The following is a 115,110-nucleotide window of genomic DNA, read 5'->3' as shown; positions in this document are numbered from 1 at the left end:
CGGCGGCTCGCCTTGGGCGCCGTGATCCTGGACGGGTTCGGGGTCTGCCGAGGAGACACCGGGAGGGCCAGGTCACGTCATCCGCTCGCCTGTATCCGTGCGCACTTCTGTCCTTCTCGGCCCGCCTGTCCGAATAGGTGTGGCCGAAATTCGTGTGGCCTGTGGGGTGGTGAAGGCGGAGCGCTCCGAGCGGCAGGCGCTCGCCTTATCGGATGGCTGTCCGTGATGCGGGACGTTTAGGGCCTCGAAGGCTGCCGGTCATCGATGGCGAATATCCGATGGCTAATTCCGGACACGATTAACGGCTTTCCGGGCCACCTGCCGGGCCAGAGGTGGCCGACGCTCGGGCTCCCGCACCTTCCGCACCGCGCGCCGTCCTCCGGCGCGCCGTGAGGGTGCTCGTGTCACGATCGGGTCTCGGGCGGGAGGTGGGGCTTGTTTTCCGTCGTGTAATCGATTCCAATCTCCTGTGTAATCGATTCCACGGCTTGTTCCGCTGGTCTCGAGGCTCACGGAAACCACAAGGAGGTGGTCCGGAAATGGCGAGCATCAAGGATGTCGCGGCCCAGGCGGGAGTCTCTGTCGCCACGGTCTCCCGTGTCCTCAACAGCCATCCCTCCGTCAGCCCGGACGCCCGCAGACGCGTCCTCGCCGCCGTCGACGCCCTCGGCTACCGGCCCAACGCCGTGGCCCGCTCGCTGCGCACCGACCAGACCCGCACGCTCGGCCTCGTCGTCAGCGACGTGCTCAACCCGTACTTCACCGCGCTGGCCCGCTCCGTGGAGGAGGAGGCCCGCGCGCTCGGCTACAGCGTGATCATCGGCAACGCCGACGAGCGGCCCGAGCAGCAGGACCACCATGTCCGCACACTCCTGGACCGCAGGATCGACGGGCTCCTGGTCTCGCCCGCCGACGGCGGGTCCCCGCTGCTGCTGGACGTCGCACGTACCGGTACGCCGATGGTCTTCGTCGACCGCTGGATTCCCGGAGTGGACATCCCCGTGGTGCGGGCGGACGGCCACCGCGCCATCCAGGAGCTGGTCGCCCATCTGTGCGCACTCGGCCACCGACGGCTCGCCATCATCGCCGGCCCCGCGGCGACCACCACGGGCAACGAGCGTGTCGAGGCGTTCCGGGAAGCGATGCGGGCCCACGGACTCGCTCTGCCCGACGCCTACATCGGGCAGGGGGACTTCCAGGCCGACAGCGGACGGCGTGCCACCGAGCAGTTCCTTTCGCTCCCCGACCCGCCCGAGATCGTGTTCGCCGCCGACAACCTCATGGCGCTCGGCGCCCTGGACGCCATCCGCGCCCGCGGCCTGCGCGTCCCCGAGGACGTCGGGATCGCGGCGTTCGACGACATCCCGTGGTTCGTCCACACCGGCCCGCCGATCACCGCGATCGCCCAGCCGACGGGCGAGCTCGGCCGCGCCGCCGTGCGCGCGCTGGTCGACATCGTCGAGGGCCGCCCCCCGCAGTCCGTCACCCTGCCCGCCACCCTCGTCGTACGCAGCTCCTGCGGCGAGCGCACCTCCACCCCCGGGAGCAACCAGTGAGCGAATCAGTGGAGTTGCTGCGCATCGAAGGCGTACGCAAGACCTTCCCCGGTGTCGTCGCCCTGGACAGCGTCGACTTCGACCTGCGCAGCGGTGAAGTGCACGTCCTGCTCGGTGAGAACGGGGCCGGCAAGAGCACCCTCATCAAGATGCTCTCCGGCGCCTACCGCCCGGACAGCGGCCGGATCCTCGCCGGTGGCGAGGAGGTACGCATCCACGGCGCGCAGGACGCCGAGAAGCTCGGGATCGCGACGATCTACCAGGAGTTCAACCTGGTACCCGATCTGACGGTCGCCGAGAACATCTTCCTCGGCCGTCAGCCGCGCCGCCTCGGCATGATCGACCGACGGCGCATGGAAGCCGACGCCGAGGTGCTCCTGCGCCGCGTCGGCCTGCACGTCTCACCCAGGGCCAGGGTCCGCGAACTGGGCATCGCCCGGCTGCAGATGGTCGAGATCGCGAAGGCGCTCAGCCTCGACGCGCGCGTCCTGATCATGGACGAACCGACCGCCGTCCTCACCTCCGAGGAGGTCGACAAGCTGTTCGCGATCGTGCGGCAGCTGCGCGCCGACGGCGTCGGCGTCGTCTTCATCACCCACCACCTCGACGAGATCGCCGCCCTCGGTGATCGCGTCACCGTCCTGCGCGACGGCCGCAGCATCGACCAGGTGCCCGCCTCGACACCCGAGGCGGAGCTCGTCCAGCTGATGGTGGGACGCAGCATCGACCAGCAGTACCCGCGCGAACGCCCGGAAACGGGAGAGCCGTTGCTCTCCGTCCGAGGGCTCACCCGCAACGGGGTGTTCCACGACATCAGCTTCGACGTGAGGGCCGGTGAGGTCGTCGGCCTCGCCGGGCTCGTCGGGGCCGGCCGCACCGAGGTCGCCCGCGCCGTCTTCGGTGCCGACCCCTACGACGCCGGCACCGTCGACGTACGCGGGGAGCGCCTGGGCAAGCACGACGTGACCGCCGCCATGGGCGCCGGTATCGGGCTCGTCCCGGAGGACCGCAAGGGCCAGGGACTCGTCCTCGACGCCTCGGTGCAGGAGAACCTCGGCCTGGTCACCCTCCGCTCGGCGACCCGCGCCGGGCTCGTCGACGTCAAGGGACAGCGCACCGCCGCCGCGCGCATCGCCGAGCAGCTCGGCGTACGGATGGCGGGCCTCGGTCAGCACGTCCGCACCCTGTCCGGCGGCAACCAGCAGAAGGTCGTCATCGGCAAGTGGCTCCTCGCCGACACCCGGGTGCTGATCCTCGACGAGCCGACGCGTGGCATCGACGTCGGGGCCAAGGTCGAGATCTACCAGCTCGTCAACGAGCTGACCGCCTCCGGGCACGCCGTCCTGATGATCTCCAGCGACCTGCCCGAGGTCCTCGGCATGAGTGACCGGGTCCTGGTCATGGCCCAGGGCCGCATCGCCGGAGAACTGCCCGCCCACGAAGCCACCCAGGACGCCGTGATGGCACTCGCCGTCAGCGCCGCCCCCGTAACCGAATCCACCGAGCACGCAGAGGAGGGCCCCCGTGGCCACTGACACGCATCCGATCAAGGCGGGCGCGGGCGGCGCCGGACACACCCTCCGCCGCCTCCTGCTCGACAACGGCGCGCTCAGCGCACTGGTCGTCCTCCTCGTGGCGATGTCGCTGCTCTCCGGCGACTTCCTCACCACCCAGAACCTCCTGAACGTCGGTGTCCAGGCGGCGGTCACCGCGATCCTCGCGTTCGGCGTCACCTTCGTCATCGTCTCGGCGGGCATCGACCTCTCGGTCGGCTCCGTCGCCGCGCTCTCCGCGACCGTCCTGGCCTGGACGGCGACCTCCGAAGGCGTCCCGGTCTGGCTCGCGGTCATCCTCGCCGTCGCCACCGGCATCGCCTGCGGCTTCGTCAGCGGCGCCCTCGTCGCGTACGGCAAGCTGCCCTCGTTCATCGCGACCCTGGCCATGCTCTCGGTGGCCCGCGGTCTCTCCCTGGTCATCTCCCAGGGCAGGCCGATCCCGTTCCCCGAGTCCGTCTCCGTGCTCGGTGACACGCTCGGCGGCTGGCTGCCCGTCCCCGTCCTCGTGATGATCGCGATGGGCCTGATAGCCGCCCTCATCCTGGCCCGCACCTACATCGGCCGTTCGATGTACGCCATCGGCGGCAACGAGGAGGCTGCCCGGCTCTCCGGGCTGCGGGTGAAGAAGCAGAAGCTGGCCATCTACGCGCTGTCCGGTCTCTTCGCCGCCGTCGCAGGTATCGTCCTCGCCTCCCGCCTGGTCTCCGCGCAGCCGCAGGCCGCTCAGGGGTACGAACTCGACGCGATCGCCGCGGTCGTCATCGGCGGCGCCAGCCTCGCCGGCGGTGTGGGCAAGGCATCCGGCACCCTGATCGGCGCACTGATCCTCGCGGTGCTCCGCAACGGCCTCAACCTCCTGTCCGTGTCCGCCTTCTGGCAGCAGGTCGTCATCGGCGTCGTCATCGCCCTCGCGGTGCTGCTGGACACGCTGCGCCGCAAGGCCGGATCCGGTGCCGCGTCCGCAGGTGGCGCGTCCGCCGCGCCCGGAGGGCCCGGGAAGGGCCGAAAGGGAGCGGTGCAGGTCGGGATCGCGGTGGTCTGCCTGGCCGCTGTCATCGCCGCCGTGACCTTCTTCTCGTCAGGTTCCTCCGGGACCACCACCAAGGTGGGCATGTCGCTCTCCACCCTGAACAACCCGTTCTTCGTCCAGATGAAGGAAGGCGCGCAGCGGGAGGCCAAGGCGGCCGGGATCGACCTCACCGTCACCGACGCCCAGAACGACGCCTCGCAGCAGGCCAACCAACTGGAGAACTTCACCAGTTCCGGGGTCGACTCCGTCATCGTCAACCCGGTGGACTCCGACGCGGTCGGCCCCGGGGTCCGCGGCGCCAACAAGGCGGACATCCCGGTGGTCGCCGCCGACCGCGGCGTCAACAAGGCCGAGACCGCGACGCTCGTCGCCTCCGACAACGTCGCCGGCGGCAAGCTCGCCGCGAAGACGCTCGCCGACCGGCTCGGCGGCAAGGGCAGCATCATCGTCCTGCAGGGCACGGCAGGCACCTCCGCCAGCCGTGAGCGCGGTGCGGGCTTCGCCGCAGGCATCAAGGCGTACCCGGACATCAAGATCGTGGCGACCCAGCCGGCCGACTTCGACCGCACCAAGGGCCTGGACGTCATGACCAACCTGCTCCAGTCCCACCCGGGCATCACCGGCGTCTTCGCCGAGAACGACGAGATGGCGCTCGGCGCCGTCAAGGCACTGGGCAGCAAGGCCGGGAAGTCCGTCTCGGTCGTCGGCTTCGACGGCACCCCCGACGGCCTGACGGCGGTCGAGGCGGGCACCCTGTACGCGTCCGTGGCCCAGCAGCCCGGGGAGCTGGGGAAGATCGCCGTACGGAACGCGGTCCGGGCGGCCGACGGTGAGAAGGTCGACAGCATGGTGAAGGTGCCGGTCAAGGTCGTCACCCGGCAGAACGTCGCCGACTTCTCCTGAGCACGGAAGGCACATCTCAGATGCACGCACATGAGGACTCCACGCCCTCCCGGTACGACCTGCTGGTCGTCGGCTCCGCCAACGCCGACCTGGTCGTCGGCGTCGACCGCCGCCCGGGGCCGGGGGAGACGGTGCTCGGCTCCGACCTCGTCGTCCACCCCGGTGGCAAGGGCGCCAACCAGGCGGTCGCCGCCGCCCGACTCGGTGCCCGTACGGCGCTGCTGGCCCGGGTCGGCGACGACGCCCACGGGCGACTGCTGCGGACCTCGCAGCAGGAGGCGGGCGTCGACACCGGCGGAGTCCTCGTGGGCGGGGCGCCCACCGGCGTCGCCCTCATCACCGTCGACCCCTCGGGGGACAACAGCATCGTGGTCTCCCTGGGTGCCAACGCCCGGCTGACCCCCGAGGACATCAAGGCGGCGGGCCCGCTGTTCGCGGCGGCCCGCGTCGTCTCCGTGCAGCTGGAGATCCCGCTGGCCACCGTCGCGGAGACGGCCCGCGCCCTCGCCCCGGGCGCGCGTCTGGTCCTCAACCCCTCCCCGCCCGCGCCGCTCCCCGACGAGGTGCTGGCCGCCTGCGACCCTCTGGTGGTCAACGAGCACGAGGCTCGCTACATCCTCGGGGACAGCGCGGGAAGTACCCCGGAGTCCTGGGCGAAGGGCCTCACCGCGCTGGGTCCCCGCTCGGTCGTCATCACCCTGGGCGCGGAGGGTGCGCTGATCTCCGACACCCGGGGCGGCGACCCCGTACGCGTGCCGAGCCCCCGGGTCGACGCCGTCGACACGACGGGCGCGGGCGACGCGTTCACCGCCGCGCTCGCCTGGCGGCTCGGCCTGGGCGAGGAACTCACCGAGGCCGCCGCGTTCGCCGTACGGGTCGGCGCGGCAGCCGTCACCAAGCAGGGCGCCCAGGCGTCCTTCCCGACCGCGGAAGAGGTCTCTGCACTGTGAAGAAGTCCGGCATCCTGAACCGCCACCTCGCGGGAGCCGTGGCCGAACTCGGCCACGGCGACGGCGTCCTGATCTGCGACGTGGGCATGCCCATCCCACCGGGACCCCGCGTGGTCGACCTGGCTTTCCGGGCGGGCGTCCCGTCGTTCGCCGAGGTCCTGGACGGCCTGCTGGACGAACTCGTCGTGGAGGGCGCGACCGCCGCCGAGGAGATACGGGACTCCAACCCGGAAGCCTCCGGCCTCCTGACCGCCCGCCTCCCGGGCCTGGCACACGTGCCGCACGAACAGTTGAAGGCGCTCACCGTGTCCGCCCGCCTGGTGGTACGGACGGGGGAGGCCCGGCCGTACGCGAACGTGCTGCTGAGGTGCGGGGTCTGCTTCTGACCACCCCTCAGCTGAGCGGCTGGGCGGTCTTCCAGGCGTTGTGGTGCCGGGTCGGGGCGTCGGTGAAGGAGGCGTGGCGGGGACGCCAGCCCAGTACGCGGTGGGCCTTGCCGCTGCCCTGTCCCCGCACCACCGCGACGCCTGAGGAACACCTCGCGGGACGACCGCCGGAGCTCGCCACGCCCTCCGGGGAATCAGGAAGTCCGGCAGCGGGTTGTTCGGCACGGTGTCATGGGCCTTCCGCGCGCCTCGTACGCGCCCCGTCATGTGTCCATGAGCGCGTCCACCAGCCCGCCCAGGGCCGTGGCCAGCGCGTCGAGCCCCGGTCCGGCCGGGCCGCCCGGCTCGGTCATGTACAGGTCGCGCCGGATCTCGATCATCAGCGCGCCGACCCGCCGGTCCTTCCCGTAGTGCTTCAGCGGCACGTACGTACCGGGGAAGGGGCTGTTCAGCCCGGTGCCGCCGAATCCGGAGAACGCCGCCTCCGCCAGGGCCAGAAGTCCTGGGGGCGTGTGGAAGCCGTCGGTGCCGAGGCAGACCGGAGGGCGCGGACCGGTGCCGTGCAGTTCGTACGGCAGCGCGGTGGCCGGGTAGGAGTGGACGTCGATGACGACGGCGCGTCCCGTGGCGGCGAGCCGTTCGTCGACGGCCGCGGTCATCGCCCGGGCGTACGGGTGGAAATACCGGTCCAGCAGCGGCTCCGGGTCCGCGTCGGCCGGGCGGAGCGGCTTCCGGTGCGTGGTGCGGGTGTAGACCGCGCCCATGCCGACGGCCAGCATCTCCTCCCGGTCGTCGGGGAACCGCTCGGGGTCGACGACCAGCCTGGACAGGCCGTTGACGAAGCGCCAGGGGGCCACCGCGCAGGCCTCGGAGGCCCTGGCGGCCAGATCGGCCGTGTGGGAGTCCGTGATGTGGTCGAGTTCGGCTTCCAGCGCCTCGTCACCGAGCAGGATGCCGCCGCGTACCTGCTCCGGAACGGCCCGGGAGGAGTGCGGGACGTGCAGCAGCACCGGCGATCCGGGTGCGCCCGGCACGAGGTGGAAGGGGGAAGGGGAAGGGCTCAACGGTCGTTCCTCGTGCGTGTGGACGGGAGGGCGGGGGTGTGGAGCCCGGTGTCCGTCCGCGTCGCGGGCCACCAGGCACCCACCACTCAGGCTTGGGGGTGAATGTGACGTAGCGTATCCATTTCGGGGGCGTCCTGAAGGGCGCCGCGCGGATCGTTGTGCGCTCACGTTCCTACGGTGGCGCCGAGGAGTTCCTGGATGAAGCTCTGCTTCCTCGTCGAAGAGCTGTACCGGCAGGACGGCATGCCGCTCGATGTGGTCCGGCGGCTGAAGGCCCTGGGGCATCACGTGGATGTGGTCAGGCCGGGCACCTCCATGATGTGCGTCTCCGAGGAGATCCGGGGCGGGACCCACGACGCCTGGGTACTCAAGACCGTCTCCGGGGGCCCGGGGCTCACGCTGCTCGAGGCCGCCGCGGCCGTCGGGCTGACCACGGTGAACGACGCCCGCTCCATCCGCCCTGTGCGCGACAAGGCACTGACCTCGGTGATCGCGCGACAGCACGGGCTGCCGGTTCCGGTGACGTACACCGCCCCACGGGCCGCGCTGTTCGCCGCCGTCCCGGAGGAGTTCTTCCCCCTGGTCGTCAAGCCCGCCGAGGGCAGCTCGGGCCGCGGGGTCCGTCTGGTGCCCGGTCCGGCGGGGCTGTCGTCCGGGGAAGGGGAGGAAGCCGGGGGAGGGCGGCTCATCGCGCAGCCCTACGTACCCAACTCCGGTGCCGATCTGAAGGTGTACAGCCTCGCGGGAGAACTCCACGCCACCCGGCGGCAGTCGCCGCTCCACCCCGACCGGCCGGTCGACGAGGGGGGCGTGCCGTTGTCCGCCGAGGTGGCCGCGGTGGCCGCACGGGTCGGAGAGGTCTTCGGGCTCGATCTGTACGGCGTCGACATCGTGCTGGGGCCCGACGGCCCCGTCGTCGTCGACATCAACGACTTCCCCAGCTTCCGGCAGGTCCCCGATTCCGTCGACCGGGTCGCCGACGCCATCCTCGGCCTGGCCAGGCGCGGGAACGGAATCACCGGGCCGGGGCGGCTGATCGGCCCGGAACCGCTCCTGCCCCTGCCTGTGCAGATCCCGGCTCCGAAACCGGCCGTCCTCGTCGACGCGCTGGAGAACAACACCATATGAGGGTGTGCCTGTTGACCGACAAGCCGGATCATCCGATGCTCGCCGCCACGGCCTCCCTGCTGCTCCGGGCGCGGCACGAGGTGACGTACGCCGATCCGGATTCCGCAGGCGTGGCGGACGGAGCCGCCCTCGCCGATGTCTACCTGCTCAAGGCGCACACCTCCTCGGCCCTGGCGCTGGCCCGCACGCTCGAGGCGCGGGGCGCCCGGGTGGTGAACTCGGCCGCGGCGACGGAGCTCTGCCAGGACAGGAGCCGGATCGCGGATGTGGCAGCGGGGGCGGGGATCCCGATGCCGCGTACCCGCACCCTGCCGGCGCTGTCCGCGCTCCCGCCGGACGCGGAGCGGTATCCGCTCATGGTCAAGAGCCGCCACAGCCGTCGCGGGGACCTGGTCGTCCGTGTGGACGGCCCGGAACGGCTTCGCGAACTCGCCGCCGCGTGGCCCGAGGAGCCCGTGGTGGTCCAGGAGTTCACCCCGAACAGCGGCTGGGACCACAAGCTGTGGGTCATCGCCGGCCAGGTGTTCACCGGCCTGCGCCCCGCACCCGGCACGGTGGGGACCACGAGCCCGCTGCCCGCCCCGGTGACCGGTGAACCACCGTCCGCCTGGACCCGGTTGGCCCTGTACGCAGGTGAGGTCTTCGGCCTGGACGTCTATGGGATCGACGTGCTGGACCGCACGGGCGAGCCCGTCGTGGTCGACGTCAACGCCTTTCCCGGCATCAGGGGACCCGAAGGCGCGCCCAGGGCGCTGGCGGCGCTGATCTGCGGGTGATGAGAGGCCGTACGTACCGGGTGGCGGCCCTCAAGCAGTCGCGTAGTCCGCGAGGGACGGTTCCAGCAGGCCGAAGGCGACGGTGGCCTCCTCCTCGAGAATCGCGGCGATCTCGGGGTTGCCACGGCCCGCGAGCGTCAGCTCCTGGATGCGCCGGAACAGTACGCGGTGCACTCCGCCCAGCAGGGCCGCGGCCGTGCACGCGGTGATGTCGTCGGCCGAGGTGCCCGCCGCTTCGGCGAGCGCTTCGGCCAGCGCGTCCTCGCGCCGGTCGTGCAGGCCCCGCAGACAGGTCGAGAGCGTGGGGCTGTCGGCGATCATCCGGGAGAACTCGGGACCGGCGAATCCCGCCACCGGGTCCTGCGCCGCGACGGAGGCGAGGAAGGCGCGGCGCAGGGAGGCGAGAGCCGACTCACCGGCGGCGCGGCCGAGGACCGTACGTGCCAGGCTCTCGGCGAACTCGTCCTGGTGATCCAGCGCCAGATCCTCCTTGCGCGCGAAGTAGTTGGTCACCGTCTTCTTCGCGACCCGGGCGGCGGTGGCGATCTCGGCGATCGTCGTCCGCTCGAAGCCCTGCTCGACGAAGAGCCTGGTCGCGTGGTCGGAGATCAACTGCCGCGTCTCGCGCTTCTTCGTCTCGCGGAGGCCCGTCGGCTCAGTGCTCGTCCGAGTGTTCATGGAGAGAGTTTACGCTCGTTGTACTTTTATACCGGGTGGCGTCATGCGCCACGAATGAGATGACTGCTGGCGTGCATGTCCCCGGCGTGCGGGAGGGCTCGTCGCGCCGCCTCCTGTCCTCCGGCGGGAGCCGGAGGACAGGAGGCGGCCTCGCGCGGTGGCCGTGCGTCGGTGGATCAGCCGGCCCAGACCTCGGCGTCGTCGGCCGGGACGGTGGTGGCGAGCTTCAACTCCTTGCGGGCGGCAACCGTCTTGTTCGGGTCGATGCCGGTGAAGGCCAGGTCGTAGGCGACGTAGAAGTCGTCCGTGTTACCGGCCGTGGCGGCGTCTTCCCACGCCTCCGCGGTCTCCGTCAGCTGCGAGCGGAGCTTGACGGTCTCCGGCTGCTCCACACCCTTCAGGTTCGTCAGGTGGGTGTTCAGCGCGGCCGAAACGGCCTTGGCCTGCTTCTTGTAGCCGGCCAGGTCCTCCTCGACCTGCTCCGCCTCGGGCTGGTTGCTCCACAGCGCCTCGTAGACGGCGCTCGCGCCCTTCAGGTACGCGAGCTGGTCGGCGTTCAGGGACTCGTCCTTGAGCGAACCGGAGAATGTGCCCTTCTCCTTGGCGTACGTGCAGCTCACGGCCCGGTCGCCGGTCTTCCAGCTCGCGCTCGTGGGGTAGTAGTAGAAGAGTTCGACGCCCTTGGGTATCGCCCAGGAGTCGGAGACGAACTTCTGCGACACCGCCGGGCATCGCTCGTCGGCGATCTTCGAAGCACCCTCGTCACCCGGGTAGGCCGACTCCCCTTCAATGGCGAACTCGCCGACGACTTGACCCTCGTGCGCCTCCTCGCAGGGCACGATCTCGACGCTGAACTCCTCGCTCGCCGTCGCCGAGCTGTTCGGGTTGTAACAGTCGCCGGGGGCGAGTGAGAAGACCGACCGCTGACGAACTGCCTTCTTGGCGCCGGCCTTGGCGCTGTCGATGGCGTCGGCACAGCCCACCGCGCCGATCGCGAGAACGGCGACTGCGGCTGACATGCCGCGTGCTGAACGGGACGTGACACCGAAAAACATGACGTGGGCATCCTCAAACGGAAGAAACTGGGAACAGGTGTGCGCATCGTATGGCATAAATGTGACCGCGCTGTGCACGGCTGCCGCCACCCTCCCGGGGTATCGGCGCCCACTGCCTCACGGGGGGTGGGGGCCGTCGTTCCCGCCGGCTGCCCCATGCGGGTCAAGGTGTTTCCGCTGTGCGGGAGTTGTGTGGCCGCCGGTGAGGCGCTGGGAGTGGGCCGCCGGGCGTCCGTGCGGGAAATTTACTCCCGTCGCACTTTTATTGACGAGCGAGATGCGCTCGGGCTAAAATTACTTCCATAGTAAAAATGTGCTCGAGTGAAGGATCTGTATGCGAAGGGGTCGACTCGGCAACTCTCCTCACCGGCCGGACCGACGGGCCTGCCGTACGACGTGGTCGCGAGCCGAAGCGCCGGCCCTGGCGGACGTCCGCCGCCGTTCGCTTCCGGGGGGTGGTCCGGACGCGGACGAGATCCCTCGCCGTCGTACCTGCTGACGCCTCGCCGACTTCCCCCGTGACACGTCACTTCAGCATGAGGAGCCACATGCGTATCACCGCATCCACCGTTTCGCTCACGGTCGAGGACGTCGCCGCGTCCAAGGCCTTTCTCACCACCCACCTGGGTTACGAGGAGACCGCTGCCACCGAGGACTTCGCCTCCCTCGCCCGTGAGGACGCCGCGGCCGATATCGTCCTCCTGCGCCGCGGCATCGACGTACTGCCGGCCGCGCAGCGCGATCAGCTCGCCTCCGGGCTGATCCTCGCCTTCACCCTGACCGGGATCGAGGACGAGGAGAAGCGGCTGCGCGCCGAGGGCGTCGAGATCACGATGCCGTTGCGCGAAGAGCCGTGGGGTGAGCGTCTGTTCCAGGTCACCGACCCCAACGGGGTCGTCTTCCAGTTCGTCGAATGGGCCTCGGTCCCGGATCCGGAGCACGCGTGAGAACACTGCAGACCGCGGCACTCCTCGCCTCGGCCGTGGGGGCAGCCCTGATGGCCGGGCTGTTCACCGCCTTCGCGTACGCCGTCATGCCCGGCCTCTCCCGCACCGGAGACCGGGCGTTCGTCCAGAGCATGCAGCACATCAACCGGGCCGTCATCAACGGCTGGTTCCTCGTTCCCTTCCTGCTGCCGCCGCCGCTGCTGGTGCTGGCAACGGCCCTCGCCGCGAAGGGGTACAGCCCGGGAGCCCTGCCCTGGATCATCGCGGCGCTTGTGCTGTACGCGGCGGCGTTCCTCGTCACCGGAACACAGAACGTCCCGCTCAACGACACGCTCGACAAGGTGCCGCCGGACACGGCACCCGACCGGCTCCGGGACGCGCGCGCCGCGTTCGAGGGCCGCTGGGTCAGGTGGAACACCGTCCGTGCCGCCCTCCACACCGCGTCCCTCGGCGTGCTGCGCCGGGCGCTCCACCTCCATGCGCCGCCGCAGGTGAGCTGAGCCCGTAGGGGACCCTGAGGGGGCCCGGCGGATCAGGCCGTGATGACGATCGCCGGCCTGCTCGGTGCGGGGGCGTCCGACGGCGACGGCGCCGGGGCGAAGACCACCACCCGCAGCGACGCGAACCGCCCGATCCCGGCCGCCGACAGCCGCCGTCACGCCTTGCGGGCGACGGCACACCACATGGGCAGGGTGTCGTCTGGGGTGTCCGACGGTCCGGGACGCCAGCGGGTCAGGGTGACCACGCCCGGCTCCAGGATCTCCAGGCCGTCGCAGAAGCGTTCCACTTCCTTCTGGGTGCGCGGGGTGGCGGAGGCGTTGCTGGCGGCACGCTCGTTGTAGATCCGCATGGACTCGGCGACCTCGGGGGCGGTCACGTCGGCGGCCGGGTGGGACAGGACGAGGTAGCTGCCCGGGGCGAGGCGGTCCAGGAGGCGGCGGGTGATGTCCCACGGGTCCTCGGCGTCCTTGATGTACTGCAGGATCGCCACCAGCATCAGGCCGACCGGCTGCTCCAGATCCAGGGTGCGGGAGGCCGCTTCGAGGATCGCGTCCACGTCCCGCGCATCGGCCTGCACGTAGTCGGTCTGCCCCTCGGGGCCGCTGACCAGCAGAGCGCGGGCGTGGGTGAGCACGATGGGGTCGTTGTCGACGTACACGACACGCGATTCGGGGGCGGCCCGCTGCGCCACTTCGTGAGTGTTGTCCGCGGCGGGAATGCCCGTACCGATGTCCAGGAACTGACGGATCCCGGCCGCCGAGAGGTGCCGCACGGCGCGCCCGAGGAAGGCCCGGTTCGCCCGGACCGACGGCACGATCGTCGGGTTGGCCCCTGCGGCGAGCTCGGCTGCCTCCTGGTCCACCGGATAGTGGTCCTTGCCGCCCAGCCAGACGTTGTAGACGCGGGCAGGGTGCGCGTTCGCGGGGTGGGGCGTGGGCGGCGGGTACTCGTTCAACGTTTCGTCACCTCGTGCGGGCGAGAGGCCAGGCCGGACTCGTGTCCGGCCACGGTACTACCCCCTCTGTCCGCCGCCCGCTGTGTACTGCCAGGTCGTGCACGGCCAGGAACTGCAGGTGTAGTTGAAGGGCGTTGTGCCCACATAGGTGTAAGGCTCCTTCGTCCGGGGGCGGGCAGCAGCAGGTTGTTCCGCTCAGCCGTTCCCGCGCCGGCCCAGGACCCTCGCGGTGTAGTCGGCCAGGTCCTGCCTCATCTGTTCCGGCGTCGTGTTCAGCTCGCCCGTCAGGTGTTCGACCAGGTCGGCACGCGTCGCGGCCAGGAGGGCGTGTGCGGTGAAGGCGGCGGTGGGGGCGGACGGGATCCGCTCCAGCGTCTCCTTGACCGTGCGGTGCCACCACGCGTAGTGCCCCGCGGCGTAGGGGCTGCCACTGCCCGACTCCTCCAGGGCCAGGGCCAGGTGGCGGTTGTCCAGCTTGAAGCCGAGCACCGCGTCCAGCAGGGCCGGTACGCGTTCGTGGGGCGGGGTCGAGGGGCCGAGAGGAGCCGGGCCCGACTCCACTGCCTCGCGCACCGGTTGGATGCGGGCCTCGTACAAGGCATGGATCAGGCCGGTCCGGTCGCCGAAGCGGCGGAACAGGGTGCCTTTGCCTACTCCGGCGGCCGCTGCCACGTCGTCCATGGACACGCTGCGTGGGCTGTCGCTGCGCGCGAAGAGCGAGTCGGCCGCTGCCAGTACGGCCTCGCGGTTGCGGACGGCGTCGGCGCGCTCCTTGCGCTCGGGCATGACCTCTCCAGTTGCTAAACGGACCGACGGTCCGTATTGTTTCGAAGGTAAGCGGACTTGCAGTCCATATCTTAGGGGTGATGATTTCGGATGAGTGACGCCATGAGCCCGGCGGACCTGTACCGCCACAGTCTGCGGCTTCTGCTGGACAAGGACATCGACGCCTGGGTCGCCTTGGTCGACGACGACGCGCTGTTCGAGTTCCCGTACGCGCCGGACGGCTTCCCCTCGAAGCTGGAGGGAAAGGAGGCCGTCGCCGCGTACATGCGGGGCTATCCCGACTCCATCGACCTGCGTGAGGTCACCGGGCTGAAGATCCACGAGCTGCGGGACGAGGACACCGTCATCGCGGAATGGCGCGGAGTGGGCCGCATCGTCGCCACCGGGGCTCCGTACGAGATGCCCTACGTCGCCGTGGTCACCGTCAAGGACGGCCGGATCGCCGGTTACCGCGACTACTGGAACCCGCTCGCGATCCCCGGTTCTCTCGCCGACGCCGTGTTCTTCGATGCCGTATGAGGAGTGACATGTCCGACCGCACGCTGGTCGTCGGGGCAACCGGCACCACAGGCAGCCGAGTTGTCCGGCAGCTCATCGAGCAGGGCCACCCCGCCGTTCCGGCCTCCCGTGAGCCCGGCCCTTCGGCCGGCACGCGGGCCGTGCGCTTCGACTGGTACGACGCCGACACCCATGCCGCCGCGCTGCGCGGCGTCGGTCGCGTCTATCTCGTACCGCCCGTCGGCGATCCCGCGCCGACCGCCGTCATGCGGCCCTTCCTGGCACAGGCGCGCGCCGCCGGGGTGCGGCGCGCGGTGCTGCTCAGCTCGTCGGCCGTCCCGGCCGGAGGGCCGGCGGCGGGGCGGGTTCATGAGCTGCTGGCCGACGGGCTGTTCGAGGAGTGGGCCGTCCTGCGGCCGTCCTGGTTCATGCAGAACTTCACCGGCCGGCATGTGCACGCCGAGAGCCTGCGGGCGGACGGTGTGGTGGCCAGCGCGACGGGTGACGGGCGCGTCGGCTTCGTCGACGCCGAGGACATCGCGGCCGTCGCCGTGCGGGCGCTGACCGACGCGGTGGCGCCCGACACGGATCTGGTGCTCACCGGCCCCGAGGCGCTGAGTTACGACCAGGTCGTGGCCCTCGTGGGCGAGGCCACCGGGCGGCCCGCCACGCACCGGAAGCTCACGTACGAGCAGATGCGTGACCGTCTGACCGCCGACGGCATCCCCGCGGAGTTCGCGGCCATGCTCGCCGGTATGGACCAGGCCATCGCGGAGGGCGCGGAGGACCGCGTCACCAGCACCGTCGAGCGCATGACGGGCCGGCCCGCCCTCAGCTTCCGCGCACATGTGGAAGCGGCGATGCGGCAGGAGACCGGCCGGAGTCCCCGGTAGGGCGGGACTTCGGTGCGCCGGTGCGCCGGTGCCCGTCGGCGTCGGGGTGGACGGTCCGACCAGGCCCGATCGCCTGAGGGGGCTCAGCCGGCGAAGGGGGTACGGATGGCGGCGATGTCGAACTGCAGGCGGAGCCTCTCGCTCACCATCGCTCCGCCCTCGGCCAGCCGGGCGTTGTAGGTGAGACCCCAGTCGGAACGGTTGATGGTGGTGGTCCCGTCGAACCCGACGCGCTCGTACCCGAACGGGTCGGTGACGTAACCGATGTACGTCAGGTCCAGGGTCACGGGCCGGGTGATGCCCCGGATGGTGAGGTCACCGGTCATGCGGTAGACGTCCGTGCCGACGAGTTGCACGGCGGTGCTCGTGAAGCTCAGACGAGGGTGCGACCCGGCGTCCAGGAAGTCGCGGCCGACCAGGTGCGCGTCGCGCTGTTCCACACCCGTGTCGACACTCGCGGTGACCAGCGAGATCTCGGCCCGCGAGCGGGCAGGGTTACGCCCGTCGAAGTAGAGACGGCTCTCGTACTCCAGGAACGCGCCGCGCACCGTCGTCACCATGGCGTGCCGGACGGAGAAGCCGATCCTGCTGTGCGCGGGGTCGATCATCCACTCTCCGGTGAGAGCCGCCAGACGGGGATCGGGCAGAACTGCCGCGCCGGTGGCCGTCGGGGCGGCAGCTGGCTCCTCCGTACGGGGCTCCGGACGTCGGAGCAATGAGCTGCGGCTGAAGAGGTTCATGAAACATTTAGTTACGCCGACGTATGCGGGACCCGCAAGAGCTGATCAAGGAACCCGAACATTCATGGTCAGACCTTCACAGGGTGACGCGTCGGCGAAGCGGAGGCGTCGGCGGTTCACCCCCCACCTCCGGGAAACAACGCTGCGGCGGAGCGAACAAGACTCCGACCTTATCCCGACGTTCTGTGTTCTCGTGCTCACTCACGGGACTCCACCCCCACCTGGGTATCCGTCGCCATGAGCCCGGCGGAGCGGACCCGCTCCGAAGCGGCGTCGGTACGGGCCCCTGAATCCTCCTCTCCTACTGCCGGTTTCAGCGGATCGGGGCGAGCTCTAAAGGTGTTGCCGTGCTGACGAGCACTTGGTAGATCTCGGACCATGGACATCACCCGCATCCCCGCCGAGCCCGACGCCACCACAGCCGCCACCGCGGTCATGGCTGAACTCGCCGGCCTCGGAAGCCGGTCCTTCGCGCTGCCTGCTGACGCCGCGCTGAGCCCGGTGCTGCCCGAGAGCGGGGGCGTGCCGACGGTCTGGGTGACGGCGGGCGGGGCGTCCGTCGAGGAAGGCGTGGTGCTCTACGTCCACGGGGGCGGATTCGAGCACCGCATGCCGGAGCTGATGAACCTGACGGCCCACCAGGTCTCCCGGGCGACCGCCCGCCCTGTGCTCGTCGTGCACTACCGGCTGGCCCCGGCCCACACCTATCCGGCTCCGCTGGACGACGTCGTCGCCGTCTATCGGAGCCTGCTCGACCAGGGGGTGCCCGCTGCGAAGATCGTCGTCTTCTCCGAGTCCTCCGGTGCCACGCTGGCGTTGTCCGCCCTGCTCGCCCTCAAGGAGTCCGGCACCGCTCTCCCCGCCGCCGTCATCGCCAACTCCGCGATCACCGACCTCACTTTGTCCAGCCCGTCCATCGACGCGAACGCCGCTCACGACTCAGGCGTCGACCGCGCCCTGCTCACCCGTCTCATCGGCCAGTACCTGGGCGGCGCCCGGCCTGACCAGGCACCGCAGTCACCGATCCAGGGCACCCTCGACGGCCTTCCGCCGCTGTTGCTCACGGTCGGGACTTCGGAGGCACTCCTGGACGACACCCTGCGTTTCGCGCAGGCGGCCTCGGATGCCGGAACCCAGGTCTCCGTCGAGGTGTACGAGGCGATGCCGCACGTATTCCAGATCACGATCCTGTCCGAGCAGAACCCGACAGGCAGGCGACTGCTGGAACGCATCGCGAAGTGGGTCGCCGACGCCTAGGGCGTGTTCCAGGTTCAGATCACTGTTGGGTCAAGTCGCTTCGCCGGAGTGGCTCGGGGCGGGAGACATCCGGGGTGACGCGAGGCGATCTGACGGATGCAGAGGGGGAGTTGTTCGAGCCGCACCTGCCGCTCGGAGTGAGCGGTCCGATCCCTGACCTGCGTAAACAGTTGAACGCGGTGATGTGGAGGTTCCGGACCGGGAGCCCGTGGCGCGACATCCCCGAACGCTACGGGGCCTGGTCCACCGTCTACGGCCGGTTCCAGAAGTGGGCCCTTGCGGGCACCTTCGAGACGCTGATGGAGCGGATGATCGCCGAGGCGGCCCGGCGAGGACAGGCCGATCTGGACCTGGTCAGCGTCGATTCAACCGTCGCAGGCGCGCATCACCACGCGGTCGGCATGGCCGTCGACCCGGAGCTTGTGGAGGAACTCGTGAAAGCCGCAGAGGAGGGAAAGGGGCTCCAGCAAAGGGACAATCCGCTCAGGTGACCGGCGAAGGCGACCGGTCGAGGAAGCGTTAGGTGCCGAGCGACGACGAATACGCCGCCGCCACAAGGCCCGCCTGAAAGCTGCCGCGTTGGGGCGCTCGCGGGGCGGGCTGACGGTCAAGACGCACCTGGCCACCGACCGGCGGTGCCGCCCGCTGTCGTTCGTGGTGACGCCGGGACAGGCGGCCGACAGTCCGCGTTTCGCCGGGGTCCTCGGCCGAGTCAGGATCCGTGGGCCGGTCGGTCGGCCCCGCACCCGCCCCGGGGCCGTCGCCGCCGACAAGGCGTACCCCTCCCGCGCGAACCGCTCCTACCTGCGTAAACGCCGGATCCAGGCGGTGATCCCGGAGAAGACGGACCAGGCCGCCCACCGCAAGAAGCGTGGCTCGAAGGGCGGCCGCCCCCTCTCCCGCGACGCCGAGCTTTACAAGGAGAGGAACACCGTCGAGCGCGGCATCAACAAGATCAAGGAGTGGCGAGGGCTGGTTACCCGCTACGACAAGACTCCTGCCAGCTACCTCGCCGGACTCCACCTACGTGGATCGATCATCTGGCTCCGGAGTCTCCGCCCCACATGATCCGAACCTGGAACGCGCCCTAGTCCCGCTAGCAGGATCGTGCCGAAGCGCCAGCTCGGCGAACTTCCCGCCCAGCCAGTCAGCCACCTCCCTCGACGATTCGGACATGGGGTAGCCACCACGAGAAATAGTCACTCCTCGCAACCGTATGTGCACATATAGTCATTACTGTCGTGGGTGAGTGGGGGCGCCGACGGTCCACGAAGTCAGCAGTAACGACCCCTCAGGAGAGGCATGTCGCACATCACCGGTACGGTGCAGACGCTGTCGCCCACTGTCACCATCGGGCCCGCCTCGGGCGCGCCCCCAACCTCGCCCGGCACCTGGGCGTTCGACTTCCCGCACGTACCCGCGCCGTCGGGCACCAAGCTGGTCGTACTGCACTTCCGCGATGTGAGCTTGCCGGCGAATAACCGGCTGGAGGTCGATCTCGGCTACGGCAAGGACGTGTTCACCGCCGCCGACGGCACCGAGTTCTGGACCCGTCCGGTCAATGTGTACGCGTTTCCCGCGGGGCGGGTGCCGATCCGCTATTTCACCAACGGCGCCACCACTGGCGGGGCCACGCTCGACCGGTACGCGCGCGGTGAGCGGCACGCGGGCGAGCAGGACCCGAGCGCTTTCTCCCACAGTGACCCCTTCCTGGGCGAGGCGGTGTACACGGAGCCGAAGTACGACCCGTTCTGGTTCTGCCGTACGCCACCCGACTGGGAGAACGCGGTGTGCGCGGCGCCCGCCTCGGACGTCCGTGCGCGGGTGGGGAAGAGCGTCGGCATGATCGTGGCGGTCCACGGCACCCATCTGTCGACGTGCTCGGTCACGCTCGTCGAGCCGAACGTGGTGCTGACGGCCGGTCACTGTCTGGAGGACGTGGTCGCGGAGGCCGCCTCGGCCTCGGTCACCTTCGACTACGCCACCAACTGCGGCGGCGCGCGTCCCCCCGCGTACGTGGCGCGCTTCCACAAGGTCGTGAAGGTGATCAGGCACCGCTGGGACCCGACTACCGGCGTCGACTACTGCCTGCTGCAGCTGGAGGTGCCCACGGCGGGCCTCGGGATCACCCCGGTCCCGATCAGAGCCGACCTGCCCGGCGCCGGGGAGTCCGTCTTCGGGGTGCACCACCCCAATGGGGCGGTGAAGAAGCTCTCCCCGCCGCACGCCTCGTTCGGCGGCGTCCTCAGCAGTTCGACGGCGGCGGTCGACACCGACTTCGACGTCTCGGGCGGCAGTTCCGGCTCCGGGCTCTTCGACGCCTCGGGCCGGGTGATCGGTGTCCTGTCCAGGGGCAGGGCATGCCGGCTCTCGTACTATCCGACGGCAAGCATGCTCCGCGAACTCGCCGTGCCGCCGGGGCCGGCGGTCAACCGGGACGTAATGGTGGTCGTCGACCGCTCGGGCAGCATGCAGGAGAAGGCCGGAACGGGCCGCGACCGGACGAAGATCGAGGAGGCGCGGGACGCGGCCTCGCTGTTCGTGAGACTGGTCCGCGCCGGTACGGGGAACCGGCTCGGTCTGGTGTCGTTCAGCACTGCGGCGAGCGCGCCCGTGGACTTCGCCCTGGCACCGGTCACCGATGCCACCAAGGCCACGCTGGCCGGCCCGTCGCCCTTCGCCAGCGGGGTCATCGGGGCGCTCGGGCCGGGCGGGATGACGACGATCGGCGGTGGTCTCGCCGCCGCACGCGGCCAGTTCCCGGCGCCCGGCGCTAGCCCGCGCTCGATCCTGCTGCTCACCGACGGGCTGCAGAACACGCCGCCGATGGTGGCGGACGTGCAGGGCTCCCTCGCCGGTATCGACATCAACGCGGTCGGCTTCGGGACCGAGACCAGCCTCGACGGGGCGCTGCTCACCCAGCTCACGCAGGAGCACAACGGGCTGTACACCCGGGCCGGGAACGGCCTCGCGCTGAAAAAGTTCTTCGGTCTCGCCTTCGGGAACATCTTCGAGTCGGGCGCGCTCCTCGACCCCGAGTTCGACATGCCGTCGGCGCAGCGGCGGAGCGACCCGATCCCCTTCCATGTGTGTGGGGAGGAGTCGCTGACCGTGGTGGTCGGCTGGGACAATACGGAGGGGAAGCTCCTGATCTCGCTGGAGAGCCCGGGCGGCAACTCCGTCTCCGCCTCCGGCACCGGGGTCGTCTCTGAGAACGGCAGGACCTGGGCCTTCCTGCGGGTGCCGCTGCCGTTCGGCGAGGACCGCGACGGCCAGTGGACGGCCCAGGTGCACCGGCCGGGCGGCGGCGAGATCCCGCCGCCGGGTGTGGACCTGCGGTACTTCGTGCAGGTGGTCGCCTCCGGCGGGCCGCGGCTGGACCGGGTACCGGGCCCCACCCGCTACTACACCGGCGACGTGGTCAATCCGCTCGTCTTCCTGCACTACGCGGAGGGCGGCAGCCCGCACCACCCCCGGATCGACCTCACGGTCACCCGGCCCACGTCCGGCGCGGGCAGCGTCCTCACGCAGGCGGGTCTCGGCGCCTCTGTGACCGTCGGGGGTGACACCCTCCCGGCCCGGCACGCGACCCTGCGCGCCCTGGAGAAGGCCGCCGGAAAGCCGCTCTTCGAGTACGCGAGCGAGACCTTCCCGCTCTTCAACGACCCCCAGCACACCGAGGGGGCGTTCGAGGCCGGCGGCCTCTTCGGCAACCCACTGGCCGAACTCCTCACGGTAGAGGGCAACTACACCTTCCACGCGCGGGCGGTGTACGGGGAGGGGTGCGCGTCTAGCCGCGAGACGCAGTGGACGGTGCACGTCGACGTCTCCGTGGACCCTGAGCAGACGGGCGTCACCGTCGGCGGCGGGCCGGACGGGGGCACGCTCACGCTCGTACCGCGCGACCGGTACGGCAACCACCTCGGCCCCGGGCGCTCCGACGGACTCCCCCTCGACGGAGTGCCCGGCACCACGGTTACCGGACCGGTGAAGGACAACGGCGACGGTAGCTACACCGTGCCGGTCACCTGGGTCCCGGGGAGGCCCGGCGCGCCTGGCGTGATCGTCTCCCAGCCGGGGCGCCCGCCGGTGGTCGTGGGCGGCGAACACCGGCCGCCGGACGGCGACCCGTGTGGCACGGCCTGCTGTGAGGCAGCTCTGCGCGGCTTCGTACGAGCCCTATGCCGCTGCCTCGTCCACCCGCCGCACGGGCCGCATGGACCGCACAAGCCCTGCGTCCCGCACGGGCCGGTGCCGGCCGACCCGCCGCAGGAGCCCCTCCGGCCAGCAGGTTCCGACCGGCCAGAGACTCCTCCCCCGGGTGGCGGGAGTGGAAGTGGGGGCTGCTGCGGCTGACCGCGGCGTGCCCGGATCCGGGCGCTTTCTCTCGCAGTTCTGCGACGAATGGCGCCTCGCCGGCGCCGCCATCCTGTGCTGGGCCCGCGGCTGGTACGCACACCGCGGCATCACCGACCTGCCCACAGCCCTGCGCGACCTCCTGCCGCTCGTCGACATCGACGTCTGACCGAAGCGACGAAGTGGACCCCGGCGATCACATCGTCGGGGTCCACTGCTGTTCAAGATCAATCGCGGACCGTTCCTAATCTCGCAGGTTCGCCATGGTCGGGTCGGCATTGATCTGTTTCGAGCTCCGCACCGCGCCGAGCACCGCGGCCGGGTGCTTATCCGGCCACTCCTCGGGCTCGACCACGGTCGGCCGGCCGACCCCACGCTCGAGAATCTGGCGCAAAAAGTCGTAATCCATCAGTTGGACCAAACGATCAACCCACCGATCAGACAGGGCAGACGCATCGGGACGGAAGGCACCGGGTTGATGGAGGGCTTGAACGTAAGATCCGGGCGAGCGGCTGTGTGCCGAGGGTGAGCGGCACCGCGAGGCGCACTACCAGTCGGGCTGCCCAGCACCCTCAACGCTGGGTAGCGACTGCGTGCGGGGCTGCCCCGCACGCAGCCCGCGTCACCCGGGTAAACGTGCACGCCTCGCACACCTGCCCCGCCCGTGCCAGCATTGTCCGCATCGCGGCAGTTTCGCCCGCACGGCGATCCCCTAGGCAAGCGGCGGTTCGCATGATCGACCTGTACACGATCGGCTCTCAGCACCCGGGTACCGATCCCACCTGGACCACCATCGACATCCAGGGCACGGTGAAGAACCAGCCCATCACCCCGGCGCGGCGGTTGGCGGGGCTGACGTACAAACCGGCGACACGGCTCTACTACACCGTGGCGCCCACCAACCCCGAGGGCCCGCTCCTGTGCAGCATCAGCACGGCCGGAGCGCTGGAGATCCTGGGCCCGACAGGCCAGAACATGACCGGCGGAATCGCCTACCACGGCGCGGACGACTGCTTCTACGCGCTCTCGAACGAGTTCGACGGATCCGTCAAGTTCTATCGCATCACCATGAGCGGTCAGGCCAGCGAACTGTTCACGATCGCCCTCGGCAAGGCCGTCGGCCTGACCTACGTGCAGGCCAGCGACACCTTCTACGCGCTGATCACGCAGGACAACTTCACCTGGTTCTACTCCATCAAGAAGAGCAGCACCGTGACCAAGCTCTTCGGCGCCGGGTTGCGCGTGTTCGGCGGGCTGTGCCACTCGCCGTCGGAGAACCTCTTCTACTTCGTGGCGAACGAGGAGGACGGCTTCTCCTACCTGTGGACGCTCGCGCTCAGCGGCAGCGTCGTGAAGCGGATGGGCCTCGGGTACCACTTCAACCACGCCGGCATCAGCATGTCCCCGTGGTTCGGCGGGTCCATAAACATCAAGAGCCCCCTCGAAGGAGAGCGCTTCGTCAGCGGCGAGACCACCTCGCTCGACGCGAACATCCTCAACGCGACCGGGCCGTCCTGGAACAGCGATGGCATCGCCTGGCAGTCGAGCATCGACGGCGCGCTCGGCACGGGCTCGCCCACTGCCACCCTGTCACCCGGTACCCATGTGATCACCGCCTCGAAGGAGCGCCTCAAGCAGAGCGTCACCGTACGCGTGTTCGCTGACCTGGGGGCGCTGTACCAGGCGGCACCCTCACCGACGGAGATCGGCCGCGTGCTCGGAGACTTCACGTTCCACTGGGTGGACGGCACCTCCGGCGACCCAGCCCAGCAGTGGGCCTCGTATCCCGGGTTTCCCTTCGACCAGACCTCCCCGAACCCGTCGCGCACTGCCGTCATCGCCAAGCTCGACGTGCTACGTCACCAGCGCTTCTCCCAGCCACTGCCCTACGGGACGGCCGCGACCGCCTACGAGCAGGTGCGACTGAACACGCACACCATCCGCATCTCGCTGGACACCCCGCTCAACATGGCGGGCGGCGGAGTGATCAACCTCAACCGCTCATTCACCACCTGGTGGAACAACCCGGCCACGCCTACCGTGGCCGCCCCGTACGTCCACTCGCTGTACCTGTTCAACCACGAGAGCCGGCACAACGAACCAGGCGACCCCGGCCACACCACGTGCACCGCGTGGACCGGCGCTCCCGGCGTCAACAACGGCATGGACGCGAAGTTCGAACCCGGCAGCGGCTACGCCCGCGCGACGCTCTACGTCATGTGGGTCTACAAGCACGCGCGTTACGACCCCCCGGCGATCCGCACGGAGGCGAAGAACATCACGTCGCAGTTCAAGAACCGCTTCTGCGCGCATCCCACGAGCTCGAACCCCCTCGTGCAGGCGCTGCTCACCGAGCTATGGAACGCGTGAGCCGTCCCGAACGCGTGAGCCCTCCTAGTTGATCTTGAACCTGCGCGGCGTGACCGTGGGGTCGTTGACTTCTTCGTGCGTGGACTTGCAGGGTCGGCTTTGTCGGCGGTGTGCACGTCGTAGCGTGCTGTGTGCTGGTTGTTCCTGAGGCTGGCTGGTCGTCCTGGGCCGGGCCGGCGGAAGTGCCGAAAATCGCTACGGACTCGTGCGCGGGTCAGGGCTCTGGCGTAGTCGTGTGGGGCCCGGTTCATGGCGGTCTGTCAGCTCGGTGGCACCCGGAAAATGGCAGGCGCGGGCTGGTACCCAGGCCGTGAAGTTTGCGGCTGGGGCGTGTCGTCAAGGGCCTGCGGGTGCGAGGATTTCGATGCCGGTGGTGGCTTTGTAGCTGGTCCGGTCGATGCGGGGGCCTCGGGCCTGGTACTTGGAGATGGCGCGTTTGACGATGCGGGGGCTGACGCGTAGCCGTCGTTCGGGCAGCAGCCCCGCGAGGACGTGTCGGCCGATGATGCCGGCCAGGTCGACGAGTGTGTCCGCGATCACGCCCGCGGCCAGGACGATCTGGTCGCGGGCGGCCTGCCAGGCGATGGAGAATCCGGCCCGGTCCGGATCGGTGCCGGGCCGGGTGCCGGTGGCGTCCGCCATCGCGGTCCGCAGCAGTTGGTAGACCACGAGGAGTGCGTGGATCTCCTGGTTGATGCCTTTGGGAGTCCGGGCGCGAAGGACCCTGCCGCCCAGGATGGTCGACTTCAGTTCCAGGTAGGTGGTTTCGATCTCCCAGCGCTGGTGGTAGAGCGTGGCCAGTTCACCGGCGGGGTGGCGGTGGTGGTCGAGCAGGGTGGTGGCCAGCCGGTAGAGGCCGGTGTGTTTCCCGGTTCTGGTGGTGACCGTGATCTCGCAGTCGACGACGCGGACTTGTACCGGTCCGAGGACGGAGAGGTAGGAGCCGTCCCGGTAGCGGGCCAGAACCGGCATCCGGCGGCCGTTCTTGAGCCGGACCAGGACCTCGGCCCCGGTGACCGCGATGTCGTTGATCAACCATTGGGCGGCGAAGTTGCGGTCGGCCAGAAGGATCATTCCCGGTCGCAGGCTGGGCAGCAGGCGTGGGGCATAGGTGGTCTCACCCGAGGTGGTGGGTCCGAAGACGGCGTCGATGAGAGTGCGGGTGCCGCAGGCGACCAGGGCCAGCAGACGGACCTGCGGGTAGCCGGTCCCGCCGTGGTTGCCCGCCTGCTTGGTGAACCGGGTCAGGACCGCGGGGTTGTCGGGCACAGTCATGGTGGTGCCGTCGACCGCGACCACCAGCAGACCGCGCCACCATGCTCCCGGTGTCCGTGGCCCGGCCACGGGGCCCTTCAACAGGTCGAACAGCCATTTCAGCGGTGCGGCGCCGATACGGCGGCGGGCCTGGGCCAGCGCGCTCGCCGACGGCGCGGCCAGGGGCAGACCGGCCAGCGCACCCGTGAGCTTGCGCCAGACCCCGGGGTATCCCACCTCCGGGAACAGACACGCGGCCAGCAGCAGGTAGACGACCACCCGAGACGGCAGATCCCGCAGTCGTTCCTGGACCCTGCCGGTCGCCTGTTCGTGTTTGCGTACCGTACGTCTCGCCACGGACATGTGCGGCGGCCCCAACCGGCATCGCGTTCGTATCGAAGCCGCCGATCGGGGCAGGGCGCGCGGACCGGGCCGGAGCGGGGGCCGTCGTCGATCGGCCAAGTCTCCCTGCTGAAGCTGTGCCTGGTCCGGTGGCAGCGGGTTCAGGACCGCCGCTCAACGGCTGGCGCCTGCGCCACGAGCGTCTCGCCCGGTTGAACCGTCAGCTCAGCATGGGCCGGCAGGTGGAGGGGAGACGACGGCAGTTACGCGTCGGTCGTCTCGTCGCCGGCTTCGCAGGCCTGCTCGGAGCCGTGCTGGCCGACGGGCCGTAGGGACACGGGCGGATCGGCTGAAGACGTGCGCTACACTTGATCTTGGTCAGGCGGTGCGCATCTCGCGCCCCCTTCCATGCGTTGGTGGTCCAAGGAAAGACGCTTCGCTTCCTGCGGAGAAATGCAGGTGCAAGGCCTGCCCAGCGCTCCATATGAGCCCCGCCCCCGCCCAGGGGGCGGGGCTCATGCGTTGACGCATGCAGGTGCTCATCCGCTCCTGCTCGTTCTGCAACCCACAGCTCGGTCAGGGGCGCTGCACTTCCACCACTGCCCACACCGTCGTGCCCGGCCCGTCCGTGCAGGGATACCAGCCCCAGCGTGGTCGGCCGGCGGGTGAGCGGGTGTCGCATCCGGCGTGGGGTGGCTGCCCTCGGTGGTCAGGCAGCGCGTGCCGCAGATGCCCGGCCGCCCCCAGGGCGTTCAGTGCGATGGAGGCGGCCACCTGGCCGTACAGCGGCAGGTGTCTTTGGCCGACGACTTGATGTCTGTCGCCGCGCCGTCGGGAGCCGGCCGACGTAACCGGCGATGTACCGCTCGCGCCGTATGCCGGCGGTCACCTCGATGTGGTCGGCCCGGGGGCCGGGCCGGCCACTCGTACGTTCATGTCGCAGGGGAAGTGTGCGGCACACCGAGGCTGTCGAGGCGGCGCAGCAGTGCGGGTTTGCCCTGGTGCGCACGGCGTAGTGCGGCGGCTCGGCGGTCGAAGCCGGTGCGGTCGCCGGCCCGGTCGGAGAGTTCCCGCAGGTCTCCGAGGAGGGCGGCGGCCGTGTTGTATGCGGAGGCCTTCTTCTGGGCGATCAGCCGGTCGATGTCCTGCCACGCGGTCTCAGGATCCGCAGCGAGCGCGGTCAAGTGCGTCTCATGCCGCCTGGCGGCCTCCTCCTGCCGGAGCTGTTCGGCAGCCGCGCGTTCCTGTGCCCGGAGCTTCGCGCTCAGGGTGCGCCGGGTGTGGGCGGCGTCCAGGAGCTGGGCGGCGCTACGGCGCTCGCCGTACGCGGGCGCCGGGGTGACCGAGGCTGCGGCCCGGCGGTAGCGGGCCAGGAGGTCGGGGCCGAGGGAGGGCGCTGTGCCCTGGGCGGAGCGCAGCAGGAGGTCGTCCTTCTCGGACGCGGGCAGAGCGGAGATCCATGTGGCGAGGTCCGGCTCCGCGTCCGCTGTTCCGGTCGGGGCCCCCTCGGCCGCTACCGCCAGCAGGTCGGGGTCGAGGCCCAGGAAGTCGGCCAGCGCCTGCTGCGGCCCGGTGAGGCTGCCCAGACCTGGTGGGACGGGTGGTTCGCGCTCCGCCTGGTACTCCTCCTCGTCCGCGTCGTGCAGTTCCCACGCGGTGAGGCCGATCAGCCAGGTGAGGTAGAGGGGGCGCAGGTCGCCGGAGGCGAGTTCGTACCGGATCCCGATGATCGAGGAGAGCGGGAGATCACCGGACTCGTCCCAGTCGTCCGCCTCCTCGGGGTCGTTGAAGAAGTGCAACAGTGTGTGGGCGCCGTGCGTCCAGGCTTCGAGGGAGTCGTCGCCGAGATAGGGCCGGACGGTCTCCAGCGGCAGGTGCTGAGCGGGCAGACGCAGCATGATGCGACGGGTGCCCCAGTTGGCCCAGTAGAGATGGGCGTCGTAGTGCCGCTCCATGAGCTGGGCCGGATCGCCCCGGAAGTCACCCCACTGGTATTCGTTCACGAAGCGGGTCGGTGTGATCTGCGCACGGGTGGACAGGCGGCGCACTGCGACCAGCTCCGCACTGGTCAAGGGGCGGTCCACGGCGAGGAATTCGTAGTACTGGTATTCGCTCACGGCCGTCGATCATACCGACGCGGAGCACGACTTTGGTACTGGTGGGCTCGCGTATTCAACTGTCGCCAATTCACCATGGAATCCACCCTGTTAATGACCGTGTGTGGTCGCCGGGGGCGTGCTGATTCCGGATTCCATCAGACTCGGATGCGAAGCAGGATGTGAGGACGCGGTGGCAGACAGGGGTGGTGACGGAGGCGGACGCCCCAGGGCCTGCTTTCGGATTGCTGCGGCGCGGCCGGCAGTCTTGGGGGACGCCGAGATCGTCGATCAACTTGGAGAGCGCGAAGGGATGCAGCGGCTGACCGGCTCGCCGGCCGGGAAACAGCCAGGGCTCGAGAAGGCCCAGACCGAAAGGTCTCCGGCCTGGGCCTTCCGCGCTTGTTGGAGGACAGATGACCCTCCCGGAGGGTTACTTCACGTCGACGTAATCCGCCGCGGAGGCGACCGCCGGGGTGGTGGACGTGCCTGCGAAGGAGTAGCGGAAGTAGCCGTCCGCCGTGGCCTTCGTCGTCGCCCTCAGGTTGCCCTTGCTGTCCGTCGTGACGGTCTTGAGGGTCTTGTAGGTGCTGGTGCCCTTCTTCTTGAACTGGAGCTTCACCGGCTGCTTGGTGTAGCCGGCGTACTTGTAGGTCTCCCAGTTGGCGCGGGTCAGGGCGCCCGTGACGGTGATCGTCTTGTTCTTCGTCACCGGTTCCGGCGAGGCGTTGACCGTCAGCCTGGAGCTGCGCAGGACCTTCGCCTTCGCGGCGGAATCCTTGGTGATGTAGTCACCGTCGTTGGCCAGGGCGTGGGCTCTCACGGTCCAGGTCCCGGCCGTGGTGTTGTCCTGAGGATGGATGCGCGGGTTGATTTTCAGCGTGTGGGTGCAGGTGGTCGTGGTGAAGCTCTGGCGCACGCACTTGCCCGCAATGTTGCCGGGGATCACGAGACCGTAATAGTCGCCGTTCGGGAGGGGCGTGTGCCACATGACCGGGAAGGTATTTCCGACCTCGATGCCCGAGTCGTCCGTGGCGGTCACCGCGATGGTGAACGTCTTCACGTCCGTGGTCCCCAGGACGATGTCCTTCCCACCGTTGACGACCACCTTCGTGATCCTGATGTCGCCCGAGAAGTCATCCGCCTGGGCGGCCGCCGGAATCGTGAGCGCGGACAGAGCGAGGGCCCCGGCGAAGCCTGCCACGGTGGTGCGGTGACGCATAAAGGCGTTTCTCCCATGTTCCAGCGCCTCAGGAACGTCCCGAGGCGGAGCTGACAATGCCCACCCGGTACGCGGGTAGCACGGACATGACCATCAGGCCGCAGGAATGGTTGCCCATCGATCACACGGCTGCCAGGACGAGCGCGGGGCTCACGCCCTCTTCCGGCCTCGGTTGGCACAGCTACTGGTGGGCTCGCCTATTCAACTGTCACCAGTTCCCCGCAGAACCCACCCCCACTGGTGACCGTGTGTGGTCGTCAGCGGCGTATCAGCTCCAGTTGCCTCCGGCCTCCGATGGTCAAGCCATCTCGTCTGTCCATTTGGAACACGCCCGTGTAATCCTTCGCACCTTCGGTTCGACTCCACGCCACGCGGCAGCATTCTTGTCTCCGCTTCGAGCGGCTACGCGGAGTTCCGCAACCATCCTCCGGTAGACGGGGGGAGGGAGGATCGGCGTTCCGATCGCGCGATAGCCGGTGTTCAGGCGCGTGTCGAGCGCGCGAGCAAGTGCATCGATATCTTCGAAGCATGCCCGGGAAGGGCCCGGTCCTGGCCGCATCCTGGGCAGGTGCCGCGTGTCCGGACGGCGTAGTCCGAGCAGGTCCGGCAGACGTATCCGTCCGGCCAGGTGCCAGCCTTGTGTCTGCGGCGGCCGCAGCGGCAGCACTCGGCCATGTACCAGCGCTCGTACTGTTCGTCGGTGGCGTAGGGGCGGGTCATGCGTCGGGCAGGATGCGGGCGGCGCGGGGGCGGAGCTTCGCGACGTTCGCGGGCGGGGCGGGCAGGTCGCCGGTGGCGGTCTTGCGGACGCCGGCGTTCTCGGCGGTGGTGGCCACCAGGGCAGCCGGGGTGCAGGAGAGGATGTCGCAGAGCGCGGCCATGACCTGCAACGACAGGCGTTCCGGGGTACCGGAAACTAGGCGGTGGACCTGGGAGGCAGACAGGTCGATGCCGCGCTCGCGCAGCAGTGGCACCAGCTCGGTCGCGGTGAAGATCTGGTGCTGGGCCATGACTTCGCGCAGCCGCCAGGTGTAGCCGACCTTGCGTTTCATGCGTGCCTCCCGGCCTGGGTTTCAAGGGCCGCGGCGATGGTGGAGTCCAGGTGCCGCCGCAGGGTGCGGGTGCGGAAGTCCGAGGACACGCAGGTGTAGAGCGAGGTGGTGCTGGCGTGCTCGTGACCGACCTGCTCCTGGACGAAGCGCGGGTCCCAGCCGCCCTCGATCAGGTGGGTGACGTAGGACCTGCGGAGGGAGTGGAAGTCGAGTCCGTCGTCCAGGCCGAGGGCCTTGCGGTAGGCGATAAAGCGGGAGTTGAGCCGCTGGCATCCGATCCGCAGGCCCCGTTCGGAAGGCCAGGCCGCCGGGTTGTTGTCAGTGCCGAACAGCGGGCGGACCTCGGTGAACCACTCGTCCAGGACGTCCGGAGTCCAGTCGAACACGGTCAGCACCCCGCGGCGTTTGGGCGGCGAGCCCTTCTTGGCCTTGCCGAACCGGACCTGGCAGCGGCCGTACTGGCCGAACTCGCCACCGTGCGGGTTGCGGCCGAAGTCGGCGGCGTCGAGCATGCGCGTCTCGTTGCGCCGTGTCCCATAGGCGTAGGCGGTCTTGAACAGGGTCGCGTCGCGGAAGGCGGGCAGCCAGCCCTTGCGGCCGAAGGCCCGGATCCGGGCAGCCTCGTCGTCGCAGTGCGCGAAGAAGGCGTGCAGCTCAGCCTTGGTGAACGCTCGCTTCTTCGCATCCGCCTCGTTGTCCTGGACGTGCACCGCGGTGTTCCACTCGTGCACCACCTGCACCGGATGAGTGCCGAACCGCTCCTCGCAGGTCGCCGTCCACGCGTAGAGCGGATCGGTGATGAAGTGGCAGAACGCCCGCACGGCCTCGGAGTACGAGCGGATCGTCGAGCGCTTCAGATCCCGCAGGGAGCGCAGGTCACCGAGCCACTCGTCGACCATCGCCGGCGTCCACAGCCACGGGTAGGCGTTCACGTAGGCCGCGAATGCCTTCACCGTGTTCTCCCGGCCCTCCACGGTTGTCCGGGCCAGATTTCGGGCGAGCTGCTGGTTGGCGAAGCCGGTCAGCATCGCCGCGAAGACCTGTTCTTCCGGCCGCAGCAGAGGCACTCCGTCGACCAGATGCAGCCCCGCCGCCCCCGGCACCGGCCCGCTGAACCCCACCATTCCGCCACCCTCCGTAACTCGCATCAGGTGCGAGAAAACCGCATCCGATGCGAGAGGGCGGCAAATCCGCAGGCCAGCCATCCGTACGAGTGACACAGCTGGCAACCACGAGCTGAGACCCGGTAGCGTCACATGCCGCTTCAGGACCACAATCACCCTGGTCACGGCGATGAATCCGGCATCCTGCCAGGTCGAATCACAGACCATCGCGAGTTCGCATCCGATGCAATTGGCGGCGCTCGGTACAGCGGTACAGCGGTTGACGCTAAGCCGGTGATCTTGGGATCAGGGCAGTTCGTGGGCGTGACTACCGCAGCTCGGCGTTCGGGTGGGGCTGAGCCTGGAGTCGTTCGCGGAGGTCGATTTCCTCGGGGGTGAGGGGGTCATCGGGCCGGCGGATGCGTACGGGCTTGGTCCGCCGCGGCAGACCGTCGTCGGCCGCGGCTTCCTCGGCTTCAGCGAGGGCCCGGTACAGCGAGGCGACCGACGGGGACTTGCCCGCGCTCTTCCCGGTCTTGATGGTCAGCTTCTTCGCGATCTCGGGGACGGGGACGCCCTTGTCCTTGAGCGCGACGGCGAAGGTGAGCATGTCGTCATCGATGACCTTCGGGCGTCCACCGTGGTTGCCGTTGGACGCGGCGATGACCTGGCCTTCGAGGGTCTTCTCCCGGATGTAGTCGCGCTCATTCTGCCCGGCGACGGCGAGGACGGCGAAGAACATGGCGCCCATGCCGTTGGGGTCGTAGATGCCGGTGAGCGGCCCGTGAGGAGTTCGAGCTGGATGCCGCCGGCCTGGAGCTCGGCGGACAGCGTCATCAGCTCGGCCGCGTTGCGCGCGAGGCGCTTGAGCTCGTGAACGGTGAGGATGACCGGGGTCTCGGGGGCGGTCTCCTTGATCTGGTGGGCCAGGGCGAGCGCCTTTTCCAGCTCGGGCCGGATCTTCACCCGGATGCTGATCTGCTCCTGGAAGACCTTGTGGCACTGGGCCCGGTGGAGGGCTTCGAGCTGGCTCGCCAGCTCCTGGCGGGCGGTCGAGGTTCTGGCGTACCCGATGCGGACCGGGCGCTCTGTGCGGGGCGCGGGCACGGCGGCGAGTGCCGGGCCCTGCTTCCACGCGCGGCCGGGGTGGCGGTCGGCGGGGACGAGGACTTCGAGTTCCTCGCGGAGCGCGGGGAAGGCCCGATCGGGCGTGAGATCCATCCGGGAGGTCTCTCAGAAGTGCCTCGCACAACGTGTGGGTTCGAGAGGGCTTTTGCGGACGGCGACCAGCGGAAACGTGATCACTGCGGGGGGTCTCGCAGAACTCTCACAGATGAACGTTCGTGAGAGAGCCCGAGTCGGAGCGGTGATCTTCAGTGATCAAGCGCCCGGCTGCCGGTCGACAACCGGAAGCAGCCTGCTGAAGGTGTTTCGCGTGGCCACCGGGCGGTCCGCAAGAGGGGCCTGGGGGTGGTGCGTCAGTCCGAGGCGCCGCTGCGCCGGGCGTAGGCGCGGGCGGCACGGACACGGTCGCCGCAGCGTGTGGAGCACCAGTGGCGCCGGCCGTGGGTGCGCAGCAGGAACCGGTCGCAGGGGGCGGAGCCGCAGGCGGCGAGGATGTCGGCGTCGGGGCCGGTGAGCAGGTCGGCGGCGTCGGCGGCGAGGGTCGCCAGTGCGTGGTTGACGGCCTGGTCGGTGGGGTGCGCCTGGACGCGGCGCAGCCCCTGGGCCCCGTCCCAGGCGAGGAGGGGGGCGGTGGGTACGGCCGTGAGGGCCTCGTTCACCGCGTGCAGGGACTCCTCGGGCGGGGGTGCGCCGTCCACGCGCGCGGCAAATAGGGCCCGGACGTGTCCGCGCAGGGTGCGCATCCGCTGGGCGCAGAACTCGTACAGCTGCACGTCCGGGGTGGTCAGGTTGTGAGCGGCGAGCCAGCGCATGGCGGATTCCGGGGCGGCGAGCAGGTCGTAGCTCTGGCCGGCGGGCAGGGTGGCGGCGGTGTCGGCGAAGTCCAGGGAGCGGTACCGGTCGGCACCCGGGGCTGGGGGCAGAGCGGTCGGTGCCACGTCGGTGGCCAGGGCGTCGTCCATGCCTCTCATGGTAACGCTTGCGTTTTTCCGTTACACCTGCCTAGCCTGGCATCACGTTAACGGCAGGTTTTTTTTCGTGAGAAACGGAGATGTGATGTCCCAGCTCAGCGCCAGCCAGTTCCCGGTCCGCACGTTCGGCGGTCCGACCGCCCTGTTCGAGTACGGCGGCCTGCGCTTCCTGACCGACCCGACCTTCGACGGCCCCGGCGACTATCCCGCGCCCGGCGGCCCGACCCTGGTCAAGACCGCGCCCTCCACCGCTACGCCCGCCGATGTCGGCCCCGTCGATGTGGTCCTGCTCTCCCACGACGAGCACGCCGACAACCTCGACACCTCCGGCCGCGCCCTGCTCGCCGACGTCCCCCTCACCCTCACCACCCCCGCCGGCGGCAAGCGCCTCGGGGCGAAGGCCAAGGGCCTGGCCGACTGGGAGACGGTCGAACTGGAGCGTCCGGGCGGCGGCACCATCACGGTGACCGGCGTCCCGGCCATCCACGGCCCCGGCGCGCGTGAGGAGATCGAGCCATTCGCCGGACAGGTCGTCGGCTTCGTCCTGACAGGCGAGGGCTTGCCGACGGTCTACGTCAGCGGCGACAACGCCTCGCTCGACGCGGTCAGGGAGATCGCCGAACGCTTCGCCCCGATCGACACCGCCCTCCTGTTCGCCGGCGCCCCCCGCTTCCCCATGCTCTTCGACGGCAACCTGATCGTCCTGGACAGTGCGCAGGCGGCCGAGGCCACCCGGATTCTTGACGCCCGCCGTGTCGTCCCGGTCCACCACGACAGCTGGGCCCACTTCACCGAGGGCCGCGACGCCCTGGAGGCGGCCTTCGCCGCCGCGGGCCTGACCGACCGCCTGGACCAGGACTGGGTGCAACGCGCCTGAGCCCGGACCACCCCTCAGGAACCGAGAGCTCGTGCCGGGGTCGGGGCCCGCAGCACGCCGAGCCCCGACCCCGGCACGACCCTTCGCGGCGTCCCCTGCGCCATGCCAGAACGACAGAGAAGGACCACATCACATGTCCGCCGGAACCAACGCCGACCTCGTGCACCGCTTCTACCAGGCCCTTCAGCAGGGCGACTACGACACGCTCACCGGCATGTTCCACCCGGACTTCGTCTTCTACCCCCAGATCGACAGCCCCGGCCCGGCGCCGCAGGGTTCATCGACGCGGAGAAGAAGCACCTCGACGCCTTCCCCGGCAACCGCCTGACGGTCCTCGACACCGTCGCCGAAGCCGACAAGGTCGGCGCCTACGTCGTGGTCGAAGGAGACCAGGGCGGCGACTACTACAACATCCCCCCACGCGGAGCGCACGTACGGTTTTCCATGTTCAACCTGTTCACGTTCAAGGACGGGAAGATCATCGAGAAGCGGGCCCACTACAACCTGGCCGACATCATGGACCAGCTCACGGCCGGCTCCGCCGCCTGACGACACGGGCCTCGACAGGGCCACACCCTGCACCACTCCACCGCCGCCCACCGACGGCACCCGCCTGGAACGAAACGCTCCCACCCAGACAGCGATCCGGGCCCCGGCGGGAGACGCCAAGAGCTCCTCTACTCGTCGTCGTCCTCATCCAGCCCGAGCCCAGCCGCGTCCGCCCGTACCTCCGACGCCCTCCGGGCCGGCACCGACACCCCGGGCAGCAGCACTCGGTGCCGGCGCAGCCAGCCCACCGCCTGGTTGAACAGGGCCACCGGCCCCTCGGTGTGCGTCCGCCCGGCCGTGCAGGAACGTACGGAACTTCCGCCCCCACTCCGCATCGTCGTACTCGTACGCGTCCCGGATCTCTCACGCGTGCTCGTACGCCGTCGGCTTGCGCTCGGTGTACTGCTTCACGCAGCTGACGTCCTCGATGCCGAGCTGTTCCCCGAGGTACTCCACCACCGCCCACGGAACGTCCAGCGGGTCGTCCGGGAGGAACCGGCCTATGTAGCGCACGGTGCACATCTGGAGAGCGAACCCGAGCCGGTTGTGATCACCGCGCCGCTTCGCGACCAGCCCGCTGTACAGCGGTACCGCTGTACTGCTGTGCCCCAAGGCCGGAGCAACGTGGAACGAACCATACGGCTACGTATCGTCATGCTGTGGCCAGCGTTTATCTATAGGGGTGTTCATCGGGAAGAATGTCCGGCGATGACCTACCAGCCCGCCGGTGCGGCACCCCCGTCCAGTTACGCCGCGTTCGCGCACCTCACCGCACCGAACGCCGTCCTCTACCGCCAGGTGATGGGCGCGTTCCTCGCCGCCAAGGAACGGTTCGCCGTGCACCTGCGCCCTGAGGACGTGCACGCGGCGTTGCCCCTCGCGACACGTCCGGACGACGTCGATGCCGTCGTCAACGCGCTGGACAAGCTCGTCGAGTGGGGAAACCTGCGTGCCGACCCGGACACCGCGCGGGTCACCGCCGTCGAGGACTTCTACCGGAAGCGGTTCATCTACCAGCTGACCCAGGCCGGGGAAGCCGCGGAGGAAGCCCTCGGCGCGTACGGCGAGGCGCTCGGACGGCGCGGGGCGCTGCAGGCCGTGGCGCTGCACGACATCATCACCCAACTCCGCGCCTTGCTCGTCCTCAGCAGCGAGGAACACCCGGACGCGTCGAAGACGTACCTCACACTCGACACGCTGACCAGCAGATTCGCGGCCCTCGCGGAGAACGCCCGGGCATTCATGGGCTCGGTGCAACGCACCATCGACCTGCACGAGGTCGAGGTCGAGGACTTCCTCGCGTACAAGGACCGGCTGATCCAGTACCTGGAGAAGTTCATCCAGGACCTGATCACGCTCGGCTCCCGCATCGCTCAGCTGATCCAGGAGCTCGACGGACGGGTGGACCCACTGCTCCGGGTCGCGGCAGCGCGCGAAGCCGTCGACGCGTCACCGGGGGAGGCCGCCGGCGTCGAAAAGCTCGCTCATGACCGGTGGACGGGCCGCTGGGACGGGCTCGCCGCCTGGTTCATCTCCGCGGAAGGGAGGGAGTCGCAGGCCAGGCTGCTGCGCGGCCGGGCGCTCGGGGCGATCCCGCAGCTTCTCGCCGTGGTACGGATCCTCAACGAGCGGCGCACCGGCCGGTCGGACCGCTCCGCGGACTTCCGTACCCTGGCTCGCTGGTTCGCCGAGGCCGAGGACGATGCCGCGCGGCACCGGCTGTGGCGCGTCGCGTTCGGGCTCCACCCCTCACGCCACCTCACCGTGGACGCCGACACGCTGGCCGAGCGCGACGCCGCACCCGTACCGGCGGCCACCCCGTGGGCCGAGGCCGAACCGCTGCGCATCAGCCCGCAACTGCGCCGCACCGGCAGCTACGAGCGACGCGGCAAGACCCGAAAGGTCGAAGACCGCTCGCAGGGCCGCAGGCTGCTCGCCGAACTCGCCGCCCGGCAGAACGCGGAGATCGCCGAAGCCCGCGCCCGGCTGGCCACGCACGGCGAGACCCGGCTGTCGCTGCTGGGCGAACTCGACCCGGCGGCGTTCGGGCTCTTCCTGCACCTCCTCGGGGACGCGCTCGCGACCTGGCGGCCAGGGATGACCCGTACCGTCGCGACCAGCAACGACGGGGCGATGGAGATCCGGCTGACCCAGTTGCCCGACGGCGGACAGGCCGAGATCCGCACGCCCGGCGGGGTGTTCCGGGGGCCCGACCACGTGGTCGAGATCATCGACCTGGATCCGCCCGGTGATCCGAGCACGACCAGCGGTCCGGCCGCCCCCGTGATCGTGGAAGCCACAGCACTCGACGCCACAGCAGCCGTCCCTGGCCCTGGAGAAGACCGACGATGAGCACCCCCGCACCCGAGGTCCTGGACGGGCAGCGGTCCGCCGACCTGCGTCGGGCCGCGCGCGCCCTGCTGGCGGAGCCGTTGCTGCTCGCCCGGGGAGCACGCGCCGACGAGTTCCGGCTGGTGCGCCGGCACGCCTCCGACCTGCGTGACTGGTTCGAACGCAACACGGGCTGGGCCCTGCGGGTCGACGCCGAAGCAGCCCGCCTGCACAAGACACCCGGCCTGTTCACCGACGCCACCCACCCGGCACGCGACGTCACCCGGACTGCCCAGCCCTTCACCCGCCGCCGTTACGTCCTGCTGTGCCTGGCCCTGGCCGCCCTGGAACGCGGTGAGTCCCAGATCGCGCTCGGCCGCCTGGCCGAACACGTCGTCCTGGACGCGAGCGATCCACAACTGATCGCCGCCGGCGTGGAATTCAGCCTGGAGCGCCGAGACGAACGCCTCGACCTCGCCGCCGTCGTCCGCCTCCTCCTGCACCTGGGGGTCCTGCGCAAGGTCGCCGGGGACGAAGACGCCTACGTCAGCGGTGCGGGAGACGCCCTCTACGACGTAGAGCGGCGGGTCCTCACCGGGCTCCTCGCCACCCGCCGCGGCCCCTCCCTCGTCCGGGCGACGGCACACGAGGAGCGGCTGGCCGAACTCACCGAGGAATCCGCCCTGGACAGCGACGAGCTGAGGTTCCGGGCCATCCGCCAGCACCTGACCCGCCGGCTGCTGGACGACCCGGTGCTGTACTACGACGAACTCACCGACGCCCAACTCGCCTACCTGACACGGCAGCGCGCCTTCATCGTGGCCCGGATCAACGAACTGACCGGCCTGGTGCCGGAGATCCGTGCCGAGGGCATCGCCATGGTGGACCCTCACGACGACCTCACCGACGTGAGGATGCCGGAGCAGGGCACCCACGGACACCTCACCCTGCTCATCGCCGAGCATCTGGCCGCTGCGGGCCGCCCCGTCCGGACCGACGAGCTGCACCGGCGCGTACGGGAACTCGCCGTCGAACACGGCGGGTTCTGGTCCAAGACCGCCAGACAACCGGGGGCCGAGCCCGAGCTCGTCGACCGGGCACTCACCACCCTCGAAGCCCTGGGCCTCGTGCTGCGCACGGACGACACCGTCCACTCCCGGCCCGCCCTCGCCCGGTACGCCGTCGGCGAGACCCTCGTACTCGACGCGGGTGCCCGCTCCACGACCCGAAAGGCGAAGAAGCAGTGACCGCCCTCCCCACCCCGGCGCGCACCCGCTGGCAACCCCTGCGCATCGGACTCCTCGACCTCTTCCACTACGACCAGGAGGAGTTCTGGTTCCGCGACGGACGGCTCCTGCTGCGCGGCAACAACGGCACCGGTAAATCCAAGGTGCTCGCCCTCACTCTTCCCTTCCTGCTCGACGGCGACCTGAGCGCGCGACGGGTGGAACCCGACGGCGACCCCAAGAAGCGCATGGAGTGGAATCTGCTGCTGGGCGGGGAACACCCGCACTCCGAACGCCTCGGTTACACCTGGATCGAGTTCGGCCGCGTCGACGAGAGCGGCCGGGCTCGATTCCGTACCCTCGCGTGCGGGCTGAAGGCGGTCGCAGGGCGGGGAATCGCCCGCCACTGGTTCCTCGTGACCGAGCAGCGCATCGGGGCCGAACTCAGCCTGCTCGACGCCACCGGCACCGCACTCTCCCGGGACCGGCTCGCGGACGCCGTGGCCGGGCGCGGCATGGTCTACGACCAGGCCAAGGCATACCGCAGAGCGGTCGACGAGGCGCTGTTCGGCCTCGGCGAGCAGCGATACGCGGCCCTGGTGGACCTGCTCGTCCAGCTGCGTCAGCCTCAGCTGTCGAAACGGCCCAACGAGGCCGCCCTGTCACGGGCGTTGACCGAGGCCCTGCCCCCGATGGACCAGGCCGTCATCGCGGACGTCGCCGAGGCGTTCCGCTCCCTGGACGAGGAGAAGGAGGAACTGCGCGCCGCGACCGAGGCCGAGCGCGCCGCCTCCGCGTTCCTCGGCCACTACCGGAGGTACGCACGGGTCGCGTCCCGGCGACGGGCCAGACTGCCGCGCAGCGAACACGCCCGCTACGAGCAACTGCACCGGGACCTGACCCAGGCACAGACCGACCGGGCACAGGCCCGGCAGGAGGCCGCAGCAGCCGCCGAGCGCATCGCCGGACTGACCGAGACGGCAGTCCGGCTGACCGCACAGGACGCGGCCCTGCGCGCCGGACCCGAGATGCGCAGCGCCCGCGAACTGGACCACGCGGCGACAGAGGCCGCACGTACGGCCAAGGAGACCGCCCGGGCGGCGACGGACCGTGACCAGGCCGCCGCACTGCACGCCGCCGCCCAGGTCCGGCTGGGCAAGGCGGAGAACCGGCTGCGGGCCGCGGAGACCCGGCTGGCCGACACCCTCGCAGCCGGCCGGGAGGCCGCTTCCGCCGCGCGGCTGGAAGGCGAGCTGCGCACCGACGGCGCCCCGCCCGCCGTGCTGCGCTCCGAAGCCGAACAGTCGCTGGCCCGCAGGCGTCGCACGGTCGACCACATCGAGCAGCTGGCCGGACAAGCCGTCCAGGCCGCGGCGGTCCAACGCGAAGCTGCTCGCCGGGCCGACGAGGCCGAGACCGAGCACGCCCACGCAGTGCAGCGGCAGCAGGACACCGAACAGGCCGCCGCGGGCCGGGGGCACGAACTGGTGGAGGCCGTACGGGAGCACCTGGCCGGGTGTGCGGAGCTGGCCGTGAACGACTCGGTCGGGCTGCTCGACACGCTCCAGGACTGGGTGACGGGCCTGGCGGGCCCCTACCCGGCCCGGGAGCAGGCCCAGCAGGCCCACCGGCTGCTCGACACCCGGCTCGCCGACCGGGCGGCCGTACTCACCCAGCGCCGGACGGCCCTGCACGAGCACGCGGCGACCCTCGAACAGGAACGTGCCGCCCTCGAAGCGGGCGGACAACGCGGCCCCGAGGCACCACACACCCGCACCCCCGACGTACGCGCGCGCACGCCCGGAGCACCACTGTGGCGCCTCGTCGACTTCCACCAGGGGCTCACCGACACCGAACGGGCCGGACTCGAAGCGGCGCTGCAGGCCTCCGGGCTGCTGGACGCCTGGGTCCGGCCCGACGGAACCGTCCTGGCCGCCGGTGACCACGACGTGCTGCTCACCCCCGGCACACCCCTGCCCGGGCCCTCGCTCGCGCAGGTCCTGCGTCCGGCCGTCGACCACGGTGACCCGCAGGCCACGGCCGTCGGCGAGCAGGCGGTACGGCTGCTGCTCGAAACGATCGGGCTCGGGCAGGGCGGGGACACCTGGGTGTCGGCCGACGGACAGTTCCGGGTCGGCGCGCTGACCGGAGCCTGGAACAAGCCGCACGCGGAGTACCTGGGTGAGGGAGCCCGGGAGGAGGCACGGCGCGCACGGATCGCCGCCCTCCGCACGGAACTGGCCTCCCTCGCCGCCCGGACAACGGCCGTCGCGGACGAGGAGGCCACGGTGTCGGTCCGCCGCCGCAGCCTCGACGCCGAGCTCGCCGGACTCCCGGACGACGCCCCCCTGCAGAAGGCCTACGCCCTCGTCTGGGCCGCGCACGAGGACACCCGCAGGGCCGGGGAGCGCCGCGAAGAGCGACGGGCCGAGCTCGTTGTACGGGCCGAGGAGGCCGCCGCGGCCTCCGCCTCGCTCGGCGAGACCGCCGCCGACCTGGGGCTCCCCACCGACCAGGCCGGTCTCGCCGCCGTACGCCAGGCACTGACCGACTACGCCCTCGTCCTGGCCGCCCTGTGGCCCGCGCTGCGGGAACGCACCGAAGCGGCCGACGCCGTGGACGAGGAGCGCGAGGAGAGGACACGGGCGGGGGACCGGGAAGCGGAACTTGACCGCCGGGCCGAGGAGACCGCCCGCGAGGCGGCGATCGCCGACGAACACCACACCACGTTGCGCGACACCGTCGGGACGGCCGTCGCCGAACTGCAGCGGATGCTCACCGACACCGCGCGCCGGCTCACCGACTGCAAGGAGCAGCAGGAACACGAACGGACGCGGCACACCGAGGCGGAGCGGCAGGCGAACCGCGCCGACGGCCGTATCGAACAACTGGACCAGGACGTGGAGCGGGCGGCAGCCGACCGGGCCGAGGCCATCGGAGCGCTCCAGCGGTTCGCGGCGACCGGACTGCTGGCCGTCGCCCTCCCGGACACCCTCGTACCGGAAGCGGGCGGCGAACCGTGGGCCGCGACCCCGGCCGTCGCCCTCGCCCGGTCGATCGAGGCCGAGCTGGCGCGAACCGACGACGCGGACAGCGCCTGGGAGCGTGTCCAGCGCCTGCTCAGCGAGGAGTACAAGAAGCTCCAGGACGCGCTCTCCCGGCACGGCCACAACGCTTCGGCGCGCATGGTCGAGGACGGCATGGTCGTCGACATCGTCTACCAGGGCCGTGAGAGAGCCGTGCCGGAACTGGTCGAGGCACTCGGCACCGAGGTCGGTGAGCTGGGGAGGATCCTGTCCGCACACGAACGGGAGATCCTGGAGACCCATCTGCTGACGGAGGTCGCGGGCACACTGCAGGATCTGATCGGCGCTGCCGAGCGGCAGGTGGCGGCGATGAACAAGGAGCTGGAGGAGCGCCCCACCTCCACCGGGATGCAACTGCGGCTGATCTGGCGGCCCTCACGCAAGGCACCGGCCGGACTCACACAGGCCCGGGAGCGGCTGCGGCAATCGGCCGACGCGTGGTCCGCCGACGAGCGGAACGCGGTCGGCGCCTTCCTCCAGGCGCAGATCGCGCACCACCAGGCGGACGACACCTCGGGTAGCTGGCTGGAGCACCTGACCGCGGCCCTGGACTACCGCGACTGGCACGAGTTCGGCATCGAACGCAGGCAGCACGGCCGCTGGGTCCCGGCGACCGGCCCCGCCTCCGGCGGCGAACGGGTACTGGCGGTCTCCGTACCCCTCTTCGCCGCGGCCTCCTCGCACTACGCGACAGCGGCCAGCCGGCACGCGCCACGCCTGGTCACCCTCGACGAGGCGTTCGCCGGGGTGGACGACGACTCCCGTGCCAAGTGCCTGGGCCTGCTGCACGCCTTCGACCTGGACGTCGTGATGACCAGCGAACGGGAGTGGGCCTGCTACCCCCAGGTGCCAGGCGTCGCGATCGCCCAGCTCTCGCGGACCGACGAGGTGTCAGCCGTCCTGGTGACCCGCTGGGAATGGGACGGCACGACACGCCGCAGGGGCCAGGAGCCCGACCGGGCACCCGGCGGAGCGAGCTCCCCCGTGCCGTCCGTCGTCGCCCAGCCGCTCCCCTGGCCCAGGGACGCGGCGGAGCAGGGACAGAACACACCATGGACCTGACCGGGCGCGCCGTCGACGACGCAAGGCTCCGCCGTCTGCTCGGCACACCGGAGACGGCCTGGATCGTGGAACGGGCCCGGCGGCGGCTGGAACGCGAGGAGCCACTGACCGGCCCGGTCTCCCTCGCCGGACCGAGCGACGCACAGCGCGCGGCGGCCGAGCGCCTGCTCGGCAGAGCCCCGGGCAGGGGGCGGTCCCTGACCGTGCGACTCGACGTGGTCGACGGGATCCTGCGACGCTCCGGCATCAGCCCGGACGGCCTCGCCCCCGCGGTGGTCGCCCTGACCGGGGCCGTCAGCCCGGTGCGCGAACTCCGCGCACGCGAGGCACAGTCCTGGGCGCGGGCGTACGCGGTCCTGGCCCCGCTCGACGACGGGCCACTGGCGGCCTGGGCACGCCGTCTGCGGGAGGACGGAACCATACGCCGACTCGCCCGCGAACCCGAGCGGGCACACGAGTTGCTCTCCGCCGTCGTGCCGGCAGTCCTGTCCCTCCCGTGCGAACCCGCCGTATCGCTCCAGGCGTTCGCGGCCCTCCACCTCGGCGGCGCACACCGCCTCGACGAGGGCACCCCGCACGCCACTCTGCTGCTGTCCGCCGTCCGCGCGCTGACCGGCCACCCCGACGGCACCGGCGCGGCGTGGCGCCGCGCCGCATGGGCATCGGCAGGGCTGCTCAGGGACGACGTCTCATCGACTGTCCTCACCCTCAACCTGCGCGGAACCCCCGCACTCGACTTCCTGGCCGACACGGGCGAACCAGCGGTCCTGACGCTACGTCAACTAGCCCGGCTGCCGGGCCTGTCGGCTCCGGACGCAGGGGACAGGGTCCGCATCTGCGAGAACCCCGCAGTGCTCTCCGCCGCGGCGGACGCCCACGGGCCCGGCTGCCAGGCGCTGATATGCGTCCAGGGGCAGCCGTCCACGGCCGCCGTCACGCTGCTCCGCCGGCTCCACGCCCAAGGCACGTCGCTGCTCTACCACGGGGACTTCGACTGGGGAGGCCTGCGCATCGCGTCCGGCCTGCTGCGCCAGGTGCCCTGGACACCCTGGCGGTACAGGGCCGACGACTACCGCAAGGCGGTGGCCGGTTCGAACGGGCCACGCCTCACCGGCTCGTCGGCACAGTCGCCCTGGGACCCCGAACTGGCCCTGGCCCTCACCGAATCGGGAGTCCGGGTGGAGGAGGAGGCGGTACTCGAGGACCTGCTGGCAGACCTGGCCGGGGGAGCCTGAGAGCCAGGGGAGCCAGGAGACCGGGGCGAGCGCATCGTGAAGTGGGCCGCCGACGCCTGGGCACGACAGCGTGGAGGAGAGGGACGGTTGAAGGGCTGCGCGCCTCAGACCCTCCCCGCCTCCACCAGGAACTCGCTCGGGTCACCCCACCAGGAAACGTACAGCCCGTCCCGGGCGCGGGTGCACGCGACGAACAGCAGGCAGCGCTCTGCCAGGAGGTCAGCATCGTGCTGGAGCCGGTCGACCTCTGCGGGCCATCCACTACGCCGCGCTGGGTCAGCCGCAGGACTCCGGCGAGTTCATCACTGCCCTGCGAGAGCGGCTCTGTACCTCGCTGGACCGCTTCGAGCAGGCGCTGGCTGAGGGCACGACGGGCCGGGGTGGCCATCGTGAAGAAGCACGGTGAGCCGTGGATTCGTGTCTCCCCGCGCGGCAAGCAGGAGGAGCCGGAGAACCTGGTGGCGGTCAAAGGCGAGATCGAACGGCGTTGGGGCACCATCGACCTGCTGGACATCCTGAAGTACGCCGAGTTCGAGACGGACTTCATCGCCGAGTTCACCTCGGTGGCCACCAGAGAGAACCTGTCCACGGACGTACTGCGGCGCCGCCTGCTGCTGGTCCTGTTCGGCCTGGGTACCGAACATGGGCATCAAGCGGGTCGCGGTGACCGGCAAGCACGGCGAGTCCGAGGCGACCTTGCGGCGGGTGCGGCACCTGTTCGTCAACCGGGCCAACATGCGTGCGGCCCTGCGGAAGCTGGTGAACGCCACCTTCGCCGCCCGGGACGAGATGTGGTGGGGCACCGGCGCCGCGTGCGCCTCCGACAGCCGCAAGTTCGGCGCCTGGTCCTCCAACCTGATGACCGAGTGGCACCAGCGCTACCGCGGCCCCGGGGTGATGATCTACTGGCATGTGGAACGGAATTCGGTGTGCGTCTACTCCCAGCTGAAGTCCTGTTCGGCCTCCGAGGTCGCCTCGATGATCGAGGGCTTGCTGCGGCACTGCACCGACATGGAGGTGGACCGGCAGTACACCGACACCCACGGCGCGTCCATCGTCGACTTCGCCTTTGCCCACATGCTCGACTTCAAGCTGATGCCGAGGCTGAAGAACATCGGCTCCGCGAAGCTGTACCGGCCGGCGGCCGGTCAGGGCGAGAAGTGGCCGCACCTCGCGCCGGTGCTGTCCACCAAGACGATCAACTGGGAGCTGATTGCCCAGCAGTACGACCAGATCGTGAAGTACACCACCGCCCTGCGCCTGGGGGCCGCGGGGGCCGAGCAGGTCCTGCGCCGTTTCACCCGCGGCGGCCCCAAGCACCCCACCTACCAGGCCATCGAAGAGCTCGGACGGGCAGTGCGCACGGCGTTCGTCTGCCGATGCAGGCAAAGCGGTGGCAGGGCCGTTCCAAAGCCTGCTGCCTGTGCCGGGCGGCGGGGACGGTGAGTTCCAACGGCGTGCGGGGAACTGATGGTTGTGCGGAGGCGTCCTGTGCTATCAGTGAATCATCCAATGCTGCTGAGGGCGAGCGTTGGTCGGCTGCGAGGAGGGGGCGAGTGGGTGTGTCGCGAAGCAGGAAGATCACGGTCATGGTGGTCGCGGTCGTGTTGACCGTGTCGACGCCGTTCTTCTGGCTGCTGGACAACCCGGATACCGGCCAACTGGTTGCCGCCTCAGTCCAGGGCGCCACCGGTATTGCCGCCCTGGCATGGGCGCTGATGCAGTCCTCAGCCACCCCACAGTCTGAGATCGCGGTGGTCGATACCGGGAAGGCCAAGGCCACCGGTGGAGGCCGAGCGTCCACCGGCGTGCGACGCCCGCAAGATGCCGGGAGCGGGGCGATTCGGGCGGAGCGAACCGGGGACGCCACTTCGGACGGGCCTGACAGCAGCGCAAGTACCGGTATCGACTACAGCTGATTCCTGGGCCCGCAACACGTCACGAGAGGGGACTCTTCCTGCCATGAGGTTCCGGAAGCGCCGCTCCACGCCCGACCCGGATGAAGCCGGGCCCGAAGCCGAGGGCGGTGTACCAACGCACCCGGTGGTGGTTACGGACACCGGCGACGCCCACGCCCACGACGGAGCAACCGCGCTGACCGGCTACCGCGGACCAGTTCCAGAACATGCTGGGCCTTCGACCAGCAGGCTGGTGCAGGTATCGGGGACCGGGGATGCCATCGCGTCCGGGGGCGGCACCGCCATCAGTGGGTACGTCCACGAATTGATCGTGCAACAGGCCGCCCCGCGAGAACGGGCACCCTGGCCGCACCAGGTCGGCGTGCTCCCGCCCCGCGCCCTGTCGTTCCAGCACCGGGCCGAGGTCGACCAGTTGCGGGCGGCGGTCGACAGCGGGGGTACTGCCGTGCTCAGCCAGGTACTGACCGGGACCGGCGGGGTGGGCAAGACGCAGCTGGCTGCCGACTACGCCCGTACCGCCTGGGACAGCGGGGGGGTCGACGTACTGGTGTGGATCAGCGCGAGCAGCCGCTCAGCGATCACGGCCGGCTACGCGCAGGCCGGTGTGGAGGTCCTTGCCGCCGACCCCAGCGACCCTGAGCAGTCCGCGCGGGCGTTCCTGGCCTGGCTGGAGCCAAAGGCCGGCCAGAAGCCGTGCCGGTGGCTGGTCGTACTGGACGACGTCACGGATCCGGCCGATATACGTGGCTGGTGGCCGCCCGCCAGCCCGCGCGGCCGTGTCCTGGTCACCACGCGCCGCCGCGAGGCCGCCCTGACCGGCGCCGGCCGACGCCTGGTCACCGTGGGCTTGTTCACCCCCCAGGATGCCGCCGCCTATCTCACTGCCGTACTCGCCGCGCACGACCGCCACGAGCCCACCGACCAGATCAACAGCCTCGCCGCCGACCTGGGACACCTGCCCCTCGCCTTGGCCCAGGCCGCCGCCTACATCATCGACACCAACGTCACCTGCGCCCGCTATCGCCGTCTGCTGGCCGACCGGCTCAGGAAACTGGCCAACCTGCTCCCCGAACCCAGCGCCCTGCCCGACGACCAAGCCGTCACGGTGGCGGCCACCTGGTCCCTGTCCATCGAACACGCCGACCGGCTCCGCCCCGCCGGCCTGGCCCGCCCCATGCTCCAACTCGCCGCGATGCTCGACCCCAACGGCATCCCCACCGATGTCCTGACCAGCCGGCCCGCCCTCACCCACCTCACCCGCCACCGCCCCCCCGACACCCAGCAACCAATCCCCGCGACAACCGAGGACGCTGCAGGCGCGCTGCACGCCCTGCACCGGCTCAGCCTGGTCACCTACGCGCCAGGCCAGCCGGTTCAGGTCCACGGGCTGGTGCAGCGTAGTGTGCGCGAGCAGCTTCCTCCGGAACTGCTGGCCCGGACCGTTTGGGCGGCGGCCGACGCCCTGCTCCAGGCATGGCCACAGACGGAACGTGACTTCGCCACCGGCCAGCGGTTCCGCGCCAACACCGAGGCGCTGCGGTCCCATGACGAGAACCTGCTGTGGTCGGACAACGATGTGCACGAGGTACTGCTCCGGACTGGCCAGAGCCTCGCCCGTGCGGGGCTCTACCAGGCATCGACGGACCACTACCGGCAGCTCGCGGCCACCTCCGCGCAAAAGTACGGCGCCGACGACCGCCGTACCCTCGCCTGCCGCAGCAACTCCCTCGGTTTCCTGAAGGTCACCGCAAGCCCCGCAGAGGCCGTGGCGGCGTACACGGAGCTGGCCGCGGACTGCACCCACCTGGTCGGACCGGACGACTACTTCACCTTCAGCGCCCGCGGTGATCTTGCCGACGCCCGGGCCATCGGGGGCGACCTGGCCGGTGCGCTGGCCGACTACGAAGAACTGCTCCTCGACCACCGCCGCGTCCATGGCCCGCACCACCACCGCACCCTCTCGGTCAGCTCCCAGATCGCCTCCCTACACAGCGATAGGGGAGACCCGTCGCGCGCCGTCGCCCTGTACGAGGAACTGCTCGGCGACTGCCGGACGCACCTTGGGCCCTTCGACAGGATGACCCTGGACATACGCAGAGAGCTCGCGCACCTGCGGGGAAAGGCGGGCGACCCTGTCGGGGCCCGTGCGCAGTACGAGGAACTGCTGGACGAGCACCTGACGGAGTTCGGCCGCGACGACCACCGCACCCTGCTGGTGCGGCACGAGCTGGCCGACTGGCGCGCCGCCGCCGGAGATCCGGCCGGAGCTGCCGCCGAGCTGTCGGACATGATCGACGACGCAGTGCGGGTCCTGGGCGCCCACCACATCGATGTCTCCCGGGCCCGCTACACCCTGGGACTGCTGCGCAACGAGGCGGGAGACACCACCGCGGCACCGGCCGGCATGGACGAGTCGGCCCGCTTGCTGGAGCAGACGTTCGGGCCTGACCATCCGTTGGTCATCGGCAACCGTGCCGCGCTCCAGGCGTGGCAGCACGCGCTGGTGGAGAGCGATCCGGTCGCCGCCGCCGAGGCCCTGAGGGAGATGATTGCCGCCCTGCGCTCAGTCTGGGGCCCCGACCACCTCCAGGTGCTGGAGTCCCGCCGTTTCCTCCTCAGTATCGAGGGCGTGATCGGTGACCCTGGCCAGACAGCCGAGGGGTTCGCCGCGCTGCTCGCCGACTGCCGACGGGCCCTGGGCCCCGAGCACCCCCTCACCCTGGCAACCCGCGCGGAGCTGGCCGACTGGCGCGGCGAGGCAGGCGACTACTCCGGGGCGATCGCCGACCTCCGCGACCTGCTGGGGGACATGGCCCGGGTGCTGGGCCCGCACCATCCAGAGACCCTGGGCACCCGCAAAATGCTCGCCGAGAAGCTGCACGCAGCGGGCGACACGGCCGCGGCCCTCGCGGCGTACGAGGACCTGATCACCGTGCACCGCCGGGTGCTGGGCCCGGACCACCCGGACACCCTCCGGCTGCGCAGTGCCCTTGCCGACTGCCGCTCCGACGACGCGGAGGCGGGTGCGATGATCCCGGTCTACCAGGAGCTGATCGCGGACTATACGCGCGCCCTTGGCCCCGACCATCCCAGCACGCTCGGCATGCGCGGCCGCCTGCTCGACTGCCGGGCAGAGGCAGGCGACCCGACAGGGGCAGCCGAGGAGTGTCGCGAACTGCTCCGCGACTACCAGCGGGTCATGCCGCCCGGCCACATCGAGACCCTTTCCGTCCGCGCCACCTACGCCAAGCTGCTCGCGGACAGCGAAGACTTCGCCGGGTCGGTCACTGCGTATGAGGACCTGCTGCCGGTCGCCCTGCGGATCTGGGGTCCCGAACACCTCGGCTCGCTGATGATCCGCGGCTGCCTGGCCGAGGTACGGATCCGGTGCGACGGCGCCTCGGCTGACGGCCTCGTCGTCTTCGCCGCGCTCTTCGACGACTGCCTGCGCGTCCTGGGCCCCGGCCACCACGTCACCGAGGCCACCCGAGCCTTCCGGGACGCCCTGCGCCAAAGCGGCTCGGCACTCCCGTCCACTACGTACCACAAGCTGCTGGACCAGTACGCGAAAGCCGAGCGCTCCGGGCGCGCGATGCCCACCGCTGAGTGATCCCGCCTGCGGAGCCCGGCAACCGATCTCAGTGTGGTTCGGCTCGAAGGGGATCTCTGCCGTGCGCCAATCGTGTCTGTGAACGAACGAATGACGACAGGCACCGCAGCTGTCCAACGAACCCCGGCTTTTCGGGGCTCGTCGGCGGCACGGATCCAATCAGATCCGATGACGGCTGACGACAGGGTTTGATGACACCCTGGGACCGACGCGCCGACAGGAACGAGGAAGAGCGTCCGGCGGCGACCAGGAGCAGCCGCGGCCGCCGTCATGGTCGGTTGGCACCGTTTCGGCAGGGCTGGGGAGGCGGTCGCCCCGGGTGTCGGTGACCTCGATGCGGATGGCTGTGCCTTCGGCGCAGAGGCGGAGACGGAAGTCCCGGCCGGATACGTGCCCATGGCGCACGGCATTGCTGCTGAGCTCGGCCACGGCCAGCGTCAAGGCGTCGTGCGCGTCGCTCCCGTACGGGATGCCCCAGGCGTCGAGGCGCTCGCCGGCCAGGCGGCGGGCGAGGCGGGCACCGCGCGGGGTGGAACTGAAACGCATCGTGAAGTCGTGCCAGGCGAAACGGGCACGAGCGGTGTGCGCGGTGTGCGCGGTGCGTGCGGGGCGCACGGGGAGGGGTGGCTTCTTGCTGGTCATGACTCAACGCTGATGCATCGTGGCTGACCGTGACCAGAGGTGACGCGCTGTCGCGACGTGGGTGTACGTGGCATGCGTAGGGCCTGTACGCAGGAGGGGCAGGCCGTCGGCAACCGATTCGGGTGCCCCCGCCCCGCCCCTGCTCCCGGTTCTGGTTCTCAGCCCTTCGGCTGGGTGAAGCGGAGGTGGTTGCCGAAGGGGTCGCGCAGGCCGCAGTCGATGCCGTACGGGCGCTCCGTCGGCTCGTCCGTGAACTCCACGCCCTGCGCCAGCAGCGTCTCGTACGTCTTGCGGCAGTCGTCCGTGGTGAGGATGAGCGCGCTGCCCAGCGCGCCCTTCGTCAGCAGTTCGCGGACCTGTTCGGCTGTTTCCTCGGACATGGCCGGAGGACCCGGCTTCTCGAGCAGGACCTGGCGGTCGGGCTGCCCGGGGATGTTGACGGTGAGCCAGCGCATGAAGCCCATGTCGACGTCGGCGTTGACCTCCATGCCGAGCTTGCCGACGTAGAAGTCGAGGGCCTGGTCCTGGTCGAGGACGTAGATCTGTGAGTGCGTGATCGCGTTGAACATGTGCATCACGCTAGTCGGCGGGCCCGGCGAAAACTTATCCAAAACTGCTCAGCCGAGGAGGCCCGGCTGCATAGGCGCGCTCAGGCACTCGGCCGCGTCCACGCCTTCGTGAAGCAGGTGGGCACGCCCGTGGACACCGCTTCCTTGCGGTACGTCCGCGGCGACCGGACGACGATGTCGCTGAACGTGCGGCTGAAGGTTCCGGTGCTGCCGAAGCCGACCTCGTAACAGATGTCCGTGACGCTCCTGTCGCTCTCCCGTAGGAGGAACATCGCCCGCTCGACCCGGCGCCGTTGCAGATAGCGGTGCGGTGTCTCGCCGAAGGTGGCGCGGAAGGTACGGGCGAAGTGCGCCGGGGAGACGTGGGCGATTCGGGCCAGTGCCGGCACATCCAGCGGCTGCGCGTACGCACGGTCCATAGCGTCCCGTGCTCGGAGCATACGGCGGTTGGTGTCTTCCACGGTGCGGCTCACGGCACCATCCCACCACAGGCCGGTCCGTTGCCGGGCGGCTCTGTCAGACCCCCTCAGTACGCTCAGGGCATGAGCGTCTCCCTTTACTACTGTGCGAACCGGGCCACGCCGCTGACAGATGCCGAGACGGCCGCTGTCGAGCGCATTGTTGCCGCCCATATCGCGTCCTTCCCGTACGAGGACCAGGAAAGCCTGTACCTCTACGCCAGCGATGACAGCCGACCGGACGAGTTGGTTGCCGGGTCCACCAAGATGACGTTCGATCCGGACAAGGCACTGCTGGTGCTCGACCATGTGCTGCGCTCGGTCAGCGAGTTGCGCCGTGCGCTGCCGGGCGCGGAGTGGCGCGTGCACATGGACGACCTCGACGTCCCGTGGGACGAGGCCGAGGGCTACGCCTTCCCCGGCATGCGCGATCCGGACCTCGCGGCCGAGCTGGGCGGCCTCTGAGGTCCCGGCCTGCCGTCAACGTCTCTGCCGCCCACCCCACAGCGCACCCGCCTTGCCGCGACGGGGGGCTTCTTCTCGCCTCTTGTCGTGATGATGTTGGATAACTGGTGTTTGCCGGAATCAGCGAGAGTTCCGGCGCTGGGTCTTGAGGAGAGTGCTGGTCATGAGTGCTGAAGAGCGGTATGTGCGGGTGTCCGGGCCGCGGGAACTGCAGGAGGTGACCGAGAGCGCGGAAGAGCGGCCCGCACCGGACGGTGTGGTCGTCGACATCACGTACTGCGGCGTCTGCGGCACGGATGTCCACGGGTACACCGACGGGCACATGCTGCCGCCGGCCGTCTTCGGTCATGAGTGGACGGGCGTGATCAGCGCCGTCGGCGGCGAGGTGACCGGGTTGAGCGTCGGACAGCGCGTGGTGGGCGGGGTCGGGCCCGCATGCGGCCGGTGCCGCCAGTGCGCGGCCGGTCACGCGCGGCAGTGCGAGCTGGTGTTCGCCGAGGCGAACGGCGTGGACGAGGCGGCTCCGGCGCACGGGGGCTTCGGGGCACAGGTGCGGGTGTCGGCGCGCCGGGTCATCCCCGTGCCGGAAGGCGTCACCGACGTCGAGGCGGCTCTGGTGGAACCCGCGACCGTCACCTTCCACGCGGTACGCCGTACGGCCATGGAGCTCGGCTCGGTCGTCGTCGTGCAGGGCGCCGGGCCGATCGGCCTGCTGGCCGCCCAGCACGCGCGCAACGCCGGCGCCGGACGGGTCCTCGTGTCCGAGCCGTCGGCTGCACGCCGCTCCACGGCCGAGAAGCTCGGCTTCCGCGACGTGGTGGCTCCGGAGGAACTCGCAGCGCTGCTGACGGAGATCACTGACGGGCTGGGCGCCGACGTGCTCTTCGAATGCACCGGGGTTCCATCCCTGCTGCAGCCCTCGGCGGAGCTGGTCCGGCGCGGTGGCACCCTCAGTCTCCTCGGCTATCCCATGGCCGAGTCGAGCGTCAGCTACGCGGACTGGCAGACCCGGGAACTCACCGTCATCGGCTCACTGGCCTACAACCACGAGGACTTCGTGGGGACGTTGCGTGCCATCGCGGGGAAGCGCCTCGACGTCACCACGCTGCACACGGGCACTATCGGACTGTCCGACCTCGGCTCCATGCTGGAAGAGCTCGACTCGGGCAGGAGCAGCCACACCAAGGTGCTGGTCGACCCCCGGAAGTGACGTGCGCCGAAGTGTGCTGCCCGCCGTCTGCGGTGGCGTGGTGGTCAGGGCAGCCGCGTCAGGTCGCGGAGCTGGCTGACCAGTGCGTGTACGTCGCGTTCGGCGGGCGGAGCGGCAGGCGCCGCAGGAGCCGCAGGAGTGGCGTCCGACGCCGTGGCGCGGCAGGGGCGGCAGAGGCCGTCCGGGAGGGCTTCGGGTGCGCCGGGGCGACCGCATTCGGTGCACTCCGCGAGGAGGCGACGTCCGGGAGTGACGGCCGTGGCAGGGGCCGGGCTGCTGGTGATCTGCGGCGGCAGCTTGTCGATGAGACGGCGGCGTACGAGGCCGACGGGGGAACCGACCTGCGCGGGGAGGCCCGCCGTGAGGGCCTGGGTGAGGTAGTCCGCATCCACGCCGCGTGTGAACCAGGTGGCGGCCAGCGGCTCCAGGGCGCGGCAGTCGGCTGCGGAGAGCGCCAGGCGCGCGTCCTTGCGGCCGAGTTCGGCCAAGGCGAGGTACGCGGGGGAGACGGCGACCGGGGGCGTCGTCGCTTGCGCGCGCTGTTCGGGCACGACGGGTGTCGTGGGTGCGGGGGCTTCCGGGGGTGAGGCCGGGTGCGCGGTGGGCTCGGGCGGGGCCGTCGTTGATGCGGTCGCGTGCAGGGGCGAGGCCGGGGCCGGGGCCTCTGAACCGGTGTCGGCAGGCGGGGGAGCGGGCGTCGCTTCCGGTGCGGGGTGGCTGCCCTCGGTGTTCAGGAACGCGTCCCACCACTCGTTGTCCCGGGCGGTGCGGGACCAGTAGGTGCGGGAGACCCAGCGAACTTGGCTCCCCTCGCCGGCCAGGCAGCGTACGCGCCGCAGATGCCCGGCCACCCCGAGGGCCTTCAACGCGCTGGAGACAGCCATCTGGCCGTACAGCGGCAGGTGCTTGGCGAGCGACTTGATGTCCATCGCCGCGCCGTCGGGGAGCCGGTCGACGTAACCGGCGATGTACCGCTCGCGTTCCGGCATCAGGGCGAAGTCGTCCGCATGGGGCGCGCGTTGGCCTGATGCGGTTCGTTTGCCGTAGCCGGGGCGGGCTTTCGCGTACGGGCGCGAGGATGCGGGTGCGCGAAGGGCAGGGCTAGGGTGCTCGGTAGCCACGAGATCGTCTTCCGTTCGATCTTGGGGTGAGACCCCGGCCTGGTGTTTGCTGCACCGCGTCGGGGTCGATTCGTTGGGGGCACCGTAAGCAGGCGTGACGGAGCGCCGCAAGCTGATCACGTTTAGTCATATCAGCTGGCCGTGACGGGTTAGGGAGGGTGGGGAGGTTTCCCAAACCCCTTCTTTTACCTACCGGGTGAACAACATCGCTCGAATCCCGGAGCTCGCATCCCGAACCTTGTGTCCCGAAGCTCAAGCATCGGGCTCGGCCATCGATTCCGTACCCCCAACGAGTGAAACGACCCGCTTCCGTCGCTTGAAGTTCGGCGCTTGGGTCCCGAGCGCCGAGCCCTCCGGTGCGGGGGTAACCACTTCTTCGATGGAAGGCAGCTTGGAAAGTTGCGCGCGCGAACGAACGGCTCGTTACGGTGCCCAAGTGGGACGAGCCGAGGCGGGTGCTGCCTTCCTGCCGGGCCTCCTCGGTGCGGCGGCGCCTCGAAGTGCCGCCCTTCGCTGGTTGGTTGTACGCGACAGGTCGAGGCGTGTGCGTACGTGGGACAGGCGGTGGCGATGACGCAGGACGAGTTGAGCGCGGACGCGGGTACGGGGGAGGGCGCGCAGCTCTCGCCGGGGACGCAACCGGAGGGTAAGTCGGAGAACGGGGTTTGCGGTCGCGTTCGGGAAGCAGCTGAAGCTGCTGCGGTTGCGGGCGGGGCTGGACCGGGTGGAGTTCGGCAGGCGGGTGGGATACGCGGCGCAGTCGGTGGCCTCGTTCGAGCAGGGGCGGTGGATTCCGCAACCGGTGTTCGTCGACAAGGCGGACGAGGTGACGGGGGCCGGTGGGCTGTTGGTGGCGTTGAAGGAGGAGCTTGCGCGGTCGCAGTACCCGGCGTTCTTCCGGGACGCTGCGCGGTTGGGGACGAGGGCGGTGGCCCTCTGTGTGTATGGCCTGTATGCGGTGCCGGGTCTGTTGCAAACGCCAGAGTATGCACGGGCGGGATTCCAGCAGGAACGTCCGCTGCTTGACGACGATTTCATTGAGCAAGGGGTCTCTGCTCGGCTGGCCAGGCAAGAGATCTACGACCGACGTCCGGCGCCGCTGTTGAGCTTCATCGTGGATGAGGCCGTACTCCGCAGGCCGATCGGTGGCCGGTCAACGCTGTACGGTCAGTTGGAGCGCATGCTGCACCTTGGTGAGAAGCGCAATGTCGAAGTGCAGGTGATGCCTCTGGATCGAGAGGATCATGCGGCAATCGGAGGGCCGTTCACGTTGATCGGCACCGCACAAGGGCAGCGCATCGCCTATGCCGAAGTGCAGGGAGACAGCCGTCTCTACACGGGCCGTGCAGCGGTCCGCGAGCTTGAAGCCCGCTATGGCATCATCCGGTCACAGGCTCTCACTCCTCGTGAGTCCTCGGAGTTCATCGAGAAACTTCTGGGAGAGAAATGACCATTCACTCCACCAGGCTGGCAACCCTCGATTTGGCGTGGTTCAAGAGCAGCTACAGCACCGGGAACGGTGGCGAGTGCCTGGAGGTTGCTTGGCGGAAGAGCAGTCACAGCACCGGTGACGGCGGCGAGTGCGTCGAGGTCGCCCGGCGTAAGAGCAGTTACAGCGGGGCTGAGGGCGGCGACTGTGTTGAGGTTGCCGCAGCCACCCGCGTGCACATCCGCGACTCGAAGCAGGGCAACGGCCCCGTGCTGACCGTGGGACCCGGTGCGTGGGCCGGGTTCGTCGGGCTTGTCGCTGGCTGAGTAACGTACGTGAAAAGGTCCGTCGCGCACCGTATCGGTGCGCGACGGACCCTCGTCCGTACGGGACTCCTCGTCCACGTTCTCCACACGGCGGATCATCCGCCACGCGGCCCGGCGTGCGCTGCGGTCCAGGTTGGACCGGAAGCTCTTGTTTGGGCCGAAGTGCTGACGCCCTATGCCGGCGGTCGCCTCGATGCGGTCGGCCATGTTGTCGGCGACAGCCGGTCGAAGATCTTGCCGAAGTTGGCCTCGCCGTTGACGACGGCCGCCGCACGGACCTTGGGGTCTTCCGTAGTCTTGTTGAACGGCTTCCAGACGTTTTCCTCGGTGAAGTCCGTGCCGAACTAAATCGGTCGAACCCTCCGGGGAGGGGGAGACGTCGTCAAGCCGGTCGACGTGCCGGGACCGACGGTGACCGTGACGAAGACCGCGACGGTCACGGCCCCGCCGCCCAAGCCCCGAAGCCCAAGGGGGTCCGGCCTGGTCCGCCCGCCTCATGCCACGACCATCCGCCTCGTCCTGGCCGCTGTGGACGGTAACGCCCTCGACCGCGCCATCGGCGCCTTCCTCCAGCAACGCAAGGCCCCGGTCTCGGGACGAAAGGTCATCGCCGTCGACGGCAAGACACTCCGCGGCTCCCGCACCACCGGGCGGACGGCAACCGCCCTGATCGCCGCCATGACTCACAGCGGACAGGTTATCGCCCAACGACAGATTGACGGCAAGAGCAACGAGATTCCGGCCTTCGCCCCGCTCCTGGACGGCATCGACCTGACCGGTGCCGTCATCACAGCGGACGCCCTGTACACCCAGCACGACCACGCCGCCTACCTACACGGAAGCGGGGTCACTATCCGGCCGTCCTGAAGCGGAACCACCCCGCTCTCCAAGAGAAGGTCCGCCGCCTGCCCTGGCGTGACATCCGCCTGGACCACTACGAACACGGACGGGGCCACCACCACGACGAGATCCGCCGTCTGAGGACGGCCTCGTTCGCCCACCTCGACTACCCGCAGGCACGCCAGGTCCTCCAAGCCGTCCGCTGGAGACGTGACCTGGGCACGGGCAAGTTGACGATCGAGCGGATCTACCTGGTCACGAGCCTGCCGCCCGGAGCGGCCGAAGGCATCGAACTCGCGGCCTGGATCCGCGGCCACTGGCGCATCGAGAACCAGCTGCACCATGTCCGCGACCGCACCTTCCGCGAGGACGCCTCGAAGGTCCGCACTCGCAACCTGCCCCGCGTCATGGCCGGCCTGCGCAACCTCGCCATCGGCACCCGTCGCCAGGACGGCCACACCAACATCGCCGCAGCCCTCCGCCGCACCGCCCGCGACCACTCGCGGCCCCTCACCGCCCGCGGACTCACCTGACGAAAAGACCCTGACTTTCATCGCGGCTCTGTGACCGCTTCATCGCGTTGCGGAGCCGCTCAACCGACGGACGCCGACGACAGGTTGGAATCAGCTCCATGATCGCGTTGCGCGCCTCAAGCGCGAATTCAGGTCACCGATAACAGCTTATCGGCCATGTCGAAACTTTCAGGACATTCGATGATTAATTTCGGTCGACACAAAGAATCACAGTGACGCAATAGGGGCCCGTGAGTGATCCTGAGTGAAGGCACGGGGAAGAAGTTTTGCCCCGTGATGTGACCGCGCAATTCGACACTCGCTGATCGGGAAGAAACGAAATGACGCACATGAGGAAGATAGCATCATCCTCCGCCGCGGCAATTGCTGCGGCTGTCGCTCTCACTGTCGCCGTACCAGCCGGCAACGCTTATGCCATCGACCGGGTTACCTGCCGGGACGGGGCAGGCTACCTGAAGGTCGAGGGACACGATGAATTCGGGATTTCCTTCACCGATTGCTTCGCGAATCGCGGCACGTGGGAGTTCGGCTCCGTCTGGTTGAGCCGAATCACCACCGGCAACAACGACGTCGTCTTCTACGACATCAACGGGTCCACGGTGTCAATCAAGCGGAACACCGTATACAAGCCGTCGAACGCGGCACATGTGTCCGGTATCAAAATCCTGTGACCACTTCCACAGGGCTGAACCTCGAAAAGAGCTCGTAACACGATCATGATCGGGCCTTCTTGAGGCGGCGTCGTGGAGTTCGGTGCGGCGTTCGCATCGGACGGCGAGGCGTTTGAAGTGGTGGAGCAGAGCGAAGGTCTGCTCCACCACGTAGCGGAGCTTGCACAGGCCCTTGATATTGGGTGATTCCTTGCGGGAGATGACGGGCGGGATCCGCCGGTGACGGTGCTCGTCGCGGTTGGGTTGGAGTCGTAGCCCTTGTCCCCGAGCAGGGCGTCGGGGCCTGCGGCGGGGCCGGCCGGGGCGGCCCGCGACGGGAGGGATCCCGTCGACCAGGGCGAGGGGCTGGGTGACGTCGTTTTCATCCTGTAGGAGGGGCCGCCGTTGTGGCGGGCGGCGAGTTCCTGGCGCTGTTCTCGTGTCATCTCGTCCGCCGGTACGTCGGCGAAGCCGCTCTCTCCCTTGCGCATCGCCAGGTATTCGGAGGCGATGAAGCTGTCCTGGCCCGGGTCCTGGAGTGAGGCCTCGATGGTGTCCCGTTGGCCATCGGTGAGGTTTGCCGGGGCGTATCCGAGGACCTTCGCGGCCTGTCTCACCTGGATGGCGATGGGGCCGAAGGATGTCTCGTCCAGGGTGCCGCCGAGTTGGGAGGGCAGGTTCTCCGGGGTGACGTACAACCAGCCGTCCTCGGCCAGTCCGCGGACGGTGTCGACGCCGTCGTCCATCCAGCCCCACGGTCCGCCGACCTCCTGCCACGCGATGCCCGCCACCATGTCGGTCGGCAGGCCGGAGCGATGGGCCGCGTCGGCGATGATGTCCTTGTTCGCCGCGATCCACTCGCTTCGTTCCTCGGCGTTCCTGGGTACGGCCCAGTAGGCGTCGGTGGCCTCGGGTAGCTCGGTGAGGCGCATCCTGATGTCCAGGAGGGACGGCGATACTTCGTCCCTGCCGACTGGCTTGGAGAGTACCGCTGGGGATTCGTTGCCGGGGAGGTGAGTGAGTGAGTCTCTGCTGGCTTCGGCGGCTTCGGCTCTGAGCGCGGGGATTGGCGTCGATCATGCTCTTCGCATCGACGAGATCGCCGAGGGCGTTACCGTCCACAGCGGCCAGGACGAGGGGGATGGTCGTGGCATGAGGCGGGCGGACCAGGCCGGTCAACGGGTCGGGGCGGAAGCCCAGCAGGCCAGGACGCGCTGCGGTGCGTCGGCGACCCACTCGCCGATCGCCGTGACCGAGGCGGCGCCGGCCAGAACAGCGGCGGCCCCAGCGGTGAGCAGGGCCTTCCATGGGTGACGGATGCCGCGACGGGCCCGTGGATCAGGCACCGTGGCCTAATAACTCCGCAGGTCAGTAGCAGTCTCCAGCAGGGCTGGGCCGGAGGCGTCCCCCAGCTGCCGAAGGCATGACGGCATGCGGGAAGATGGGTGCGCAGGCATGGACTCGCTCGGTGCTCATACGGACTCGACACCCACATGATCACCAGCGGCCATGCCTGTTCTGCATCCAGGGGGCGCTCCGACAGAAGTCGACAAGCCGTCACATCCGGCACTCAGCAGGCGAACCACCCACCTCGGCACTTCTCAAAGACCCTGGGTGACCGACAGGCAGGTCGCGGTCGCCCATCCTCCGGATTCGGTTCTGTACTCGCACATGCGGATGCTGGGCGGGCCCGAGGTATGGGACCCGGTCTACAAGCGCCACTCCTCGGCCAGCAGGCCGAGCAGTTCGGTCTGCCGCTTCTCCAAGTGCTCAGGTGTCCACGTGTCCTGCCCCAGCACCTGTGTGGTCAGGGGGAAGGTGACGACGCCCCGCCTGAGGTACCTCTCCTTCTTCGCGGTGAAGTCGAGGTTCTGGACCTGGGAGTTCTTCGTACGGCTGAGCAGCACCAGGTTGGCGAGCCTGTGCGTCCACTTCTTCCGCTCGTCCACCGTGAAGTCCGCGAGCCACTGCGACTGTGTCCCGGGATTCTGAGGGAGTACGTGTTCGACCGTGATGCGGGGAGCTTCGTACGTGGCCACGATGTCGTCCTCGGCCACCAACTCGTCGAGTCGCAGCAGGATGAAACGGCGCGTCCTCAATTCGTGGTAGACGTCGCCGTCGAGCCGGGTCAGAGTCTCGGTCCGCTCGGTTTCGGTCAGCTGGAGGGCAGGGGCCTCCAGGCCGAATCCGTTGGTCAGCTCCGTCAGCAGTTCGGCGAACCGGAGCACACGAGGAGTGGTGTAGACGCGCCGGACGAACATGCTTGCCGCGAGGCGCTCCAGCAACCGGAGGAACGAGCCGAGCCATACGGGATCGTCCCCATGGGACCGCAGCGCCCACAGCGCGGCCGGCTGCCAGTCGTTGTTGTCCAACTGCAGCAGTCGGCGGAACCATAGATTGACCTGCGGCGACCCGTCTCCGGCCGCGTATGTCTTGTCGCGGATCACCGCAGAGGCCTCGGCATAGGGAACGAGTACCTCGTCGACGAACTCCTCGGCCCGCCCGCCCTTGTAGTGGGAGAGGACCTGCGTCTGGAATTCCTTGAGCAGCTCCTGCCGGGCCCGCTCACCGGAGAAGATCATGCGGATATGGGAGAACAGGTCGGAGAACTCCTCGCGTCCCAGGCTCTCCTCCGCGTCCTCCCACCGCCTGGCGTAGGTTTCCGACGCCTGCTCATTGATTTCTCCGATGATCTGCGCCTTGAAGATGTCGGCAGGCGACAGGTCAAGGCCTCGGGAGTTCATGACGCTGAAGATTCGGTGGGCACTGTCCAGGTCAGGAGTACTGACAGCGACGAGGAAGGTCTGGACGCCCATCAGCTTGCACAGCGCGAGACGTTGATCGTCGGTCCAGGCAGCCAGGGTGGTGTGCAGGACCCGCGCGTTGGCCTGGACGGCCCTCTGCGCGTCGGTCCTCAGATTGTGGGGGTTCAGCTCCAGGAGGGTCCTGATGGAATCAGACGTCTGAATGTGCTGGTGGAAGAAGTCGGCATCTCGAGGACGAAGAGTGAGCCGAGGCTTGGCCTTCAGTCCCAGAACCGTGTTCCCGGGCTCGGCGATCATCGCCACGAGGTTGGTCACCACATCGGGTTGCTGAGCCAGGTCACGCAGGACGGCCAGCAGGATGGTCAGGGTTGTCAGCCGCTGCTGACCGTCGATGACATCGGCCTCGGCGGCGCGACTGTCCTTGACGAGTACCAGGGAGCCGAGGAAGTAGGGCTCGCCGTCGCCCCGGAGGAGGGCTTCCTCGAGATCGGCGAGTAATTGCTGGGCCTGTTCGGTCTGCCAGGCGTAAGGACGCTGGTAGTCCGGGATTCGGAAGTCGTAGTCACTGCAGAAGACTTTGTGCAGCGGCACTTCGCGCGCTTCGAGCTGAGCCATGAACAGCATGATTCCTCACCGGAGACCGGCTCCGCAGCGATGTTGCTGGACTGCGGGAGGAAGGGATAGTGGCGCCGGGAACGGTGATCTGTGCCTCGGCGCAAAGCGTGTGGCCGCGCTGTCATCAGGGGGCGGGGCCCTGCGTCAGCGTCCGGCAGTGCGGTCCCGGGCGCGGGCGTGGTCCTCGACGTCGGTGTGGGCCAGGATCGCGGCGGTGAGCGGGGCGAGGACTTCGCGGGGGAGCGCGTGCCCCATTCCGGGGATCTCGACCGTGCGAGCCCCGCGGATCACCTGGGCGAGATGCTGCGGATGCGGGGGAGGGAAGACCGGTTCGGCCGGGGCCGAGATCACGAGGGTGGGCACGTCGGTCCTCGCCAGTTCCTCGGTGCGCAGCATGCCGGAACTGTCGGCGCGGCCGTGCGCGGTACTGGAGTTGTGGTGGCCGGTGTGCTCGATGATCCTCCGCTCCAGTGCGCGGGCGCTCTCCGCGTCGAAGGGGAGTTGGTCGCCTGCCAGTGCCCGCCAGTGGTCGACGCGGGCATCCAACTCACCTTCCGGGCCCCGTTCTTCGGCAGGCCGGGCCCAGATCTCCAGCACGTGGGGAGCGATGCCGGGAAGTTCCTCGGGCGGGACGCGTGTGCCGTCAGGCTGCACGTACGGGGTGGTGCTGAGCGCGGACGTCCCGATCAGGGTCGCGCTGAGCAGGCGGTCCGGATGGTCGGCGATGAGTAGTTGGGCGAGCATTCCGCCGAGGGACATGCCCACGACGTGGGCGCGGTCGATGCCCAGGCCGTCCAGGACCGTGACCGCGTCCTCGGCGAGGTCGGTGACGGCGTACGGCTGCTGGTCGAACGCCCAGGTGGATCGGCCGGTGTCGCGGTGGTCGTAGCGGATCACCCGGTGGTGCGAAGCGAGCGCGTCCACCAGTTCGTCCGGCCAGCCAAGGCCGGAGGCCTGCGCGCCCATGATGAGCAGCAGGGGAGGGGCGTCGATGGAACCCCGATCCTCCGCCCACAGACGCACGCCGGGAGCCGCGTCGATGAAGTGGTCCATGGTGCTCCTCCTGTGAGGGACAGGCGTCAGACGTCACGCAGTCAAGGCGAGACGTCTCGTCTCGTCTTTAATGTAGCGCAGACTCGGCCCGCACGGCATGGGACGGGACTGTGTCCGTGGCGCGTGCGGGCCGGCGGCCCACCAAAGGTGACTGTGAGGCGTGCGCAGCCGGAATCCGTGCGGCTCCGCACCTGAGGGCGGGCTTTCAGTCATGGCCGGAGCCCGCCCGAACCGTCAGGCATCGACTCCTGTACGAAGTGACTGTCCCACCCCGCCGGCAGTGGGGACAGCTTCGCTTGGGCTCGCCGTTCACTGTGCCCTTGCCGATCTGCTGCCGGCGATTCCGTGGCTACTGGGCGGTGGCCATCCACAGCTCCACGTCGCTGAGGACCAGCCGCCCCGGCCGCTGAGTGGCGCTGTCAGGGACGACGGCCCGCACCAAGGGCTGGTCGCCCTCTTCCACGGTCACCTTCGTGCCGTCGAACTTCGGTGACTCGGCGCGGACGATCGCCCGCAGCTCGGTCTCCAGGCTCCGGGCCGCCGCGTCGTCCTTGACCACGAAGCAGAGGATCTCGGTGTTCTTGGCGGCGGAGGATGCCTGCTGGCCCAGGGCTGCCAGGCGCACCGGGTTGGAGGAGCCGAGCGGGTTGAAGTCCGCACGGTAGACATCTCCCAAACACTCTGCCGCGCGCCGGAACGTCTCGTCGTCGGCCAGGGACGAACCGTCCTCCGGGTCGACGGCCGACATGGGGTCGGAGTCCCGGGTGGAATAGGAGATCTCGTCCTCCGAGACGTGGAGCGTGGCCCCGGTGTCCCCAGGGTGCGTCCAGACCTCCTGGCCGTCCTTCTCGCTCCGCGTGTAACCGCTGGACTTCAGCGACTTGGTGATCGCCGGTGCGTCGAACGAACCCACCCAGTGCCCGGCCTCGCTGGTGTCGATCGCGGTGCTGATCCAGGTCACCTCGAACTGCTGTCCCAGGGGCTGGTACGGATTCAGCAGGGGGCTGGCCGGCTGTGCGACGGAGGTGAACCGCTTCGAGTCGCCCTTGCTCAGCTCCCGTACGCGGGCGGCGTCGAGGAAGGTCACCTGCTTCTTCCCACTGTCGCCGGCGAGAGCCCCGAGCTCTGTGAGCAGCTTGGAGCCGCCGTCACCGTCGTCGGGCCCGGACGAGCAACCGGTGACCGCAGCAAGGAGGACAGTGGCGAGAGCGGCGGCGCCGACGGCGGATCCGCGTGCTGGTATGCGCATGATCAGGCAGCGTATACCGGTGCCCGGCGAAGGGCGGGCGTGCAGGGGAAGCCCGTCCCGCCGTCGGTGGGACGGCGCTGCGGGAGCCCCTCTCCCACAGCGGGAGTTGATTCAGCCAGGTTCGCCCAAGGGGAGTCCGCAAGTATTCCGCCGCCGCTCTACTCGGCCCCCTCCCGCGGCGAGCGGGGGACCTGCTTGCCCGCTTCGGCCTCGACCAGGGGTAACGCGTCCCGGCCTTCCGTAGTTGCGCAGAGGTCGCGGGCTTCACGAAGGGTGTCACCTGCCACCGAGTACGAACCGGCGACGAGGTGCCCGACGGCTTGGTCCGTCAGAGAGCGGATCAAGCGCCGAGGCCCGTCTTCCGGACGAGCGGAAGCGAGTCGGCGTTCGAGATCGACGCTCTCGCCCAGGGCGGGGATGACCTGCTCGATGAAATGCTGCGAAAGATGGTCGAAGGTAACCGATCGGCGGATGTTGCGGCGACGCAGGAGGGTCCCGAGCTCGGCCGACCCCGCGGGATCGAGTGCGGACCGATCCCCTGTCGTGGCTATCGCGTCGTCGATGGCCTTCCCTCCCACACGGTAGGTCTGTCGGACGCTGTGGGCCCACCAGTCGAAGCTCACGCCGTGCACTGGCTGGAGAGCCCGGAGATCCGGGCTGACGCCGATCGGGAATGCCCCGCCGACGACGGGCCGCTCGTCGCGGGTACCGGATCTGGCGAACAGTGCGGCCTGCACGCCCTGGTCGAACCCGAAGTTGTTGCAGTCGCCGACGGGCGGAAGCCGGTCGCAGACCACGACGGCCTCGTCCAGGAGTGCCTCCGCCTCCCGTGGATGCCCGGTCTCACTGAAACGGGGTGAGACCCCCGCCAGCCAGATCACCAGTCCGGAGAGTCCCCGTGGTTCATCTTCGGTCGTGCGGCGCTTGATCCGGAGCGCCTCACGTTCGATCTCCAGACTCTCGTCGGTCTGCCCGGCCAGGTCCAGGTAGATCGCCAGATCGAGGAGCGACCACACCACACCGGAGGGCCACGAGACGTCCCTCGAATCCTCCGCAGCGCGGTAGATGTCAACCACCTCGCGTTGAGCGGTCACGGCCTGCGCGAACTGCCCGGCCTCGGCGAGGCCGTGTGCGGATGCGCCGAGGATCCTTGTCTCCTTCCGGGTGTCCTCGCGGTGCCGGTTCAACTGCCGGGCGAGCGAGGCTGCCTCCTCCTTCGCCGCCAGAGAGCGATCGTCGGCATGCGCGAGCGAATACCACCGGCCGAGTGCATGGATCGCATGCGTTGCGGGTCCGAGGTGTTCATCGGACCCGTCGGCGAGAAGGCCCCGGTAGATCGCCGCGGCCTCCTCGAAGTAGGGGAGGCCCTCCGAGGGCCTCGCGCGATCGATCCGCCATCCGAACGCCAGCAGGGGCCGGGCCAGTTCGGGGAGCCCGGTGGCCGGCTGGTCGCGAGACCGTATCCGTGCCTCGGCGATTGATTCCTCGGAGACCGGCTCTCTCCTCATCGAAGCCCTCTTTCGTGTGTGCGACGGGTGATCGGCGGATTCTGCGGATGATCAGGTCCAGTCCCGAACGGGCATGCCGACCCCGTGGCATCGCGTCGAACATCACGTCCTCCCGCGCCTGTTGGGCGGATCGTGGTCCGAGCGCGGAACGGATCGTGATGATCAAGAGGTGATCCGAAAAGGCCGTCGTCGCCCGCGAGCCCGTCGGGTTCAATACGGGCATGGGGAACGCTCTGTGGGACCGGCTCCCGGTCGAGGCGCATGCTGAGGTGGACCGTGATGATCCCGCGAGCCACAATTCTGTGCCACTCCGGTTCGGGGGCGATCCACGGTGGAGCCGCGGCTCATGCGGTCGCCCCTTGGTGACCCACTCGACCAAGGCGTGCGGCAGGTCGAGTGCGGCACGATGTGGGACCAACAAGGCTTCCGCGCCGATGGGTTGGGACTTCGCACGCCTCCCCTGACGGCACGGGAGCCCTGCCCGTCGTGGCCACGGCCCTGTCATCCGATCGGTTGCCACGCTGAAAGACCTCACTCATGGTAATTTCCGTGCCTGCTCGACAAGCTCCCTGATCAAGGTGAATGCACGAAGGCTGCCACGGTGGTGAACAGAGGGATCCGTTTCGGCTCTCGCCATGCCCCTCGTCACGGAGTCAAGTACTTCGAAGTCCGGCCTCGCTCCTCTCGCCAAAAGAAGTTGCACTGTCTCCACGTGCCCACTCCAGGCCGCACTGGACAAAGGGCTCGCTCTTGTCGAAATTCCGAGCTTCTCGGCAACACCCGCGACCAACTGTGGTTCCACTGTCAAATCAGGGGAAGCGCCACGATCCAGCAGCAGTTCCACCATGTCGACTTCACCTTGTGCGGCAGCGAGTATCAGCGGTGTGTACTGATCGGTATCGGCTCGGCCGTTGGGGTTCGCACCCGCGTCGAGAAGATGTTGAGCGACCTCGCGCATGCCTCTCGGTGCGGAATATCGCAGCGCGGTCGTCTCACGGAACTCGCCCATCTCGGCATCAGGGGCAGCCCCGGCAGCAAGGAGAACGCGCACCACGTCGGGATGGTTGTTCCATACGGCCTGATCGAGGGCGGTGCGGGCCACGTCGGTTTCGCGCAGGTCGGCGGAAACGCCCGACGCCAGTATCCCGGCGACCCGATGTGTGTCTCCGGAAGCAGCAGCCTGACGTAACATCCGGGCGGTATCATTCACTTCTGTTCAACCCATCTTCGAGCATGTCGGAAAGATTGCGAAACCCGGAAAGGAGTGGGGGGCGCCACCCCACTGCGATCAGCCCGTGCAGTCGCGATGCGAAATATGCGTACGGGCCGGGACGGACGGCGTGATCTCTGCAACCTGTGCGGTTTCCCTCATGCCATGGGCCGGCGCGGTGTTTCGCGGAAATCTTGGTCGCTTGTCGCCCTGCCTCATCGGAGTTGAGGCGGGAAATGGTCGGGCTGCAGCCCCTCACCACCGGAATACACCGTCGTAGAGGCGTCGATGCCACCATTCGCCATGCCGGTGCAGCCGCCGGTAGGCGTGCGGATCGGGCAAGGTCCGGCGGCGGAACTCTGCGTCCAGACACGCCACCACCAGCCCGAGTTCGGCGCGGGAGGGCTGTGGAAGCGAACGCAACGCTTCTTGCAGAATGTCCCGAGCGTTCGCCACGTCGACGAGCGAGGACTCCGGATGGGGAGAGACCGGGAAGCACAGGTCCAGGTACCGGCCGGGCTGTCGCAGGAACGCCCGGTAGTGCCGGAGCGCGGCTTCCACGGCTCCGTCCCACAGTCCGGCCCAGGAGTCACCGTGCTCACGCTCCGTGCGCCGGATCGCGGCACAGGTGCGCTCGGACAGCCCGGGAATTCGATCGGTCCAAGGGGTCCAGACGGGCGGGACCGGATCTTCGGCGCGAAGCGCGCCGGGCCGTCTACGCGGCATGGGCCTTTCGGTTGTTCGTCATGCTCGCGATCATGCCGGACGGCCTGACAGCCCACAAGGCCCTGCGGACCTCACCGTCTCCCGGCAGACTCGCACCATCCGATGAAAAGGGTGTCCGGCCGGGCGCACCGCCCGGCCGGACCGCCTCACCGGTTCATCGGGTCACCACGGCCGGAAGGTGGCTTCGGGCCGGTCGTCGGCGGCGATGTCCTCGACGTACAGCAGCGCGTCACGGTGCCGCAGGTAGCTGCCGGGCTCGCTGTAGGACTCGAAGGACGCCAGTGACCGGTCGGAGAGCCCGGGGACGCGTCGCCACGTCGCGTCCGCGCGGTAGCCGGCCTCGTCGGCGCGGGCGTCGATCCACACCTCTCCGTCGCGCTGCCGCAGGAAGTGTCCCGGGAAGTTGACCGACTCCAGCGACACCGCCGAGGGGTCCGCCAGCCCGGGGACGACCTTCCACTGCATGTCGGCGTACGGCGTGACGTCGGGGTCGATCCGGCCGCGGCTCCACGCGTGCCGGATGAACCGGTTCGGGGCGTCAGCCGCCTCGAAGTTGAACACGTTGGAGCGGATCGAGACGTTGTCGAAGCGTGCCTGCGGCTTGTCCGGTGCCGTCGCACCGGCCTTCGGTGACAGCCTGTCGATGTGTACGCCGTTGGCGCCCGAGGCGAAACCGGTGTCCGTCGTGCTGATCTTCGGCTTGGCCATGTCGTCGACGTAGACCTTGAGGGACGAGCCGATCGCCTCGACCTTCACCCGGTGGGTCTTGCCGACCGCCCCCGCCAGCCGCGCTGTCGCCAGCGGCGTCCGCTCGTCGCCGGTCGCCTTGCCGAGGACCAGGCCGTTCGGGCCGATATTCGCGTAGTAGCCGTGGAAGCCCTCGGTGCCGGTACCCGGCTGCGTGACGCGGAAGGCGAGGCCCGCCTCGCTGCGGCCGTGGCGCAGGGTCACGTCGGCCTCGTAGATCAGGTCGGAGAAGTCGGTGTCCTGGAGGGCCAGGCCACCGGTGGCCGAGGCGGCGGAGTAGGCGTCGTTCTTCGGCGCCCAGTGGGCGTCACCGTAGGTGCGCCACCCGACGGCGTTGCCGTCGTCGAAGTTGTCGTTGACCTTCATGGTGACCGGCCGGATCGTGCCGTCCTCGTTGAAGTGGATCCGGTCGTAGGCCAGGGCCCGGTGGTTGCCGTCGGTCTCGCTGAGCGGGCGGCGGTGGTACACGATGTACCAGATGTCGGTGCCCGGCACGTTGAGGACCGAGTTGTGCCCGGAGCCACGCGCCACGGCCGAGTCCTGCGCCAGCACCTTGTCGATCTTCTTGAACGGGCCGGTCGGGGAGTCCGACATCGCGTACGACACCGAGTAGTTCGGGCCGGTCCAGCCGCCCTCGGACCACATCATGTAGTACGTGCCGTTGCGCTTGAACATGTAGGAGCCCTCGACGTAGTTCTCCGGGGTGATCTCCTTGTACGTCGATCCGTCGGGGAAGGTGCCGAGGCTGGTCATGTCCGGGTTGAGCTTGACGACGTTGGCGTGGCCCCATCCGCCGTAGTACATGTACGCCTGACCGTCGTCGTCGATGAAGACGTCCTGGTCGATCGGCTGGGCGCCGTTGTGGAACTGGGAGATGAGCGGACCGCCGATGGCGTCCTTGTACGGGCCGTCGGGGCGATCGGAGACGGCGACGCCGATCCCGCCGTGCTCGGAGTTGTTCTGGATGTCGTTGGCGGCGAAGTAGAGGTAGTACTTCCCGTCGCGGAACACCGGAGCCGGCGCCCACAGCGCGTACTTGGCCCAGGAGACGTCGGCGATGTCCAGCACCTTGGGGTGCTTGGTCCAGTTCACCATGTCCGTCGAGGAGAACGCGTCCATGAAGGTCTGTTCGCTGTAACTGCGGGACGTGGTCGGGAAGATCCAGTAGCGGTCGCCGTAGACCGCGACATCCGGGTCGGCGTACCACCCTTCGACGAGCGGGTTCCCCGCCTCGGCCGTGCTCGGCGCCGGTGCGGCGGCCGACGGTGAGGGCGCCGGTTGCTCGGCACCTGCGAGGGAGGGCGCGAAGCCGGCCAGCAGGGCGGCGGCGGTCAGGGCGACGGAGAGCTTGCGGATGGTGCGCACCATGAGGGCGGAGGGCCTTTCTCGTGAGCGACAACGTTGTCGGGCGAGGTGCGTGGCAAGGTGTCGGGACGTTCTCAGGGGGTGGTGCGGGCCGGGCGGTGAGGATGCGTCACTTCGGAGGGGCTCGCTTGTACTACGTTGGAAATTCAGGCGACGTGCAGCATAAGAACATGGGCGCGGGTCACTGTCCACCCCGCTCGTGCCGGAACCCCGGAACCTCGGAATCACGGAATCCTTTGGCGGTCCGGAGTGGCCATGCCGTCGCCAAGTTCCGGGCAGGCGCTCGCCCACCCCGGCCGGCTGCGCAAGGTGCTGGACGGGGAGATCCCGTGGGAGACGGTGATCGAGGAGACGTTGCGCTGGGACACGCCCACCACCCACCTGCTGATGCGGTTCGCCACCGAGGACATCCGGGTCGGCGACCAGGTGACACATGACCTTCGGTCACGGGCCCCACATCTGCCCCGGGGCCGGGCTCTCCCGGGTCGAGGCCGGCATCGCGCTGCCCGCGCTGTCCGGACGGTTCCCGCGGTTGAAGCTCGCGATTGCTCCACGGCTGAGGGCGCGGTCGGCGGGGGAGGGCTCCCGGGCCGGATGTACTGGGACGTACGGGACTCACGCACGTCCGGCGTCCGGATCCGCCTCGTCCGGCGGCACAACTACCCTTTGCCGCATCGGTGTTCGACATCACGGACGGCGTCCGGTTTTTCGAAGAAAGTGGGTGGCGCGTGGCAACCGATGCGGTGAGCGGTGGCGACTGCGGGGCGCACCCCCCATCCCCGACCTTCAAGGAGTTTCCTCGTGAGCCGCACTCTGAGGAGAAGCCTCGCCGTACTCCCCGTCGCATTCCTGCTGGCCCTCGTGCCCGGCAGCGCGTCCGCCTACCCCAACCCGGGTGTGGTCAACGGCGACATCGTCGTCCACGACCCCAGCATGATCCGAAGCTCCTCCGGCCAGTACCTGCTCTACTCGACCGGTGAGGGCCTCCAGCTCCGCACCTCCACCGACCGCACCGCCTTCGGCCGTTCCGGAAACGCCTTCACCACCAAGCCGAGCTGGTGGAAGAACTACTCCTCCGCGTCCGACCCCTGGGCCCCGGACATCTCGTACCACGGCGGCAAGTACCTGATGTACTACGCCGTCTCGTCCTTCGGCTCCAACACGTCGGCCATCGGCCTGGCGGCCTCCACCACCGGCCAGGCCGGCAGCTGGAGCGACTACGGGATCGTCTACACGTCGAGCTCGTCGAGCGACTACAACGCCATCGACCCCAACCTGTTCGTGGACGACGACGGCACGTGGTGGCTCTCCTTCGGCTCCTGGTGGACCGGGATCAAGATGATCCGGATCGACCCGTCGACCGGCAAGCAGTACGCCGGGGACACCGCCCGTCGCTCGCTCGCCTCCCGCCCCACCGGGACCAAGGCCGTCGAGGCGCCCTCCATCGTCAAGCGCAACGGCTACTACTACCTCTTCGCCTCGTACGACACGTGCTGCGCCGGTACCAGCTCGACGTACAAGATCAAGGTGGGCAGGGCGACCAGCGTCACCGGGCCCTATAAGGACCGCAACGGCGTCAGCATGCTCAGCAACGGCGGCACGCCCGTCATGGAGTCGCACGGCCGCTACATCGGCCCCGGCGGCCAGTCGATCCTGGCGGACTCCGACGGCGACCTGCTCGTCTACCACTACTACGACGGCCAGGACAACGGCGCCCCGAAGCTCGGCGTCAACCTCCTGAACTGGAGCAGCGGATGGCCCGTCGCCTACTGACCCTGCTGAGCGCCCTGCTGCTGGCGCTCGCCCTGGGGCAGCCGACGTCGGCGTCGGCTGCCGAGGGCCGCCCCTACACCAATCCGGTCAAGGCGCAGAAGGGGGCCGACCCCTGGATCTCGTACCACGACGGCAACTACTACCTGGTCTCGACGAGTTGGACCGACGTCATCACCATGCGCAAGTCGCCGACGCTGGCCGGGCTCGCCACCGCGCCGAGCGTGCAGGTGTGGCAGGGCGACGCCGCCTCGCGCTGCTGCAACATCTGGGCACCCGAACTGCACTACTCGGGCGGACGCTGGTACCTGTACTACGTGGCCGGCCAGGACATCACCGACTACAACCCGACGCAGCGCGTGCATGTGCTGCAGAGCACGGGTGCGGACCCGACGGGGCCGTACACGTACAAGAACCAGCTGGGCGGCAGCTGGATGCTGGACCCGAGCGTGCTCACGCTCGGCGGGTCCACGTACCTGCTGGGCAGTGCGAGCGGCGGCGGGACGCAGAATCTCGTCATCGCACCGATGTCGAATCCGTACACGCTCAGCGGCTCGTTCTCGACGATCTCGACGCCCACCTACGGCTGGGAGAAGTCGGGAGGCGCGGTCAACGAAGGAGCCGAGGTGCTCCAGCGGGGCGGGAAGACGTTCATCGTCTACTCCGCCAGCGGCTGCTGGACCCCCGACTACAAGCTGGGGCAGCTCACGCTGACCGGCTCCGACCCGCTCTCCGCGTCCTCCTGGACGAAGAAGTCCACCCCCGTCTTCCAGCGGAACAACGCCGCCGGGGTCTACGGTCCGGGGCACAACGGCTTCTTCACCTCGCCCGACGGTACGGAGAGCTGGATCGTCTACCACGCCAACGACTCGGCGTCCGACGGCTGTGACAACGGGCGTACGGCGCGGGCGCAGAAGTTCAGCTGGAACTCCGACGGCACCCCGGACCTGGGCACGCCCGTCGCCCTCGGTACGACACCGGCGGGGCCCTCCGGTGAGACGGCGGCGACCCCGACGGCGTACACCGTGGTCAGCCGGGCCACCGGGAAGTGCCTCGACGTGAGCGGTGCGTCGACCGCCGACGGGGCCGACGTCCGGCAGTGGACGTGCGACGGCAGTGCCAAGCAGCGGTGGCGCATCGACGACAGGGGGGACGACACGAGCAGGCTGGTGAACGTCGCGACGGGCAAGGTGCTCGACACGGCGGACTGCTCGACGGCCGACGGTGCCGACCTGCGGCAGTGGTCGTGGCTCGACAACACCTGCCAGCGCTTCCGCTTCGTCACCACCGAGGCCGGTGGCTGGGTGCGCATCGTCAACCAGGCCACCGGGAAGGTCGCCGACGTGGCGGACTGCTCGACAGCCGATGGAGCCGACGTCCGGCAGTGGACCTGGCTGAACAACACCTGCCAGCAGTGGAAGCTCACCCCGGCCTGACCCAGGTCCGCCGCAGCTCACGGCCCCGGCGCCCGTAAGCTGCGGCGGCATGGCTGATCTCCTCGCTCTCGCCCCGCACCGCTCCACCACAGCCGCCCTGCTGGCCGGCGCGGCGCGTGAGCGCGGCATGGACGTGACCGTTCTGCCGCGCGACGGAGCCCCCGTGCGGCCGCCGGCAGGCACCCGGGCGTACTACTACGGCGGTCCGCTCTTCGCGGCTTCTGCTGTCGGCCGCCTTGGGGCCGCCCTTCTCGGAACCGCCCTCCTCGAGCCGGCCGACGACTGGCTCGACGCGTTGCCGTACGCGTTCACCGGCCGCCATGTCCGGTGCGTACCGCTCAGCGAGGCCCGCCGCGCACAGGGCCCCCTCTTCGTGAAGCCGCCCACCGACAAGAGCTTCCCGGCCGCCGTCCACGCGGACGGCAGCGCCCTGCCCGCCCCCTCGGGAACCGAGGACGACCCACTCGTCCAGGTCAGCGAAGTGGTCACCTGGGTCAAGGAGTTCCGGCTCCATCTGCTGGACGGGGAGATACGGACCGGCTCGCAGTACGCCACCTTCGGCCGGCTCGACGTGGCACCGCTGGCGGGCCACGCCGACGAGCCCGCGGTACGCGCATTCGCCCGGCGGCTGGCCGAGGCGTATGCGGACACCCTGCCGAGCGGGGTGGTGCTCGACGTCGGGCTGATGCGCGGAGCCGGCGACGCGGGAGACGGGCGGTGGGCGGTGGTCGAGGCCAACATGGCCTGGTTCAGCAATGTGTACGCCGCCGACCCCGCCCGCGCCCTCGACGTGGTGCTCCGCTCGGCGGGCCCCGGAACCGCTGTCCGGGTGCGGGACTCCCGGTTCCGGCGGATGTGACGCGCCCGGATGTGGCGCGCCCACCCCGGCAACCTTCGGGGTGGCCGTGGCGACTACTCCCCGGAACCCCACCTCTTCCCGCTCCCGACCGAATGGACCACACCATGGCAGCGAAGCGACGACGTACCGCCCTCCGGCCCGGACCCCGCAGGGCACTGACGGCAGGGGCGAGCGCGGTCCTGGCCGTCGCCCTCCTCCAGACGTTCGGGGCGGCGTCCGGCGCGGCGGCGGCGACCACCCTCACCGTCGCCAAGGACGGCAGTGGGCAGTACACCTCGGTGCAGGCCGCGGTGAACGCGATCCCCGCGGGCAACACGGCGCGGGTGGTCGTCTCCATCAAGCCGGGGACCTACCGCGAACTGGTGAAGATCCCCTCCACCAAGCAGAACGTCACCCTCCAGGGCAGCGGCTCCAGCCGCAAGGACACCGTCATCGTCTACAACAACGCCTCCGGCACCCAGAAGCCCGACGGCTCCGGCCCCTACGGGACCAGCGGCAGCGCCACCGTAGCGGCCGAGGCCAACGGCTTCCAGGCCCGCAACCTCACGATCTCCAACGACTTCGACGAGGCCGCCAACCAGAACATGAGCGGACTCCAGGCCGTCGCCCTGCGCACCGCCGCGGACAAGGTCTTCCTCGACTCCGTGATCGTCACCGGTGACCAGGACACCCTGCTGCTCGACACCGCCTCCAAGGCGACGCTCGGCCGCGTGTACATGTCCAACTCCTATGTCATCGGCAACGTCGACTTCATCTTCGGACGCGCCACCGCCGTGATCGACAAGTCGGTCATCACCCTGAAGAAGCGCTGGGACGGCAGCTCCGCCGGCTACATCGCCGCGCCCAGCACGGCCGCCGACCGGAAGGGCTTCCTGATCACCGGCTCGACCGTCGACGGCGATGTCTCGGCGTCGTCCTTCTACCTCGGCCGGCCGTGGCACGCGGGCGGTGACGCCTCGCTCGACCCGATGGCCACGTTCCGCGGCACGACCCTGAGCTCAGCGATCAAGTCCGACCCGTGGACGGACATGAGCGGCTTCTCCTGGAGGGACGACCGCTTCGCGGAGTACCGGAACACCGGGCCCGGATCCGGCTCGGCGAGCAGTAACCGGCCGCAGCTCAGCGACTCCCAGGCCGCGCAGCAGGAGACCGCCGACTGGCTGGCAGGCTGGACACCCTCGGCATCCTGAGTCACGGTATGCAGGAGTGGCACCCGGCGGTCGAAGCGCTTCGACTCCTACTCTGGACAGTGCCTGTGAGCGAGTCTAGGCTCCACGGTGTCTGTGCATGTCAGAGTGCGAAGGGGAGCACAGCAAGGCGCTGTCGAAGTGCTTCACCCGCTCTCCCTTGTGGTCGCCATCTGTAGGGGAGAAGCCGAATGGTCACGCTTGCCGAGGTCGCCCAGCACGCCGGAGTCTCCGCGAGCACGGTGAGTTACGTCCTCAGCGGCAAGCGGTCGATCTCGGCCTCCACCCGGGAACGCGTGGAGCGCAGTATCCAGCAGCTGGGCTACCACCCCAACGCCGGCGCGCGTGCCCTCGCCAGCAGCAGATCCAACATCATCGCGCTGATGGTGCCGCTGCGCACGGACATGTACGTGCCGGTGATGATGGAGATCGCCATCGCCGTCGCCACGAGCGCCCGGATCCACGGATACGACGTCCTGCTGCTCACCGGCGAGGAGGGCCCGGCGGCCGTCCGCCGGATCGCGGGGAGCTCGCTGGCGGACGCCATGATCCTGATGGACGTCGAACTGCACGACGAGCGACTGCCGTTGCTCCGTGACTCCGGGCGGACCGCCGTCCTCATCGGCCTGCCTGCCGACACCTCGGGGCTCACCTGCGTGGATCTCGACTTCGAGGCCACCGGGGCACTCTGCGTGGAACACCTCGCGGGCCTCGGTCACCGCGAGGTGGCGGTGATCGGCGAAGCGGCCGCCGTCTACGAACGGCACACCGGCTTCGCCGAACGGACCGTGGACGGCATACGGACCAAGGCACGGGAGGCCGGGGTGCGGATCCTGCACCGCCCCTGCGAGGGAGGGTACGCCGCGATGGCCGGCACCCTGGGCCGGATCTTCGACGAACGGCCGGCGACGACCGGGTTCATCGTCCAGAACGAGGCCGCGGTCGAGCCGCTGCTCAACCTGCTCCAGCAGCAGGGGCGCGCCGTGCCCGAGGACGTGTCCGTCGTGGCCGTCTGCCCCGAACAGGTGGCCACCCAGGCCTCGGTGCGACTCGCCTCCGTCGCCATTCCGGCGCAGGAGATGGGGCGCCGCGCGGTGGAACAGGTGGTCGCGAAGCTCGCCGGCCGGGGCACGGACGAAGTGGAACTGCTGAAACCCGTCCTGACGGAGCGCGCGAGCACGGGGCCGGCTCCGGCCTGACCGACGAGGATCGACGAGCGCGTGGAGAACGGGCCGGGGGTGTCCCCCCGGCCCGTCGGTGTCCGGATCAGCTCGACGAGACGTCGAACCCGTTGGTCACGAAGTCCAGACCGCCGGACGACGAGGTGATCTCGTAGCCGAACTGGACGTCACCGATGGTCTCGTCGCCCCACCAGCCCTTGGTGTCCTTGATCCACTTCAGGATCGGCAGGATGTTCACGGTTCCTGCGGACGAGTCGGAGGTCCGCAGGAACGAGAAGACCTCGTTGGCGCCGTTGTCGCCCTTGTAGACGTCCCAGGTGTGGCCGCCGAGGCTGACGGTTCCCTGGGAGGTGCCGAGAGGACCGACGGCGCCGTTGTGGTTGACCCAGAGCATGACCTCGTAGTCGTAATCCGTGTCCCAGATGTCGTACGACGTGTTGTACGCGCCGGACGCCGGGACGGTCACGTTGTAGTCGCTGGTCAGCGACGACAGCGACGTGATCGGCTTGTTGACGATCTTCTTCGCGTTCGGGTACGACTTGATGCCACCGGTGTTCGGGTGGTTCGCCGTCACGCCCCAGTTGCTCGACGAGTTGGCCCAGATGGTCTGGGTGCCCGCTCCGGAGCCCCAGATGTTGTTGTAGAGGATGTAGTTGTCGGACGTGGTGTAGTTCCCCCACTGTTCCGAGGAGGTCCAGATCGCGGCGTGGGCGGGCGCTGCCGCGAAGCCGATCAGCGCGGCCACGGCTGCCGTCGGGGCCAGGAGCAGCCGGGTCAGGGTGGATCGTGCCATGGGTGTTCCTTCCATGTGGGGATGGAGGACGTGCTACCGCGCCTCCAGGGTGAGGACGCGGTCCACGCCGGCCGTCAACTCCAGTGGAGCCGGCGGATGTCCGGCGGAGGTCTCGGTGAGGACGAGCCCGTCACCCGTACGCAGATCGACCCGGGCGTCCCGGGTGGGACGCAGCACGGCGGTCGCGCCGTCCTCCGACCACCTCAGGTCCAGGTGCGCGCCGAACCGGGTGCGTACGCCCCGGAGTTCACCCGCCGGGTAGGTCGCCGGGACGGCCGGCAGGAGCACCAGGCGGCGCGGCGTCGACTGGACGAGCGACTCGATCACGGCGGCGGGCAGGGTGTGCGCCGCGTCGGCGTTGTAGACGTTCCGGGACGGGTAGTGCGCGCTCATCAGCGAATCGTGGAAGAAGTCACCGCCCAGCACCGCGTCCAGCGCCGCCGCCACCCGGGACGGGTCCCGCAGCCGGGCGGCGATCAGGGCGTGGTGCAGATGCCCGTGGGCGGAGTCGTTCTCCGACCCGCGCAGCTCCAGCGCGCGGTGCGCGGCCGTGGCCAGCTCCGGGGTGTCGTACGGATTGATCCCGTCCAGCGGCCACACCGGGTAGAGGTGGCTCAGATGGCGGTGGTCGTACGTCTCCCGCAGACCGGGCCACGCCCACTCGGCGAGTGCCCCGTCCTCGTTCACCGCGTACGCCGGGAGCCGGGCCGCGAGTGACCGCCAGAGGCCGGCCGACGGATGCCCGGGGGCGTGTTCGGCGGCCGTCGTCAGGGCGTGGTGGGCCGCGGCGATGTCCATCGTGGCGTTCACCGTGACCCAGCTCGCGTTGGCCGGCCGGTTCTCCGGGGAGTACGAGGGCACGACGGCCACGTTTCCGTCCGGGTCCTCGCGGCTGAGGAAGTCCTCGTAGAACAGCGCCACTTCGACCAGAGCGCCGGTCAGGGCGGCGTCCGGGGAGCCCGCCGTGACCTCCACGTGCTCCAGCAGCGGCTGCAGCAGCCAGTCCGCCCCCGCCGTCCACAGATGCAGCGGATAGGCACGCTGGAAGTGCCGGGTGTGCCCGGACTCGCCGTCCGTGTGGGACGGCGCGACGATGCCCCGGGCCCCGAACAGCGCCCGGGCGTTGTCCCGCCAGTCTGCCAACTGGCCGTGCACCAGCGCCGCGTGCGCCTCGGTGACCTCCGGGAGGGCGGCCGCCGCGGCGGAGGCGACCTGCAGGTTGAGATTGGCGTTGGTGGTGAAGGCCCCGGACCAGGCGGTGTCCCAGTCGCCGGTCCACAGGCCGGTCAGCCGGGGCGGCAGCAGCCCGGAGGAGGAGAGCAGGTGGTAGCGGCCCGCCGCGAAGAGCCGCTCCAGCAGCGCGGGGGACTTCGGGGTACGCAGCAGCTCGCTCCCGGACAGCTCCCGCGCGGGCGCGGCATCCCGGAGCACGAACGAGGCGCGCCCGTACGCGGTCCGGTGCAGTGGCCGGTGGCGGGCCAGCAGCGTGGCGTAGTCCTCGGGGGGCAGAGCGGCCCACAGTTCCCCGAGGTCCGGATGGCCCGGACCGCGGACGACCCTGGTCGTCAGAGTGAGGCTCCTGGCGCCTTCGATCCGGATGCCCTCGCCGCCCACGGACACCCTGCCGCCGTCCACCCGGGCCACGGTGACGCCCGTGTACCCGAGCCCGGTGCCCGGGTAGCCCACCCGCAGGGCCAGGCGGGCGCCCTCCGGGGTCAGCACCGTCGAGCGGCCGACCGCCAACTGCGCGGGGGCTCCGGGCAGGCAAGGGTCGAGGACCACGTCGGCGGTCAGCCCGAGGTCGGTGACATGCTGCACGATCACGTCGTCGGCCCGCGACACGAAGGCGCTGCTGTGCCATGCCTCGTACGACGCGGTCACCTCGCCCGTCGTGAAGTCGACCTCGCGCCGGTAACCGGCGACGGCCTCGTGCAGCCCACGGGTACGGCGCACGAGGGTCCGGAACGCCGGATGGAAGGGCTGCACCCACACCAGCGGGCGCCCCGTGCCGAAGTCCTCGGCCGCCGTGGTGTCCCCGGACAGGAGCGCGTCCTGGAGGCGGCCGAGCCGGTCGGCGAGCTCCGGCGGCCGGAGGCCCTCGCTGCCGTTGGGCCGCACCAGGGTGTGGTGGTTGACGATCACCCGGTCGTCCGCCGGATCGCCGAACACCATGGCCCCGTGACGGCCGTTGCCGCTGAGGAAGGCGTCCTCCCAGCGGGTGGCGGGGCAGGGCTCCCACGTGCCGTCGATCATGCGGAGCCGTCCCGGCGTGAGGCGTCCGCGAGCACGGCCACGCCGTAGCGGTCCAGCTCGACACAGCCGTCGGTCCCGGCGCCCGTGAGCAGGTCGACGTTCCGGCCCGGCAGCTCCACCCGGGCGGGTGACCGCCCGTGGTTCAGCAGGAAGAGCAGCTCGCCGCGCCGCACCGCCTCGACTCCGGAGGGCAGCCCCTCCAGCACGGGGCGCACGCCGGCCCCGGCCGCCACCCGGCCGAGCAGTTCGCGCAGCGCCTCGGGCTGGGGCAGCGTGGAGACGTACCACGCGTCGCCCTTGCGGAGCACCGCCGGGAGTCCGTCCAGCTCCCCGCCGCGGTACGCGGCCACCGTCTCCGCGCTGCCGTCGGGTTCCAGCTCCTCCGACCACAGGGTGCCGCCGAAACCGTCGCACTCCACCGTCGCGCCCGCGTCCAGCGGCCACCACTCGTGCACGGTGCGGATCCCGAACAGCTCACGCAGCCGGCCGTCCATGCCACCCGGCCTGATCCGGTCGTCCACGTCCGCGACGCCGGTGAAGAACCCGCACACGAGGGTGCCGCCGCCCCGCACGTACGCGACGAGGTTGTCGATCGCCGCGTCGCCGAGGAGCTGGAGCTGAGGCACGAGCACCATGCGGTACGCGCTCAGGTCGGCTCCAGGACGGGCGAAGTCGGTGCCGATCCCGCTCTCCCACAGCCCCCGGTGCCACGCCTGGAGCAGTTCCGGGTACGAGACGAGGGAGGACGGCCGGCCCTGCTGGGTGCTCGACCACCAGGCGTCCCAGTCGTGCAGCACGGCGACCTCGGCGGACACCCCGGTTCCGCTCACCTCGGCGCCGATCAGGGCGAGTTCGGCGCCGATCCGCTTGACCTCCTGGAACGTGCGGCCGTGCTCGCCGGCGTGGCTCAGCATTCCGGAGTGGAACTTCTCCGCTCCCTGCCGGGACTGCCGCCACTGGAAGTAGCACAGCGCGTCCGCGCCCCTGGCCACCGACTGCAGCGACCAGAGCCGGTTGAGGCCGGCGGGCCTGGGATGGTTGACGGCACGCCAGTTGACCGGCCCGGCCGCCTGCTCCATCACCATCCACGGCCCGCCGGCCTGCGAACGGGTCATGTCGGCGAGCATCGCGTTGTACTGTCCGCCCTGCGGGTCCTTCGGGTCCGGGTAGACGTCGACGGAGACGATGTCCTCCTGCTCCGCCCATGCCCAGGCGTCCTGGCCCGACCACAGCGGCATGAAGTTCGTCGTCACCGGGATGTGCGGGGTGTGGCGAGCGACGATGTCCCGCTCGGCGAGGTAACACTCCATCAGGGCGTCGGAGGTGAACCGCTTGAAGTCCAGCTCCTGCGCGGGGTTTCGCATGTACTGGGCCCGGCGCGGCGGCAGGATCTCCTCCCAGGTGTCGTAGCGCTGGCTCCAGAACGCCGTGCCCCAGGCCTCGTTGAGCGCGTCCAGGGTGGTGTGGCGGGAGGCCAGCCAGCGGCGGAAGTGGGCGCCGGTCTCGTCACACCAGCAGTGCGTGCAGTACTCGTTGTTGATGTGCCACACGGTGAGCGCGGGATGCTCCGCGTACCGTGCCGCGAGATCCTCGGTGAGGGCCGCCGCATAGCGCCGGTACACCGGTGAGCTCGGGCAGAAGTGCTGCCGGGAACCGTAGTTGACGACCGCACCGTCCTCGGTGCGCGGCAGCGTCTCCGGGTGGAGCGCTCCCATCCACGGCGGCGGTGAGGACGTCGGGGTGGCGAGGACGGCACCGATGCCGTGGGCGTGCAGGAGATCCAGCAGCCGGTCCAGCCAGCCGAACTCGCGTGCCCCCGGGCGGGGTTCGATCATCGCCCAGGAGAAGACGCCGACGGTGACGGTGTTGACCCCGGCCTCCTTCATCAGCCGGACGTCATCGGCCCACACCTCCTCGGGCCACTGCTCGGGGTTGTAGTCGCCTCCGAAGAGGACGCGGCCACGGGTGGCGTCGTGCAGGGACGGCATGGACGTCTCGTTCCTCTACGGGGAGTCTCTACGGGGAGCGCTACTGGGGATCTGCGTACTGGATGCCGCGGCCGTTGGTGCCCAGGTAGACACGGCCGTGGACCCGGGGGTCGCCGGTGATGACCTCACCGGTCCACCCCCACCGGTGGGAGTCGTCGTTGATCCGGACCCAGGTCGCGCCCGCGTCGTCCGAGCGCAGCACCTCCACGCCGTCGTACGTCGCGGAGACCCGCCCCGTCTGGAAGACCGCCGGGTATCCGGCCCGGCCGTTCCTCGGGGCGGCCTTGCCGAAGCCGAGGGCGTACGAGGCCTGGCAGCCGGCCACCGGAGCGAACGTGCGGCCGCCGTCCGTGGAGCGCAGCAGCCCGTTGTCCTTGGCGGACAGCCACAGGTCGCCGGAGCGCCCGGGGGCCGCCGCGATGCGGAACTGCACATCGCCCGACGGGAGCCCTTTCGCGCCCTCGGCGAAGGTCGCGCCCCTGTCGGTGGAGAGGAAGACCGCACCCGTGTCCGTGTCGTAGACGTAGAAGCGCGCCGGGTCGAGCGGGTCGGCGACCGGTGTGCCGCCCTTGGGGAACGTGGCCACCTCGGCCCAGGTCGCCCCGCCGTCCGTGGAGCGGTGCGCGGCGTACTTGGTGCCGTCCCAGTGGACGAACGACCACAGCAGCGTCGCCCCGTCGGCGGAGACCGCCACCGGGCCGGGAGCAGAGGGCGCGATCGCCGGCTGGGTGGCGAAGGGCTGCCAGGTCGCCCCGCCGTCGTGGGAGTACGCCCCGGCCGAGTCGGATCCCGAGGGCCAGCCCGTCCGCACGACGTACGACGGCTTCAGCGTGGCCAGGGCGAGGCCGGTCGCCGTGCCGAAGACCGGGTTCGAGGCCATACCGCGCGACGGGGACACGGCCAGGGAGTCATGGCGCATGACCCCGATGTCCCCCAGGCCGCTGAGCAGCGGGGTCCCCGACGGCGGTGCGATCAACTGGCGTACCGACGACTCCTCCAGCCCCCGGATCTCCGGGGCCCAGTGCACCAGGTCGCGCGTCCCGAAGACCGTGGCGCCGGTGCCGTACACGATGTGCCGTGAGTCGTAGGGGTCGACGGCCACGGCCTGGATCCACCAGCCGAACTTGGGCTCCCCGCCCCACTTCAGATACGGCGTCTCCGAGACGTCCAGCACTGCCGTGTCCTTGAGCGAGGTCCAGCTCGCGCCGCCGTCCGTGGAGCGGAACAGGGTGTCCACGGGGCCCCAGCGGTTGTTCGTGGAGACCACGACGGTGCCGGGACGGGAGGCGTCCACGGCCACTCCGCCGTACCCGAACGCGTCGCCGTCGCCCGGGGCCACCGGGGTCACGTCGGTCCAGGCCCCGGTCACCGTGTCGAGGCGGTGCACCGAGCCGTCGGCCTGGTTGTTCGGGCCCGGCCCGTCGGCGTAACTCACGTACAGCGCGCGGCTTCCCGCGTCGTACGCCGCGCGGACCGGCACCTTGGCCGACGCTCCGGAGGACGGCTGTCCGGGGACGGCCTCCCAGCCGCCGGAGGCGGTCGTACGGTGGAGCGCCGTGCCGCCGTCGCCCCAGCCCGCGTACACCGTCCGGCCGGCCGCCACCAGCAGGGTGACGCCCTGGCCGCTCGCCGATGGCGTGGCAGGGAAGGAGGCGTCGGCGGCCCAGGTGGCGCCCCGGTCCGTGGAGCGCAGCAGCCCGTCGTGGCGCGTCCCGAGCCAGAGCGTCCCGCTGTCGCGCGGATCGACCAGGAGCCGCTCGCCGCAGCCCCGGCCGTCCTCGTTGGCCCCGAGACGCACGGTGAGATCCGTACGCGCCCAGGTCGCGCCCCGGTCCTCGGACCGCAGCACCGCGCCCGGGGAGGCGTACGCCTGTGTGTACGTCCCGAGGGCCAGGTACAGCCGGTCCGGGTGCGCCGGGTCGACGGCCATCGCCTCGACGCCCAGCAGGTTCCAGTCGTCCCAGCCGATGTGGTCGGTGAGCGCCGTCCACCGGGACTCCCGGTCGTCCCAGCGGTAGGCGCCGCCGATGTCGGTGCGGGCGTAGGCGAGACCCCGCACTGCCGGGTGGAACAGGACGCCCGTCACGAAGCCCGTCCCGCCGATCGCCGCGGTGCGCCAGCGGTGCGGCTGGGTCTTCGCGGGCCGCCGGGAAGCCACGGCGGCCCCCGCCGAAGGCAGCACGGACGCCGCCGCCGCGGCCACGGCAGCCCCGGCCAGGACGGTACGGCGCCGAGGGTGCGGGGCGGGTTCGGGCTGCGGGACGGACGAAGCGCGCATGACGAGGACCCTCCGGTGGGGGAGTGACGGGGTGGATGCGGGGCGGTGCGGGGTTCAGCCCTTGACGGCGCCGGTGAGCATGCCTTCCTTGAAGTGCTTCTGCACGAACGGCGACAGGACCGCGACAGGGATCAGCGCCAGCACCATGACCGCCATCTGGATGGCGAGCAGCGACAGCTGGCCCGTGTTGATGACCTGCGTCAGACCGGTGGGCCGCTCCTGCTTGAGGACCAGCTGGTTCATCACGTTCTGCAGCGGCATCATGTCCGGGTCGCTGAGGTAGATCGACGCGTTGAACCAGGCGCTCCAGTAACCCACCGCGTAGAACAGTGTGATCACCGCGATGACGGCGCGGGACAGCGGCATGACGATCCTCCACAGGATGCGGAAGTCACCGGCCCCGTCGATGCGCGCGCTCTCGATGAGCTCCTGCGCGGTGCTCATGAAGAAGGCCCGCAGGACCAGGATGTTGAAGACGTTCAGCGCGCTCGGCAGGATCAGTGCCAGATAGGAGTCGGTCAGCCCGAGCCCCTGCACCACCAGGTAGGTGGGGATCAGGCCCGCGCCGAAGAACATCGTGGCGAGCATGAACAGCAGCAGCGGGCGGTGCAGCACGGACCCCGGCCGGGACAGGCCGTACGCGCACATGATCGAGACGGCCATGCTGAAGAGCGTCCCGACCACGGTCACACAGATGCTGATCACGGCCGCGCGGGTGACCTGGCCGCCGCCCAGGAGCTCCTGGTAGGCGACGAACGTGATGCCGCGGGGGATCACCACCAGTCCGCCGGCCTCGGTGATGGTCCTCACCGAGGACAGACTGGTGACGACCACGACCCAGAGCGGGAAGAGGACGGCCAGGCAGATCAGGACCAGGACCACGCCCTTGGAGGCGAGGCCCCCCTTCGACGGCTCCTCCTCCCACACCGGGCGCAGACGGCCGCGCGTTCCCGGCTTCACACCGGCCAAGCCGGTCATACCGGAGAGCAGGCTGCTCACTTCTTGTACACCCCCTGCTCACCCATGAGGTGGGCGACCTTGTTGGCCCCGAGGACCAGCAGCAGACCGAAGATTCCCTTGACGATCCCGACGGCCGCCGCGTAGCTGAACCCGCCGTTGGTGATACCGACGTTCCAGACATAGGTGTCCAGCACCTCGGAGGCACCCGGTCCGACCGCCGTGCGCTGGAGCAGGATCTGCTCGAAGCCGACGGTCAGGGCGTTGCCCACTTGGAGCACCAGCAGCAGGGCCACCACGGGACGCAGGGCGGGCAGGGTGATGTGCCACATCCGGCGCCAGCGGTTCGCGCCGTCCATGGCGCTCGCCTCGTACAGGTCGGGGCTGACGGCCGCCAGGGCGGCGAGGAAGACGATGACGCCCCAGCCGGCGTCCTTCCAGATCATCTCGAAGGTGATCAGGAACTTGAACAGTCCGGGGTCGGTCATCAGGTCGAAACCCTCGTGACCGTTCTCCCGCAGCGTCTGCGCGATCAGCCCGGCGCCGCCGAACATCTGCTGGAACACGGTGACGACCAGGACCCAGGAGAAGAAGTGCGGCAGGTAGAGGATCGCCTGCGCCACCGCCCGGACCCGGGGCCGCACGAAGCTGTTGATGAACAGCGCGAGCAGGATCGGCACCGGGAAGAACAGCGTCAGTTGCAGCAGGAAGATCGCCAGCGTGTTCTTCAGCGCCGACCAGAACAGCCGGTCGTTCACCATCTGCTGGAACCACTCGAACCCGACCCACGGGCTCTGCGCGATCGCCTGGAACGCGTTGTCCGCGATGTACGGGTCGTAGTCCTGGAAGGCGACGACGTTGCCCGCCAGGGGGACGTACGCGAAGACCAGCAACAGCACCATCGCCGGCAGCGTCATCAGGATCATCGTGCGATCCCGGCGCAGCCGGTGCCGGAGCGGCATCTTGCTCGCGACCGGCGGTACGCCGGACGCCTCCGTCTTGACCGGCGGCGTCCGTGACTCCCGCACGCGCCGGCCCTCTGTGCTCAGTGCCATGTCAGGAAGCCGACTCGCCGGTCTCGTCGAGCAGCTTCTTGTACCAGTCGCGCAGCTTGTCGCCGCCCTTGGTCTTCCAGTCCGAGACCTGCTGCTGCATGTCGCCGACCTTCTTACGGCCGCGCACGATGTCCTTCTCGAGGTCCTCGAACTGCGCGTTGAGCTCGGTGTACCGGGTCGGCTCCTGGATCTGCATCCCGTGGAACAGCGGCTTCTTCAGGTGCGCGCCCTGACGCTGCTGCCACTCGATGACCCCCTTGGCGACGTCCGGGTAGTCCGGGTAGGCGCGGTACGGCTTGGAAGTGGCGACGTACTCGTAGGTGGCGAAGACCTCGTTGTTGCCCTGCTCGTTCTTGACGAGGACGCCGTCCTTGAGGGTGTGGTGGGTGCCCTCAAGACCGTATGCCCGCAGGCGCTGTTCCTTGCTCCCGTACGGAGCGGCGGTGAAGTTGGCCAGCGCGAGGAGGTCCTCGACGACCTTCTTGTCGGCTTTCTTGCTGACGAAGCACCAGATGTTGGAGGGGGCGGACTCCCAGAGGACGGGGTCACCGCCGTCGTGGGCGAAGTAGTCCATCGCAGCCATCCGGAAGTCCGGCTTGTCCAGGCGCTGGACGGCGGTCGCGGCATACCAGTCCGAGATGTCCTGGTTGTACATGAGGACGTTGCCGGAGGAGAAGGTGGTGCGAATGTCGCCCGTCTCCGCCTTGGCGTCCGGGTGCACGAAGCCCGCCGAGTACAGCGAGCGCGACCACTCCAGCGCCTCCAGGTACTCCTGGGTCTCGTAGCGGTTCACCAGCTTGCCGTCGACCAGCTGCCAGTAGTAGGGCTTCTCCAGCAGCACCCCGAAGAACTTGAACGCCGACCACGTCATGTCGCTGCACGCCCACACCTTGCTCCTGGGCGCGTTGATCTCCTTGCAGAGGTCGTAGAACTCCTGCGTGGTGGTCGGGACCTCGTACCCCTTCTCCTCGAAGATGTCGGCACGGTAGAAGGGGGCGATGTTGGGCGTGGCCTCGGCGGGCATCGGGATGCCGCGCAGCTGGCCGGCGAAGATGCCGCGCTGCCAGGCGCCGGTGGGAATGGCCGCCAGGTTGGGGTACGCCTTGACCTTGTCGCCCGACAGGTAGGGACCCAGGTCGGCGAACTTGTTGGCGATGGCACTCGGGATCTTGCCGCTGAGCTCCCATTCCGGTACGACGACGGCGTCCGGAATGGCGCTGGAGGCGAGCACGGCGCCGAGCTTCTGCCCGTAGACGTTGCCGTCCTGGTTCTGCCACTTGACCTTGACGCCGGCGGCCGTGTCCATCGCGGTCCAGTAGGCGTTGCCCTGACCGGGCGAGGTGCCCCAGAGCGGCGCCATGATGCTGATCTCGCTGCCCTTGCCCAGCTTCTTCGGCACCGACACGGCCAGCTTGTCGGCGGGGAGCGCCGTGGTGAAACCGTCGGCGGAGCCGTTCTTGCTGGGGATGTCAGGGGTGACGGTCTTCGAGGGCACGTAGGCCGGAAGGATGTCCTTCAGCTTCTTGCCCGTGGTCGTGCCCTCGTTCTTCGCGCCGCCGGAACCGCCGCCGCAGGCGGCGAGGAGCGGCATCCCGCCGCCCACGGCTGCCGCGACAACCACGGAGGAGGCGAGGAATCGTCTCCGGCTGGGAGCGGAGGGGGAGTTCGGCGTCATTGCGTCAACCCTTCGTGGTGCAACAGGACGGCCCGCGGCGGCGGCTGCCGCTCGGCCCTGTGTCTGAGGTAGGGGCGTTACCGGCCCAGCCGGTCGGCACGGCACCGGCTGGGCTGAAGCGGTCAACGGGCTGCCTCGTCGAAGCGCTTCGATGTTGCAGCGAGATTAAGTGAAGGGTTCCGGCCGCACAAGAGTTCGTTTCGATATTCCTCCGACGTGTTTCCGAACCGTTTCTCGGTGTGGCGCGGCTTCGATGTGTCCGGAAGAGTCTCTTTGGGCCTGTCACACCCTTGACACCTGCGGGGTCGGCCGCAGAGCATCGAAGCGCTTCGAAAGATCTTCCCTTCGCGTCGACGGTCCTTTCGCTGCCCGACGCCCCGAAAACCTCCCACCTCTCCAAGGGGACCCGCACGTGACGGACCATCCGCTTCCCTTCCGCGACCCGCAGCTGTCCTTCTCCCGGCGCACCGACGATCTGCTCGGACGGCTCACGCTCGACGAGCGGATCGCGATGCTGCACCAGTTCGCCCCGGCGGTGGAGCGGCTGGGCCTCGGCCCGTTCCGGACCGGACAGGAGGCCCTGCACGGGGTCGCCTGGATGGGGCCCGCCACCGTCTTCCCGCAGGCCGTCGGTCTCGGTGCCACCTGGAACGACGCCCTGGTCCGCCGGATCGGCGAGGCCGTCGGCAACGAGGTGCGCGCCAAGCGCGCCCAGGACGACCGCGTCGGGCTCAACGTCTGGGCGCCGACCGTGAACCTGCTGCGCCACCCGCTGTGGGGCCGTGGCGAGGAGGGGTACTCCGAGGACCCCGCCCTGACCTCCGCCATCGCCGTCGCCTACACCCGCGGTCTGCGCGGCGACGACCCCCACTACTGGCGCACCGCCCCCGTGCTCAAGCACTGGCTCGCGCACAACAACGAGACCGACCGCGACACCGCCTCTTCCTCGGTCCGCCCGCGCGTGCTGCACGAGTACGACCTGAGGGCCTTCCGTGACGCCGTACAGGCCGGAGCGGTGGCCGGGGTCATGCCCGCGTACAACCTGGTCAACGGCCGTCCGAACCATGTCTCCCCGCTCCTGGGGCAGCACCTGCGGAGCTGGACCGACCAGCCGCTCGTCGTCTGCTCGGACGCGGGCGCGCCCTCCAACCTGGTCGATTCCGAGCACTACTTCGACACCCACGAGGAGGCCACCGCCGCCTCCCTGAAGGCCGGCGTCGACAGCTTCACCGACCACGGCACGGACTCCACCGTCATGACCGGCCGCATCCGCGACGCACTCGCCAAGGGGCTCATCGACGAGAGCGACATCGACACGGCGGTCCGCCGGCTGCTCGCGATGCGCTTCGCACTCGGCGAGTTCGACCCGGAGCTCGATCCGTACGCGCACGTGGACGACCTGGACACCGAGGAGCACCGGGCGCTCGCCCTGGAGGCCGCGGAACAGGCCGTCGTCCTGCTGAAGAACGACGGCCTGCTGCCGCTGGAGCCGGAGCAGGGCCGGACCGTCGCAGTGGTCGGGCTCCTCGCGGACGCCTGCAAGCTGGACTGGTACAGCGGCACGCTCATGCACCGCTCCACGCCGCTCGACGGAATCCGCGAGCGGTACGGCGCCGAGAACGTCCTCTTCGCGGAAGGCGCGGACCGGATCCGGCTGAAGTGCTCCGACGGCTGGCTCCGGGTGCCCGCCGCCGACGGGACGGCGGACGGAGAGGCGCGGGGCGCGGAAGGCGCCCTGGACCCGGCCCTCCTCGCCGGCCGTACCGATCTGCCCCCGCTGACCTGCGGCGAGGAGGCCACCGAACTGGCGCTCGTCGACTGGGGCGACGGTGTCCTCACCCTGCGCACGGACGAAGGGCTGTACCTGTCCGTCGCCGACGACGGATACGTCAGGGCGTCCGCGGACGAGCCGGGCGGCTGGGTCGTCCAGGAGACGTTCCGTCTGGAAGCGGTGGAGGGACACGACGGCGGGCACCGCCTTCTGCACATCGGGACCGGTGGGTACGTGTCGGTCGCCGCCGACGGCGCGAAGGTTGCCGACTCCGGCGAGAAGATTTCCCGGGACGCCGCCACGGTCTTCGAGCAGGAGACCGTCGAGCACGGCGCCGACGCCGTGGCCCGGGCCGCCGCGGCCGCCGACACCGTGATCGTCGTCGCGGGCAACGACCCCCACATCAACGGCCGTGAGACCGAGGACCGTACGACCCTCGCCCTCCCCGCCCAGCAGGACCGCCTGTGGCGCGCCGCGCACGCCGCCAACCCGCGCACGGTCCTCGTCCTGGCCTCCGCCTACCCGTACGCGGTCACTGACGCGGCGGACGGGCTGCCGGCCTTGCTCTGGACGGCACACGGCGGCCAGGCCGCGGGCACCGCGCTCGCCCGCGTCCTCGCCGGTGACGTGTCCCCGGCCGGCCGGCTCCCGCAGACCTGGTACGCGAGCGACGACGATCTGCCCGACCTGTTCGACTACGACATCATCGGCTCCCGGCAGACCTACCTCTACTTCCAGCGCACCCCGCTCTTCCCATTCGGCCACGGCCTCGGCTACGCCGGCTTCACCTACTCCGGACTGCGGGCGGAGGTGGACGGCGAGCGGCTGCGGGTGTCACTGACCGTCATCCACGACGGCGGGTCCGCCGCCGACGAGGTGGCCCAGATCTACGTCCGCGCGGCTGCGCCCACGGAGCCGGACCGGCCCGCCGTCAAGGGCCTCGGGCCCCGGCTGCCCGCCCTGCGCGAGCCCTCGGACCTGCCACGGCTCAAGCTGGCCGCCCATCGCCGGGTGCACCTGGCCCCCGGCGCGGCGGAGCGCGTCGATTTCGACGTGGCCGTCGAGGAATTGGGTCACTGGAGCGTGGCGCACGGACGGTGGAGCGTCGAGCCCGGAACGTACGAGATCCTCGCCGGCGCGTCGAGCGCCGACATCCGGCTCACCGCCACGGTGGTCGTCGACGGCGAAGCGCAGGGCCCCCGCCCGGTGGCTGCACACGGCCTGGACGCCGCCGACTACGACCAGCAGCGGGGCACGGAGATCGTCGACCGCGCGAAGACGGAGGGTGACGCCGTCGCGCCCGCCTCCACCGGCGAGGAGGGGCGGCTCGTCTACCGGGCCTGCGACTTCGGGGAGGGCGTGGCCGGCCTGTCGTTCCTGGTCTCGGGGGCGGGGACCGTCTCCGTGAGCGCGGGCGGGCACGGCTCGCTGATCCACTTCCCGTCCACGGGTGGCCCGTACGACTACCGGGCCGTCGAGGTCGCACTCGGCCTCAGTGGGGTGCACGAACTGAGCATCGGCCTCACGGGGACCGTGCGTCTCGCCCGTATCGACGTCGTTCCCGGTAAGGAGTCCGCATGAGGTTCACCGACGGCTTCTGGCTGATGCGTGAGGGCGTCCGCGCCTCGTACGCGACCGAGATCCGTGATCTGCGGGTCGACGCCGACCGGTTCACCGCGTACGCGGCGGTCAAGCGTGTCGCGGCGCGCGGCGACACGCTCAACACCCCGCTGATCACCGTCGAATGCTTCTCCCCCGCCGAGGGGATCATCGGCGTACGCACCACCCATCACGCGGGCACGGTCCGGCGGGGGCCGGACTTCACGCTCCTGGCGGACGGCACCACGGCGCCCGCGGCCCGCACCCGCCGGGACGGCGCGGTCACCGAACTCACCAGTGGTCCACTGACGTTGCGCATGGACGGCGACGGGCCCTGGGGCATCACCTTCCTCGACGCCGACGGCCGTCGCCTCACCGGAGTGGACCCGAAAGGCACGGCGTTCGCGACCACTCCCGACGGAATCCACCACATGATCGCCCAACTCGCCCTGGATGTCGGCGAGAACGTCTACGGCCTCGGCGAGCGCTTCACGCCGTACGTGAAGAACGGCCAGACCGTCGACATCTGGCAGGCGGACGGCGGCACCAGCAGTGAACTGGCTTACAAGAACATCCCGTTCTATCTGTCCTCGCGCGGCTACGGCGTCTTCGTCAACCACCCCGGCAAGGTCTCCTTCGAGGTCGGCTCGGAGTCCGTCGGACAGGTGCAGTTCAGCGTCGAGGACCAGTCGCTCGAGTACTACATCGTCGCCGGCCCGACCCCGAAGGACGTCCTGTCCCGCTACACCGCCCTGACCGGCCGGCCCGCGCTGCCCCCGGCCTGGTCGTTCGGCCTCTGGCTCACCACGTCCTTCTGCACCTCCTACGACGAGGAGACCGTCACCTCCTTCGTCGACGGGATGGCCGAGCGCGGTATCCCGCTCAGCGTCTTCCACTTCGACTGCTTCTGGATGCGCGAGTACCAGTGGTCGGACTTCCTCTGGGACCCCGAGGTCTTCCCCGACCCGGAGGGGATGCTGGCGCGCCTCAAGGAGCGCGGACTGCGCATCAGCATGTGGATCAACCCCTACATCGCCCAGAAGTCGGCCCTGTTCGCGGAGGGCGCCGAACACGGCTACCTGGTGCGGCGGCCCAACGGCGACATCTGGCAGTGGGACCTGTGGCAGCCGGGCATGGCGTTGGTCGACTTCACCAACCCGGCCGCCCGCGCCTGGTACGACGACAAGCTGCGGGCCCTGCTCGACCAGGGCGTCGACTGCTTCAAGACGGACTTCGGCGAGCGCATCCCGACGGACGTCGTCTGGCACGACGGCTCCGACCCCGAGCGGATGCACAACTACTACGCGCAGATCTACAACCGCACCGTCTTCGAACTCCTGGAGAAGGAACGCGGTGCCGGGGAGGCGGTGCTCTTCGCCCGGTCCGCCACGGCGGGCGGACAGCAGTTCCCGGTGCACTGGGGCGGCGACTGCTTCGCCTCCTTCACCGCCATGGCGGAGTCCCTGCGCGGCGGCCTCTCGCTGTCGCTGTCCGGCTTCGGCTTCTGGAGCCACGACATCGGCGGCTTCGAGGGCACCCCCGACCCGGCGGTCTTCAAGCGCTGGCTGGCCTTCGGCCTGCTCTCCTCGCACAGCCGGCTCCACGGCAACGTCTCCTACCGTGTGCCGTGGGAGTTCGGCGAGGAAGCCGTCGACGTGGCACGGAAGTTCACCCTCCTCAAACACCGGCTCATGCCCTATCTCTACGGGGTGGCCGCCGAGGCACACCGTACGGGCATCCCGATGATGCGACCGATGCTGGCGGAGTTCCCCGGCGACCCGGCCTCCCGCACCTTGGACCGGCAGTACATGCTCGGCCCGGACCTGCTGGTCGCCCCGGTCTTCACGGAGGACGGCGCGGTCGAGTACTACGTCCCCGAGGGCACCTGGACCTCGCTGCTCACCGGTGAGCGGCTCACCGGCCCCGCCTGGCGGCACGAGACGCACGGCTTCGACAGCCTGCCCCTGCTCGTCAGGGACGGCGCCGTACTGCCGTGGGGCGCCGACGACCAGCGCCCGGACGGCGACTGGCTGGACGGCCTCACCCTGCGGGTCTTCGGGTCCGGGACGGACGAGCGCACGGTCGTCGTCCCGGACCTGACCGGCAGCCCTGCGGCGACGTTCCGCGTCGTACGCGACGACTCGGGCACACGCGTCACGGCGGAGGGTACGGACCGCCCCTACCGCGTGGTCGTCGAGGAGTCCGGGACGGTGGGGGAGGGAACCGGAACGGTGTCTCCCGCCTGACCGCCCGAGCGCGGCGAGGCAGCCCCCACAGAGGTCCGGTGCGAAGGTGCCGGGCCTCTGTCGCGCCGTCAGGTCACGGGAACACGGGCCCCACAGGCGAGATCCGGCGCATCCGATGGCAAGATCAATGCAACTCACTGACGAAGTGGGGTCGTTGACCGGACAAACTCTGGAGACGTCGTGTCCGCTCGTTCCGCACTGCCTGTCATATTCACCGCCACCCTCACCGCAGTCGCCGTACTCACGGGCTGCACCAGCACCAAGCCCTCCGCGTCCGGCGGAACGGAACTGGAGTTGGTGAAGTCCGGCAAGCTCACCACCTGCACGCACCTGCCGTATGAACCCTTCCAGGTCCGCAAGGGTGACGCCGTCGTCGGCTTCGACGTGGACCTCGTCGATCTGGTCGCCAAGAAGCTCAAGGTCACCCAGGAGATCGTGGACACACCCTTCGAAGGCATCCAGACCGGCGAGGACCTCAACGCCCGCAAGTGCGATCTGGCCGCGGCGGGCATGACGATCACGCCGGTACGCGCGAAGAACCTGGACTTCTCCGTCGGCTACTTCGACGCCACACAGGCCCTGATCACCAAGAAGGGTTCCTCCTTCACCTCGCTGGCAAGCCTCGACGGAAAGAAGCTCGGGGTCCAGCAGGGCACCACGGGAGAGACCTACGCGCAGAAGAACGCCAAGGGCGTGACGACCGTGCAGTTCGAGGACCTGGCCCTGCTGCTCACCGCCGTGAAGACCGGACAGGTCGATGCCGCGGTGAACGACAACGGCGTGCTCTTCGAGTACGTACGGAAGAACCCGGACACCCAGGTCACCGCCGAGTTCGACACGGGGGAGGAGTACGGCATCGGGGTGCGCACCGGAAACGACGCCCTGCGCAAGGAGATCGACGCGGTGCTCGCCGACGCCAAGTCCGACGGCAGCTACGACCGGATCTACAAGAAGTGGTTCCCCGCCGCTCCCAAGAAGTGAGGAAACCGTTACCGATGTCCCTATCCCGCAGACAGCGGACCCGTGCCATCCGGGGAGTTCAGTACGCTGTCCTCGCCGTCGTACTGCTCGTAGTCGCCCTTGCCGCCGACTGGGGTGAGATCCGACGGGCGTTCTTCGATGTCGAAGTCGCCAAGGCGCAGTTCCCCGACATCATCACCACCGCCCTGCTCAACACCGTGGTCTACACCCTGCTCGGCTTCGGTTTCGGACTGGCCGCAGGGCTGCTGCTCGCACTGATGAGACTGTCGCGCGTCCCGCCGTACCGCTGGCTGGCCGTCGCGTACATCGAGTTCTTCCGCGGAGTCCCCGCGCTGCTGGTCTTCATCGCCCTCGGCTTCGGCGTACCGCTCGCCTTCCAGGTGGCGCTCAACCAGTACGTGACCGTCATGCTGGCACTCGGCCTCGTCGGCGCGGCCTACATGGCGGAGACGATACGGGCGGGAATCCAGGCGGTCCCGAAGGGGCAGATGGAAGCGGCGCGTTCGCTGGGAATGTCGCAGCCCCGGGCCATGGTGTCCATCATCATCCCGCAGGCCCTGCGCATCGTCCTGCCGCCGCTCACCAACGAACTGATCCTGCTGACCAAGGACTCGTCCCTGGTGTACTTGCTGGGCCTGTCGCTCTCCCAGTACGAGCTGGCCAAGTTCGGCCGGGACGCCCTGAACCAGAATCGCAGCCTGACGCCGATCCTTATCGCCGGTCTGTGCTACCTGATCATCACTCTGCCGCTCGGCCACCTGGTCCGGCGGCTCGAAGCGCGTACGGCGAAGGCGAGGTGACCGTGGTGAAGGAGGTTTCGACGGCAGACGGCGCGGCGGCGGTGAGCGGGCCGGCGATCGACGTGCGCGGCCTGCGCAAGTCGTTCGGCACGCTGGAGGTGCTCGCGGGCATCGACTTCTCGGTCGCCCGGGGCGAGGTGGTGTGTGTCATCGGCCCGTCCGGTTCGGGCAAGTCCACGCTGCTGCGTTGCGTGAACCTGTTGGAGGAGCCCACGTCGGGGACGGTCACGGTGGCCGGTGCCGAAGTCACCGACCCGGACGTGGACATCGACAAGGTACGCCGGCGGATCGGCATGGTCTTCCAGTCGTTCAACCTGTTCCCACACCTCACGGCACTGGAGAACCTGACGCTCCCCCAGCGGCGCGTGCTCGGGCGTGACAAGGCGGAGGCGGCGCGGATCGCTCGCGAACGGCTGGCCCGGGTGGGCCTGACCGACAAGGAGTCCGCCTACCCGGCGCAGTTGTCCGGCGGCCAGCAGCAGCGGGTGGCCATCGCGCGGGCGCTGGCCATGGATCCGGAACTGATGCTCTTCGACGAGCCCACCTCCGCGCTCGACCCGGAACTGGTGGGGGACGTCCTGGCCGTGATGCGCTCACTGGCCGACGAGGGGATGACGATGCTCGTCGTCACCCATGAGATGAGTTTCGCCAAGGAGGTCGCGGACCGCGTCGTCTTCATGGACGGCGGAGTCATCGTGGAGGAGGGAACCCCGGAGCGGGTGATCGGCGCGCCCCGTCATGCCCGTACCCGATCCTTCCTCGCACGCCTGCTGACCCCGGCCACCGCGGACCTGACGGAGACGGCCGCCGACGGGACGGGGAAGCGGCCGGGCCCGGTGTAGCCGTGCTGCCGGGGCGGACAGGTGACGCGTACGTGGGTGAGCCGTGGTGGAACGTCCGGATCGGTACGGCATGGCGTGGTCCTCGCACCTGGAACAGCTGCGAGGTCCGGCCGAACACGTGCAGGATGCCCGAACCGACTCCGTGCTCGTGCTCCGGCTGCTGTCGCTGATCGTCCATGCCCCACGTCTCCCGTGCCGTCCCGGTAGCCCCGCTCGCCCCGAACGCGGCCCGGTCCCCGCCCGTGAACCGGCCCACGCCGCCCACGGGGGCCGGTGACGCCGGTGCCACGTACAGCTCGCGTGCCGACGTGCACCACGCGAAGCCGCCGGGGCGCCCCATCCGGTCACAGACCGGCCCGAACGGCCACCCTCCGTGACTTCGCCGGCATGGTCGCCGGACCCCTCACGTGAGCCGTGTCACCCAGAGTGAATTCATCGGCATACATCTCGCCGGATCGGGGAGGGGTCCAGGCTGCTGGTGCCGAACCCTGCGCGCCGGCTCATGTGCTCGGCCGGACCGGTGCGGAGCAATCAGGCACGGAAGGCAGATCACTACATGTCGGCTCCCCATTCGTCGGCTCATCCCCCCGCCGCCCTGGAAACCCTCCACATCGACGGCACCTGGAGCGCGGCGGCGTCAGGCGCGACGCGCGAGATCCTCGACCCCGCCGACGCCACCGTCCTCGCCCTCGTCTCCGAGGCCGGCACCGAGGACACCGACGCGGCCGTGGCCGCCGCGCGCCGTGCCTTCGACGACGGCCCCTGGCCCCACCGGCCCGTCGCCGAGCGAGCCGAGCTGCTGCGCAGGGTCGCCGGGCTCCTCCAGCGGGACCGCGAGGAGATCGCGATCACCGAGAGCCGTGACACCGGCAAGACCCTGGAGGAGGGCCGCGTCGACGTCGACGACGTCACCAACGCCTTCCGCTACTTCGCCGACCTCGTCATGAACGAGAGCGGCGGCCGCGTCGTCGACGCCGGTGACCCCGACGTGCACAGCGTCGTCGTGCACGAGCCGGTCGGCGTCTGCGCCCTCATCGCCCCGTGGAACTACCCGCTGCTCCAGTCCAGCTGGAAGATCGCCCCCGCCCTCGCCGCCGGCAACACCTTCGTGCTCAAGCCCAGCGAGGTCACCCCGCTCTCCACCGTCCACCTGATCCGGCTGCTCGCCGAAGCAGGACTGCCCGACGGTGCCGCCAACCTCGTCACCGGCGCCGGTGACCCCGTCGGCGCCCGGCTCTCCGAACACCCGGACGTCGACCTCGTCTCCTTCACCGGCGGACTCGCCAGTGGCACGAAGGTCGCCCAGGCCGCCGCGCCCACCGTCAAGAAGGTGGCCCTGGAGCTCGGCGGCAAGAACCCCAACGTCGTGTTCGCCGACGCGTGCGCCACCGACGAGGGCTTCGACACCACCGTCGACCAGGCGCTGAACGCCGCGTTCTTCCACAGCGGCCAGGTCTGCTCGGCCGGGGCCCGCCTCATCATCGAGGAGTCCGTCCGCGAGCGCTTCGTCACCGAACTCGCCCGCCGCGCCGACGCGATCCGGCTCGGCCGGGGCACCGTCGACGGAGTCGAGTGCGGCCCGCTCGTCTCCGCGCAGCAGCTCGCCAAGGTCGAGGCGTATGTCGCGTCGGCCCGCGAGGAGGGCGCGGTCGTCCGCTCCGGCGGCGCCCGCCCCGAGCCGTCGGACATCCGGCCCGCGAGCGGCTACTTCTACCGGCCGACCGTCCTGGACGGCTGCCACCGGGAGATGAAGGTGGTCCGCGAGGAGACCTTCGGTCCGATCCTCACCGTCGAGACCTTCCGCACCGAGGAAGAAGCCGTCACCCTGGCCAACGACACGGACTACGGCCTCGCGGGCGCCGTGTGGACCACCGACGCGGGCCGCGCCCGGCGCGTCGCGGGCCGGCTGCGGCACGGCACCGTGTGGATCAACGACTACCACCCCTACCTCCCGCAGGCCGAGTGGGGCGGCTTCGGGAAGTCCGGCACGGGCCGTGAGCTCGGCCCCACCGGGCTCGCCGAGTACCGCGAGTCCAAGCACATCTACCAGAACCTGAACCCCCGCCCCCAGCGCTGGTTCGCGGGCTGACACCGGGAACGGCCCTTCCCCCCCCACCTGTTCGCAGTACCACGCACACGCAAGCACCTTGCAGAAGGAGCAGTGACCGATGCCTCCGTCCCCCAGCACCGCACGCCCCGAACCCGTGGACTACGTGATCGTCGGAGGCGGCACCGCCGGCTCGGTCATCGCCTCCCGCCTCACCGAGGACCCCGACGTCACCGTCACCGTCATCGAGGGCGGCCCGACCGACATCGACCGCGAGGACGTCCTCACCCTCCGGCGCTGGCTCGGCCTCCTCGGCGGCGACCTCGACTACGACTACCCCACCACCGAACAGCCCCGCGGCAACTCCCACATCCGGCACAGCCGCGCCCGCGTCCTCGGCGGCTGTTCCTCGCACAACACGCTGATCAGCTTCAAGCCGCTGCCCGGCGACTGGGACGAATGGGCCGAGGCCGGCGCCGACGGCTGGGACGCCGCCGCGATGGACCCCTACTTCGCCCGGCTGCGCAACAACATCGTGCCCGTCGACGAGAAGGACCGGAACGCCATCGCCCGCGACTTCGTCGACGCCGCCCAGGCGGCGGCCGGAGTCCCGCGCGTCGACAGCTTCAACAAGAAGCCCTTCCACGAGGGCGCCGGCTTCTTCGACCTCGCCTACCACCCGGAGAACAACAAGCGCTCCTCCGCGTCCGTCGCCTATCTCCACCCGCACATCGAGGCCGGTGACCGCCCCAACCTCTCGATCCTGCTGGAGACATGGGCGTACCGCCTGGAGTTCGACGGCGACCGGGCCACCGGGGTGCACGTGCGCACCAAGGACGGCGAGGAGCTGCTGCTGCGCGCCGCCCGTGAAGTCATCGTCTGCGCGGGCGCGGTCGACACCCCGCGGCTGCTGATGCACTCCGGAATCGGACCGGCGAAGGACCTCACCGCACTCGGTATCCCCGTCCTCCACGACGCCCCGGGCGTCGGCGAGAACCTGCTCGACCACCCCGAGTCGGTCATCGTCTGGGAGACGGACGGGCCCATCCCGGAGAACTCCGCGATGGACTCCGACGCGGGCCTCTTCGTGCGCCGGGACCCCGATTCCCGAGGCCCCGACCTGATGTTCCACTTCTACCAGATCCCCTTCACCGACAACCCGGAGCGCCTCGGCTACGAGAAGCCCGAGCACGGTGTGTCGATGACCCCGAACATCCCCAAGCCGCGCAGCCGTGGCCGGCTCTACCTCACCAGCGCCGATCCCGAGGTCAAGCCCGCCCTGGACTTCCGCTACTTCACCGACGAGGACGACTACGACGGCCGCACCCTGGTCGACGGCATCAAGCTCGCCCGCGAGATAGCGAAGAGCGAACCACTGGCGCACTGGCTCAAGCGCGAGGTGTGCCCCGGGCCCGAGGTCACGTCCGACGAGGACATCAGCGAGTACGCCCGCAAGGTCGCGCACACCGTCTACCACCCGGCCGGCACCTGCCGCATCGGGTCCGTGGGCGACCCGGACGCCGTCGTCGACCCGCAGTTGCGCATCCAGGGCCTGGAGGGCATCCGCATCGCCGACGCGTCCGTCTTCCCGACCATGCCCGCCGTGAACCCCATGATCGGTGTGCTGATGGTGGGCGAGAAGTGCGCCGAGCTGCTCCGAGCGACCCCGACCACCGGAGGCGATGTCCGATGAGCGAAGCCAGTACCCCTGTGTTCAGCGTCCGGAACCTCTGGAAGGTGTTCGGGCCCAAGGCCGATCGCATCCCGGGCAGCGAACACGCGGCCCTGAGCCCCACCGAACTGCGCGAGCGCACCGGCTGCACCGCCGCCGTGCGCGACGTCTCCTTCGACGTCGAAAAGGGCGAGGTCTTCGTCGTCATGGGCCTCTCGGGCTCCGGCAAGTCCACCCTCGTACGCTGTCTGACCCGGCTCATCGAGCCCACCAGCGGCACCCTCGCCATCGACGGCGAGGACGTCCTGGGCATGGACACCACCCGGCTGCGTGAACTGCGCCGCCACCGCGCCGCGATGGTCTTCCAGCACTTCGGGCTGCTGCCGCACCGCACGGTCCTCGACAACGTCGCCTACGGCCTGGAGATCCAGGGCCTCGGCAGGACCGAACGGCGCGCCAAGGCCGCCGAACTGGTCGAGAAGGTCGGCCTCGCGGGCCTGGAGGACCGTCGGCCCGCCCAGCTCTCCGGCGGGCAGCAGCAGCGCGTCGGGCTGGCCCGCGCGCTCGCCGTCGACCCCTCGGTCCTCCTCTTCGATGAACCGTTCAGCGCACTCGACCCGCTGATCCGGCGTGAGATGCAGGACGAGGTCGTCCGGCTGCACCGCGAGGAGGGCCGCACCATGGTCTTCATCACCCACGACCTCAGCGAGGCGCTCCGCCTGGGCACCCGCATCGCGCTGATGCGCGACGGCGGCATCGTCCAGCTCGGCACCCCCGAGGAGATCGTCGGGTCGCCCGCCGACGACTACGTCCGCGAATTCGTCCGGGACGTCCCGCGCGAGCAGGTCCTCACCGTCGCCAGCGCCATGCGTCCGCCGACCGCCGACGAGAGCGGCAACGGCCCCGCCGTCCTCCCCGGGGCCACCGTCTCCGAAGCCATCGAGGCCGTCGCCCGCTCCGGCGACCCGGTCGCCCGCGTCATGGAGGACGGCAGGCTGCTCGGCGTCGTCGACCACGCGTGTCTGCTCGGTGTCGTCGCGGGGCCTCACGGGGCCCCGGGAGCCCGTGAGGTGACCGTCTGATGGCCACCGCGCAAGCCACCACCCGTACCGCCTCCGGACCCCCGGGGAGCGGCCCGCTCGCCGTCCTGCGCGCCCGGCCGGCCCTGGGCAAGATCCTTCTGCTGCTCGTGCTCGCCTTCGCCGCAGTGCCCTTCGCGCACGCCCGCTGGGGCGGCGGGGTCTGGCCCGGCGCACTGACCGTCGACCTGAGCGGACCGCTCGGCGAGGTCAACGACTGGATCATCGGCAACCGCGACAGCCACCCGCTGTTCCTCTACTTCTTCGGCCACATCAGCAACGCCGTGGTCCTGTCGGTGCGCGGCGTCTACCTCGCGCTCCTCGCACTCGGCTGGGCCGGTGTCACCGCCGTGGCCGCGCTCGTCGCCTGGCGGACGGCCGGTTGGCGCCTCGCGCTGACCGCCGGAGCGTCCTTCCTCGTCTGCGGGCTGCTCGGCATGTGGGTGCCGACCATGCAGACCCTCGCCCTGATGACCGTCGCCGTCCTCGCCTCGGTGGTGCTGGGCCTGCTCCTCGGGCTCGCCGCCGGCCTCTCCGACCGTACGTTCCGTGTCCTGCGCCCCGTGCTGGACACCATGCAGGTGCTGCCCGCCTTCGCCTATCTGCTGCCCGTCGTGCTGGTCTTCGGCATCGGCGTCCCCGGCGCGGTCCTCGCGACCGTCGTCTACGCCGCTCCGCCGATGGCCCGGCTCACCGCACTCGGACTGCGCGGCGCCGACGCGGGCGTCATGGAAGCCGTCGCCTCGCTCGGCGCGACCGGCCGGCAGCGCCTGTTCAGCGCCCGGCTGCCGCTGGCCCGCAAGGAGCTGCTCCTCGGCCTCAACCAGACCATCATGATGGCGCTGTCCATGGCCGTCATCGCCTCCGTGATCGGCGCAGGCGGTCTCGGCGACCGCGTCTACCAGGCGCTCTCCTCCGTCGACGTCGGCGCCGCGCTCGCCGCGGGCATCCCCATCGTGCTGCTGGCCGTCGTCCTGGACCGTACGACCGAGGCGGCAGGCCGGAAGGCCGGCACGGAACCCACCGGTCCGGTGGCCCTGCGCGGGGCGCGCGGCTGGGGGCTCGCCGCCCTGATCGCCGCGGCCGTCGCCGTCGTGGGCCGCTTCACGGGCGGCCGCATCTGGCCCGAGGGCGGCGTCGTCGCCATCGCGGGGCCGGTCAACACGGCCAAGGACTGGATGGTCGACCACCTCTACACCGGCATCCCCGTCGTCGGCGGCACCGCCGACTGGGCCGCCCACTTCACCAACTGGATCCTCAACCCGCTCCGCAGCGGACTGCAGGGACTTCCCTGGTGGTCCGTCCTGCTGATCGTCGCCGCCCTCGCCTGGACCATCGGCACCTGGCGCACCGCGCTCACCGCCGTGCTGGCCATGGCGGCCATCGGGGTACTCGGCGTCTGGGACCTGTCGATGGACACCCTCAGCCAGGTCATCGCCGCCGTGGCGGTCACCCTGGTCCTGGGCTTCGGCATCGCCGTCGGCGCCGCGCGCAGCCGACGCCTCGAACGCATGCTGCGCCCCGTCCTGGACGTCTTCCAGACCATGCCGCAGTTCGTCTACCTCATCCCGGTCGTCGCCCTCTTCGGCGTGGGCCGCGCCCCCGCCGCCGCGGCGGCGGTCGTCTACGCGCTGCCCGCCGTCGTCCGCATCACGACCCAGGGCCTGCGGGGTGTCGACCCCGCCGCGATGGAGTGCGCCCGCTCGCTGGGTGCCACCAGCGGTCAGCAACTGCGCCAGGTCCAGATCCCGCTGGCGAGGCCCGCACTGCTGCTGGCCGTCAACCAGGGCGTCGTCCTGGTCCTCGCGGTCGTCATCATCGGCGGCCTCGTCGGCTCCGGCGCACTCGGCTACGAGGTCGTCTTCGGTCTCGCCCAGGGCGACCTGGCCACCGGCCTCGTCGCGGGCGCCGCGATCGTCTGCCTGGGACTGATGCTGGACCGGGTCACCCAGCCCACCGCCCGCCGCCAGCGGAAGGAGAGCTGACATGGCTCGCACCCGTACCCGTACCCGCGCCCGTCTCCGTACGTCCGCGATCGTCGCCTCGGCCGGCGCGCTGCTGGCCGTCACCGGCTGCGGCGCGGCGGACATGACCAAGCAGGCGTCCCCGTTCGCGGCCCCCGCGGACATCAAGACCGTCACCCTCTCCGTCCAGTCCTGGGTCGGCGCGCAGGCCAACGTGGCCGTCGCGCAGAAGATCCTCGAGGACGAACTGGGCTACCGCGTCGATCTCGTCCAGACGGACGAGGTACCCGCCTGGGACGCCCTGAGCCAGGGCCGGGTGGACGCCATCCTGGAGGACTGGGGCCACCCCGACCAGGAGCAGCTGTACGTCAAGGACAAGAAGACGATCGTCTCCGGCGGCGACCTCGGAGTCACGGGCCACATCGGCTGGTACGTCCCCAAGTACTGGGCGGACGAGCACCCCGACGTCACCGACTGGAAGAACCTCGACAAGTACGCCGGCGAACTGCGCACCGCGGAGAGCGGCGACAAGGGCCAGCTGATGGACGGTTCGCCGTCCTACGTCACCAACGACAAGGCGCTGGTGAAGAATCTCGGCCTGGACTACAAGGTCGTCTTCGCCGGTTCCGAGGCCGCGCAGATCACCCAGATGCAGCAGTTCGCCAAGGAGAAGAAGCCCTTCCTCAGCTACTGGTACCAGCCGCAGTGGCTGTTCAACGACGTGCCGATGGTCGAGGTGAAGCTCCCGGAGTACTCCGACGCCTGCGCGGCCAAGGACCCGGCGGACATCGACTGCGCGTACCCGACGACCCCGCTCCAGAAGTACCTCAACGCGGACTTCTCGAAGCGCGGCGGGGACGCGGCGGCCTTCCTGAAGAAGTTCACCTGGTCGGAGAAGGACCAGAACGAGGTGTCCAAGTTGATCGCGTCCGATCGGCTGTCGCCCGACGAGGCGGCCGCACGCTGGATCGAGGAACACCCCGCCACCTGGAAGAAGTGGCTGGACCGGTGACCTGAGCCGGGGACCCCTCCGCCTCGCCGTCAGCCGCCGCGGCACCTGCCGTGGCGGCTGGCGCGTGTCGGGTCCTCAGCAGCTTCTATTCACTCAGTACATGTACTGAGGATATAGTGCGCGTATGAGTACCCGTCATGTCCTCCTGGGCCTGCTCGCGGCCGGGCCCTGCCACGGCTACGACCTGAAGCGGCAGTACGACGCCCGCTTCCCGCAGGCCCGCCCACTCGCTTACGGGCAGGTCTACACGACGCTGCAACGCCTGGTACGCGACGGTCTGGCCGCAGTCGACGGCACCGACTCCGACGGCGGACCGGAACGGACCCTGTACCGGTCCACCGGTGAGGGATCACGTGAACTGGGCCGCTGGGCCGAGGAGATCACCGCGCCCGCCCCCTTCGTGACGAACGAGATCTTCGCGAAGGTCGTGATCTCGATCCTCGTCGCCGCGGCCCCCGCGCAGCCGGGTCGGGACGGACGGAAGCCCGACGCCGCAGCGCATCTGCGGGCGCAGCGCGCGGCCCACATGGAACGGATGCGCGAGCTCACCGCGCTCAAGACCGCGCCGGGCGCCGATCTCAGCACGGTGCTCTCCGCCGACTACGCCCTTGTCCATCTCGACGCCGACGTGCGGTGGATGACCACCACCACGGCCCGCATCGACACCTTGACCGCGGAGGTCAACGCAGTATGAACACACGGGAAGAACAGCCCTCATCGGAGGCGGGCGCGCTGATCTCGGCGCGCGGTCTGCGGAAGTCGTACGGGAGGACCGAGGCGCTGCGAGGCGCTTCCCTCGACCTCCACGAAGGCGAGATCCTGGCCGTCACGGGCACGAGCGGCAGCGGGAAGTCCACCCTGCTGCACTGTCTGTCGGGGATCGTCCGCCCCGACGAGGGCGTCGTCACCTACGGGGGCGAGCAGCTCGGCCTGCTGTCCGAGGCACGGCTGAGCGAGTTCCGGCGCCATGACTTCGGGGTGGTGTTCCAGTTCGGGCAGCTGATCCCCGAGCTCACCGCGCTCGACAACGTGGCGCTGCCGCTGCTGCTCGCGGGTATCCGTCGAGGCCCGGCGAACGAGAGGGCGGGGGAGTGGCTGGAGCGCTTCGGCGTCCGTGGGCAGGCGGACCTGCGCCCTGGCGAGATGAGTGGCGGGCAGAGCCAACGGGTCGCCCTGGCAAGGGCTTTGGTCACCGGGCCCAAGGCGGTCTTCGCGGACGAGCCGACCGGGGCCCTCGACACGCTCGCCGGGGAACAGGTGATGACCGCTCTGGTGCACACCGCGAAGGAAGCGGGCACGGCGGTGCTGCTGATCACCCACGACGCGCAGATCGCGGCGTACGCGGACCGCGAGGTGGCGCTGCGTGACGGGGTCGTCCACTCGGGCTCGGCCGATACCGTCGGTCGGGAGGCGGCTCGCCATGAAGGCTGACATCCGCATCGCATGGATCCTCGCGCGCGGCTCGGAACGCCGCGAGTGGTGGAGGATCTCGCTCACCCTGCTGGGTGCCCTGCTCGCCACGGGCTTCGCCCTCGGGGCGGCGACGGTCGCCGCCGTGCAAGGGCAGGTCTCGATCCCGTACGCCCACGGCCTGCTCGACCGGCCCGGCGAGCGCGCGGGGGTGGTGCTCACGCTCGTGCTGCTGCTGATCCCGGTGCTCGGCTTCCTCGGCCAGTGCGCGCGCATCGGTGCCGTGCACCGGCGTCGTCGGATGGCCGGGATGCGGCTCGCCGGGGCATCTCCCGCACAGGTGCGGAGAATCGCCGCGGTGGAGTCCGCGCTCGCCTGCCTGGCCGGCTCGTCGGCAGGCTTCGCCGCGTTCGCCGTGCTCCTCGCCGTAGCGGGACACACCCCGCCTCCGGTGGCCTGGGCGGGCTTCGTGGTGGTCGTGCTCGCCGTACCGGTAGTCGCCGCGCTGGTGAGCGTCTTCGCGCTGCGTCACGTGGCCGCTTCACCCCTCGACCGGATGCGCGGAACGGGCCCGGACCGAGGACGCCGGGCGGCGATCGTCTCCCTGCTCGCGGTCGGGCTGATCGCCGCGGCGGGGCTGCTCCATCTGTCCCCGGCCGGCAGGAGCGTGAAGCCGCTCGCGCTGCTGGTCCTCGGTGTGGTGCTCCTCACCGGGGCGGGCTCGATCTGGGCGGCAGGTGCGTTCGCGGCGTTCATGGGCCGCAGGCTCACCCTCCGCGCGAAGAGCCCGGCGGTACTCATCGCCGCGAGCCGCCTCGCGCACGACCCGTGGGCGGCCGCCCGCACCCATGCCGCCCTGTTGCTGGTCACGGTCGTCGGCGTGGCTTTCGTGGGGGTCCGCGGGGTACTGCTCGCGGCGCTGGGGAAAGTCGGCTACCGGCCGGTGGACCTCGCCTTCTACACCACCGGCATCGACCTCGCCGGAGCCGCCGTGCTGGTCGCCCTGGCGATCAGCCTCTGCGGACTCGCCGTGGGCACCGCCGAGTCGCTGGCCACCCGCCGCAGGGGGCTGGCGGCGCAGGCCGCCGCCGGCGTGCCCCACACGATCCTCGCCCGAGCCACGCTCCTGGAGACGGCGGTCCCTCTGGCCCCCGCACTTCTGCTCGCGGGCGCCGGAGGAACGGTGGTGTACGTGGCGTACGCCACCGTCGCGAGCGGACCCGTCCCCCTGCTGCCGCTGCTCGTACCCGTGGCCGTCCACGCGGCCTGTCTGTTGGCCGCGGCGACCTCGCTGCCCCTCCTGCGGCGCGTAGCGCACCCGGCCGAACTGCGGTTCACGTAGCGTCCTTCGGGAGATCCGCCCCGCCTCGCGCTCGCTCCGCCACCACGAGCGTCGCGGCGACGAGGGCGGCGGCGAGGATGCCGGTACCGAGTACCGGAACCGGGGTGAACGTCATGGCCAGCACGGCGAGTACGGCTACGGGGTGGATGAGGTCGTTCCGGCTGCGGAGTTCGTCCGCCCGGTGGTGCAGCAGCCACACCAGGGTGATGAAGACGGCCGCCGGGACGGTGAACGTCGCTGCGGCGGCGCGGTCGGAGAGGTGACCGTGACCGGTGGCGTGGGCGACGTTGACCGCGAGTCCGGCGCCGACCGCGGCCGCCGAGGCGAAGACCAGGTAGTGGCCGTAGCCCCACAGGATCGCCGCCTTGAGGCCGGTGAGCCGTCGCGGGGCGTTCTGCGAGAAGTAGAGCCACCACAGGGCGAACACGGTCAGTACGCCGCCGACGACCAGGGTCGCGATGTCGCCGAGTGCCGCCTCGTCGTCGAGGGCGGTACGGACGGCCGCGGTGGCCGCGGTCATGGTCTCGCCGAGCACGATGAGGGTGAACAGGCCGTACCGTTCGGCGATGTGGTGAGGGTGCCAGGTGGTCATGGCCGCGCTCTCGGCCCACACGGGGACAGCGATCTCGGCCAGGACCAGGACGGCGAACAACGGCAGCCCCCAGTCCTCGGGCAAGGCCAGCCGGGCCACCCAGCCGACCTGCACGACGAGGATGCCGACCGCGTAGCGCAGGCAGGAGCGCCGGCGTTCGGGGTCGGAGCGGGCGGCGCGCAGCCACTGCGTGACCATGGCGAGCCGCATGACGACGTAGCCCCAGGTGATGACGGTGAAGTCCTCGTGTGCGAGGGCTTCACCCGCCCCGGCGGCCACGACGAGCGCACCGGCGATCTGGACCAGTGTGAGCAGCCGGTACGGGACGTCGTCGGTGTCGTACGCGGAGGCGAACCAGGTGAAGTTCATCCAGGCCCACCAGATCGCGAAGAACACCATCGCGTAGCCGAGGATCCCGTGCCCGATGTGGCCCTCGGCGAGTTCGTGCTCGAAGGCGACCGACGCCTGGGCGACCGCGGCGACGAAGCACAGGTCGAAGAACAGCTCGAGCATGGTCGCCGAACGGTGTTCCTCGCCGGTGTGGCGGGCGGTCATCGGGCGGATCCATGCGCCGAAGGGGGAGTGTGACTGACTCATGCGTACCCGGTTTCAGCGGTGGGAGGGGCAGTGCGGGCCGCGGCCGGGATGACCGGCTCGACGGGCATCGGTCACGTTACGAGCGGCCCACGGAGGCGTGCAACGCCGACGGGCCGCACGTCGGCGGCCCGGAGCAGGCTCCGCCGGACCGGACCCGACGAGCCGCTCAGCCGGTGGACACGGCACGCATGAGGCGGATCTGGCCGATCTCCGCCACATTCTTCATCAGCTCGGCGTTCGCCCACGCCACCGTGTGGGCGACCGTGTGCTCGGGGTCGTTCGCCCACGAGAACGGGGCGGTGGCGTCAAGATCCGTGTCGTCGAGGCTCTCCAGCACCCCCAGCCACTCCTCCCGGAGCTCACGCAGCCGGCTGACGGTTCTCCCGGCGTCACCCGGCCAGGCCACCTCGGTCCGGTCCTTCGGCTTCCGGCCCAGGGAATGCGCGATCGTCGTACTCCACCACCAGTCGATGTGCCAGCTCAGCCAACCGATCGTCGGAACCGGAACGGGATCGGGTTCGGTCTCGGCCCAGTCCGGTATCCACCGTCCGTCAGCCTGCTGACGCACGGTCCAGCAGAGGGGGGCGGGCTCCCACAGGAGGTCTTCAGGATCGAGCCGCTCGAGGTGGTACTCGAAGAGCGACCAAATCAGGTCGAACTGGCGGCGCAGCAGGTCACATCGGGGAGCGTTCACCGGGTGACCTTGGCACAACCCGCGGCCTCGCCCAAGCGCATTTCCGGTCGGCGGCCGTCGGCCCTCACCCCTGCCGGGCCCCGAAGGGCGCGCTCAGAAGGACGTGACGACGACCCGTGCGACATCGGGGTCGCGGAGGGCGGCGTATCCGGCGTCGATGTCGGCCAGGGTGATCTTCCGGGAGACGAGGTCGTCGAGGTTCATGCGCCCCCGCAGATACAGGTCCGCGTAGCGGGGGATGTCACGCCGCGGGTTCCCGGATCCCATGATCAGCCCCTGGATCCGCTTCTGCTGCAGCAACAGCCGGGGCAGTGACAGCGTCAGGTCTCCTCCGCTCCCCGCCAGGCCCGCGACGTACACGGCGCCCCCGAGGGCCGTGGTCGTCGACCGCCTTGAAGTGGATACCCATGGGGTTCCTTCCACCTCGGTGAGATACAAGAATCCGTAGTATGTATCATTGTTGCGCCCCGGGGGTCAGGGGGGCGGAACGGCTTGTCCGGCGGCGCCGTGCAAGGGCGTGCGACCGTCCGTGCCGGCCGGGGAGACCGGCCGGCACGGACGGGACCACGCGGCGTACGCCGTTCAACGGACGGGCGGGACCGCCTTCTCCGCTCCCGGCCGGTCGAACTGGACGCGGTGCAGCTCCTCGTACCGCCCTCCGGCGGCCAGCAGCGTCTCGTGGGTGCCCCGTTCGACGACCCGGCCGTCCTCGACCACCAGGATCAGGTCCGCGGCCCGCACCGTCGACAGGCGGTGGGCGATCACCACGGCCGTACGGCCGGCCAGGGCCTCGGTCAGTGCCTCCTGGACGGCCGCCTCCGAGGTGGAGTCCAGGTGTGCGGTCGCCTCGTCCAGGATCACCACCCGCTGACGGGCCAGCAGCAGCCGGGCGATGGTGAGCCGCTGGCGTTCGCCGCCGGAGAGACGGTAGCCGCGCTCGCCGACCACCGTGTCCAGTCCCTCGGGCAGCGATGCCACCAGACCGTCCAGGCGGGAGCGGCGCAGCGCGTCCCAGATCTCCTCCTCGGTGGCCTCCGGCCGGGCGAGCAACAGATTGGCCCGCACCGACTCGTGGAAGAGGTGCCCGTCCTGGGTGACCATGCCGAGCGTCTCGCGGATCGAGTCGGCCGTCAGATCGCGTACGTCGACGCCGTTCAGCCGCACGGCGCCGGCGTCGGTGTCGTACAGCCGGGGGAGCAGCTGTGCGATCGTCGACTTCCCGGCTCCGGACGATCCGACGAGCGCGACCATCCGGCCCGGCTCGGCGGTGAAGGACACGTCGTGCAGCACCTGCGTGCCGCCTCCCGAGTCGAGCGTGGCGACCTCCTCGAGTGAGGCGAGGGAGACCTTGTCGGCGGAGGGGTAGCCGAAGGAGACCCCGTCGAACTCCACGGACACCGGCCCGTCCGGCACTCGGCGGGCGTCGGGCTTCTCGGCGATCAGCGGCCGGAGGTCGAGGATCTCGAAGACCCGCTCGAAGCTGACCAGGGCGCTCATCACCTCGACCCGGGCGCCCGCCAGTGCGGTCAGCGGGGCGTAGAGGCGGGTGAGGAGCAGGGCCAGGGCGACGACGGCCCCGGGCTCCAGGCTGCCGCGCAGGGCGTAGTAGCCGCCGAGCCCGTAGACGAGGGCGAGGGCCAGCGCCGACACCAGGGTGAGCGCGGTGATGAAGGTGGACTGGAGCATCGCCGTGCGTACGCCGATGTCGCGCACCCGGCCCGCCCGGGCGGCGAACTCGGCGGACTCGTCGGCGGGGCGGCCGAAGAGCTTGACGAGGGTCGCGCCGGGCGCCGAGAAGCGCTCGGTCATCTGGGTGCCCATGGTGGCGTTGTGGGCGGCGGCCTCCCGCTGGAGCCCCGCCATCCGGGAGCCCATCCGGCGGGCGGGGACGACGAACACCGGCAGCAGCACCAGGGCGAGCAGGGTGATCTGCCAGGAGATGGTGAGCATCACGGCCAGGGTCAGCAGCAGGGTGACGAGATTGGAGACCACGCCCGACAGGGTGTTGCTGAACGCGCGCTGGGCGCCGATCACGTCGTTGTTGAGCCTGCTGACCAGCGCGCCGGTCCGGGTGCGGGTGAAGAAGGCGACGGGCATCCGCTGGACGTGGTCGAACACGGAGGTACGCAGATCGAGGATCAGCCCTTCACCGAGGGTGGCGGAAAGCCACCGGGTGAGGAGCCCGAGCCCCGCCTCGGCCACGGCGATCAGGGCGATGAGCAGGGCGATCCAGGTGATCGTGCCGGCATCCCGGCCCTGCACGATCGCGTCGACGACCCGCCCCGCCAGTACCGGGGTGGCCACCGCCAGCAGGGCGGTCACCACACTGAGGAGCAGGAAGCGGAGGATCCTGCCCCGGTGCGGCCGGGCGAACGCCGCGATGCGGTGCAGCGTGGCCCTGGAAAAGGGCCTGCGGTCCTTCTCCGCGTTGATCGTGCTGTGCAGCGAATGCCACGCGGTGACTTCCATGTCCATGAGGTGCCTCCGGAGTCGGTCGGTATACACGGCACGCTAGGACCTGAAGCAAACTTGAGGTCAAGCGTTCCCGGCCCGCTTCACCCGTCGGCGCGTTCAGCGCGCCCGTACGGTCGCCATGACCTCCCGGTCCGGCTGCAGCGTCAGCGCCGGCACGGGGTTGACGGTGCCCGGGTCCAACTCCAGCTGGAACCGGCGCGCCAGCACGGCGAGGATCAGCACCGCCTCGACCATCGCGAAGCGCGTACCGAGGCAGACCCGGGGGCCGCCGCCGAACGGATACCAGGCGTACTCCGGGATCTCGTCCCCGGCTTCCGCGTCCCAGCGCTCCGGGCGGAACGCCTCGGGCTCGGGGAACCACCGCTCATCCCGGTGCGTGACCCACTGGCTGCTCCACACCCGCGTGCCCTCCGGCATCGGGATGCCGCCGATCCGGGCGCCCTCCTTGGCGATGCCGGTGATCAGCCAGATCGTCGGGTACAGCCGGAGGGTCTCCTTCACCACTGCCTGGGCGTACGGCAGTTGTGCGTAGTCGTCGATGCCCGGCTCGCGGTCGCCGAGGACCCGGTCCAGCTCCTCGGTGAGCGCCGCCAGGGCCTGCGGGGCGCGGGAGAGCAGATACCAGGTCCACACCAGCGTGGAACTGGTCGTCTCGTGACCGCCGATGTAGAGGGTGACCGTCTCGTCGCGGATCTCCTGGTCGGAGAGGCGCGCACCGCTCTCGTCCACCGCGGTGAGCAGCCGGCTCAGCAGGTCGGGGCGTTCCCCGTCCCCGTCGCGGTGACGGGCCACCACGCGTCCGACCTCCGCGTCGATCACCGCGGCGGCCTTCTTGATCCTGGCCCGCCCCGGCGTCGGCACCCAGTCGGGCAGGACGGCTCCGAGGCCGCTGAACTCCTTGCCGATCTCCTGCTGGGCGATGTCCATGGCGCGGCCCATCGACTCGGCGTCGGCCGGTGTGTCCACGCCGAAGATGGTGCGCACGGCGATCTTCTGCGTCAGCGCCGCCATCTCCCGCTTGATGTCGACGCGTTCGCCGCCGGACCAGGTGTCGGCCAGCTCCACCGCGCACGCCGTCATCGTGGCGGCGTACGACTTCACCTGCTTGGGCCGCACCGACGGCTGTACCAGCGACCGCTTGCGCCGCCATTCGGTACCGCGTGCGACGACGACACCGTTGCCCATGACCGTACGGAAGGCGATGCCCAGCAGCGGCTGGTCGAAGGTGCGTTCCGTCTCGGTGAGCAGCTCGCCGACGCACTCCGGGTCGGCGATGAAGACGCAGTCGTGGCGACCGAAGCGCCACCTCACCATGTCCCCGTGCCGGCGCAGGCGCTCGAAGAAGCCGAGAGGGTCCTTGCCGAACTGCGGCAGGCTCCCCAGGAGGGGGAGCCCCCTCGGCCCCTGGACGAGCCTGTGACCGCGCGGCTCGGCGTCGAGGGCCGCACCGGGTTCCGTGGACATGGGAATCTCCCGTCATCTGCCGTGCGCAGTAAGTGAGTTGCAGAGCCTAATGCCAGTCGTCGCGAGTTCGACGAGGGTTCGCCGTGCCGGGGCCCGGCATGCCTGAGGGCCGCAGGCGGTGGCCTGCGGCCCTCGAGCCGGGGTGTTGCGCGGTCAGACCCCCGGAGGTACCCGGGACGGGCGGCCGCCGCCGCGGGTGAGTCCGTAGCCGAACACCGCCGCCAGCGCGGCGAGTACGCCGCCGCCGGCGGTCCACAGCCAGCGGTCGGTCCACCAGGCGGAGGACCAGCCGTCCTCGGGCTCGCTGCCGAGCGAGGTGGTGCCGCTCTGCGCCGAGGCGGCGGACACGCCCGGCACCAGGGGCTCGGCGAGGGCGCCGTCCACGTCGTGGGCGCCGCCCTGGTCGGCCGCGGTGACCTCGGTCTCGACGTGGACCGGCAGGCCCAGGTCCTCCTCGGCCAGGCCGACCACCGTCAGGCGTACGTAGTAGCTGCCGGGCAGCGGGTCGGACGCCCACGGCTCGGACCAGGCGCGCACCGTACGCAGCACGCAGGACAGCTCGACGGTGCCCGCGTCCGGAGCCGCCTTCCTGGTCTGGTGGCCGTACACGCAGGCCTGCCGACGACGGAGCCCGTCGTACACATCGACCTGCCACGTCGACGCGCCGTGCCGGGTGGCACTCTCCGGAAGGCTCACCTTCGCGCGGACGGTGGGGCGTTGCCCGGCGTCGGCAGGGAAGGTCCAGTACAGGTAGTCACCCGTGGACGCGTCCGCGGTGGCCGTCTGCTCCTGCTGGATCTCCGTGGCGGTGCGGAAGGTGGTGCCCGCCTCCGTCGGCCCCGCTGTCCCGCCCTCCGCCGGGCTCGCGCTCGCGGACGGGTCGTCGGCGACGGCGGCGCCCCCCGAGGTGAGCAGGGTGACGGCGGCCAGCAGCGCGCCCACGCATCCGCGTCTCAGGTTGTTCCTGCGGGTCGTACGCATCAGTTGGTCCTCCATACGGCGACGCGCCAGCGCGAGATCCAGCCGAACAGCAGACCGGCGATCAGTCCGGTCAGCACCATGGCGCCCAGCAGCCACCAGCCACGGCCCAGGCCGAACGCGGCGACGTCGGCGGCCTCGTCGGGGGCGTCCACCAGGTCGATGGTCAGCTCGACCGGCATGCCGGGTGTGGTCTTCACGGAGGCGGGCGCCGAGAAGGAGTTGCTGAGCTGGAGACAGACGGCCTCGGCGGCGGGCTTCACGTCGGAGTCGTCGACGGCGTCCTGTTCGGACTTCGGGTAGCGCAGCCCGGCGGAGATGGCGTCGGTACGCCCCGTGCCGGATTCCGCACCCCGGACGATCTCACGGCCGTGCGTGGTCACGGCGCGCAGCAGGACGCCGTAGTCGTCGTGCACGGCGCGGTCCGCCCCGACACTCACCGAGGCGCGCAGTTCCTGGCCCGGCAGGACGTCCACCCGGTACCAGCGGTGCTTGCCGATCTCCTGCCGGTCGGTGTAGAGCCCGGCCTTCAGCTCGGGGGCCGCGGAGCAGCTGCCCGCGCCCTCGGTCGCCACGGGGGTGATGACCGGCTCGGCCGCCCGGTCGACCAACTGCTTGACGCGGCCGGAGAGTTCATCGGTGTGCTGGACGGCCGTGTAGGTGCCGCCGGTGGCCTCGGCGATACAGGTCAGCTGCTGCCGGATCTTGGCGTTCGGCACCAGGCCCAGGGTGTCGATGACGAGGTGGATTCCCCGGGCGGCGATGTCACGCGCGACCTCGCAGGGGTCGAGCGGGCCGCAGGTGTCCTCGCCGTCGGTGATCAGGACGATCCGCCGGGTGGCGTCCCCGCCCTCGAGGTCGTCGGCCGCGCCGAGCAGGGCGGGTCCGATCGGGGTCCAGCCGGTCGGCGCCAGAGTGGCGACGGCGGTCTTGGCCTCGGTGCGGTCGAGCGGGCCGACCGGGTAGAGCTGCCTGGTGTCCTTGCAGCCGACCTTCCGGTCGTCGCCGGGATAGTCGGCACCGAGCGTACGGATGCCGAGCTCCACCTCCTCGGGCACCGCGTCCAGGACGTCGTTGAACGCCTGCTTGGCGGCGGATATGCGGGACTCCCCGTCGATGTCGCGGGTGCGCATGGAGCCGCTGACGTCAAGGACCAGTTCGACCTTGGGCGACGCGGCGGTGGGAGGTTCGTCGGCGGCGGCCGGAAGGGCGGTGCCCAGCCCGGCGGCCAGGGTGGCGAGCACGACGCACACCCCGGCCGTCAGCCGTTTTCTTATGATCATCGCCGGATCCTATTGAAGATCCACAGTCATCCCCAAAACACGCGCGACGGACGCGGTTTCGGGGCCCTGCCTCATCCGCCGAGGAGGGGCTCCGCCGCCCTGTCCAGCACCGAACCCACGCGCTCCCAGGCCTCGGTGTCCCGTTCCACCGGCGGGAGTTCGGCGTCGGCGTCCTGCGACTTCGCGTTCCAGCGGGTCGCGATGGCGACCGGGTCTCCGCCGCCCGCCGCGGAAGCGGCCAGCGCGGCCGCGCCGAGCGCGACCAGTTCGCCGCTGCCCGGCACGATCAGGGGCCTGCCGGAGAGCCGGCGCACGGTCTCCACCCAGGTGCGGCCCTGGGCGCCGCCGCCGATCAGCCGCAACGGCCTGCCGGCGACCTCGGGGTCGGCCGGGTCGAGGCCGCACGCCCGCAGCAGTTCGTCGAGCGCCCGCAGCACGGTGAAGGCCGCGCCCTCGTACGCCGCGCCCAGCAGCTGCTGCGGTGTGGTGTCGTGCCGCAGGCCGGTGAGAAGCCCGGACGAGGTGGGCAGGTCCGGGGTGCGTTCGCCGTCCAGGTACGGAAGGAGGACCGCCTCGCCGCCGGGCGTCGCGTCGTCGCGGTGCAGGCCGAGCAGGGTGGCCACCTTGTCGACGGCCAGGGTGCAGTTGAGGGTGCAGGCCAGCGGGAGGTACGTGCCGTCGGCGGCGGCGAACCCCGAGAGGGCCGTGGAGGCGGGCCGGGCCCGGGAGGCGGCGAACACCGTGCCCGAGGTGCCGAGGCTCAGGACGGGGTGGTCCAGCAGTCCGGCGCCGCCCAGGCCGAGGCCCACGGCGGCGCTCATGTTGTCCCCGGTGCCGGCCGCGACGGCGATCCCGGCCGGCAGGCCGAGCGCCCCGGCCGCCGCCTCGGTCAGGGAGCCGATGCGGGTCCCGCCCGTGGCGGCGACCTCCGGCAGCATGGAGAGGTCCAGGCCGAGGCGGTCCAGCAGCTCCGGGTCGTACGCGCCCGTCGCGGTGGAGTACCAGCAGGTGCCCGACGCGTCGCCAGGGTCCGTCGCCGCGACGCCCGCGAGCCGCTCCGTGAGGAAGTCGTGGGGCAGCCGCACGGAAGCCGTCGCCTCGGCGTTCACCGGGTCGTTCTCGCGCAGCCACCGCCACTTCGTCGCGGTCATGGACGCGACGGGCACCGTGCCGGTGCGCGCGGTCCACGCCTCCGGCCCGCCCAGCTCGGCGATCAGTGCCGCGGCCTGCGGCGCGGAGCGCGTGTCGTTCCACAGGAGTGCGGGGCGCAGCGGACGGCCGGACCGGTCGAGGGTCACGAGGCCGTGCTGCTGTCCCGCGACGGCGATGCCGGTGACGGAGGACGCGGAGAGTCCGGACTCCTTGAGCCCGGCCGCGACGGCGTCGCACAGCGCCCGCCACCAGACCTCGGGGTCGGTCTCGCGCGCCCCGCCCTCACCCGTGACGACGTGGGGGGCGCGGCCGACGGCGAGCAGCTCACCGGTCTCGGTGTCGGTGATCGCAGCCTTGGTCGACTGGGTGGAGCTGTCCACGCCGATGACGACGGTACGCGGCGGCATGGGCTACCTCTTCTCGTGCGGTTTTGGTGATGCGGGTTTTGGGAGTGCGACGAACAAATTACGTGATGGACGGCGTGCGGAACAGGGGCGGCCCTCGTTTCGTGCTCCGGGGGGGTTACGTCCGCGCGGTGCCGTGTGCATAATTAATCAGGTCAGTGAACAAATAGGTCCGGGGTACTGACGACGGCTCCGGGCCCGAGGCAGGCGAAGGCGGACACATCATGTCGGACCGTTTCACTCCCACCCCCGAGGACAGGTTCACCTTCGGTCTCTGGACCGTGGGCTGGCGTGGCAACGACCCGTTCGGTGACGCGACGCGTCCCGCCCTGGACCCGGTCGAGTCGG

The 115,110-nt window shown here is 70.1% G+C and carries 93 protein-coding genes and 7 pseudogenes; 53 read left to right on the top strand and 47 right to left on the bottom strand.

Features of this window, described 5'->3' with window-relative positions; all coding sequences use genetic code 11:
- The first annotated feature begins 539 nt into the window (after positions 1–539).
- The 5 genes from ACFYQ5_RS09795 to rbsD are packed head-to-tail and all read left to right on the top strand — an operon-like array spanning position 540 to position 6,381.
- Positions 540–1,556 carry a LacI family DNA-binding transcriptional regulator gene (locus ACFYQ5_RS09795; RefSeq protein WP_389195645.1) on the top strand — a complete coding sequence of 339 codons (1,017 nt, stop codon included), beginning with the start codon at positions 540–542 and terminating at the stop codon, positions 1,554–1,556.
- Positions 1,553–3,091, top strand: coding sequence for a sugar ABC transporter ATP-binding protein (locus ACFYQ5_RS09790; RefSeq protein ID WP_389195642.1), 1,539 nt, complete (start codon positions 1,553–1,555; stop codon positions 3,089–3,091). Before ACFYQ5_RS09795 ends, ACFYQ5_RS09790 begins: the two co-directional genes overlap by 4 nt.
- Positions 3,081–5,045 carry a substrate-binding domain-containing protein gene (locus ACFYQ5_RS09785; RefSeq protein WP_389195639.1) on the top strand — a complete coding sequence of 655 codons (1,965 nt, stop codon included), beginning with the start codon at positions 3,081–3,083 and terminating at the stop codon, positions 5,043–5,045. Before ACFYQ5_RS09790 ends, ACFYQ5_RS09785 begins: the two co-directional genes overlap by 11 nt.
- Before the next feature lie 20 nt (positions 5,046–5,065).
- Positions 5,066–5,995 (top strand): ribokinase, encoded by a 930-nt coding sequence (locus ACFYQ5_RS09780; protein ID WP_389195636.1) that lies wholly within the window; start codon positions 5,066–5,068, stop codon positions 5,993–5,995.
- Entirely contained in the window at positions 5,992–6,381 is a 390-nt protein-coding gene (rbsD, locus tag ACFYQ5_RS09775) for a D-ribose pyranase (protein WP_389195633.1), read from the top strand. Before ACFYQ5_RS09780 ends, rbsD begins: the two co-directional genes overlap by 4 nt.
- Before the next feature lie 7 nt (positions 6,382–6,388).
- On the opposite strand, the gene ACFYQ5_RS09770 is transcribed toward rbsD, so the two are convergent.
- Together ACFYQ5_RS09770 and ACFYQ5_RS09765 are read right to left on the bottom strand one after the other, a co-directional pair.
- Entirely contained in the window at positions 6,389–6,514 is a 126-nt protein-coding gene (locus ACFYQ5_RS09770) for a hypothetical protein (RefSeq protein ID WP_389195630.1), read from the bottom strand.
- A 130-nt stretch (positions 6,515–6,644) separates the two neighbouring features.
- Positions 6,645–7,445 (bottom strand): N-formylglutamate amidohydrolase, encoded by an 801-nt coding sequence (locus ACFYQ5_RS09765; protein ID WP_389195628.1) that lies wholly within the window; start codon positions 7,443–7,445, stop codon positions 6,645–6,647.
- Between the two features lie 198 nt (positions 7,446–7,643).
- Between ACFYQ5_RS09765 and ACFYQ5_RS09760 the strand changes: the two genes are divergently transcribed.
- Together ACFYQ5_RS09760 and ACFYQ5_RS09755 are read left to right on the top strand one after the other, a co-directional pair.
- Positions 7,644–8,573, top strand: coding sequence for a RimK family alpha-L-glutamate ligase (locus ACFYQ5_RS09760; RefSeq protein ID WP_389195625.1), 930 nt, complete (start codon positions 7,644–7,646; stop codon positions 8,571–8,573).
- Positions 8,574–8,575: 2 nt separating this feature from the next.
- The gene (locus tag ACFYQ5_RS09755; protein WP_389195622.1) at positions 8,576–9,349 is read left to right on the top strand and encodes a RimK family alpha-L-glutamate ligase; all 774 of its coding nucleotides are present in this window, start codon (positions 8,576–8,578) and stop codon (positions 9,347–9,349) included.
- Positions 9,350–9,379: 30 nt separating this feature from the next.
- On the opposite strand, the gene ACFYQ5_RS09750 is transcribed toward ACFYQ5_RS09755, so the two are convergent.
- Both ACFYQ5_RS09750 and ACFYQ5_RS09745 read right to left on the bottom strand, forming a co-directional pair.
- Positions 9,380–10,027, bottom strand: a complete 648-nt coding sequence (locus ACFYQ5_RS09750) for a TetR/AcrR family transcriptional regulator (protein ID WP_389195619.1) — start codon at positions 10,025–10,027, stop codon at positions 9,380–9,382.
- Between the two features lie 176 nt (positions 10,028–10,203).
- A complete protein-coding gene (locus ACFYQ5_RS09745; RefSeq protein WP_389195616.1) occupies positions 10,204–11,082 on the bottom strand; it encodes a septum formation family protein in 879 nt (292 codons plus the stop codon).
- Between the two features lie 548 nt (positions 11,083–11,630).
- On the opposite strand from ACFYQ5_RS09745, the gene ACFYQ5_RS09740 reads away from it, so the two are divergent.
- Positions 11,631–12,029, top strand: coding sequence for a VOC family protein (locus tag ACFYQ5_RS09740; protein WP_389195613.1), 399 nt, complete (start codon positions 11,631–11,633; stop codon positions 12,027–12,029).
- Positions 12,026–12,529 carry a DUF1772 domain-containing protein gene (locus ACFYQ5_RS09735; protein ID WP_389195610.1) on the top strand — a complete coding sequence of 168 codons (504 nt, stop codon included), beginning with the start codon at positions 12,026–12,028 and terminating at the stop codon, positions 12,527–12,529. The genes ACFYQ5_RS09740 and ACFYQ5_RS09735 overlap by 4 nt, the downstream gene beginning before the upstream one ends.
- 155 nt (positions 12,530–12,684) lie before the next feature.
- Here the strand turns inward: ACFYQ5_RS09735 and ACFYQ5_RS09730 are convergent, their stop codons facing one another.
- The gene (locus ACFYQ5_RS09730; RefSeq protein WP_389195607.1) at positions 12,685–13,485 is read right to left on the bottom strand and encodes an SAM-dependent methyltransferase; all 801 of its coding nucleotides are present in this window, start codon (positions 13,483–13,485) and stop codon (positions 12,685–12,687) included.
- Positions 13,486–13,680: 195 nt separating this feature from the next.
- Positions 13,681–14,271, bottom strand: a complete 591-nt coding sequence (locus tag ACFYQ5_RS09725) for a TetR/AcrR family transcriptional regulator (RefSeq protein ID WP_389195604.1) — start codon at positions 14,269–14,271, stop codon at positions 13,681–13,683.
- 90 nt (positions 14,272–14,361) lie between these two features.
- Between ACFYQ5_RS09725 and ACFYQ5_RS09720 the strand changes: the two genes are divergently transcribed.
- On the top strand, positions 14,362–14,790 hold the full coding sequence (locus ACFYQ5_RS09720) for a nuclear transport factor 2 family protein (protein ID WP_389195601.1): 429 nt from the start codon (positions 14,362–14,364) through the stop codon (positions 14,788–14,790).
- Between the two features lie 8 nt (positions 14,791–14,798).
- Positions 14,799–15,662, top strand: a complete 864-nt coding sequence (locus ACFYQ5_RS09715; RefSeq protein ID WP_389195598.1) for an NAD(P)H-binding protein — start codon at positions 14,799–14,801, stop codon at positions 15,660–15,662.
- A gap of 83 nt (positions 15,663–15,745) precedes the next feature.
- Here ACFYQ5_RS09715 and ACFYQ5_RS09710 read toward each other — a convergent pair whose 3' ends face one another.
- The gene (locus ACFYQ5_RS09710) at positions 15,746–16,402 is read right to left on the bottom strand and encodes a YceI family protein (protein WP_389195595.1); all 657 of its coding nucleotides are present in this window, start codon (positions 16,400–16,402) and stop codon (positions 15,746–15,748) included.
- 378 nt (positions 16,403–16,780) lie between these two features.
- Here ACFYQ5_RS09710 and ACFYQ5_RS09705 point away from each other — a divergent pair, with 378 nt between their 5' ends.
- From ACFYQ5_RS09705 to ACFYQ5_RS09690, 4 genes and pseudogenes are all read left to right on the top strand, one after another.
- Positions 16,781–17,659: an alpha/beta hydrolase fold domain-containing protein gene (locus ACFYQ5_RS09705; protein ID WP_389195592.1), complete on the top strand. Its 879-nt coding sequence runs from the start codon at positions 16,781–16,783 to the stop codon at positions 17,657–17,659.
- 74 nt (positions 17,660–17,733) lie between these two features.
- Positions 17,734–18,727: pseudogene (locus ACFYQ5_RS09700) on the top strand (IS5 family transposase).
- A gap of 234 nt (positions 18,728–18,961) precedes the next feature.
- Positions 18,962–22,015: a trypsin-like peptidase domain-containing protein gene (locus ACFYQ5_RS09695; protein WP_389195589.1), complete on the top strand. Its 3,054-nt coding sequence runs from the start codon at positions 18,962–18,964 to the stop codon at positions 22,013–22,015.
- A gap of 7 nt (positions 22,016–22,022) precedes the next feature.
- Positions 22,023–22,184: a hypothetical protein gene (locus tag ACFYQ5_RS09690; protein ID WP_389195586.1), complete on the top strand. Its 162-nt coding sequence runs from the start codon at positions 22,023–22,025 to the stop codon at positions 22,182–22,184.
- A gap of 75 nt (positions 22,185–22,259) precedes the next feature.
- On the opposite strand, the gene ACFYQ5_RS09685 is transcribed toward ACFYQ5_RS09690, so the two are convergent.
- Positions 22,260–22,424 (bottom strand): hypothetical protein, encoded by a 165-nt coding sequence (locus ACFYQ5_RS09685; protein ID WP_389195584.1) that lies wholly within the window; start codon positions 22,422–22,424, stop codon positions 22,260–22,262.
- 323 nt (positions 22,425–22,747) lie between these two features.
- On the opposite strand from ACFYQ5_RS09685, the gene ACFYQ5_RS09680 reads away from it, so the two are divergent.
- Positions 22,748–24,385 carry a hypothetical protein gene (locus ACFYQ5_RS09680; protein ID WP_389195582.1) on the top strand — a complete coding sequence of 546 codons (1,638 nt, stop codon included), beginning with the start codon at positions 22,748–22,750 and terminating at the stop codon, positions 24,383–24,385.
- A 336-nt stretch (positions 24,386–24,721) separates the two neighbouring features.
- Here the strand turns inward: ACFYQ5_RS09680 and ACFYQ5_RS09675 are convergent, their stop codons facing one another.
- Complete coding sequence (locus tag ACFYQ5_RS09675) at positions 24,722–26,002, bottom strand: IS4 family transposase (RefSeq protein WP_389195579.1); 1,281 nt, start codon at positions 26,000–26,002, stop codon at positions 24,722–24,724.
- Positions 26,003–26,130: 128 nt separating this feature from the next.
- On the opposite strand from ACFYQ5_RS09675, the gene ACFYQ5_RS09670 reads away from it, so the two are divergent.
- On the top strand, positions 26,131–26,313 hold the full coding sequence (locus ACFYQ5_RS09670; RefSeq protein WP_389195577.1) for a hypothetical protein: 183 nt from the start codon (positions 26,131–26,133) through the stop codon (positions 26,311–26,313).
- A 600-nt stretch (positions 26,314–26,913) separates the two neighbouring features.
- On the opposite strand, the gene ACFYQ5_RS09665 is transcribed toward ACFYQ5_RS09670, so the two are convergent.
- The 7 genes and pseudogenes from ACFYQ5_RS09665 to ACFYQ5_RS09635 form a co-directional block, all read right to left on the bottom strand.
- On the bottom strand, positions 26,914–28,098 hold the full coding sequence (locus tag ACFYQ5_RS09665) for a hypothetical protein (protein WP_389195574.1): 1,185 nt from the start codon (positions 28,096–28,098) through the stop codon (positions 26,914–26,916).
- 412 nt (positions 28,099–28,510) lie between these two features.
- The gene (locus tag ACFYQ5_RS09660; RefSeq protein WP_389195571.1) at positions 28,511–29,299 is read right to left on the bottom strand and encodes a calcium-binding protein; all 789 of its coding nucleotides are present in this window, start codon (positions 29,297–29,299) and stop codon (positions 28,511–28,513) included.
- 716 nt (positions 29,300–30,015) lie between these two features.
- Positions 30,016–30,351, bottom strand: a complete 336-nt coding sequence (locus tag ACFYQ5_RS09655) for a helix-turn-helix transcriptional regulator (RefSeq protein ID WP_358965150.1) — start codon at positions 30,349–30,351, stop codon at positions 30,016–30,018.
- Positions 30,348–31,475 (bottom strand): tyrosine-type recombinase/integrase, encoded by a 1,128-nt coding sequence (locus ACFYQ5_RS09650; RefSeq protein WP_389195568.1) that lies wholly within the window; start codon positions 31,473–31,475, stop codon positions 30,348–30,350. The genes ACFYQ5_RS09655 and ACFYQ5_RS09650 overlap by 4 nt, the downstream gene beginning before the upstream one ends.
- A 307-nt stretch (positions 31,476–31,782) precedes the next feature.
- The gene (locus tag ACFYQ5_RS09645) at positions 31,783–32,205 is read right to left on the bottom strand and encodes a hypothetical protein (RefSeq protein ID WP_389196424.1); all 423 of its coding nucleotides are present in this window, start codon (positions 32,203–32,205) and stop codon (positions 31,783–31,785) included.
- A 26-nt stretch (positions 32,206–32,231) separates the two neighbouring features.
- Positions 32,232–32,675: pseudogene (locus tag ACFYQ5_RS09640) on the bottom strand (recombinase family protein); the annotation flags it as partial.
- A 257-nt stretch (positions 32,676–32,932) separates the two neighbouring features.
- Positions 32,933–33,550 carry an ABATE domain-containing protein gene (locus ACFYQ5_RS09635; protein WP_389195565.1) on the bottom strand — a complete coding sequence of 206 codons (618 nt, stop codon included), beginning with the start codon at positions 33,548–33,550 and terminating at the stop codon, positions 32,933–32,935.
- An 85-nt stretch (positions 33,551–33,635) separates the two neighbouring features.
- On the opposite strand from ACFYQ5_RS09635, the gene ACFYQ5_RS09630 reads away from it, so the two are divergent.
- The gene (locus tag ACFYQ5_RS09630; RefSeq protein ID WP_389195562.1) at positions 33,636–34,427 is read left to right on the top strand and encodes an MBL fold metallo-hydrolase; all 792 of its coding nucleotides are present in this window, start codon (positions 33,636–33,638) and stop codon (positions 34,425–34,427) included.
- 102 nt (positions 34,428–34,529) lie between these two features.
- Complete coding sequence (locus tag ACFYQ5_RS09625) at positions 34,530–34,976, top strand: ester cyclase (RefSeq protein ID WP_389195559.1); 447 nt, start codon at positions 34,530–34,532, stop codon at positions 34,974–34,976.
- A gap of 173 nt (positions 34,977–35,149) precedes the next feature.
- Here the strand turns inward: ACFYQ5_RS09625 and ACFYQ5_RS09620 are convergent.
- Positions 35,150–35,549, bottom strand: a pseudogene (locus ACFYQ5_RS09620) (DUF4158 domain-containing protein); the annotation flags it as partial.
- 135 nt (positions 35,550–35,684) lie between these two features.
- Between ACFYQ5_RS09620 and ACFYQ5_RS09615 the strand changes: the two are divergent.
- Genes ACFYQ5_RS09615 through ACFYQ5_RS09600 form a run of 4 tightly spaced genes read left to right on the top strand, consistent with a single transcriptional unit; the run spans position 35,685 to position 43,916 of the window.
- Positions 35,685–37,328 (top strand): TIGR02677 family protein, encoded by a 1,644-nt coding sequence (locus ACFYQ5_RS09615; RefSeq protein WP_389195556.1) that lies wholly within the window; start codon positions 35,685–35,687, stop codon positions 37,326–37,328.
- Complete coding sequence (locus ACFYQ5_RS09610) at positions 37,325–38,554, top strand: TIGR02678 family protein (protein ID WP_389195553.1); 1,230 nt, start codon at positions 37,325–37,327, stop codon at positions 38,552–38,554. Before ACFYQ5_RS09615 ends, ACFYQ5_RS09610 begins: the two co-directional genes overlap by 4 nt.
- Positions 38,551–42,681: a TIGR02680 family protein gene (locus ACFYQ5_RS09605; RefSeq protein ID WP_389195550.1), complete on the top strand. Its 4,131-nt coding sequence runs from the start codon at positions 38,551–38,553 to the stop codon at positions 42,679–42,681. The genes ACFYQ5_RS09610 and ACFYQ5_RS09605 overlap by 4 nt, the downstream gene beginning before the upstream one ends.
- On the top strand, positions 42,672–43,916 hold the full coding sequence (locus ACFYQ5_RS09600; RefSeq protein WP_389195547.1) for a TIGR02679 family protein: 1,245 nt from the start codon (positions 42,672–42,674) through the stop codon (positions 43,914–43,916). Before ACFYQ5_RS09605 ends, ACFYQ5_RS09600 begins: the two co-directional genes overlap by 10 nt.
- Positions 43,917–44,020: 104 nt before the next feature.
- Here the strand turns inward: ACFYQ5_RS09600 and ACFYQ5_RS09595 are convergent.
- Positions 44,021–44,170 (bottom strand): annotated as a pseudogene (locus tag ACFYQ5_RS09595) (DNA helicase); the annotation flags it as partial.
- 388 nt (positions 44,171–44,558) lie between these two features.
- On the opposite strand from ACFYQ5_RS09595, the gene ACFYQ5_RS09590 reads away from it, so the two are divergent.
- From ACFYQ5_RS09590 to ACFYQ5_RS09580, 3 genes are all read left to right on the top strand, one after another.
- Positions 44,559–45,362 (top strand): Tn3 family transposase, encoded by an 804-nt coding sequence (locus ACFYQ5_RS09590; RefSeq protein WP_389195544.1) that lies wholly within the window; start codon positions 44,559–44,561, stop codon positions 45,360–45,362.
- 143 nt (positions 45,363–45,505) lie between these two features.
- Complete coding sequence (locus ACFYQ5_RS09585) at positions 45,506–45,835, top strand: hypothetical protein (protein ID WP_389195541.1); 330 nt, start codon at positions 45,506–45,508, stop codon at positions 45,833–45,835.
- A 43-nt stretch (positions 45,836–45,878) separates the two neighbouring features.
- On the top strand, positions 45,879–49,445 hold the full coding sequence (locus ACFYQ5_RS09580; protein WP_389195538.1) for a tetratricopeptide repeat protein: 3,567 nt from the start codon (positions 45,879–45,881) through the stop codon (positions 49,443–49,445).
- Between the two features lie 159 nt (positions 49,446–49,604).
- Here the strand turns inward: ACFYQ5_RS09580 and ACFYQ5_RS09575 are convergent, their stop codons facing one another.
- From ACFYQ5_RS09575 to ACFYQ5_RS09565, 3 genes are all read right to left on the bottom strand, one after another.
- Complete coding sequence (locus ACFYQ5_RS09575) at positions 49,605–50,087, bottom strand: ATP-binding protein (protein WP_389195535.1); 483 nt, start codon at positions 50,085–50,087, stop codon at positions 49,605–49,607.
- 158 nt (positions 50,088–50,245) lie between these two features.
- A complete protein-coding gene (locus ACFYQ5_RS09570; RefSeq protein WP_389195532.1) occupies positions 50,246–50,656 on the bottom strand; it encodes a VOC family protein in 411 nt (136 codons plus the stop codon).
- 80 nt (positions 50,657–50,736) lie between these two features.
- On the bottom strand, positions 50,737–51,096 hold the full coding sequence (locus ACFYQ5_RS09565; RefSeq protein WP_389195529.1) for a helix-turn-helix domain-containing protein: 360 nt from the start codon (positions 51,094–51,096) through the stop codon (positions 50,737–50,739).
- A gap of 102 nt (positions 51,097–51,198) precedes the next feature.
- On the opposite strand from ACFYQ5_RS09565, the gene ACFYQ5_RS09560 reads away from it, so the two are divergent.
- Positions 51,199–51,579, top strand: coding sequence for a hypothetical protein (locus ACFYQ5_RS09560; protein ID WP_389195526.1), 381 nt, complete (start codon positions 51,199–51,201; stop codon positions 51,577–51,579).
- A gap of 163 nt (positions 51,580–51,742) precedes the next feature.
- Positions 51,743–52,789: a zinc-binding dehydrogenase gene (locus tag ACFYQ5_RS09555; protein ID WP_389195524.1), complete on the top strand. Its 1,047-nt coding sequence runs from the start codon at positions 51,743–51,745 to the stop codon at positions 52,787–52,789.
- Between the two features lie 44 nt (positions 52,790–52,833).
- Here ACFYQ5_RS09555 and ACFYQ5_RS09550 read toward each other — a convergent pair whose 3' ends face one another.
- Positions 52,834–53,910, bottom strand: coding sequence for a MarR family transcriptional regulator (locus tag ACFYQ5_RS09550; RefSeq protein WP_389195521.1), 1,077 nt, complete (start codon positions 53,908–53,910; stop codon positions 52,834–52,836).
- A 703-nt stretch (positions 53,911–54,613) separates the two neighbouring features.
- Between ACFYQ5_RS09550 and ACFYQ5_RS09545 the strand changes: the two genes are divergently transcribed.
- Both ACFYQ5_RS09545 and ACFYQ5_RS09540 read left to right on the top strand, forming a co-directional pair.
- Positions 54,614–55,360 (top strand): DUF5753 domain-containing protein, encoded by a 747-nt coding sequence (locus ACFYQ5_RS09545; RefSeq protein WP_389195518.1) that lies wholly within the window; start codon positions 54,614–54,616, stop codon positions 55,358–55,360.
- Positions 55,357–55,665, top strand: a complete 309-nt coding sequence (locus ACFYQ5_RS09540) for a DUF397 domain-containing protein (RefSeq protein WP_389195515.1) — start codon at positions 55,357–55,359, stop codon at positions 55,663–55,665. Before ACFYQ5_RS09545 ends, ACFYQ5_RS09540 begins: the two co-directional genes overlap by 4 nt.
- A 69-nt stretch (positions 55,666–55,734) precedes the next feature.
- On the opposite strand, the pseudogene ACFYQ5_RS09535 reads toward ACFYQ5_RS09540, so the two are convergent.
- A pseudogene (locus tag ACFYQ5_RS09535) lies at positions 55,735–56,009 on the bottom strand (hypothetical protein); the annotation flags it as partial.
- A gap of 67 nt (positions 56,010–56,076) precedes the next feature.
- On the opposite strand from ACFYQ5_RS09535, the gene ACFYQ5_RS09530 reads away from it, so the two are divergent.
- From ACFYQ5_RS09530 to ACFYQ5_RS09520, 3 genes are all read left to right on the top strand, one after another.
- The gene (locus ACFYQ5_RS09530) at positions 56,077–56,532 is read left to right on the top strand and encodes an ISAs1 family transposase (protein WP_389195512.1); all 456 of its coding nucleotides are present in this window, start codon (positions 56,077–56,079) and stop codon (positions 56,530–56,532) included.
- Positions 56,529–57,038, top strand: coding sequence for a hypothetical protein (locus ACFYQ5_RS09525; protein ID WP_389196406.1), 510 nt, complete (start codon positions 56,529–56,531; stop codon positions 57,036–57,038). Before ACFYQ5_RS09530 ends, ACFYQ5_RS09525 begins: the two co-directional genes overlap by 4 nt.
- Positions 57,039–57,358: 320 nt before the next feature.
- Complete coding sequence (locus tag ACFYQ5_RS09520) at positions 57,359–57,709, top strand: beta/gamma crystallin domain-containing protein (protein ID WP_389195509.1); 351 nt, start codon at positions 57,359–57,361, stop codon at positions 57,707–57,709.
- On the opposite strand, the gene ACFYQ5_RS09515 is transcribed toward ACFYQ5_RS09520, so the two are convergent.
- The 9 genes from ACFYQ5_RS09515 to ACFYQ5_RS09475 form a co-directional block, all read right to left on the bottom strand.
- Entirely contained in the window at positions 57,616–58,620 is a 1,005-nt protein-coding gene (locus tag ACFYQ5_RS09515; protein ID WP_389195506.1) for a hypothetical protein, read from the bottom strand. The genes ACFYQ5_RS09520 and ACFYQ5_RS09515 overlap by 94 nt on opposite strands.
- A 243-nt stretch (positions 58,621–58,863) precedes the next feature.
- Positions 58,864–59,034 carry a transposase family protein gene (locus ACFYQ5_RS09510; protein ID WP_389195504.1) on the bottom strand — a complete coding sequence of 57 codons (171 nt, stop codon included), beginning with the start codon at positions 59,032–59,034 and terminating at the stop codon, positions 58,864–58,866.
- 363 nt (positions 59,035–59,397) lie between these two features.
- Positions 59,398–61,068 carry a DUF262 domain-containing protein gene (locus ACFYQ5_RS09505; protein WP_389195501.1) on the bottom strand — a complete coding sequence of 557 codons (1,671 nt, stop codon included), beginning with the start codon at positions 61,066–61,068 and terminating at the stop codon, positions 59,398–59,400.
- Positions 61,069–61,212: 144 nt separating this feature from the next.
- Positions 61,213–62,121, bottom strand: a complete 909-nt coding sequence (locus tag ACFYQ5_RS09500) for an alpha/beta fold hydrolase (RefSeq protein ID WP_389195498.1) — start codon at positions 62,119–62,121, stop codon at positions 61,213–61,215.
- A gap of 349 nt (positions 62,122–62,470) precedes the next feature.
- Complete coding sequence (locus ACFYQ5_RS09495; RefSeq protein WP_389195495.1) at positions 62,471–63,370, bottom strand: hypothetical protein; 900 nt, start codon at positions 63,368–63,370, stop codon at positions 62,471–62,473.
- Positions 63,371–63,528: 158 nt separating this feature from the next.
- Positions 63,529–64,878, bottom strand: a complete 1,350-nt coding sequence (locus ACFYQ5_RS09490; RefSeq protein WP_389195493.1) for a tetratricopeptide repeat protein — start codon at positions 64,876–64,878, stop codon at positions 63,529–63,531.
- 535 nt (positions 64,879–65,413) lie between these two features.
- Positions 65,414–66,088: an ankyrin repeat domain-containing protein gene (locus tag ACFYQ5_RS09485; RefSeq protein WP_389195490.1), complete on the bottom strand. Its 675-nt coding sequence runs from the start codon at positions 66,086–66,088 to the stop codon at positions 65,414–65,416.
- Positions 66,089–66,343: 255 nt separating this feature from the next.
- Positions 66,344–66,649 carry a hypothetical protein gene (locus tag ACFYQ5_RS09480; RefSeq protein ID WP_389195487.1) on the bottom strand — a complete coding sequence of 102 codons (306 nt, stop codon included), beginning with the start codon at positions 66,647–66,649 and terminating at the stop codon, positions 66,344–66,346.
- A gap of 327 nt (positions 66,650–66,976) precedes the next feature.
- On the bottom strand, positions 66,977–68,929 hold the full coding sequence (locus tag ACFYQ5_RS09475) for a family 43 glycosylhydrolase (RefSeq protein WP_389195484.1): 1,953 nt from the start codon (positions 68,927–68,929) through the stop codon (positions 66,977–66,979).
- A 279-nt stretch (positions 68,930–69,208) separates the two neighbouring features.
- Here ACFYQ5_RS09475 and ACFYQ5_RS09470 point away from each other — a divergent pair.
- From ACFYQ5_RS09470 to ACFYQ5_RS09445, 6 genes and pseudogenes are all read left to right on the top strand, one after another.
- A pseudogene (locus ACFYQ5_RS09470) lies at positions 69,209–69,473 on the top strand (cytochrome P450); the annotation flags it as partial.
- 254 nt (positions 69,474–69,727) lie between these two features.
- Complete coding sequence (locus ACFYQ5_RS09465; RefSeq protein ID WP_389195481.1) at positions 69,728–70,699, top strand: arabinan endo-1,5-alpha-L-arabinosidase; 972 nt, start codon at positions 69,728–69,730, stop codon at positions 70,697–70,699.
- A complete protein-coding gene (locus ACFYQ5_RS09460; protein WP_389195478.1) occupies positions 70,681–72,132 on the top strand; it encodes a family 43 glycosylhydrolase in 1,452 nt (483 codons plus the stop codon). The genes ACFYQ5_RS09465 and ACFYQ5_RS09460 overlap by 19 nt, the downstream gene beginning before the upstream one ends.
- A 49-nt stretch (positions 72,133–72,181) precedes the next feature.
- The gene (locus ACFYQ5_RS09455) at positions 72,182–72,991 is read left to right on the top strand and encodes an ATP-grasp domain-containing protein (RefSeq protein ID WP_389195476.1); all 810 of its coding nucleotides are present in this window, start codon (positions 72,182–72,184) and stop codon (positions 72,989–72,991) included.
- A 104-nt stretch (positions 72,992–73,095) separates the two neighbouring features.
- The gene (locus ACFYQ5_RS09450; protein WP_389195473.1) at positions 73,096–74,181 is read left to right on the top strand and encodes a pectinesterase family protein; all 1,086 of its coding nucleotides are present in this window, start codon (positions 73,096–73,098) and stop codon (positions 74,179–74,181) included.
- Between the two features lie 188 nt (positions 74,182–74,369).
- Positions 74,370–75,377 (top strand): LacI family DNA-binding transcriptional regulator, encoded by a 1,008-nt coding sequence (locus ACFYQ5_RS09445; RefSeq protein WP_389195471.1) that lies wholly within the window; start codon positions 74,370–74,372, stop codon positions 75,375–75,377.
- A 67-nt stretch (positions 75,378–75,444) separates the two neighbouring features.
- Here ACFYQ5_RS09445 and ACFYQ5_RS09440 read toward each other — a convergent pair whose 3' ends face one another.
- Genes ACFYQ5_RS09440 through ACFYQ5_RS09410 form a run of 7 tightly spaced genes read right to left on the bottom strand, consistent with a single transcriptional unit; the run spans position 75,445 to position 86,358 of the window.
- Positions 75,445–76,152: a hypothetical protein gene (locus ACFYQ5_RS09440; RefSeq protein WP_389195468.1), complete on the bottom strand. Its 708-nt coding sequence runs from the start codon at positions 76,150–76,152 to the stop codon at positions 75,445–75,447.
- Positions 76,153–76,185: 33 nt separating this feature from the next.
- Positions 76,186–78,405 (bottom strand): glycoside hydrolase N-terminal domain-containing protein, encoded by a 2,220-nt coding sequence (locus ACFYQ5_RS09435; RefSeq protein WP_389195466.1) that lies wholly within the window; start codon positions 78,403–78,405, stop codon positions 76,186–76,188.
- Positions 78,402–80,393 carry a beta-galactosidase gene (locus tag ACFYQ5_RS09430; protein ID WP_389195463.1) on the bottom strand — a complete coding sequence of 664 codons (1,992 nt, stop codon included), beginning with the start codon at positions 80,391–80,393 and terminating at the stop codon, positions 78,402–78,404. Before ACFYQ5_RS09430 ends, ACFYQ5_RS09435 begins: the two co-directional genes overlap by 4 nt.
- Before the next feature lie 40 nt (positions 80,394–80,433).
- Positions 80,434–82,671, bottom strand: a complete 2,238-nt coding sequence (locus ACFYQ5_RS09425; RefSeq protein WP_389195460.1) for a 1,4-beta-glucanase — start codon at positions 82,669–82,671, stop codon at positions 80,434–80,436.
- Positions 82,672–82,725: 54 nt separating this feature from the next.
- The gene (locus tag ACFYQ5_RS09420) at positions 82,726–83,649 is read right to left on the bottom strand and encodes a carbohydrate ABC transporter permease (RefSeq protein WP_389196404.1); all 924 of its coding nucleotides are present in this window, start codon (positions 83,647–83,649) and stop codon (positions 82,726–82,728) included.
- 17 nt (positions 83,650–83,666) lie between these two features.
- The gene (locus tag ACFYQ5_RS09415) at positions 83,667–84,683 is read right to left on the bottom strand and encodes an ABC transporter permease (RefSeq protein WP_389195457.1); all 1,017 of its coding nucleotides are present in this window, start codon (positions 84,681–84,683) and stop codon (positions 83,667–83,669) included.
- 1 nt (position 84,684) lies between these two features.
- Complete coding sequence (locus ACFYQ5_RS09410; protein WP_389195454.1) at positions 84,685–86,358, bottom strand: extracellular solute-binding protein; 1,674 nt, start codon at positions 86,356–86,358, stop codon at positions 84,685–84,687.
- A 412-nt stretch (positions 86,359–86,770) separates the two neighbouring features.
- Between ACFYQ5_RS09410 and ACFYQ5_RS09405 the strand changes: the two genes are divergently transcribed.
- The 13 genes from ACFYQ5_RS09405 to ACFYQ5_RS09345 all read left to right on the top strand — a co-directional run bounded on the left by ACFYQ5_RS09405 (position 86,771) and on the right by ACFYQ5_RS09345 (position 105,123).
- The gene (locus ACFYQ5_RS09405) at positions 86,771–89,710 is read left to right on the top strand and encodes a glycoside hydrolase family 3 C-terminal domain-containing protein (RefSeq protein ID WP_389195451.1); all 2,940 of its coding nucleotides are present in this window, start codon (positions 86,771–86,773) and stop codon (positions 89,708–89,710) included.
- On the top strand, positions 89,707–91,974 hold the full coding sequence (yicI, locus tag ACFYQ5_RS09400; RefSeq protein WP_389195448.1) for an alpha-xylosidase: 2,268 nt from the start codon (positions 89,707–89,709) through the stop codon (positions 91,972–91,974). The genes ACFYQ5_RS09405 and yicI overlap by 4 nt, the downstream gene beginning before the upstream one ends.
- Positions 91,975–92,154: 180 nt before the next feature.
- Positions 92,155–92,955 (top strand): ABC transporter substrate-binding protein, encoded by an 801-nt coding sequence (locus ACFYQ5_RS09395; protein WP_389195445.1) that lies wholly within the window; start codon positions 92,155–92,157, stop codon positions 92,953–92,955.
- 14 nt (positions 92,956–92,969) lie between these two features.
- Positions 92,970–93,755, top strand: coding sequence for an amino acid ABC transporter permease (locus ACFYQ5_RS09390; protein WP_389195442.1), 786 nt, complete (start codon positions 92,970–92,972; stop codon positions 93,753–93,755).
- 5 nt (positions 93,756–93,760) lie between these two features.
- Positions 93,761–94,597, top strand: a complete 837-nt coding sequence (locus tag ACFYQ5_RS09385; protein WP_389196402.1) for an amino acid ABC transporter ATP-binding protein — start codon at positions 93,761–93,763, stop codon at positions 94,595–94,597.
- Positions 94,598–95,153: 556 nt separating this feature from the next.
- Entirely contained in the window at positions 95,154–96,686 is a 1,533-nt protein-coding gene (locus tag ACFYQ5_RS09380; protein WP_389195440.1) for an aldehyde dehydrogenase family protein, read from the top strand.
- A gap of 79 nt (positions 96,687–96,765) precedes the next feature.
- Positions 96,766–98,337 (top strand): GMC family oxidoreductase, encoded by a 1,572-nt coding sequence (locus ACFYQ5_RS09375; RefSeq protein ID WP_389195437.1) that lies wholly within the window; start codon positions 96,766–96,768, stop codon positions 98,335–98,337.
- Positions 98,334–99,398: a glycine betaine/L-proline ABC transporter ATP-binding protein gene (locus ACFYQ5_RS09370; protein WP_389195434.1), complete on the top strand. Its 1,065-nt coding sequence runs from the start codon at positions 98,334–98,336 to the stop codon at positions 99,396–99,398. Before ACFYQ5_RS09375 ends, ACFYQ5_RS09370 begins: the two co-directional genes overlap by 4 nt.
- Complete coding sequence (locus tag ACFYQ5_RS09365) at positions 99,398–101,380, top strand: ABC transporter permease (RefSeq protein WP_389195432.1); 1,983 nt, start codon at positions 99,398–99,400, stop codon at positions 101,378–101,380. The genes ACFYQ5_RS09370 and ACFYQ5_RS09365 overlap by 1 nt, the downstream gene beginning before the upstream one ends.
- A gap of 1 nt (position 101,381) precedes the next feature.
- The gene (locus tag ACFYQ5_RS09360) at positions 101,382–102,371 is read left to right on the top strand and encodes an ABC transporter substrate-binding protein (RefSeq protein ID WP_389195429.1); all 990 of its coding nucleotides are present in this window, start codon (positions 101,382–101,384) and stop codon (positions 102,369–102,371) included.
- 124 nt (positions 102,372–102,495) lie between these two features.
- Positions 102,496–103,065 carry a PadR family transcriptional regulator gene (locus tag ACFYQ5_RS09355; RefSeq protein ID WP_389195426.1) on the top strand — a complete coding sequence of 190 codons (570 nt, stop codon included), beginning with the start codon at positions 102,496–102,498 and terminating at the stop codon, positions 103,063–103,065.
- Positions 103,062–103,802 (top strand): ABC transporter ATP-binding protein, encoded by a 741-nt coding sequence (locus ACFYQ5_RS09350; RefSeq protein ID WP_389195422.1) that lies wholly within the window; start codon positions 103,062–103,064, stop codon positions 103,800–103,802. Before ACFYQ5_RS09355 ends, ACFYQ5_RS09350 begins: the two co-directional genes overlap by 4 nt.
- Positions 103,792–105,123: an FtsX-like permease family protein gene (locus ACFYQ5_RS09345; RefSeq protein WP_389195419.1), complete on the top strand. Its 1,332-nt coding sequence runs from the start codon at positions 103,792–103,794 to the stop codon at positions 105,121–105,123. Before ACFYQ5_RS09350 ends, ACFYQ5_RS09345 begins: the two co-directional genes overlap by 11 nt.
- Here ACFYQ5_RS09345 and ACFYQ5_RS09340 read toward each other — a convergent pair.
- The 8 genes from ACFYQ5_RS09340 to xylB all read right to left on the bottom strand — a co-directional run bounded on the left by ACFYQ5_RS09340 (position 105,116) and on the right by xylB (position 114,765).
- Positions 105,116–106,312, bottom strand: a complete 1,197-nt coding sequence (locus ACFYQ5_RS09340; protein ID WP_389195416.1) for a low temperature requirement protein A — start codon at positions 106,310–106,312, stop codon at positions 105,116–105,118. The two genes, ACFYQ5_RS09345 and ACFYQ5_RS09340, sit on opposite strands and share 8 nt — an antisense overlap.
- Positions 106,313–106,478: 166 nt before the next feature.
- The gene (locus tag ACFYQ5_RS09335; RefSeq protein WP_389195413.1) at positions 106,479–107,006 is read right to left on the bottom strand and encodes a DinB family protein; all 528 of its coding nucleotides are present in this window, start codon (positions 107,004–107,006) and stop codon (positions 106,479–106,481) included.
- 93 nt (positions 107,007–107,099) lie between these two features.
- Positions 107,100–107,366, bottom strand: a complete 267-nt coding sequence (locus ACFYQ5_RS09330; RefSeq protein ID WP_389195410.1) for a hypothetical protein — start codon at positions 107,364–107,366, stop codon at positions 107,100–107,102.
- Between the two features lie 222 nt (positions 107,367–107,588).
- Positions 107,589–109,481 (bottom strand): ABC transporter ATP-binding protein, encoded by a 1,893-nt coding sequence (locus tag ACFYQ5_RS09325; protein WP_389195408.1) that lies wholly within the window; start codon positions 109,479–109,481, stop codon positions 107,589–107,591.
- A 96-nt stretch (positions 109,482–109,577) separates the two neighbouring features.
- Positions 109,578–110,945, bottom strand: coding sequence for a cytochrome P450 (locus tag ACFYQ5_RS09320; RefSeq protein ID WP_389195405.1), 1,368 nt, complete (start codon positions 110,943–110,945; stop codon positions 109,578–109,580).
- Positions 110,946–111,098: 153 nt separating this feature from the next.
- Entirely contained in the window at positions 111,099–111,926 is an 828-nt protein-coding gene (locus ACFYQ5_RS09315; protein ID WP_389195403.1) for a hypothetical protein, read from the bottom strand.
- Positions 111,926–113,206 carry a VWA domain-containing protein gene (locus ACFYQ5_RS09310; protein ID WP_389195401.1) on the bottom strand — a complete coding sequence of 427 codons (1,281 nt, stop codon included), beginning with the start codon at positions 113,204–113,206 and terminating at the stop codon, positions 111,926–111,928. Before ACFYQ5_RS09310 ends, ACFYQ5_RS09315 begins: the two co-directional genes overlap by 1 nt.
- Before the next feature lie 71 nt (positions 113,207–113,277).
- Positions 113,278–114,765 (bottom strand): xylulokinase, encoded by a 1,488-nt coding sequence (gene xylB / locus ACFYQ5_RS09305; RefSeq protein WP_389195398.1) that lies wholly within the window; start codon positions 114,763–114,765, stop codon positions 113,278–113,280.
- Between the two features lie 221 nt (positions 114,766–114,986).
- Here xylB and ACFYQ5_RS09300 point away from each other — a divergent pair.
- Positions 114,987–115,110: pseudogene (locus tag ACFYQ5_RS09300) on the top strand (xylose isomerase); the annotation flags it as partial.

The sequence above is a fragment of the Streptomyces sp. NPDC005794 genome, assembly GCF_042871445.1.
Classification (GTDB): domain Bacteria; phylum Actinomycetota; class Actinomycetes; order Streptomycetales; family Streptomycetaceae; genus Streptomyces.
Note: the sequence above shows the minus strand (reverse complement) of the source record. Positions and strands in the feature narration are given on the sequence as shown.

Excerpts from the sequence above, each read along its gene's own strand:
- ACFYQ5_RS09710 (WP_389195595.1), bottom strand. The coding sequence starts at position 16,402 with ATGAACCTCTTCAGCCGCAGCTCATTGCTCCGACGTCCGGAGCCCCGT.
- ACFYQ5_RS09520 (WP_389195509.1), top strand. The coding sequence starts at position 57,359 with ATGACGCACATGAGGAAGATAGCATCATCCTCCGCCGCGGCAATTGCT.
- ACFYQ5_RS09715 (WP_389195598.1), top strand. The coding sequence starts at position 14,799 with ATGTCCGACCGCACGCTGGTCGTCGGGGCAACCGGCACCACAGGCAGC.
- ACFYQ5_RS09655 (WP_358965150.1), bottom strand. The coding sequence starts at position 30,351 with ATGAAACGCAAGGTCGGCTACACCTGGCGGCTGCGCGAAGTCATGGCC.
- ACFYQ5_RS09325 (WP_389195408.1), bottom strand. The coding sequence starts at position 109,481 with ATGGACATGGAAGTCACCGCGTGGCATTCGCTGCACAGCACGATCAAC.
- ACFYQ5_RS09635 (WP_389195565.1), bottom strand. The coding sequence starts at position 33,550 with ATGAGAGGCATGGACGACGCCCTGGCCACCGACGTGGCACCGACCGCT.
- ACFYQ5_RS09630 (WP_389195562.1), top strand. The coding sequence starts at position 33,636 with ATGTCCCAGCTCAGCGCCAGCCAGTTCCCGGTCCGCACGTTCGGCGGT.
- ACFYQ5_RS09570 (WP_389195532.1), bottom strand. The coding sequence starts at position 50,656 with ATGTTCAACGCGATCACGCACTCACAGATCTACGTCCTCGACCAGGAC.
- ACFYQ5_RS09410 (WP_389195454.1), bottom strand. The coding sequence starts at position 86,358 with ATGACGCCGAACTCCCCCTCCGCTCCCAGCCGGAGACGATTCCTCGCC.
- ACFYQ5_RS09675 (WP_389195579.1), bottom strand. The coding sequence starts at position 26,002 with ATGTCCGTGGCGAGACGTACGGTACGCAAACACGAACAGGCGACCGGC.
- ACFYQ5_RS09645 (WP_389196424.1), bottom strand. The coding sequence starts at position 32,205 with ATGGGCGCCATGTTCTTCGCCGTCCTCGCCGTCGCCGGGCAGAATGAG.
- ACFYQ5_RS09555 (WP_389195524.1), top strand. The coding sequence starts at position 51,743 with ATGAGTGCTGAAGAGCGGTATGTGCGGGTGTCCGGGCCGCGGGAACTG.
- ACFYQ5_RS09590 (WP_389195544.1), top strand. The coding sequence starts at position 44,559 with ATGGGCATCAAGCGGGTCGCGGTGACCGGCAAGCACGGCGAGTCCGAG.
- ACFYQ5_RS09455 (WP_389195476.1), top strand. The coding sequence starts at position 72,182 with ATGGCTGATCTCCTCGCTCTCGCCCCGCACCGCTCCACCACAGCCGCC.
- ACFYQ5_RS09310 (WP_389195401.1), bottom strand. The coding sequence starts at position 113,206 with ATGATCATAAGAAAACGGCTGACGGCCGGGGTGTGCGTCGTGCTCGCC.
- ACFYQ5_RS09615 (WP_389195556.1), top strand. The coding sequence starts at position 35,685 with ATGACCTACCAGCCCGCCGGTGCGGCACCCCCGTCCAGTTACGCCGCG.
- ACFYQ5_RS09425 (WP_389195460.1), bottom strand. The coding sequence starts at position 82,671 with ATGCGCGCTTCGTCCGTCCCGCAGCCCGAACCCGCCCCGCACCCTCGG.
- ACFYQ5_RS09705 (WP_389195592.1), top strand. The coding sequence starts at position 16,781 with ATGGACATCACCCGCATCCCCGCCGAGCCCGACGCCACCACAGCCGCC.
- ACFYQ5_RS09435 (WP_389195466.1), bottom strand. The coding sequence starts at position 78,405 with ATGATCGACGGCACGTGGGAGCCCTGCCCCGCCACCCGCTGGGAGGAC.
- ACFYQ5_RS09320 (WP_389195405.1), bottom strand. The coding sequence starts at position 110,945 with ATGTCCACGGAACCCGGTGCGGCCCTCGACGCCGAGCCGCGCGGTCAC.
- ACFYQ5_RS09740 (WP_389195613.1), top strand. The coding sequence starts at position 11,631 with ATGCGTATCACCGCATCCACCGTTTCGCTCACGGTCGAGGACGTCGCC.
- ACFYQ5_RS09315 (WP_389195403.1), bottom strand. The coding sequence starts at position 111,926 with ATGCGTACGACCCGCAGGAACAACCTGAGACGCGGATGCGTGGGCGCG.
- ACFYQ5_RS09460 (WP_389195478.1), top strand. The coding sequence starts at position 70,681 with ATGGCCCGTCGCCTACTGACCCTGCTGAGCGCCCTGCTGCTGGCGCTC.
- ACFYQ5_RS09610 (WP_389195553.1), top strand. The coding sequence starts at position 37,325 with ATGAGCACCCCCGCACCCGAGGTCCTGGACGGGCAGCGGTCCGCCGAC.
- yicI (WP_389195448.1), top strand. The coding sequence starts at position 89,707 with ATGAGGTTCACCGACGGCTTCTGGCTGATGCGTGAGGGCGTCCGCGCC.
- ACFYQ5_RS09440 (WP_389195468.1), bottom strand. The coding sequence starts at position 76,152 with ATGGCACGATCCACCCTGACCCGGCTGCTCCTGGCCCCGACGGCAGCC.
- ACFYQ5_RS09380 (WP_389195440.1), top strand. The coding sequence starts at position 95,154 with ATGTCGGCTCCCCATTCGTCGGCTCATCCCCCCGCCGCCCTGGAAACC.
- ACFYQ5_RS09500 (WP_389195498.1), bottom strand. The coding sequence starts at position 62,121 with ATGGACCACTTCATCGACGCGGCTCCCGGCGTGCGTCTGTGGGCGGAG.
- ACFYQ5_RS09360 (WP_389195429.1), top strand. The coding sequence starts at position 101,382 with ATGGCTCGCACCCGTACCCGTACCCGCGCCCGTCTCCGTACGTCCGCG.
- ACFYQ5_RS09750 (WP_389195619.1), bottom strand. The coding sequence starts at position 10,027 with ATGAACACTCGGACGAGCACTGAGCCGACGGGCCTCCGCGAGACGAAG.
- ACFYQ5_RS09760 (WP_389195625.1), top strand. The coding sequence starts at position 7,644 with ATGAAGCTCTGCTTCCTCGTCGAAGAGCTGTACCGGCAGGACGGCATG.
- ACFYQ5_RS09490 (WP_389195493.1), bottom strand. The coding sequence starts at position 64,878 with ATGAGGAGAGAGCCGGTCTCCGAGGAATCAATCGCCGAGGCACGGATA.
- ACFYQ5_RS09450 (WP_389195473.1), top strand. The coding sequence starts at position 73,096 with ATGGCAGCGAAGCGACGACGTACCGCCCTCCGGCCCGGACCCCGCAGG.
- ACFYQ5_RS09430 (WP_389195463.1), bottom strand. The coding sequence starts at position 80,393 with ATGCCGTCCCTGCACGACGCCACCCGTGGCCGCGTCCTCTTCGGAGGC.
- ACFYQ5_RS09390 (WP_389195442.1), top strand. The coding sequence starts at position 92,970 with ATGTCCCTATCCCGCAGACAGCGGACCCGTGCCATCCGGGGAGTTCAG.
- ACFYQ5_RS09540 (WP_389195515.1), top strand. The coding sequence starts at position 55,357 with ATGACCATTCACTCCACCAGGCTGGCAACCCTCGATTTGGCGTGGTTC.
- ACFYQ5_RS09695 (WP_389195589.1), top strand. The coding sequence starts at position 18,962 with ATGTCGCACATCACCGGTACGGTGCAGACGCTGTCGCCCACTGTCACC.
- ACFYQ5_RS09515 (WP_389195506.1), bottom strand. The coding sequence starts at position 58,620 with ATGCGCCTCACCGAGCTACCCGAGGCCACCGACGCCTACTGGGCCGTA.
- ACFYQ5_RS09685 (WP_389195584.1), bottom strand. The coding sequence starts at position 22,424 with ATGGATTACGACTTTTTGCGCCAGATTCTCGAGCGTGGGGTCGGCCGG.
- ACFYQ5_RS09575 (WP_389195535.1), bottom strand. The coding sequence starts at position 50,087 with ATGACCAGCAAGAAGCCACCCCTCCCCGTGCGCCCCGCACGCACCGCG.
- ACFYQ5_RS09370 (WP_389195434.1), top strand. The coding sequence starts at position 98,334 with ATGAGCGAAGCCAGTACCCCTGTGTTCAGCGTCCGGAACCTCTGGAAG.
- ACFYQ5_RS09585 (WP_389195541.1), top strand. The coding sequence starts at position 45,506 with ATGGTGGTCGCGGTCGTGTTGACCGTGTCGACGCCGTTCTTCTGGCTG.
- ACFYQ5_RS09365 (WP_389195432.1), top strand. The coding sequence starts at position 99,398 with ATGGCCACCGCGCAAGCCACCACCCGTACCGCCTCCGGACCCCCGGGG.
- ACFYQ5_RS09375 (WP_389195437.1), top strand. The coding sequence starts at position 96,766 with ATGCCTCCGTCCCCCAGCACCGCACGCCCCGAACCCGTGGACTACGTG.
- ACFYQ5_RS09445 (WP_389195471.1), top strand. The coding sequence starts at position 74,370 with ATGGTCACGCTTGCCGAGGTCGCCCAGCACGCCGGAGTCTCCGCGAGC.
- ACFYQ5_RS09415 (WP_389195457.1), bottom strand. The coding sequence starts at position 84,683 with ATGGCACTGAGCACAGAGGGCCGGCGCGTGCGGGAGTCACGGACGCCG.
- ACFYQ5_RS09355 (WP_389195426.1), top strand. The coding sequence starts at position 102,496 with ATGAGTACCCGTCATGTCCTCCTGGGCCTGCTCGCGGCCGGGCCCTGC.
- ACFYQ5_RS09745 (WP_389195616.1), bottom strand. The coding sequence starts at position 11,082 with ATGTTTTTCGGTGTCACGTCCCGTTCAGCACGCGGCATGTCAGCCGCA.
- ACFYQ5_RS09795 (WP_389195645.1), top strand. The coding sequence starts at position 540 with ATGGCGAGCATCAAGGATGTCGCGGCCCAGGCGGGAGTCTCTGTCGCC.
- xylB (WP_389195398.1), bottom strand. The coding sequence starts at position 114,765 with ATGCCGCCGCGTACCGTCGTCATCGGCGTGGACAGCTCCACCCAGTCG.
- ACFYQ5_RS09580 (WP_389195538.1), top strand. The coding sequence starts at position 45,879 with ATGAGGTTCCGGAAGCGCCGCTCCACGCCCGACCCGGATGAAGCCGGG.
- ACFYQ5_RS09780 (WP_389195636.1), top strand. The coding sequence starts at position 5,066 with ATGCACGCACATGAGGACTCCACGCCCTCCCGGTACGACCTGCTGGTC.
- ACFYQ5_RS09565 (WP_389195529.1), bottom strand. The coding sequence starts at position 51,096 with ATGCTCCGAGCACGGGACGCTATGGACCGTGCGTACGCGCAGCCGCTG.
- ACFYQ5_RS09725 (WP_389195604.1), bottom strand. The coding sequence starts at position 14,271 with ATGCCCGAGCGCAAGGAGCGCGCCGACGCCGTCCGCAACCGCGAGGCC.
- ACFYQ5_RS09720 (WP_389195601.1), top strand. The coding sequence starts at position 14,362 with ATGAGTGACGCCATGAGCCCGGCGGACCTGTACCGCCACAGTCTGCGG.
- ACFYQ5_RS09660 (WP_389195571.1), bottom strand. The coding sequence starts at position 29,299 with ATGCGTCACCGCACCACCGTGGCAGGCTTCGCCGGGGCCCTCGCTCTG.
- ACFYQ5_RS09600 (WP_389195547.1), top strand. The coding sequence starts at position 42,672 with ATGGACCTGACCGGGCGCGCCGTCGACGACGCAAGGCTCCGCCGTCTG.
- ACFYQ5_RS09505 (WP_389195501.1), bottom strand. The coding sequence starts at position 61,068 with ATGGCTCAGCTCGAAGCGCGCGAAGTGCCGCTGCACAAAGTCTTCTGC.
- ACFYQ5_RS09350 (WP_389195422.1), top strand. The coding sequence starts at position 103,062 with ATGAACACACGGGAAGAACAGCCCTCATCGGAGGCGGGCGCGCTGATC.
- ACFYQ5_RS09495 (WP_389195495.1), bottom strand. The coding sequence starts at position 63,370 with ATGCGCATACCAGCACGCGGATCCGCCGTCGGCGCCGCCGCTCTCGCC.
- ACFYQ5_RS09345 (WP_389195419.1), top strand. The coding sequence starts at position 103,792 with ATGAAGGCTGACATCCGCATCGCATGGATCCTCGCGCGCGGCTCGGAA.
- ACFYQ5_RS09650 (WP_389195568.1), bottom strand. The coding sequence starts at position 31,475 with ATGGTGGGGTTCAGCGGGCCGGTGCCGGGGGCGGCGGGGCTGCATCTG.
- ACFYQ5_RS09475 (WP_389195484.1), bottom strand. The coding sequence starts at position 68,929 with ATGGTGCGCACCATCCGCAAGCTCTCCGTCGCCCTGACCGCCGCCGCC.
- ACFYQ5_RS09625 (WP_389195559.1), top strand. The coding sequence starts at position 34,530 with ATGCCAGAACGACAGAGAAGGACCACATCACATGTCCGCCGGAACCAA.
- ACFYQ5_RS09560 (WP_389195526.1), top strand. The coding sequence starts at position 51,199 with ATGAGCGTCTCCCTTTACTACTGTGCGAACCGGGCCACGCCGCTGACA.
- ACFYQ5_RS09420 (WP_389196404.1), bottom strand. The coding sequence starts at position 83,649 with ATGACCGGCTTGGCCGGTGTGAAGCCGGGAACGCGCGGCCGTCTGCGC.
- ACFYQ5_RS09340 (WP_389195416.1), bottom strand. The coding sequence starts at position 106,312 with ATGAGTCAGTCACACTCCCCCTTCGGCGCATGGATCCGCCCGATGACC.
- ACFYQ5_RS09680 (WP_389195582.1), top strand. The coding sequence starts at position 22,748 with ATGATCGACCTGTACACGATCGGCTCTCAGCACCCGGGTACCGATCCC.